This is a genomic window from Zestosphaera sp. (assembly GCA_038843015.1).
Lineage (GTDB): Archaea > Thermoproteota > Thermoprotei_A > Sulfolobales > NBVN01 > Zestomicrobium.
This window is the reverse complement of sequence record JAWBSH010000001.1, coordinates 56,838-149,747: the sequence shown is the minus strand read 5'-3', so window position 1 is coordinate 149,747 and position 92,910 is coordinate 56,838. Positions and strand designations below refer to the sequence as shown.

Genomic DNA, 92,910 nt, shown 5'->3' with positions numbered 1-92,910 from the left:
TTGTTTCTTTGGGGTGGTTCATCAAGGCATCCCCGAGCCCCTCCTCACGAACTGCCGTAAGTCTCGAAAACCCCGAACCACCACATTCACAATTTTTACAAACCCTAGAAAAACCAAAAAGAAACAACCACCCAACCCTCTTAAAGAAATCCTTATAAATCTCAAAGTATCTTTAGGTTAGGTTGAATAGGATGGGACTTGAGGAAGTGAGTATAAGGTCTGTTGAGGTAAAGCTGTTTGGTAAGTGGGGTTACGAAAATATCGTTGTTAGAGATCCTAGCTTGAAGAAGTATATATCTTTAAGGCCTGTTTATGTTCCTCACACTAGCGGTAGACACGAGCACCAGAGGTTTGGTAAGGCTAATGTGCCTATCGTTGAGAGGTTGATTAATCAGCTGATGAAGCACGGAAGGAATACTGGCAAGAAGCACTTGGCTTACAACATAGTTAAGAGAGCTTTCGAGCTCATAGAACTCAAGACTAAAGAGAACCCCTTACAAGTTCTTGTGAGAGCTATAGAGAACGCAGGACCTCGTGAAGAGACTACTAGAATCATGTATGGTGGTATAGTCTATCATGTTGCAGTAGACGTCTCTCCTTTGAGGAGAGTAGATTTAGCACTTAGGTTTATGACTGACGGGGCTAGAGAGTCTGCTTTCAGGTCTACTAAGTCTATTGCTGAGTGTCTCGCTGAAGAGATTATAGCTGCGGCAAATAACGACCCTAAGAGTCACGCAATATCTAAGAAGGAAGAAATAGAGAGAATAGCCTTGAGTTCCAGGTAAAACGCATTTTTAAGTATGTTCATAAAATTTTATAAGGTATGTGTAACTATCTATGTGATGTAAGGTGAGGGATGTATGAGTAGACCGAAAAAAGAACATATGAACTTGGTAGTAATAGGTCACGTAGACCACGGTAAGAGCACTCTAGTAGGGCACACTCTACTCAAGCTGGGAGCTCTCGACCCTAAGATGGTTAAGGAAGTTGAAGAGGCTGCTAAGAAGTCTGGTAAGGAGTCGGAGAAGTATGCGTGGTTCCTTGATAAACTGAAAGAAGAGAGGGAGAGAGGCCTTACAATAGCTCTTAGTTTCATGAAGTTCGAGACTCCTAAGTATTACTGGACGATCATTGATGCTCCAGGACATAGAGACTTCGTTAAGAACATGATTACGGGTGCTAGCCAGGCTGACGCATCACTCCTAGTAGTGTCTGCTAAGACAGGAGAGTTTGAGGCTGGGATGAGCAGAGAAGGGCAGACTATGGAGCATATAGTGTTAGCTAGGACCATGGGCATTGACCAGGTAGTAGTAGCGATAACCAAGATGGACATAACGGAGCCTCCATACAGCAAAGACAGGTATCTCAAAATGGTTGACAGCTTGAAGAAGTTTATGAAGGGATTAGGTTACAGAGTAGAGACAATACCGTTCGTCCCGGTATCAGGGTGGTTAGGTGAGAACCTAGTAGACAGGTCGCCTAACATGCCATGGTATAACGGGCCTACTCTAGTTGAGGCTCTCGACTCTCTACAGCCACCGCCTAAGCCTGTTGACAAGCCGCTTAGGATACCTGTCCAGGAAGTCTACTCAATAACAGGTGTTGGAACAGTTCCCGTCGGTAGGGTTGAGACTGGGAGGCTAAAGGTTGGTGACACAGTAGTTTTCATGCCTGCAGGCGTCTCAGGAGAGGTCAGGTCTATAGAGATGCATCACGAGAAGATGGAGGAGGCATTACCCGGCGACAACATAGGATTTAACGTTAAGGGTATATCAAAGACAGACATAAAGAGGGGTGACGTAGCAGGCCATCCGCAGAATCCGCCAACAGTAGTTAAAGAGTTTACTGCTAGAGTCTACGTAGTTTTCCATCCGACAGCAATCCACGTAGGGTACACGCCAGTAGTTCACGCTCACACAGCATCAGTAGCTGCTAGAATAACGGAGATCATCGGTAAGCTAGACCCCAAGACAGGCCAGATAGCTGAGAAGAACCCGCAGTTCATTAAGGTCGGTGAGTCAGCGATAATGAAGTTCCAGCCGATAAAGCCTATGGTAGTAGAGAAGTATAGCGAGATACCGCAGCTAGGAAGATTCGCTATGAGAGATATGGGCAAGACTGTTGGAATCGGAGTAATAATGGATGTAGTTCCAGCTGAAGTAAAGAAGTAAGTCATTAAATCTACAGGGTAACGTTAATGACTTCAAAAGTGAGAATAAGGCTTTGGAGCACTAACATAGAACACTTAAACGAAGTAACTACTAACTTAGTAGACATAGCTAAGAAAGCGGGAGTGAGGATTAAAGGACCCGTACCACTACCAACTAAGCGCTTAGTAGTACCCCTCCTACGACTACCACACGGAGAAGGAACGAAAGTCTATGAAAAGTGGGAGATGAGAATACATAAGAGATTAGTAGACATAGACGCAGACGAGAGAGTAATGCGTCAAATAATGAGGATAAGAATACCTGACGACGTATACATCGAAGTAGAACTACTCAGATAACACGTGAAAATCGTGAAAAATCAATATCAACTTAGTTATTTATATTCATAAATTCCTGACTAAAAACTACAGCTATTACTGACCAACCAGACTAAGTTAAAAAACACTCCTTACTCTCTAAAGCAGAGAATTAAGAAAGTAATTTAGTGAGAAGAAAATAATCTTTTAATTTTTGGTACGAAATACTTAATTGGCCGGGGTGCCCGAGCGGTTAAGGGGCTGGCCTTGAGAGCCAGTGGGGGATTCCCCGCGCGGGTTCGAATCCCGCCCCCGGCGCCTTTCACAACTGTTTCGGGTAAGCTATGCCAGGAATTCTTCTACTTGACCAGTTACTTATTATTCTCTACTCAATTTTATTTCTCTTCTTCAAGATTTAAGTAGTCTCTAGTACTCTTTAAAAAGTAAATCGTGTGAATTTTAAGTCTATGTCTCTTGTTAGATTTCTATTAGTTCGGTTAGAGGAATAAATCTTAGGTACCACTTCTCGAATTCTTTTTTAGTTACTATGTGTAGCTGTATTGGTAAGTCTGTGGTCATGGCAATCTTAGCTTTAAACCTGTACTTTTCTTCCATATCACAGCTCTCAACTACTATTAATATGTCTATGTCGCTTCCCGCCGTGTATTTTCCTCTGACAATCGAGCCAAATATGTATACTTTAGCTTCTGGCCAGTAGTTCTTAGCAAGCTCTTTTATTTCTTTAGCTACCGTGTGAGGGTTTTCAGCAACTCTTAAGAACTTCTTAGCTTTCTCTACGTATATATTAAACGCGTTCGACAACGGGTTTAAACACCTCCTTTACGAATCTTAATAAGGCTTTTGCCTCTATGGGTTCGTATCTGCGAGGAAAATATCTTGCGCTTATGTATGCGTCCTCTAGCTTCGTCAGCATTATTAGTTGTTCCTCCTTAGTGAGAAGGTCGCTAACTTCTTGGTGGATCATAGACAGGTCTTTTAGGAGTCTGACTAGAGAATGCGTTCTAGGGTAGGCACCTGTTTTAATTAGTAACTTGTATTTCAGCATGAGCTGACAAAACTGCTCTAAATTAAACACGCATAAATCGTAGAAGCCTTCATCACATAGTCTTTCAGCATTAAGTAGAAACTCTTCTGCCCTTATTCGCAGAATCTCAGCTTCCTCACTAGACACGTAATCCACCACGATACTATAATCTCATAGTTTATATCTGGAGCTAAAGTAAATAATTAGAATAACACACGGGTATGTGGTTTGAATGTGTGGCTTTATATAGTGATTGGTTTTTTGCAGGGGGTTTTTGAGTGGTTACCAGTCTCAAGCAAGACTGTCTTAATGCTATTTGCTAGTTTCGTTGGTGGTGTCTCCCTACTAGAGTCTTATTTTCTGGCTATAGCTCTTCAGGGAGGTACTGTCGTTGCTGCAGTAGTGTTTTTTAGGAGGGTTCTTCTTCAAGTGTTTCGTTATAGCAACTTGCTTGAGTTCCTCATCGTGTCAACTTTTGTGACTGGCCTCTTAGGCATTCCAATTTACTTCACTATCTACATGTTTTTGCCAGGTCTTGACCTCTCAATCACTACATTGTTGGTTGGCTTGCTTCTGTTGCTTCAGTATTTTATGAGGAGAAGACGGGGAGAAGATGTTAAGACCGTTAATAACGTCAGTTTAACGGATTCGGTCTTGTTTGGTGTAGCACAGTCTCTCGCTGTGTTGCCTGGAGTGAGTAGGTCGGGTGCTACAATCATAGCGTTAATTTTCATGAAATACAGGTTAGAAGACGCTATGAAGTTGAGTTTCTTAGCATCTATTCCGGCTAACCTCGGGGGAGCCCTACTAGCACTTTATGCTTCTAAAACTATAATAGCAGAAGCTGGGAGTGGCTTATTAGTAGCTTTCCTAACCTCTGCGGTAGTAGGGCTCCTGACAATCAAGTATTTGTTGAGAGTCTCTTTAAAACATTCACAGGAACTAATCTTATTCATGTCTTTAGCCACGTTAGTTGTTGGCTTCCTAAAGATCTCTTTACGTGTTTAGCAGTAAGAACTCTCGAAACAACTTAAGCTCCCTAAATCTGTATTTAGTGGAGTGAAGTCGTTGAAGTGTGAGGAAGTAAGAATAAAGAAAGTGACTAGAGTTCTCTCCGGAGTTGCTACTGTGGCTGTTATGGCTAAGCCTTATAAGTGTCCTCACGGCAAGTGTATTTATTGTCCTGGTGGCCTTGAATACGGTACTCCCCAGTCGTATATTGGGGATGAGCCAGCGCTAATGAGAGCTAGGAGAGTTGATTACGATCCCTACCTTCAAGTCCAGGTTAGGTTGAGGCAGTATAGAGATTACATAGGCTGGTATCCTTCCAAGGTTGAAGTGATTGTTATGGGGGGTACTTTCCTTGCTTACCCTCAAGATTATCAAGAAATTTTCATTACCGAAATCTACAGGGCTATGAATGACTTCCCAGAGACCCGGTTACCGTCAGGAACTACTCTTGAGGCGGAGCAAGAGAGAAATGAGAGAGCTTCAGTGAGGTGTGTGGGCCTAACTATGGAGACCCGGCCAGACTGGGGACTAGAAAAACACGCGGACTTGATGCTCAGGTTCGGAGCTACTAAGGTAGAGCTGGGCGTTCAGAGCATATATGATGACGTATTAACGCTGGTTAGGAGAGGTCACAACGTATCCGAAGTCATCAGGTCTACTAGAGTCTTAAAAGACTCTGGATTTAAGGTAGCCTACCATATAATGCCTGGTCTCCCAGGTAGTGACTTAAGCAGAGACATAGAAGCTATTAAGACGATATTCGAAGACCCGAACTTTAGACCAGACTACCTCAAGATATACCCAACCCTAGTTATTGAGGGGACAGAACTATATGAGATGTGGAAGAGGGGAGAGTATAAGGCGCTGAGCGACGAGGATGCAGTAAAGTTAATCTCAGAAATGTATAGGTATATTCCTAAGTACGTTAGGGTCCAGAGAGTTCAGAGAGACGTCCCAGCACAGATAATAATTGATGGTCCCCGGAAAGGAAACCTGAGAGAGCTAGTTGAGGAAGAGTGTGTTAGGAGGGGGATTAAGATAAGAGAGATTAGATGGAGAGAAGCTGGCAGAGCAGTAATGAAGAGAGGAGTTACTCTTAGGCTTGACGCTCTACGACTTCACAGAATGAGGTATGAAGCTAGTGAGGGTGTAGAAGAATTCCTCTCTATAGAGAGTCCTGAAGAAGATGTAGTAGTGGGGATACTTAGACTGAGAATACCTTCACAGCATGCTCACAGACCTGAAGTGGCTGGCGGAAAGAAAGCTTTGATTCGTGAATTACACGTGTATGGTGTGCCTGTCGCTCCAGGAAGTGGGCCTCTCAGCAACTTAGAATTACAGCACAGAGGCTTCGGTAAGAAGCTCCTTCTCGAGGCTGAGAGGATAGCTGCGGAAGAGTACGACGCTAAAGAGATGTTGGTTTTGTCCGGCGTCGGCGTGCGTGACTATTACAGATCCCTAGGTTATAAGAGGCCCTGGAACTCCCCCTACATGCATAAGAGTCTTAAGTCTTGAGCGCCAGACAATAGTAGTTCTTATTAGGTAGTCTCTCACTTCCTTCAGGCACGTAAACACCTTTCTCAATCACTTCAAACCCAGCAACTTCCAACTCTCTCTGTAGCTCACTAATGCTGTAGAGATGATACGTTCTGCAAGTAGCTCTAGAACACCTAACTATGTCCCAGAAGCTTTCTTTCCTTCGCAGAACGTAAGACATTAGACCTCTCACGACATCTAGAAGTAGGGGTTTCTGCCATCTAGCCCATACGACTACTAATAACAGACCCTTATTTCTTAAGACTCTGTAGCACTCACGTAACGCTCTTAAGCGATCCGCGCGTGACACTAAGTGGTGGAGTGCAGATATTAAGAGTATTGAATCTATAGAGCCTGTCCTTATAGGTAGTTCTCTCATGTCGGCTAAAACTGGATATAGCCTGTGCTGGAGAGACTCAGGAGTTTCTTTGAGTGACCTGTAAATCATGTTGATGGAAATGTCTATTAGGATGCCCCTCACTAAGTTGTTGGTAGCAGCTAAGTACCTAGAATTCTGTCCCGGACCAGAACCCAGGTCAGCAAACCATCTAGTATTGCTACTTACGGCTTTACTCACTATCTCCCACGGCCTCCTCCTGTAACTCTCAGCTATTGCTTCATACTCCATTAAGTCACGCGACCTCTCGAACCCCGCACATTAATTCTTCTTTTGAGAATATATTAACGAACATAACATTAATTAGTGACATGATGAGAAGAGGGTCTAGTGAGTTAAGATGAGCAGTGCCGGAAATGCTGAGATATCACGTCTGTTTCAAATAGATCCTACATACTTGATAGTCTTTATTCTGCTGTTTGTGTGTTTTTTCACATTAGTTAATGTGATGACGGCCGCGTTAGGATTTCAAGAAAGCTTGCCACAGAGGTTCTTCACAGTACTGAATGTCGCTTCTTTCGCCACGTTAATAGTTATACTGATTCTGCACACGATATATCAAAACAGAAATACAGTCGGAATGCTCTTAATTAGTTGCGGGGTTTTTACAGTGTCTTATTACGGCTACATAGCTTTCAAAGCATTCAGCAGGAACTTGGTTATAATACCCTACCCGCTACTGATCGAGCTTAGAGGAAACAGTGCTTCGACTTATGTAGTAGACTTACCGCAAATCATCATTATATCTTTACTCGCGTATTATGTTTATAAAGAACATAAGAGACTTGCTCTCCGGGATGCCGGGAAAGCAAGTGCTGAAGTAACTAACTTAAACCAGTCGTGAGCGCTGAAGGAATTCTGTTGTTTCTTCACGTTAGTTCTCGTTTCGTGTTCTTTTGTGTTTTAGGACTCCTACCCTGCTCGCACAGACTTAGATAGATGTGAGGGCTTGCGAGTAACTGTAGGGCCTGCAGCCAAGCCCTCATCATAACATAACAATCAGTAAATCATCATCCTCAGGATTTCTAGGATTAGCTCTAAACAAGACATTCCTTAGCGCCCTAATCCCTTTCCCGTCATTAAGGAGTGAATTCAATTCTTCTAGCCCTCTCTCCTCAAAGCTCTCATCACATTCTACTCGGCTACTTAAAACACATTTTGAGTACCGCATTATGTGGGGTGAGGGCAACGTATCTGAGACCAGGTGCAGGACTGAACCCAACATAAGCCGGGAATGTAGTTCTAAACTCCGAAACTCTCACCACTTTAAGCTGGGGACGAAGAGGTAACAGTCGCCATAGCGAGTCATTATCAAGCAAGTGTTTTTCAAACACTTATAAGCTCTTGTTTTTTATTTGTTTTGGTGCCGCGGTAGTATAGCCCGGTCAAGTATGCGGGCCTCTCGAGCCGCGTTAAGCGTAGAAAGCCCGTGACCCGGGTTCAAATCCCGGCCGCGGCACCAGTCTCTCTTACTTTCTGCGTTTTAGTGTGAATGTGTGGCCTCTTACGTCTATCACTTCAGCGTTGAGTTTTCTCGAGACCTCGGTTGCTACCTCATTAACTTCAAGCTCTTTAAGTGCTGTCTTCAGTATCTTAACTTTAACGACACCTTCTCTCTCCAGGAATTTGCGAATCTCGTTCATGATTCCCTCACTTAACCCGCTTTTTCCTATTCTTACTTTAGCCGGCTCACTCAAGACTTCCTTCACCTTTCTTGTTTCTTTTTTATGCAAGGTTTTCTCATCACCCAACCACATTGTAAGCATGTCAGAGTTATTATAACTTGCTTTCTGTTATTTCTTATCCTTACTCTAGCATTTAATCCCGGAATTAGAGGAATTAAGCAATTCTTGCACACGTATCTTCTGTACAGTAAGGGTTTCCTCGCTCTAGCTTTACGAAGTAGTCTAAGACCTAGTTCTATTTCTTTTCTAGCTACATCTATTAGGCCTAGCTTAAACATCATGACTGATGTGTTGTAGAGTATCATAGCTCTCTGAATAGCTAAGTCTTTGATTAGCCTGCGTCCCCTCACTTAAGCCACGCTCCTTCAGCTCCTACTATCATCAGGTCTCTGTCCTCACTTTATTTCCTAATTATTCTCTGACATCACGATATTAGGTTTCGTGAACTCTTATTAACTCAGTTTTACCATGTCTTAATGGTGGTATATTGGAATTAAGGGAATTTAGTTCTAGGATATCGGACTTAATCACTGTTGTTTCCAAGAGCGTTGTTACTATCTTTACTTTAGTGCCTAGTATAGACATATTCTTTAGGTATAGAGAAGTTAGAGGTGCTGGGTCAGGCTTTTTCGTAGAACCTGGCTTGATAGTCACTAACGCTCACGTAGTGATGAATGCTAGGGAAGTTGTAGTTCTGGTACCTAAACACGGTAAAGAGAGAGCTAAAGTACTCGTTGCTGATCCATATAGAGACTTAGCTCTACTCAAGGTTGGAGTAAGTGATGCTGAGCCCCTACCATTAGGAGACTCAGATAAACTTAAAGTAGGTGATTTAGTTTTCGCGATAGGCTCCCCCTTAGGCTTGCCCGGCCCCTCAGTATCAATGGGTGTCGTAAGCGCTTTAGGCAGGACCATAACCGGAGAAAACATAGTCTTGGAAGATTTGGTCCAGACGGACGCCGCCATAAATCCAGGTAATAGTGGGGGCCCACTAATAAACGTTGACGGCGAGGCTGTGGGAGTAGCTACGGCTATAATACCATACGCTCAAGGAATAGGCTTCGCAATACCTATAAACACTGTGAGGAGGTTTATTCAGATGATCAGAGAATACGGCACTGTTGTCAGGGCCTGGTTAGGTGTTTACGTAACGCCGTTAACAGAAGAAGCTGTTAAGCTCTACGAACTACCCGTTAATGAGGGTGTCGTAATCGTTAATATAGTTCCCGGCTCACCGGCAGACAAACACGGACTAGCGATAGGCGACATAATATTTGAGGCAAATAACAAGCCAGTAAGGAAAGTAAGTGATTTAAGAGCCGCAATAGAGGAGAGCATAAGTTACGAGTGTGTCGACCTGAAGATAATTAGGGGTCACAGAACAATAAGTAAGTGCGTGCCCCCAGTCGTAGAGAGACTTTATTAGCTACCTATCAACCGCTTCTTATATTGAGGTTTTTGTTTGTTTCTTTGGGGTGGTTCATCAAGGCATCCCCGAGCCCCTCCTCACGAACTGCCGTAAGTCTCGAAAACCCCGAACCACCACATTCACAATTTTTACAAACCCTAGAAAAACCAAAAAGAAACAACTACTCAACCTCGTTAAGACGCGTTTCCTAAGCGCGTGAAAGCTTTAATAATCCCTAAAAAATTTATTATTGGGCCGCCGTAGCTCAGCCCGGGAGAGCACCCGGCTGAAGTTTCTTGGAGACCGGGGTGTCCGGGGTTCAAATCCCCGCGGCGGCATAACTTAATCAGAGAATTATCTTGAGTAGTTCTTCACACGCGTGAACAATTATTGAGGCGACTACCCAAGCGTCTAGTGGTTTATGATATACGGAGTATGTAGCTACGGCGTTAGCTACTACCTCGTTAGAGAATTCCCCGTGCGGGAACCCCCCAATAACTATTGGCAAGTCCTTCTTCAGAGCCTCCTCACATATGCTCTTAGGGCTTGTGAGAACTCCTTTCTCGTCTAGTAGTATTAGACCTGAAGCTCCTAACTTCTTGAGTAAGCTCGTTATAGTTGATGGAAATAACCTGAGAAGAGGTTTTTTAGCTCTCGGGGGAACTACACCCTCCTTAAATAACTGCTCTATCAAGCTAACAAACCTGTTATAGTTTCTCGGTATGCGTATCTCGGGACTAACCTCAATGACGTAATCACCGTACGTGTGTACGAAGACTTGGAGTCTCCCCTCTATGTTAAGAGGTGAAGACAGTATCTCAAGCAGTGTTATGTGTGTTATGTCGGGTCTACCCCTCTTTAGAGAATCGGGGAGGTCTTTCATAGCGTGGTAATGAACTGACTTATCTAGTAAGATTTCAGTTGGTTTCTTATTTCTGAGTTTAGCGCTTTTAATTACTGCTGCATGATTACATATCTCTCGAGGAACTAGCTCTAAAGACGCTTCAGCAATCACTATCTTAACTAAACTCATAAACGAGCCCTAAACTACTTACGCGCGTGTAAAATAAAACTTGAGATGGTATGAGTACCTCTTAAGGAGTGAGTCTTACAACGTCACACATCAACTCAGTAATTTGAGAGTATTTCATAAGTCTAGCACTGTGCTAACATACCAGCAGTCATTTTCTTTAGTTATTTTCATGAGTGAGTATGTAACTGCCTTCACTTCATTTCTGATCTCATGTTTTTCCGGGTCTGTTTTTTCTCCACAAACTTCCCCGAGAAACCTGAGTGGCTTTTTTAGGTCTTTCAAATCCTCCACGCTTTTCTCAAACACAATCTTAAATTGTGTGAAAGCTAGCTTCTCGACATTGAATATTATTAGTAAGTCTTCTAGCCATCTGTAGAGCGCGTTGTAAGCGTCTATGCCGCTATCAACTATAAGTTTCTGAGCCCTGCACTCGACTTTAGAAGTGTTTAGCATGACCTCGAAGAGAGCTTTACCAGCGTTCTCAAAAGCTTCCTCAAGAGTCTTTCCTGAAGCCTCGAAGTACGCGTCCGTAGTGTGTTCTAGGAACCTGTAGCCACCGCAGGAAACCCCCCTCATCTCTTACCCCTACTATGAAAAATTCTCTACTTTAAATAAGTAGTTGAAGTCAGTATACCAACTTAAAGATTTAAATTGCGAGCTTATTTCTATTACTTGGGCGGCGGTCGTCTAGCCTGGTCTAGGACGCCGGCCTTCCAAGGCACCCGTAGAACGCCGGAGATCCCGGGTTCGAATCCCGGCCGCCGCACCACAGCCTATTATAGCTGAAGACTTCATCTTTAAGCAGAGCAGAGAAGTTTACAACCCGAAAGCCTCACCCTTTAGGGCGAGGAGGAGGTCAGCTAGAGTAGTGTTGGGTTTCCACGTTTTTGTATTTTGTGCGGGGAGTAAAGCTTAATAAAACCCAACACTTAATTTGTTAGGAGGTGGGGTGCCAGCTTGGTGAATGTTAAGGAAGTGCCAGCCGATGCGTTTATTAATGAGTTAGCTAAATATTTGAAGGATAACGTGAAGGTTGTGAAGCCTCCTACGTGGGCGTTATTTGTTAAGACTAGTCCTAACAGGGAGAGAGTGCCTGATTCTGTTGATTGGTGGTATGTGAGAGCCGCAAGTATTTTGAGGAAGCTGTACGTGAGTGGGGAGCCTGTAGGTGTGAGTACTCTCAGAAACGTTTACGGAGGGATTAAGAGGAGGGGTTCTGCACCGCCGCACTTCAGGAGGAGTGGGAGTTCTATAATTAGACACATACTTCACCAGCTAGAGACAGCAGGGCTTGTAGTGAAAGCTGGTAAGAATGGAAGGACTTTATCTCCTAAAGGGAGGTCTTTAATGGATAGTATAGCCAGTGAAGTCTTCAAGAGATTAGTAGAGTTAAGACCTGAGTTAGGTAAGTATGGGTGATTATAGAGTGAGTGAGGAGTATTATGACACAGAATTAGAAGAGATTAAGAGGAGGCAGATGGAGGCCCTGCTTAGGAGGCAGGAGGAAGCCAGGAGAAGAGAAGAGGAGGCTGCTAGGGAGGCTCAGAGGCAGGAGATACTGCGTAGGGTCATGACCCCGGAGGCTAGGGCTAGACTAGCTAACGTGAAGCTCGTTAAGCCTGAGCTAGCCAGAGCTGTTGAAGACTACATAATAAATTTAGCTCTCTCGGGTCAGTTGAAAGACCTCATCGATGATGATACGTTAAAAGAGATTCTTTACACTATAGATACTAGAACTAGGCGTGAGTACAAGATTACGTTTAGGGAGAAGAGGTGATTGTGTTGGCTAGGGCTAAGCACGTAGCTAGGAAGTTACGTTTAGCTAGTGAGGCAAAAAGTAATCGAGCAATACCTATATGGGTCGTAGTAAAAACGTTGAGGAAGGTTTCGTGGAGACCTAGACTGAGGCATTGGAGGAGAGGTAAGTTAAAGAACGTGTGAGGTGTTAGTGTTGGTTGAAGGCTCCATATATGTTGTGAATCTCAACAAGCTTAAGTGGACTGGCTTAACCAGAAGGAATTTCAGAGCGTTGAGGTATGTTCGTGAGTTCGTTAAGAAGCATAGCAAGGCAGAGAAGGTAATCCTAGACGCGTCAATTAACGAGTTCATCCTTTCAAGAAGTTCAGATAATCTTCCCGCGAGAATAGCTGTATGCGTTACTAAACTCGATGACGCTGGTAAGGTAGTTAAGGCGTCACTGGCTGTCCAAGTTACAGAGCAGGTAGCCAGAGAAGATAGCAAGTAGAGGTATCTTCATGCCCTTAGAGAAACTCAGGGTTTTCGGCAACCCTAACATAGGCGTCTACATATTCACTAACAACAACGTCACGTTAGTTCCTGAGGGGGTTGAAGAGAGTGTCAAGAAGGTTCTGAAGAATGTTTTAGGAACAGACGTCATAGAAGTTAGAATAGCTGACTCGACGCTGTTGGGAGTGTTCGTAGCAGGCAATGACAGAGCGATACTCTTGCCTAAGATAACCAGGGAGGAGGAGCTAGACAAGCTGAGGAGTGCTGGCTTGCCTGCCAAGATTGTTCAGACAACTTTCACAGCTTTAGGTAACGTGATATTAACTAATAATAAGTTCGCGTTGCTTCATCCTGAGTTAAGTGATAAAGAAACTGACTTAATAAAGAGTGAGTTAGGACTCTCTTCAGTTAAGAAGGGGGCTCTAGCTAAGATACCTACGGTGGGTTCATTAGGCGTGCTTAATGATTTCAGCGGGGTTTTTCATCCGGACATCAACAGCGCGGAATTAAAGTATCTTGAGTCTCTGTTTGAGGTTAGGGCTGGTACTGCGACGGTGAATTTCGGTGTTGGGTTCGTTAAGGTCGGCTTAGTCATTAATAATAACGGCGCTGTAGTTGGCGAGTTGACTACAGGTCCTGAGATAATGAGGATCATGGAGATCCTCAACTTCTCAAGAGCATAAATTATGGTGTTGCTTGACTGAAGACTCGATTTGTTTCTGATTGGGTAAGGTTGGTTTTTAAGCTTCATCTGTATTAATGTTTGGTGTAAGCGGTGAGTAGTGAGGTCAAGACTTACAGGGTCAACGGGGTCGCGCTTTTCAGTCCTGATAGGACTAGGTCATGGCAGAAGTTTTCGTTGGAAGTTAGGGCTCTCAGTAGGGAGGAGGCTTTAGAGAAAGTTTATTCTTTGATGGGTAGTAGGCATAAGCTGAAGAGAAAACACATAAAAATACTTGATGTGATTGAGATAAGTCCGGAAGAAGCTGAGAAGAGGATTGTTAAGGAGTTAGCTCAGCTTGAGGGCTGGTCTAGTTGAGTTCAGATAAGAGTGTTGAGAAAAAACAGGTAGTGAGTTTTGAGGCTCTCTTAGCTCAGTTAACTGAGTTGAAGAAGTATATTGATGCTTTGCAGAATCAACTTAATCAAGTTCAGGAAGAATTAAATGAGATCAAGTCTAGTATTAACGCATTAACAGAGTTTAAGGGTGAGGGCGTGAGTGAGTTCTTAGCTCCTGCTGATAGGAGGGGGTATGTCTTGATTAGGGCCTCACCACATTACGTTGACAGAGTCATAACGCATGTGGGCTTAGAATATTATGCTGAGCTTTCCCTAGATAAAGCTTTCGAGGTATTGAGTAGTAGAGAGAAAGAATATAGAGATATTGCTGATGAGCTTCAGAGAGAACTTGTTAGAGCACTTAATCATTACGAGAAACTAGAAAACCTGGTTAATTCTATCCTGATTCAGGCACAGCAAGCAAGGGCTCAGCAGGCTAGGAGTACTAGCTCTTAATTAGAAGAGTGATTGTTGTGTTTCGTAAGATTAGAGAAGCACTGACCAGTTTCGTTAGTACTTTAGGGGAGGCAGTAAGCAAGAAAGAATTAAGTGAGAAGGAGTTTAACGAGATATTTGAGGAGTTTCAGTGGCTCCTCTTGGAAGGAGACGTAGCTTTCGAGGCTGTTGAGATTCTTCGTTCTAGACTAGCTAGTAAGTTAGTTGGTGCTAAAGTGCCTCGCTTAGGTAGTTCTAGAGAGTATGTCTTAGGAGTAATTAGAGATACTCTTAAGGAGTTACTTGCTGGCAGTACTTTCGGTAAGGACTTAAGCGCTTTGATTAAAGAGTCTCAAAAGCCTTACGTCATAGTTTTCTTAGGTGTTAATGGGGTAGGGAAAACAACTACTATAGCTAAAGTTGCTTATAAGTTGTTGAGTGACGGGTTAAAGCCTCTAATTGTCGCGGCAGATACTTTCAGGGCTGGCGCGCTAGAACAGCTAGAGATACATGCAGGTAGAGTCGGGGTCCCGATAATTAAAGGTAAGTACGGCGCTGATCCGGCGGCGGTAGCTAAAGACGGGGTCATACACGCTGTTAAGAGCAGGTATGATGCAGTGTTAGTAGATACTGCCGGGCGGATGCATACCGACAGAGATTTAATGGAGGAACTCAGGAAGGTAGTTAAAGTTGTGAAGCCCAATCTAAAGGTCTTGGTTCTGGACGCTCTAGTAGGTAACGACGCTGTCTCGCAGGCTAGGTGGTTTGATGAGGCAGTAGGTGTTGACGCCGTGATACTCACTAAAGTAGACGCCGACGTTAAGGGCGGGTCAGCACTAAGCATAATACTAACTCTAGGGAAGAAGATACTGTACGTGGGTGTCGGACAGAGTTATAGCGACTTACTCGAGTTTAACCCTGACTTAATACTTAATAATCTTCTCAGTATTAACACTTAGAAAGGTGAGGACATGAAGATAGAGGAGATAGTAGCTATGTGGAGAAAGATAATAACTATCTCGGAGAAGCCGGAGAGTGACGAGTACAGAACTCTACTCAAGATAACTCTGGGGGGCATCATATTAGTAGGTCTTGTAGGGTTCGTCGTTCACTTAATACTTTCTTACGTTCAGGGATATTTGTGAGGGGTGCTCGGATTGAGTGAAGAAGGTAGCATGACTCAGGGTAGTAAGCAACGCAAGTACGTCATACTAAGAACTACTGCTGGGCAGGAACTTAACGTCGCGCTAATGCTTGAATCCTTAATAAGAAATACTGAGACTAGAGGTATTTATTCAATAATAATACCTCCTAAGGTTAAGGGCTACATAATAATAGAGACTGAAGGACATCACATAGTTCACAAGATAGCTAAAGACATAAAGCATGTGAAGGGGCAAGCTATGGGCTCTCTCACAGAGGAAGAAGTTGAGAGGTTAATTAAAGTTGCGTCACCTCTTGAAGAACTTCGTCCGGGAGATATTGTAGAGGTTGTTTCAGGACCTTTTAAAGGCTTAAAGGCTCAGATTGTAAGTGTTAATGTGAGTAAAAGGACAGTCACACTAAACATACTAGAAGCCTCCTTCAAGATGGAGGTCACGTTACCGGCAGATGATGTGAAACCTGCTAAGAGGTGATGTGGTGTGGTGTGGCGTACTGTAAGACTGAAGGTTAAGGGGGCGTCAGCGTCCCCTCAACCGCCTGTAGGGCCTACTATAGCTCAGCTAGGTCTAGACGTCAACGAGGTAGTTAATAAGATAAATGAATTGACTAAGCATCTTAAGGATATTGAGGTCTCTGTATTGCTTCACGTTGACACGGACACTAAGAATTACAGGATTGAAATAAGGTCTCTTTCGTCTTCGTCGCTTCTTCTTAAGACTGCAGGGGTTTCCGAGCCTTCAGGAGACCCTGCTCATAAGAAGGTTGGTAACCTGAGTATTGAGGACGTAATTAAGGTCGCTCTCATGAAGAAAAACGAGATGAATTCTAAGAGTTTAAAAGCTGCTGTGAAGAGCTTGGTTTCTACTGCGTCAACTATAGGTTTGAGTGTTGAAGGCAAGAGTGCTAAAGAAGTTATTAAGTTAATTAACGAAGGCTTCTATGACTCTATCTTTCTTAAATATGAAGATGAGTGGAAGAAGTAGGTGAGGATAGTGGTAAGTGAAGATAAGCTAGCTGAGGCTCTTAAAACAGCTTTAGAGCTTGGTAGGGGGCGTAACTTCAAGCAGTCTGTTGAGTTAATAGTAGTTTTTAAGGGAGTTGACCCTAAGAGTTCTGAAGTTAAGTTCAGAGATTTCGTGTATCTCCCTAAGAGTTCTGGGAAAGAGACTAAAGTCTTAGTAATAGCTTCAGGCAATCTCCAGCTACAAGCTAAGGAAATAGGAGTTGACGTCTTAACACCTGAGAACTTAAAGAATCTTTCTAAGCGGGAAGCAAAGAAGCTTAGTATGAAGTATGATGTCTTCTTAGTTCAGCCAGACTTAATGACTCAAGTAGGTAGAGTCTTAGGACCAGCGTTAGGTCCTAGAGGCAAGTTCCCAATACCTATCCCTGCAACAGCCAACTTGAAAGCCTTAGTCACCAGGTACGCCAACTCTACCAGAGTCAGGAATAAAGAGCAGGCTTGGGTTGGTTGCAGGATAGGTAGTGAAGACATGCCGTTAGAACATCTAGTAGAGAATGCTGTAGCAGTACTTAACTTCATTAAGTCTAAGTACACGAAGCCTCTAGAAACTACGGCTAAGATATACTTCAAGACAACAATGGGTCCTGCTGTCGAGGTGAGTATGTGATGAAGGGCTCTACCAGAAATAAGTTATTTAAGCTAATACAAGATGTTCGAGTAGCTGAAAAGACTCGCAGAGTAGTTATAAGGAAATCTATAGTAGAGAAGGAAGTTGTAGTTAATGAAATTAAGAAGTTGCTGTCTACGTATAAGACGTTGGGAGTCGTGAGTCTTGAGGGAGTTTCAGCGAGAGAGCTTGCCGAGATCAAGAAGAGTTTAAGTAAGTATGGTGTAGTGAAGGTACTCAAAAACACTATCGTCATAAGAGCTCTGAGGGAGTTGAGTCTGCCGAGTCTTGAAGAATTCCTTAATTTCCTCACAGGACCTAATCTATTCATATTTACTAATCTTAACGCGTTTATGCTTGCGAATCTGGTAGATAAGGTAGTAGTTTTGAGGTATGTTAAGCCTGGCGAGAAGGCGCCTGCTGATATATACGTTCCAGAAGGTCCTACGGGGATACCTCCAGGACCAATGATGTCTGTCTTTGGTAAGCTGAAGATTAGAACTATGGTGAGAGAAGGAATTATTTGGATCGCTAAGGAGTCTAAAGTTGCTTCAGCTGGTGACGTGGTTTCGCCTGAGCTAGCGTCTCTGCTTAGGAAGTTAGATATAAAGGCTTACCCAGTTAAGCTCTCTATAAAGGCTGTCTTAGATGAAGGGGTAGTAATTCCTGCTGAGAAGTTGAAGCTAGACATCGAGAGCTTCAAGAAAGAACTTCTAGCAGCTGTCCAGACCTCAAGGATAGTAGCTGTCGAGACTGCGCTACCTCTGCCAGAGGTAATGCCTGAGATAATTGTTAAGGCCTATATGAGGGCTGTGAACTTAGCTTGTGAAATCGGGTACGTGACCCCTGAGACTACCCACTTAGTACTCAGGAGCGCCGTTAGTAAAGCACAGACGTTAGCAGCTACTTTAATGCAGAAGTATCCGGAACTCAATATACCTGTAGTCACGCAACCAGCAGTAGCTACTCAGCCACCTCAAGAAGTTAAGAAGCCTGAGAAAGAAGAGAGGGCTGAGGAAGAGGAAGAAAAGAAGATAAGTGAAGAAGAGATAGCTGAGGGTATTTCTTCACTTTTCGGTTAGGATGCTTAAGTGAGCTCACATTAATACTTGCTAAGACTTTATTATCTTAAACACAGTTTTTTAATTTTAGATAGGTGGTCGTTAGTTGCCTGATACGAGGTCAGACATCTATAGAGTCAAGATGTTCGAGAGAGAAAATTATGTGAGACTAAAGTGTAGCGTGTGTGGAGCTGACTTCTGGTCTAAGACTTACAGAGACGACTGTAATGACGCCCCGTGTGCTGACTACACATTCTTTGATTTAAAGGTAGGTTCAGGCCCGTTGACAGTCAAGGAAGTCCGTAATAAGTTCCTCAGCTTCTTTGAGGGTCTTGGTCATAAAGTTGTTAAGCCTTATCCGGTTGTGGCTAGGTGGAGAGATGACCTCTACTTAACTATAGCTTCAATAGTGGTTTTCCAGCCTCACGTGACTTCAGGTCTAGTTCCGCCCCCGGCTAACCCGTTAGTGATAGCTCAGCCAAGCATAAGACTTGAAGATATCGATAGTGTTGGGTACACTTTTGGCAGGCACTTAACTAACTTTATAATGGGGGGTCACCACGCTTTCAATTATCCTGATAAGTACGTGTACTTTACTCACGAGACTGTAGAATACGCTAAGGAATTTTTTACGAGGATTATTGGAGTTCCTGAAGAAGAATTAGTTTTTAAGGAGTCTTGGTGGGAGGGTGGAGGTAATGCAGGCCCTTGTTTTGAGGTTGCTGTAGGGGGCTTAGAAGTAGCTACTTTAGTCTTCATGATGTATGAGACGTTACAGGACGGGACTTACAGAGAAATACCCCTCAAGATAGTTGATACTGGATACGGAATAGAGAGGATAGCATGGCTTACTCAGAAGACTCCTACAGCTTTTCACGCTATTTATGGTAGTCTATTAAGTGATTACCACAAGATACTCGGGGTTGAGGAGCCTCCTGAGGATGTCTTGAGAGTTAGTGTTAAGTATGTTGGTAGGCTGAACCCAAAGAACGAGGTTCTTTACGCTAAGTTAAAGAATGAAGTCTCGAGAGAGTTGGGAATAAGCGTTAGTGAGTTAGGGGTGGTCCTTGATAAGGTGATAAGGGTTTACGCTCTGTTAGACCATGTTAAGACAGCGTCTCTAATGCTTGCTGACGGGGTTGTTCCGTCAAACAGTGGTGAGGGTTACTTAGCGAGGCTCGTGCTTAGGAGGATTTTCAGACTTTTAACATACTTAGGGTTCGACGTGAGCGAGGCTTACGTGCTCTTCGACAAGCAGATTAAGTTCTGGGGAGATATGTACGAGCAACTGAGGGGTAAGGAGAGTTATATAGAAGATGTTTTGAAGCATGAAGTAAGTAAGTATCTTGACGTGCTGAGTAAGGCGCCTTCACTAGTCAAGAAGTATTTGAAGAGAGGTACTCAAGGATTGAGTCTGGATGAGTTGATAGAGCTGTATGATAGTCACGGGATACCGCCGGAAGTAGTTGCTGAAATTAGCAGAAAAGAAGGGGTAGAAGTTAGTGTTCCTAACGACTTCTATAACAGATTAGCTGCTAAGCACTCGAGAGCTCCAGTACGAAAGGGAGAGAAAGCAAAAGTTCCTATAGAGGTTGTGGAGGCTGTGAAGGGTTTGAGACCTACTAAGCAGCTATTTCATGAAAACCCCTACTTAAAGGAATTCACTTCACGCGTAGCTAAGGTTGTGGGAGAGTATGTCGTGTTAGAAGAGACAGCATTCTACCCTGAGGGTGGTGGTCAAGAACCTGATACAGGCTATCTAGTCTTTAGTGGAGTCACGTACAGGGTTGTCGACACGCAGAAAGTAAACGGAGTTATTCTGCATAAGCTCGAGAAGCCGGTGCCTGAAGACGTAGTTGGTAGTGTGGTTAGAGGCATCATTGATTGGGAGAGGAGGTATAAGTTGATGAGGCATCATACAGCTACGCACGTGATTCTCGGTGCTGCTAGGAAGGTCTTAGGACCTCATGTGTGGCAGGCGGGTGCTGAGAAAACGGAAGATAGGGCCAGGCTCGACATAACTCACTATAAGACTCTCACAGAAGATGAGGTGAGAGCTATTGAGGACTTAGCTAACAAGGTCGTGCTTGAAGGTAGGGAAGTAAAAACTTACTTCATGCCTAAATATGAGGCTGAGGAGAAGTACGGGTTTGTCTTGTATGAGGGTGGCGTAGTTCTAGAACCTATTATAAGAGTTGTTGAGATTGACGGCTTAGATGCTGAGGCGTGTTTTGGGACGCATTTAAGTAACACTAGGGAGGTAGGTGCGCTGAAGATAGTGAAGACTGAGAAGATAGCTGATGGTGTAGTTAGGCTAGAGTACGTTGCAGGGACTCAAGTAAGCATGTACGCTAGGGAGTTAGAGAATAAGATAAGGAGTGCTGAGAAGTTGGTAGGTGGTGATATTACTTTAAGACTTCAGACAGTAATTAAAGAGCTTCAGGACTTGAGGTCTAAGATAGCAATGTTCAGGAAGTATTACGTTAGGGAGTTAGTCGAGCTCGTTGAGTCATCGACTAAGCAGGTCGAGGATCTGAGAGTGTCGACTATCTACCTAGACCTAGTAGATATTGATGCTTTAAGAGAAGTCTTGAAGAATTTAAGCGAACAATACGCTGACCTAATACTGGTCGTCTTAACTCCTAGAAGTGCTGGAGGTCTTGATATCGAGATTTCCGAAGGTGCTAAAGCCTCCGCAGCAATACCGGCAAGCGAGTTGTTGAGAAGACTCACGTTACTTGCTGGGGGGCGTGGCGGGGGCGGGAGTCAGCACGCGACCGGCTACTTAGAAGCTAGTAACGTAGAGGAAATAAAAGAACTCGTTCTTAAGTTAGTTCATGAATTTCGAGGCAGGTAATTTTGTTTTTTTGTTAGGGAAGAAGTCGTTGAGGCATCTAGAGATTACAAGTACTTGCTGAGTAGGGGTTATAAGCAGAGGGTAGTACTAGATTTAGTTACTTCTAGGTACAGCTTAAGCAGCGTTGAGAGGACTCTGCTTCTCAGGTGTGTTCATAGCCGTCAAGACGTTGAGGCAATAAGAAGTAAGTATGTCGGTAGTGTTGCGCACTATCCACTCATCGTAGACGGATATAATGTTTTACTGACTCTCCACACAGTTATGGAAGGCATGGATGTTTTCTTATGTGATGACGGGTTTGTCAGAGACTTAAGGAAATCTTATAGGAAGGGGATTGAGCTGAAGATGCTTGAAGATGCTATAGAGCTTCTTAAGAAAGAATTGCTTGAGTTAACTCCTAGTTCGGTAACTATAGTTCTAGATAAGAACGTCAGTTACTCAGGACATCATGCAGACACTATAAGAAACTTTACGAGAGACTTAGCTGAGGTCGTTTTAGCTGATAAAGCAGACATGAGAGTTATCGGCGGAGATGGGGTAATTGCGTCAAGCGACTACGTGATAATAAGTAGAGCGAGAAGAATATATGACTTAGCTGGAGAAATAATAAAGAAGTACTTTAGAGATAAAGTAATTGACTTAGCCAGCTTAATCTAGGCTTAAAACAACGTGGTAGGAGATCACAAACGCAAACATTTATAACTGCGGGAAGATTTCATTTTTAGGGGCCCGTAGCTCAGCTAGGACAGAGCGCCGGCCTTCTAAGCCGGAGGTCCCGGGTTCAAATCCCGGCGGGCCCGCATTCTTTCTTTGATGAAGATTTATTGGTTCTGTTTTTCATGTTGCATGACGCGTTGGGTGTCATGCAACGTTGTTTTGATTTTGTTTAGTATTTGTTCTTTGTTATTTTTGTAGGCATCACGTATTACGCGACTGCTCTACAAGATGAGAGCAGAAGTTAAAACTTGGTATACATTTTTGAAAAATGTGTATCAAGTTTTACATAAAGGTTTATTATTTTTGGGTTAGTTTGATTAAATCAGACGATCTGTTTGACTTCTCGTGCGTGATTCAGGAAGTTTTGTAAATCGCAAGATATATTAACGAATAAGTATTATGTGAACGGTGATTCACATGAAAGGGCTTGTAGTGTGTGTCTGCCAGGGTACATGCCCTTCATTTTCAAAACTGAATATTTTTGAACTAGTAAATAAGCTTAGAAGAGAGAAGAAAGTAGATTTTGTCCTTATTCATCCACAGCTATGCGCTTCAGATGGAGACAATCTCTGGAGAGTCCTCTTGGCAAGAGGAAACATCTCAAAACTTGTAGTAGCTGGTTGCGCTCCCGAAATGCAGAAGAAGATGTTTGGATGGGTATTCAAGGAGCTGAACTTCGATGAGTCTCTGTTCATTCCTGTTGAGATAAGGAACATGACAACAGAGGAGGCTCTACAATCTATTGAGAAAGCACTGGAGCAATAGAAAGGGTGATTTTTCATGACTAAGGACTGGTACCCAATTATAAACTATGAGAGATGCATTGGATGCCTAACATGCGTTAATTTTTGTCCACATGCTGTATATACTTTGGGGGAAGACAACAAGCCAAAAGTTACTTCGCCAGATAACTGCATTGAAATGTGCAGAGGTTGTCAAAGGATATGTCCTACTTCAGCCATAAGCTATCATGGAGAATAAAAATAGATATGGCTTTAGCATAAATATTCTTCAAGCAAGGTTGCTTGGAAATCCCTGAGCAGTATTCGTTAAGGGACTTAATCAAAAATTCAGGAAACAGGAATATACAAGGGAGAGCCTCTCGCGCCAGATCTTGATAAAGCTGTAGAGCTGCCCGCGGAAAATCTGGATACAATCTTTTTAAATCTTAGGAACAATCTCCGAGCTTCTAAGACTGGAGATTCTCTATCTTTCTATCTTCCCCACTAAACTCCACTTCCAGTATGCATAATAGCATTTTGTTGAAGACCGATAGAACTCTGATTTCACATCATGAATAAGCTCCTTGAGCTCGTTAAAGTAGAGCGTAGCAGGGCCTTCAGCATATACAGCCTTACGGGTCAGGGAAGGAACTGGTAAAACCATACGAAATTAGAAAACAGACGAGTAAGCATGTGATTGATCAAGAAAACTACTTCAGTATTCAAGGAAAACATCTCAATTTGTAGCTCCTCAATTCCTTTTAGTATTCTAAAAAGAACTTTAGTATGCATAAGAACTACAAATATATAATGGATATAGCCTAGGAACAGCTATTGTTAGGAGCTCAATCGATTTACACGCCTCAACTACATCCTTAGCTTTGTATTTTATCGTTTTCCCATCAATCCTCTCGACCATGGGAATTAGCTCCGCTATATCGCCCTCGTTCCTTAGGATAGGGATGTTATAATAAGTGTTTGTAAATTTTGTATTTGTATTGAGAGGTGAAGGCACATCCTCGAGTCCTGTATTATGCTGGGTAGAGGTGACGCGCCGAAGACCCGGTGCTGAGCTAAACCTCCAAGAAGGAGGTGTAGTCCTCAAATAACCCGTTCAGGAGAGCTCCTGCTCTTCAGGACAAGGGTTAGTAAATAGAAGTCGAGGAGTGCTAGAACCAGCACCGTAGTATGTTCTCTTGCTCTAGTACTTAAAATACAGAGTTTTACTGTTGTGTTTTGTTACGTTCTGCTGAGTGGTAGCGCGACTAGTGTTGAAGGGTTTGCTAGAGTTGCAGTTACTGTTAGTATTCTCTTACTTTCAAGGTAATTGTTAGATATCAGGATCATGACTGTGTGTCCAGGGCTTAGTGTTATAGGTAGTTGGAGGTCTATCTTGACCAGCTCATTACCGGGTTTAACTACGATTACGTATGATTCGTCGTCTAGTGTTGTATTGTATTTAGAGAAGGTTAGTTTAGTGCCGTCTGTGAAGACTACCGTGAGTCCCGTTAACAGTATTGCTTGGGGATACTGACTAGTTATGTTTATTGTTAAGATAGAGTTTCTGTGAGTCCACACCCCACTTACTGTCTTAACTATAGACTCACTCTCGACTCTATCTTCTAAAATCTTACTTATTGATTGAGTAAAGTCTGTTAGTCTGTAGAGTAGTGTTAGGAGGAAAGCTACTATAGCGATGAAGATGAGTATTAGTGCTGCAATCCCCACTATAGAGCTAATACCACCCCTACACCTTCGACGACAAGACTTCAATTAAACCACCGTTATAGGATATCTTAACCCTAATCACTTCTGACGCCTCAGGAAGCCTGCAAGCGATCTCGACTACGTCATAAGGTCTTAAAATCTTAAACTCATGTGTCGGGCAATCCTCAAGTAAGACCTCATCAACGTAGACTCCGTATATTTCTACCGGGTACTCACCAGTAGCTACAACCACGTGAAGAACGTCCTCACTACTCACGTAAGTCGCGGTGACTACTAGAAGTGAGTGTAGATTAACGCTATATTCAGTTAAACTTCTAGAGAAGAGTGCTTCACTCAGAGACATTACTGCATTGAAATGAGCGTAGACTAGAGTGAGGGCTCCTAAGACTATAACAACTAGTATTATAGCAGATATATACTCGCTAACCCCCAACTTACTCCTCAAACATAACATACTCATCTTCCTAATCTATACATATGTTCCCATACTCTCTTAAATAAATTAACACTCTATTAGTCTCTAAACCAATGTCGTGAAGTTTAAGTTTTCAAGACGTGAGAGAACACCCTTGTTTAAAAACTTACTGCTTACTACCTCATAAATTTTGTAGTAAAGGATATAATCTCTTCCCGCATAGTTATTATATTGGGGGACTAAAATGAAAACTCGTTCAGGTGTTTCACCCATTATAGCAACTATGATTCTAATACTTATAGCCACGGCAGCAGGAGTTTTACTCTGGGTCTGGGTTAGCGGTTACGTGTCAGGCAACCCAGCCACACACTCCGCGCTAGATGAGAGAGTGAAGATTGAGGCTGTGAGAGTAGATATGGGGGATAGTAGCGCTACTGTAACGATATACGTGAGAAACATAGGTAGTATAACAGTAAACGTAAGCTCTGGGTACGTACTTGACGTGAACGGCAACTTGATGATGGGCGGCCCAGTCTCTGGTGCTCTAATAAGGCCTGGTGAAGTGAGGTACATCACCATAGTTTCAGACACGACCTTAATTAAAGGAAACGTGTATATAGCTAAGATAGTTACTCAAAGAGGTACAGAAGCGCTGTATTCTTTCGTTGTTCCGTCTTAACTTCTACTACCAACTCACTTCAAGAAAATCAATGTTAGGTAGAAGATACGACTTTTCTCATAAGAATTAAGTTTAAAAATATATACCTGTTTTTAAGTATTAAGTCAGTGGTGCATGACGTACGTGACGAAATTTAATGATGAGTCTTTAAGGATTAGCTATACGATTCCATCAATAATTGAGATTAGAGTAGATATTATTGAAGGAGTTGACAAGAAGCTTAGGTATCGTGTTCACGAACCCGTGCTCAGCGATACAGGCAGAACTCTTCTGAACGCGTTTATCTATAAGGTCTATCATGACTTAAACTTAATGAAGCGCTTATCTAATTACGGTTTTTCACGTGAAGCATACGAAACGGTAGTTGGTTTAGTTAGAGACTATCTGAAGAGAGGTTTTTCCTTGAGGTTAGGTGGTTTGTTTAGAAGCTCACCTAACATAGGCAAGATTAATGAAGCTGAGATCCACTACATAGCTTACTATGTTGTTCGCGACCTAGTAGGTTACGGCCCTATAGATCCTCTGATAAGAGATCAGCAGGTTGAGGACATAACCTGTAATGGTGTTGAGTTGCCTGTTTACGTGTTTCATAGAGAGTTTGAATGGCTTGAAACTAACGTCGTTTTCCCTAACTCAGACTTGCTAGAGAGAGTTATTAGAGTTCTTGCTGTGAAGTCTGGTCAAGAGCCTTCAGTAGCTAACCCCATTGTTGAAGGTGTGTTAAGACCTGAAGGCTACAGAGTTCACATAGTTTTAGACACCGTATCTAGGAGGGGTCACTCATTCTCTATTAGGAGATTTAGAGAAACACCCTTCACGATAGTTGAGTTGTTGAGGAGGGGTGTTCTAGACCCAGGTTTAGCAGCCTTATTCTGGATGGCAGTAGAGAATAAGCAAGGGATAGTTATTTACGGTCCTACAGGATCTGGTAAGACAACACTTCTCAACGCTCTAGCTATGTTCCTACCGCCGGAAATGAAGATCGTGAGTGTCGAGGATACTCCAGAGATCTTCCTCCCCTTCCATGACAACTGGGACTCAATGACTACTAGACTGAGTAACGACCCTAAAGTTCAGAGTGTCACGCTGCAGACACAGATAGAGTCTGCTATGAGGCAGAGACCAGACGTCTTAATCTTGGGTGAGGTGAGGTCTAGAGAAGCTTACGTCTTCTTCCAGGGTGTTTCTACAGGACATGGAGGACTTACAACAGTCCATGCAGAGAATATAGAAGCTTTAATAAGGAGGCTCACGTCCCCGCCCATGAACGTACCTAAATCTAGCATAGCAGCTGCTAAACTCTACGTCAACATACTTAGAATTCCGATGTCGGGTAACATAGTCAGGAAAGTTACGTACGTCTATGAAGTAAGAGAATACGACACGTTAAGAGACTTGATAAGTTTCAAGCTAATCTCCAAGTGGGTTAGAGACGAGGACGTGTGGCTTATCGACTTAAAAGATAGTAACATACTAAAATCCATAGCTGAGCTAGCGCTCATGAAGTATGAGGACCTCCTCACAGACCTGGTGAGGAGAGCTACTGTGTTAAGTTATGCAGCAGCCAGGAACGTAGACATATTTGAGTTTCACGCGACGCTAAGACGTTACAGGAGAGACCCAATAAAAACGTTTAACGAGGCTAAGGAATTCTTAAGAGACTCCTACAGGTTGGTCATCCATGAGCTTGAAGAGAAGAAGAGTCTTTAATTACTTATCCCTACTACCTAAACTACTTACTTACTCGTTCACCACACTATATTCTAGGTATCCGAAACTCGAAGATTACGTCATAGGTTCAGGGATAAGCAGTTTTGACAGATACGTCTCAATATCTTCTGGAGCTTCACTAACAGCCATATTAGCGGCTTTCCTATCGTTCTGTGTGTTCACGTACTACTCGAGTAACTCAATTCTCCTCTCACTACTTTCAGGAGTCGTAGTCTCGTTAGGTGTTGTTTTTCCCCTATGTTACGTGATCTCGTTAGGTGTTGTCTTCCTTAAATACAAGAGCAGGAGGGAAGTTATGGAGGCTAGATTCCCTCTACTAGCATCTCTTATGTCTTTAGTAGCTACGTCTGAAAAAGACCTCTCAAGAGTTTTCGAGGTTCTTAATCAGAGTTATAGTGAAGTATTAAAAGATTTCCGAGTAGAGCTAGAAATGATAACTTCATTAATTAAGCTAAACTATCCTACCAACGAAGCTCTCGCGAGAGTTGCTAAAATAACTCCTTCACCAACTCTCAGAGAGGTGTTATTAGGTCTTTCAGCTTCGGTAGTCATAGGTGCTGAGCCGCTGGAATTGATGAGTACAGTCACTAACAAGTATTTAGAGAGGTACTCGCTTAAGGTAGAGAGAGCAGTTAATGAGTTGGGTGTCATGCTTGAGATATATCTCGCGATAGCACTCTTAACACCGGTCGTAGTAGGGTCTCTAGGCACTCTGTTAGTCTTGAATCCTGTAGGAGGTATTTCTTTCGAGTTAGTAGTTTTCATACTCTCATATCTGATAGTGCCGGCTTCTTCTATAGCTTCGATGGTCTTGATAGATGCTACGGTGTCTAAGGTGATGATATGAACTACCTGAAGAGGAGCATTATAGTTTTTCTTGTTCTTACGGTATTTTTAGTTTTATTGCCTTTAGTTACATTAACTCTCTTTAGTTCATTAGGTTTCGTGTTTGAGGAAGTTAAGGTGGATTTCACTATTTCTAATACTATCCCGCTCCTCATGCTGTCCGGTAACACTACGTACTTACTGATTGGTCTTAGCATTAGTGGTATCGCTTTATCAGCTTACTCGTGGTTTAGTCCTAGGTCGAGAGAGATAGAGAAGTTTAGGAGTCAGTTAGGTGATTTAGTAAGTGTTTTCATGTCTCACGCTATGGCAGGTGTCCCGATAATTGACGCGCTTAAGAGGACTGCTGATTTTGTGGGTCCGCCGGCTTCTGAATATCTTGAGACTTACGCGCACCTAGTATCTAGTGGTGAGGACCCTCTTAAAGCTGAGACTATAGTGACTCGCGGACTACCTAAGGAGATTAGGTTAGTCTTTGCTTCAATCTCGCAAGCTATGAAGTCTGGCGGTAGGTACTTGGAGGTTTTAAGTCAGGGCGAGAAGTATTTGAGGCAGTTAATTAAGTTGACTGATCTCAGAAAGAGCAGGTTGTCTGAGTATAAGCTGGTTTTAGTGCTTTCAGTAATAGCGTACGCTTTCTCAGCAATAGTCACCTTAAAGCTCGTTGTTTCTATGAGTGCTAGTGTTAGGGGCGTACCTATCTTTGTAGGTCAGGTAAACATCAACTTACTTAAGTCAGCTTACTACGTCTCAGCACTCATCTTAACAGGAATCACCTCAGTAATAATGAGTAAAGCTATAGAAGGATACGCTATTAAGTCGCTTAAGTACATATCTATACTCACTCTAGTAGTGACAGCTATGTTCTTGGTGTCAGAACTCATATGAGCTGAGTCAAATAAGCACTAAAATACTTGAGTCACCTCAACACTTACTCAAGTACGAAAAACGAGCATCAAGAATCGAGTCAAACAGTATCACAAGTCTACATCAAGAGACCTCAGCAATTCCTTAAATCCTTCAGGATTTTTCATGGCTAGCATAGTAGCTCTGTCTGTCAAGTCTAGCCTCCCAAGTCTTATTAGCATAGGCTTGATTAACAAGTAATTCATTATTAGAGTAACAGTGTCTTCGTTGTCGTACAGGCTAAGCAGAGTCTCATAAACCTTCCTCGGGTCACTCAAAAATAAAGACACTATATCGCTGTTGTATCGCGTTATGAAAATTCTGTTTAAGATGTTGAGAAGCCCTGGCATGACTCTAGACGAGTAAGACCTTATGTAAGAAATTAGCTCGTCTCTGCTAACTCTTATAGATTGCGGCGGCACTGAAATCACACTCCTAAATATTATGCTCATTACTTAAAATAATTATAGGTATTGGAATATATGTAGAACTTAACATATCTATGCAAATAAGTAGTGCAGTAAGTTTAGTCAGACACTCTTTAATCATGTAAGGTTCTTGAGTCATAATCAACACTCTACAATAGCCTTATTCCCAACACCCTCCCTAACACTAACTAGAATCTTTAAATCCTTCTCGCTATAAGTTTTCCTCAACTCACTACATAAGTAGTCGCCCAAACACTCAGCAGTAACCATAGCACAGTCAAAGACCTTCTGCTTGTGCTTGAAAGGAGCCTCAAAATGAATGCTGCCAGCATCTCTCGCGGTAATCAAGAAAGAGTAATTAAGGTCTTTAACTAACCCCTCAACAAGCTTCCTCAACTCAATGAAGTCTACAACCCAAGAACCCCTCAAAAAACCCTCAACACAAACATCAATACTGAATGTATGCCCATGCAGTAGTAACTCTCCCTCAACTAAACTATAGTGAGCAGCATCAAAACTAAACCCGGAAACACAGTCCTTAACTCGTCTCTCCAAAACCACTGAAGATCCTCCTTAACTCATCAATATTCCAAGACATCTTAGGAACATACTCTTCCCACCGCTTATAAGGCAAAGTAAACCTCTTACCAAATTCAATGTTGAGGAGCCACAACATATCTCTAGAAACCTCGAAACCGTATTCAACACCTATCTTTTCAAGAAACTCAACAACAAACCTAACCATAGAGAAAGGAACGACAAACTGAGCCATACCTAAACCAACGTCGTTCCTGTAAGCACAAGAAACTACTGTAGGGTGAGTCACTAAAGCCTCGCATAAACACTTAATAACATCAACGTCATTAGACTTAATTAAGATTAGTAAGGAAGTTCCTAATGCTTCAGGGTATAAGGGCATGCTCATCAATCTAATACCCTTGATTAAGTAAGGCACGTGTGATTTAGCATGCCTTCTAAGCTTACCTACTGAGATTCCTAAAGTCCTAGCGATTTCAGTTTGCCTAACAAAAGCGTTTTTCTCTAGCTCTTTTATAATACCTAGGTCTACAGCGTCAAATACAACCTTTCTCTTATCCTCAGCACAGAACCTCTTCTTGTCTAGACTATTAAATGCTTTCTCTATAGTCTCTCCTAATACGTTAAAAGATTCTTTACTAAACCCCTTCTCAGGAGAAAACACAGACTCTATCCCATACGTCGCAAACGAGGTTTTATTCCTTAATCTCTCGTGAAGCTCTATTATGGTAGTCCCGCTATCTATCTTTAGCGGTTGAGGCAACTCCTGTGCGTTGGCAGGCATGTAGAGGGAGTAGAAATGCTTATTAGGAAAGACATAGGCTATCGCTTTAACGAATTTCATAAACTTGGTTGAGGTCTCTTCCATCAAGAGATTCTTGTTAGTCACTATAACTATTAACTTAAGACCTAACTCACTTAATGAGTAGTCAACTGAAAACCTAAAGTATTTACCTTTTAGTAATGTGTTTATTCTGTGAAGTACTGACCTAACGTCCTCACCTAATATCTTAGCTAGCTCCTTAACTATCTGATACTTACCAACAGTCCTTATCTTATAGACTGCTTCAAGGAATTCAGGATCTATTAACTTCTTCATATTTCTAACCTTCCACTACCTCTAATTCTCTTATCTCCAGAATTTCTAATAAGATATCTGCTACATAAATTATTTTGTATAATTGTCAGTAAAATTGATATCTCCTTTTAAGAAAATAAACTTGGTGAATAAGTACATGAAGCCCGAAACAGCTGTTAAGTTGGTTGAGGTTCTTGAAACTCTCAACAAGAATAAGAAGTTGTTAGTAGTAGCTGCAGTACTAACTGTAGCTCTAGCTAAGTTTGACTTCGGCATACTTGGCGACGAGAACCCTGATGACTGGTCTGTTTTGTAAGGTTAGAGATTAGTTTTTGATTTTATTTAGTAATAGTTTTGGTATTTCTTCGTTCTGGAAGATCTTAAATAAGAGAGACGTTATGACCTCTTCTGCGGTTCCATTATTTGATTCTAGAACTATTGCTTCTAAGTCTTTGCCGTACGTCATTCTGGACATTATGTTGAGTACTGGTAGTAGTCCTGGAGCTACCCTCCTTAATTCTCTCAAGTTTATTTTATGCCCTACCACACCTGATCCCCCGAATATAACTTTGTTTTTTATTCTATTGTAAGTTACTGCTAGTGAGTTTGCTTAGTGTTTGGTAGTAAAGTTTATAAAGGTTTTTGTGTGTTTAGTTTTGTATAATTATGGTTATCCGTCGTCGGGGACTCTTCTTAACACCATGAAAGTCTCTGTAGATTCTATCTCCTCGATTGATGGAAGGTATTTTAGTAGGTATCTTGAGAGTTCTTCCCAGTTTCTTATCCATACTCTAAGTATTATGTCGTATGCTCCAGTAACTATGGCTGCTTCTTCTATCATGGGGAGTTCGTCTTTGTTTCTTGACTCACTAACTAGTTTTTTAGCTAGCTCGTACTGGTCTAGCTTGCCTGTAAGGCCCTTCCTAACTTTTACGGCTATGTATGCGTAGTAGTTGTAGCCTAGAACGTCAGGCTTTACTGAAATCGTGTAAGACCTTATGATGCCTGTTTCCTCAAGCTTCTTAATCCTCTGAACTACCGTGGTTCTAGGTCTTCCGAGCTTCTTAGCTATCTCACTAGACTTTAATCTAGCGTTTTTTCTTAGGAGGTCTATTATCTGTATGTCTAAGTAATCTAAACTTACTCTACTTTTCCTGCCTCTCATGGTGCGTTAACTACCCCAGGAGGTTTAGGGAACGGTACTGCCTCCCATATATATTTTAGATTGAGTAAATATCTAGTATACCTCTCTACTCCCAGCCCAAACCCTGCTGTGGGGGCTATCCCAAATCTTGCTGCTTCTAAGAACCACGAATACTTACTTAAGTCTTCACCCAGTTCTTTAAGTCTCTGCATTATGCGTTCATACCTGAACTCTCTCACACCACCATCAATCAACTCTCCGTAACCTTCAGGCATTATCAAGTTGAAGTCTTGGTTCTTGTCTGGCTCTATCTCATCAGGCATGTAGTAGAAGCCTCTCCCAGAAGTAGGGAATTTAATTAGCCAGATAGGCTTCCCTACCTTAACGCTCAGCAATTCCTCAGCTTCTTGAGGTAACTCTCTAGAATCACTAACTCTCATCCCCGCCTCCCTAACTATGTTTAGGGCTTCACTAAACGTTATCTTCTCGTAGGGGGGCTTAAAACACTTGAGTCTCGGATTGAATTCTTCGATTATGTCTCCAGCTCTCTCAGATACTTCTAGACAAGACTCATAAACTAGCTTCTCGCCGAGACTCATGATCTCATTCATTGAAGCTCCAGCCCACTCCAAGTCTAGCTGAGTAAACTCTATCAAGTGTCTTCCAGTCTTAACATTCTCTACTGGTTCTTCCCTAACATTTCTAGCTACGAAGTACATCTTACCTAAGGCTGTCGCGGCTAGTTGCTTATACATTATGGTGCTTGAGCACAACTCGTAAGTAGACCCGTAAACACTCACCGCAACCTTCTTAGCACCCCTCAACCCAGGATCACTTGCTAAGTTTAAGACAGGAGGTAATAACTCAACAAAACCCTCAGAATCTAGTATTCTTCTTAAACTCTTCAGGAGGATGTGCTGAAACCTAATAATTTTAGAGTATTTAGGAGTCCTCAACCACAACCAAGAATACCTAGCGAAAACATCAGGTTTTGAAGCATCTACATCAAAGTTTTTAAGAGGAATATCGCCCGCCCCAACAACTCCTAAAACCTTAGGAGTAGCTCCCTCTACGAGTAGCTTAAGAAATACCTCACGACCAGATTTAATAATCCTTAACAAGCCGTCACTACATAAAGAACTACTCAACTCAACATCTACTAAGAAACCGCCTACACTAACCTTAACTAAACAACCATCCACAAAACCAACAACCCTCCCAACCACAACACTCAAGCAATACACCAAGCCTTGGAAAAGACTAGGAATATAAGTATTAAAGATGAAACAACTATAAACCATTAACACATAAAGATAAAACGACTTAAACTAAGAGAAACTAAAATACAGAAGTAAGATCCTAAATTAGAAAACAATCATAAAGACTTTCGCTCTTATTTTTGTATTATGAAGAACACGAAATGCAGGGCAAGAGGTGGGGATATGGAGGAGACCAGACATTACAAAGCTTTAAATATTTTAGTATTAAACAGATAATGGGTTAAGGTGCCGCCGTAGCTCAGCCTGGTGGAGCGCTGCCCTGGTAAGGCAGAGGTCCCGGGTTCAAATCCCGGCGGCGGCTTTCCTCACTGTAACGGAATCAAGTTGTTGAGGTTGGTTAGCATATAACAGAATTATTTATTAGGGTCAGCAAGTAATATGTGGGGGAGTGTGTTGGAAGAAGTTCGTGTTGAGAAGAGAGGTAGTGTTTACATGATTAGATTTGATGACGGTTCTAAAGCCTGGCTTTCTTTCAAGGAAGAGAATGGCAAGCTATATCTCCTCGAGACCTTTACTCCAGAACAACACAGGGGAAAAGGTTACGGCGCTAAATTAGTTGAAGCAGCGATTAGAGATGCTGAGATGAGGGGTCTCAAAATAGTTCCTGTATGTAGCTACTCTATCTACTACTTCTTAAAAAACAAGGACGCTAGGAGAATACTTGCTGAAGAGTACGCTAGAATGAGTGATTCAGAATTAGAGGAATACTTCAAGAAGCGAGTAGATGAAGAGAGGAGAAAGCACTGAAGACGAGATTATTCGAGGGATTAAGAGTCAGTATTAAGGGGACTCCAATAACCTCTTAAGTCGTAAAACGTGTGTTGCGTTATCTCAACATACCCGCTAACGCCCACGTCTTCTAAGCCATTAATCACTACAGGCTTATAGTTTATCGTTCTGCCTACAGGAGTCCCCCTGAAAGACCTTCTTGACACGATGACCCAGGCTCTCGTACCTACGTATGCGGAATTCAGAGTAGAGCCTATTTCTTCTACAACTTTACCTAATTCCGTGCTTCGATACTTCTTGATCGAGTCTGAGACTTGCTTCATTGACGCGGCCTCTGTCCTGGGGCGTATCGTGTACTGAGCTATGTGTACTTTGTCGGGAATTACTTCCTTAAGAGCTTTAACAGTCAAATCGAAATCTTCTTCGTCTTCGCCCGGATGCCCGACTATTATGTCTGTTGCTAGCTGAACTTCAGGTATTTTCTTCCTTATTTCTATTACTAAAGACTTGTAGTCATCGTACGTATACTTCCTCCTCATAAGTTTCAAGACCTTATCGCTGCCTGATTGTAGGGGTATGTGTACGTACTTGAATACGTTAGGGTGTTTCATAATATCTAAAAACTCGTCAAGTATTGGGAGCATGCTGTCTGGGTTGGCCATCCCAACCCTAAGCATGTAGTTGCCTCTCACCTCCTCTACTATAGCTTTGAGGAGGTTGTGGAGTCTGACACTACCTAAGTCTATACCGTACGCTGCAGTATCCTGAGCTGTGAGGTCTATCTCGATAGCTCCTCTACTGACAGCTTCTTTTACAGCCTTAACAATTAGGTCAGGCTTGTAAGACCTTAACTTACGTCTAGCTATCTTAGTTATGCAGAAAGAGCAGTTACCTAAGCAACCCTCGGCTATAGGTATAGCTGCCGTGAAACCCTCTACTAGCGGGCATAGTAAGGTAGTGTCTCTCTCACCACTGATCATGACAGACTTCCCAGAATTTTCAACAACTTCATGAATTCTAGTAATGTTTTGCGGTGACACTAGTGAGGCTTCAGAGACTGTCTTGGTGATTGTGTAGGGTTGTGCAGCCGCCATACACCCGGCAACTATTAACTTAACTCTACCGTTGTTGCTCAAGAATTTCTTAAGTTGATGTAGTCTTTTCAAGATTCTTTGTTCAGTGTCTAGTCTTACAGTGCAGGTGTTGACTATGATTACTTCAGCGTCGTCAGGGCGAGACACTATCTCATGACCTCTGCTAACTAAGATTTTCTTCATTAGGGCTGTGTCAGCGTTATTCAGCGCACACCCATATGTTTCTATGTATATCTTCATCTCAGCATATCAGCCGTTAACACGGTTCTTTACTTAACTTAAAAGTTTTGTTGGTTTATTAAGTAGAGGTGGAGCTGAGTGAGTGGGTTACCGTCTTACGAGGAGCTACTTAGGGAATTATATGAGAAGCTCCCTGAGAAGAGGAGTCAAACAGTAACTCTTGATATACCAGATTTAGAGATAGTTCATGTAGGACTCCAAACACAAATTAAGAATTTCAAGACTGTTTGCGACGTTATCTTGAGAGAGCCTAAGGTGTGTGCTAGGTACCTCCTTAAAGAGTTAGCTGCTAGAGGGACTATAGACGAGTCCGGAGTATTCACTATATACTCGCGTGTTTCATCACAAACTATTAACGCGCTGTTTAAGAGATTTCTGGACAGCTACGTCATCTGCAAGACTTGCGGTTCTTACCAGACTGAGTTGAGGAAGCAAGGCAAGATATGGGTAATAAGGTGCTTAGCTTGTGGCGCTGAAGCTCCTGTAAAGCCTGTGTGAGGGGTGTAGTTCCTGAGTTCCCCACCCTCATCTAGTCCCGATATTGGGAAGCTTTCTAAGAATCACGAGGTTTGAGCGTCTTGAGTAAAGACGAGTCTTCAAGTCTTGAAGGAGGTTCTGAGTCTCAAGTAATGGTTTATGTGAAGATACACGCTACTACCGACATATCTCAAGACTTTAGGGAGATAGTAGCTATATGTGATGAAGAACTTCTAGGGAAAAAATTTCAGGAAGGTAATGTCGTGTTGCACGTGAATGAAGAGTTTTTTAAGGGGTTTTTAACTACCCTAAACGAAGCTATGCATCACGCAAGGAATGCTTCCATAGTTGTTCTCGCGGGTGAGGCCTCCGTAAGCAGAGCCGTTGAAGAAGGGTTAGTGCATCCCGACGCTATACTTAGGGTGAGTGGCGTGCCTTACGCTCAGGTGGTTAGGTTATGAGTTTTGCTGGCAGGTTTTGCTTGAGGTGTGGGAAGAGGGAGACCAGTAATGAACCGTTAATCGATGGCTTATGCGTAGATTGCTTCGTTAGAGAGAGACCTATAGTAAGTGTCCCTGATAAGATAGCTTTAGTAAGATGTCCTGTTTGCGGGTCTCTCTACATGAGTGGTTCATGGATACCTTCCACGGGAAATGACGAAGAACTAATACGATACTATATTGATGAGGCTGTGATAAAGAAGGGGAAGACTCACCCGGCATTCAAAGATATTCAGGTAGCGGTTTTGAGTACTGGCAACAATCGTGCGGAGTTGCTCATAAAGTCTTCATTTGCTGGCAAATCTGTAGAGCAAGCATTCATAGTTAGTTACAAGATAGACGCTAGGTTATGTCCTAAGTGCTTGAGTGTTAAGACTAGAGACTACGAAGCTGTACTACAGATAAGATTTGTGGGAGAACCTACGGAAGGGGTGAAGAAGAGGATAGCTAAGTTGATAGGTAGCGTGAGGAGCATTAGTAGCAACATAACAGACTATGAGGAATTACGTGAAGGAATAAACGTAAAGTTTAGTAACGTATCGGTAGCTCGGCAAGCAGCAAGCTACTTGCAAGGCATGCTTGGAGGGTATGTCAAGGAATCGTGGAAACTCCACGGGATAGTAAGAGGTAAGAGACACGGCAAGTTATCCATAGTGTTGAGAATTCCTCAGTTAGTTCCCGGAGACTTAATAGATTTTAGGGATTCACTAATGGAGGTCCTCAGCATCCAGAAAGACAAGCTAGTTCTAAGAGACCTAGCTAGGGATGAAGTCTTGAAGATAGGCGTGAAATCCTTAACCAGAGACGAGTTCAGACTGTTAAGTTCTGAAGATTACGCGGTCAGCGAGTGTGTGGTGACAGACTTCAAAAACTATGAAGTCATTGCTAGATGTGAGGAGGGAGCGACAGTCAAGACTAGCTTCCCTAAGTACTTGAGTGTTGGAGAGAGGATCCAGATAATAACGTATAGGGGCTCAAATTATGTTAAGCGGCTAGCAGGGAGATAATAGACTTACGTTGGGTTTCATTCTTCTTAAATAGTTTCTTACTTATTAATATAGAGGTGGTGTGTTGGGCAAGAAGAAGGTTGACGCAGTCTCGGAAACTCCTTACCCTAACCCTGATGAAGGTACTGTAGTTTGCGTAGTTACCGAGCCTATGGGAGGCAACTACGTGAAAGCCATATGTATGGACGGGAAAGAGCGGAAGCTGAGAATACCTGGGAAACTCAGGCATAAAGTTTGGATAAACGTTAAAGATGTAGTCTTAGTCGGTAAGTGGGAGTTTGACGAGGGTAGGGGAGACATCCTATACAAGTACGGGAGAGATGAGAAGAAGAAGCTTATTGAGATGGGGTTCTTAGACCCTTCACTAACTGAGGGTGTGGGTGAGCTTTAATATCGCGTGGAGAGCCTGAAGACTCAGCAATCGACGCGTTTTTTAGAGTCAGAGATAAAGAACGTAAGATAATAGATGAGGACTTGTTCGAGACTGTAGAAGAAGTTTTTGATAGAGCAACTGTTCAAGCAGTTCTTAAGCTGATGAGGAAGGGAGTGATACGTGACCTTAAGGGAGTCGTCAGCGCTGGTAAGGAATCAAGAGTTTACTGGGGTAAAGGACCTGAGGGACGTGATTTAGCAGTCAAGATATACTTGACGTCATCAGCGGAATTCAGGAAAGGCATGATGAGGTACATAATAGGTGATTACAGATTTGACAAAAGCATACCTAAGTCTACTAGGAAGCTAGTCATTTTGTGGGCTAAGAAAGAATTCAACAACTTTACTGAGCTTTTTAAGGCGGGAGTTTCCGTGCCTGAACCCATAGACCAGTACGAGAATGTGTTGGTTATGGAATTCATAGGAGATGACGGCGTAAGAGCACCCCTACTAAAAGAAACTAACCTAACTGCGGAGGAGTACTCAACAATCTTTCAGCAAATCATCGAGGACGTTAGAAAAGCTTACTTAAAAGCTAAGTTAGTACACGGAGATCTGAGCGAGTATAACGTAATGATATGGAACAAGAGACACTACATAATAGACGTTAGTCAGGCAGTACCCATCACACACCCTAACGCCACGAATCTGCTACAGAGAGACTTAAGAAACATAATCAGGTTCTTCGAGTACGTGGGAGTCAATACCCCCACACTAAGTAATGTCCTTGAGTACATCACCGGAAAAACAAGCAAGCTAGAATTAGAATAAGAATACTGAGCTAGTCTTAAGCAATGCTTCAAGTTTCACGTAAGGTTTACACGCGGGGCCCTATTCTTCAGGACAGAAAGAAAGTCAAGACCTAGTAGATGGTCTTGAAGGCTTATGAACCCAGCAAAATATAATATTAGGTACTTAGTAGTGGGCTGGTGTTTAGTGGATGAGTAGTGCGGGCAGGGTACCTCAAGGTTTGAGGAGAGTGTATTTAAATGTGAGACCTGAGAGGCTCGGCGTGTTGATAGGTGAGGGTGGTAAGACATTAAGAGATCTTGAGAATAGGACTCAAACGATCGTGAGTGTCGACAGTTTAAACAGTAGCGTAGTAATTGAGGCGGCGACTCCTGAGACACCTATTGAGATGGTATTGAGAGCTTCAGACTTTATTAAAGCTATTGACGCAGGCTTCAGTCCTGAGAGGGCGTTGAGGTTATTAGATGAAGACATGGTACTAATAATCATAAACTTAAAAGAAGTTATAGGAGATTCACAGAGTCATCTCTACAGAGTTAAAGCAAGAGTCATAGGTGAGGAGGGAAAAGTAAGAACAAACATAGAGCAGCTGACGGGAACTTACATAAGTGTTTATGATGATTTAGTAGCTATTATCGGGGATTACGAGGGAGCGTATCTAGCCAGAGAAGCGATAGAAATGCTTATTCAAGGAAGAGAACACTCAACAGTGTACAGATTTCTTAACAAGAAAGTAAGAGAACTAAAGCGTAAGAGACTCACAGAGTACTGGAGAAAAGACTTCAGTACTAAGGAAGTAAAGAGTTAACAGGAAACGATTCTGGTTTGTTAGGAGCCCTGTCCCCCGTTATGTGGTGGGCCCGGGGGGACTTGAACCCCCGACCTACGGGTCTCACCTCAAGCTTTCCTATCATCCCTTTCGGTCTGCAGACCCGTAGAGGACTGGAGCCCGCCGCTCTGCCTAGCTGAGCTACGGGCCCACCTTAGCTCATCACTTACTGAATAACACCAGAGTTTTTAAATACTTTCTCGCATTCTCCTTGTGGGGTGACTTAGTGAGTCCTTGGAGAATTAAGTGCAAGGAATGCGGTAATGTGTGGATTCTTAATGTGAGTTACGATTTAAGCGAATTCACCCAGTTATATCATTACTGTAGAGTATGCGGTAAGAATACATATCACGAGATCATAGAACCTTCCGAATAACACTGTAGCATCTACAAGTTCAGTGGAGGTTCATTTGCATCATTTAATCAGTCGGGCGACACTCATCACTAACAATTTCTATTTCTTCAGCAATTATAAATCACGCCCTCACGGCTTCAGCAATGGAAAGGTATTTAAATCTTGCCTCACGAAAGAGCCGCTTTCACGAATTCTACGAATTCATCGATTCTCATTGATTTCTGTAAGCCTGTACTGCGTATCCTCACATTAACAGTCTCACTTTCTTTTTCTCTATCACCAACTACTACTATGTATGGTATCCAATTAATTCCTGCGTCTCGTATCTTCTTACCTAACCCAACCTCCCTATAGTCTATGTCTGCTTTAACTCCCGCGTCACGCAATCTACTTGCAATGAGCTCTGCATATCCTGCGTGGTCTTTACTTACAGGTATTATCCTAACTTGCGTAGGCATTAAGAATGCTGGTATGTAAGGTGTTTTGCCAGCTAACTCTGTTTTATGAGCCTTATCTATTAAAGCATACACAAGGACTTCAAGAGGACCCAGTAATTCTGACGCTAGAGTGACTACGTGCTTATGGCTAGGCTCTGAAAGTTCGTGAGTAGATGCCCATAAGGAAGTCTTAGTCAGTAGTGTTGGTGTTTCGGTTGAGTCTATGTAATAGACCTCTACTGCTAGTTCCCACGGCGTCTTGTCTTTCTTAACTACTACTAGCAACTCCTCATAGAACTCATTAAAGACTTCATTTAGGGAGTTCTGTATGCCTTCCTCAAATATTTTTTGACTGACTATAAAGACAGGCACTAAGCTATCTAGTAACTCGATTTTCTTTAATTTTCTCAGCACATGACTTAAGAGGTCTCTTAATAAGTTGAGAGCTTCTCTCTCGCTATTCAGCAACACAGTCAACTGAGGTTTCCTTAAACATGTTAGGTAGTTTCTGAAGTCGGTTGGCTTAGGCTCTTTCAAGACACTCACTACCTCATAGAAGTAGTAGCTATTCCTCTCTCTAAGAACGTCTAACTCTATCAGTGTCTTAATATGGTCTGAAGTAGCTTCACTACTAACGCAGTGTTTAAGGTCTTCGACTGTAGTGAAACACAGAAACTCTTCGCTTTTTCCCGAGTCTTTCGAGTAACCTTGAGTTACTATTTTTTCTCCGTGTAGGTCGTGTGTTTGCTTAAGCTCGTTGATGATTGACTCACTCAACTCAAGTAGCTTGTCTTCAATTATTAGGGCTGGGTCCAGTCTATGAAGTCTTAACCCAATATCTTCTACTAGCTTAAACCGGAATTTACTTAGTATTTCATTGATTCTTTCGCTAGGTCTCCACCGCGCTGCAACCACGTCTAAACACTTATGCTTACTCAGAACCCATTTCATAGTCTTCACGTACCTTGAGTCTGGCGTTAGCTCGTATGTGCCGACAGTCTTACTAGATACTAAACACTCATTATATCCTGTAGTTATGAATTCTTCTCTAACCCTATACTCTCTTGAAAGTTCTGAGAGGGGGTGTCCGTAACAGTTGATAGAGAACTGCTTATACCACCCGAAAGGAGCTCGATACACGGGTATCTCTTTAACCTCTTCTTGCAAGGTTTTCTCAAGAAACTTAAGCACTTCTAGAGCTTCACGAGGTTTTGCAAGATTTCTTGAGAGGTGAGCGTAGGGGTATAAAATTATGGTGGCGGGCTTCAGCTTAAGCACTAGTTCTTTAAGGTCTCTCACAAAATCTGACGCTAGCTTAACTAAGTTTCTTGAGTCCCCGTCCTCAACTGTAGTGAAGACTACTAAGACATTCCTGAGCTCGACTGAGTACTCGCCAGGTATTTCCTCAGCTTCTTCAAGTGCTTTTTCTGTCGTCTTAGTCGCGAACGACTCAGCGTGTATTAGCAGAGTCTTCAAAATACTCACCCTAAGTATTTTAGTTGATAGTCTAAAATAGGTGTTGTGAATTAGGTCACGCAACTTTAGCGTATGATTGAATTTAATAGGTAGTTAATAACTTATAAAAAGTGGTGGGTGAGGTTGGGCGAGTCTAGACCTTCAAACAAGAAGATAGCTTCAATAGAAGACTTAGAGCTCACTCCAACAGTTCTTTCGAAGTTGATGGAAGCTGGTTTCAAGACTCTTGAATCTATAGCTGCTGCTAACTCGGCCGAACTCGCTAGCATAGCTGGTATACCGTTACCGACAGCTCAGAGAATAGTTGTTAAAGCGAGAGACTTGCTAGGACTTAAGTTTAAGACAGCCCTTGAGCTGAGGATAGAGAGAGCTAAGATAGGGAGGATTACTACTGGCTCAAGGAGCTTAGACGCTCTGTTAGGGGGAGGTATTGAGACTAAGTCTATTACTGAACTCTTCGGCGAGTACGGGACCGGCAAGACAAACATATGTCATCAGTTAGCAGTCAACGTCCAGTTACCTGAAGAACGTGGCGGGCTAAACGGGAAAGCGCTGTATATAGATACTGAAGGCACGTTCAGGTGGGAGAGGATAGAAGCTATGGCTAAGGGGGTCGGGCTAGACCCTGAAGTCGCTATGAGGAACATCATATGGGCTAGAGCGATAAACAGTGATCACCAGATATCGTTAGTTGAGGAAGCTACTAACGAGCTGCTGCCTAATGAGAACATAAAGTTGCTCGTGATAGATTCGGTCATAAGTCACTTCAGAGCAGAGTATACCGGTAGAGAGACTCTAGCCGTCAGACAACAGAAGCTTAACAAACACTTACATGACTTAGCTAGGATAGCTGAGGCTTTCGACATAGCTGTAGTCGTGACTAATCAAGTCATGGCTAGGCCAGACCTTTATTACGGTGACCCCACACAGGCTGTAGGAGGTCACGTGCTAGCTCACGCACCGGGAGTCAGGGTTCAGTTAAGGAAAGGTAGAGGCAATAAGAGGATAGCTAGAGTTGTTGACGCTCCTCACTTACCGGAAGGTGAGGCGGTCTTCGTAATTACTGAGGAAGGAATCAGAGACGCTGAGGAGTAAGTATTGAGTCTTGAAGAACTAGTGTTAGTTTTCGCTGTCTTAGCTACTCTTTCGTACGCGTCTATATCAGACCTCAGAACTAGAGAAGTGAAAGAGTATGTATGGGTTCCTGCGGCACTCCTCTCAGTCGCGATTAATTTGTTGTTAGGTAATTACGACTTACTACAGCTAGTGCTTGCTTCTATACCTGCCCTACTAGTTTTAGTTTTCGCGTTACTTGATATGATGGGTGGGGCTGACTTCCTAGCCTTGTTAGTAGTGACCCTAGCACACCCGAGGATTTTCCCCAAGCCACTGACTTACTTGACTCTCGTGTATTCGCTAGTCATTCCCGTAGTATTGGTGCTGAGTAACTTGATTTACGGCTTAAGGAACCTCAGGCATTATAAGGAGCTTAAGTGCGTTAGGGGTAGTAAGACTATGCTACTATTGTTGGGGCGTCCTAAGAAGGTGAGTTCTTTCCTTAACTCAAAGTTCACGTATTTACTCACGATCCCGGTAGAACAGCAAGAGACTCTATTTGAGTGTCGCGCGTCGTTTTCTATGGATGAGACTTACGAGGAGAAAATAAAGAGTAGTGTGAGAGAGTTGCTGGAGAAAGGAATTCTCAAAGCTGATGACCTAGTATGGGTTACTCCCGGACTACCCCAGATAGTATTTTACTTGCTCGGTTATGTGGCGGCATTAATGACTCCTGAGTCTCTTCTTCGTCTTATAATTCCTTTAACGTGAGTTATTCTTTGGTAGTGAGTATTGATGTGTGGGCACGCCTTGAAAGTCTTGTGGGCTCCTTGGAGGATGAGTTACATAGTTAGGGGCTCGTCAGAAGAGTGTATATTCTGTAAGGCAGTTAAGGGGGGTGACGAAGAGAATTACGTCGTGATGAGGTCTGAGCACAGCATCGCCATGCTCAATATATTCCCGTACAACACCGCGCACGTCATGATAGCGCCAGTCAGACATGTTGCTAGGTTAGAGCAGCTGACACGTGAGGAGGTTTTAGACTTGTTTGAAGTTCTCTCTAGGGTTATTAAGGCTATCGATCAGGAATACAGCCCGCAAGGCTACAACATAGGGGTAAACGTGGGGAGGGTTGCTGGAGCAGGTGTTGAGTCACACGTCCACGTTCACGTAGTTCCGAGATGGTTAGGAGATACTAACTTCATGCCGGTAATCGCTGGGACTAAAGTAATGCCTGAAGACCTGCGTAGCACGTACGCAAGACTGAGAAACAGAGTAGTCTCTCAAGACTCTATACGTTAACGATTAATTTGCTTAGTATCATAGGCTCCTCAGTTTTTCTGAGTAGGTATTTCAACATATAACATCACTCTAATGAAATAATTGTTTTAATATTTGTGTGAGTGCAGTATATGAGGTACCTAGCTTGAGGAACCTGGTTTATGAGTTAACAGGTAAGGACTTAATAACAACTCAGGAGTGGAGTGTTGACGAGTTAAGAATAGCACTAAACCTTGCTAAAGAGTTTAAGTGGGTTGCTCACTACTATGGCGTAAGCAAGATACCGCCTATCCTCGAGAGAAAAACTTTCTTTATGTTGTTCTTTGCCGGCTCGACAAGAACTAGAGCAGCTTTCGAGGCAGGCATGACTTACTTAGGCGGTCATGCACAGTACATAGGAGCTCAGGAAACGCGTATTGGGGAGGGTGAAGCAGTCAAGGACGTGGCTGCGATGTATGAGAGGTATGGTCACGGCTTAGGTATAAGAATACTTGATAAGGCTATAGACTACAAACACGGCGCAGGAAATCAGTTAATACGTGAAGTTGCTAAAAACGTTAAAATACCTGTGATTAACATGGCTGACGACCAGTTTCACCCGACGCAGGCCTTAGCCGACTACATGACATTCGAGGAAATATTTCCTAATCCTAGAGGTAAGAAGTACGTCATAATGTGGGCTTACTCTCCAGTCGTCAGAGGTCCTTGCAGTATTAACGAAGACCTCCTAATGTTTACTAGAATGGGTGTTGACGTCACCGTAGTGTATCCACCGGGCTACGAGTTATTCCCTGACGTCGTTGAGTGGGCTAAGGAGAACGCTAAGAATTCAGGCTCTGTTGTAGAGTTCAGTAATGATTATAGGGAGGCTTTAAGAGGGGCTAACGCCGTATTCCCAAGGAACTGGGCGTCAAGAACTCTTCAAGAGTTAGGTTACAGCAAATACGGACAAGAAGAACTAAAGAACTACGAGAAATTCAAAGATTGGAGAGTCACTAAAGAGTTGATGGAACTCATGGATAAGTCTGGAGTCTTAATGCATGTGATGCCTATCTTCAGAAACGCTGAAGCAGATGATGAAGTAGTTGACAGCCCGAGATCAGTTCTCTACGAACAAGCAGAGAACGGCTTATGGACTAAGATGGCTGTCCTAGCCCTAACAATGGCTGGACTCAAATAATGTTTAATTAGAATTCGTATAAAAATATATCAACTTTATCTATTTAACGAAAATAACGTTTTACTGAAACTAATGTAGCTAAGTTTAAAAGATGGTATTATTAATGAGTTAATGTGGTGACGTGTTTGGGTAAGCCCTGGTATGTAGGTATTTGGGAGGGTCAGGACTACCTCTCAAACCTGGAGAGGACTCAGGAAGACATAAAGTTGATTATTGAGGCTGCTAGAGACCTAGAAAGGAAGTTTAAGGCTAAAGTTCCTACACCCTACCTGAAGGGACAGACACTCTTTATGTTCTTCTATAATAGGTCTTTAAGGACTAGGAATAGTTTTGAGGCAGGCATGTCTCAGTTGGGTGGTCATGCACACTTCCTCAGTCCTCAAGACGTCTACACGCCGACGCTCCCAGAAGATATGGAGCCCTACAAGACTGAAGCTATAAGCGATGTTGCTAGGGTTTTAAGTAGGTATGGGAACGGGATTGCTATAAGGATCTATGCTGACGCAGCTAAGTGGATTATAGGGAGGGGTCATAGAGTAATTGAGGAATTCGCTAAGTGGGCTACTATACCCGTCCTCAACATGGAAGACGACATATTCCACCCGTTCCAGTCTTTAGCTGATATTAAGGCTGCTCTAGACGTAGTGCCTAACCTGAGAGGTAAGAAGTTCGTGGTTTCTTACGCTTACTCCGGCGGCCTTAAGCCTCTAGCTGTTCCTCAAGACGTGGCAATCATGGCTGCTATGATGGGTGCTGAAGTCTGGATCGCTCACCCACCGGGGTTTGAGTTAATGGATAACATAATGCAGAAAGTTAGGGAATTAGCTGACCGTTACGGCGGTTCTGTTAAGGTAACTTACGACATGAGAGAAGCTTTCGAGGGCGCGACCTTCGTATACCCGAAGGCATGGAGTCCTAAAGGATTCTTCCCACCCTTCAGTGCTGACGGCAAAGTACATAAAGAAGAAGCTATGGAGTACCAAAACAAATTCAAGAACTGGATAGTGACGATGGACCTCCTAGAAGAAGCAGGGAAACCATACTACATGCACTGCGGTCCAGCAGACAGAGGGCAAGAAGTAACAGACGAAGTACTAGACACCTACGAGAAGTCACTATACTTCGAAGAAGCTGAGAACAGACTACACGTGCAGAAAGCCGTAATGGCTATGGTCATGGGAAGCAAGTACGAGTGAGGTGTTATAGGTAGTTGACTAGGGACGAGAGATACATACTAATCGCGTTAGGTGGTAACGCGTTCCAGAGCAAGGGAGATAAAGGAACTCCTGAAGACTATTGGAGAAACGCTTATAGAGCTGCAGAAACTATTGTGAGGATAGTTAAGGAGGGGTATAGAGTTGTCGTCACTCACGGGAACGGCCCTCAAGTAGGTATTATAATGGAGTGGATGGAGAGGTCTAAAGACAGGATACCTCCTTTAACTATGGATATAGCAGGTGCTATGACTCAAGGGTGGTTAGGTTACTTACTAGCTCAGTCAATAAGCAACGTGCTAATCAGGGAGGGTGTTAGAGACTCCGTTAAGGGAGTTGTAGCTGTAGTTAATCAAGTTGAAGTGCGGAGAGACGACCCGGCATGGAGTAATCCTACTAAGTATGTGGGGAGCTGGTATACTGAGGAGGAAGCTAAGAAGTTAGCTGCTGAGAAAGGCTGGGTCTTTAAACCTGACCCTAGAGGCGGGTACAGGAGAGTAGTCCCATCACCGAATCCGTTCAATAACGTGGAAGTAGCCGCTATAAAGAGGTTAGTTGATGATGGGTGGATAGTCGTAGCTTCTGGTGGTGGCGGAATACCTATAGTTAGGAACGATGACAACACTCTGCAAGGCGTTGAGGCAGTAATCGACAAGGATTTAGCTGGTGAGGTTTTAGCCACGTCTCTCGGGGTAGGAACCCTAGCGATATTGACAGACGTAGACGGTGTATACCTGAACTTCGGCAAGCCAGACCAGAAGAAGTTAGATGTAGTAATGGTGTCTGAGTTAGAGAAATACTATAAGGAAGGACACTTTGCTCCAGGTTCTATGGGGCCCAAAGTACTAGCTGCGATAAGGTTCATAAAGAACGGCGGTAAGAAAGCTATGATAGGTCACCTATATAAAGGCTACGAAGTAATAAAGGGTCTCTCAGGAACTACAATACTGCCTATCTAGTAGCTTAATGATTTTCGTAAATAATCTAAACACTTAACTTAAGCGTTTTTTAAATTCTTAAGAGTTTTCTCTGAAATATATAAATACTTGTTTAAAACTGCCTTAATAAACTACTCATTGGTGTGTTTTGCTTGGAAAAGGTAGATTTACTAATAAATAATGCTTTGATAGTCACAATGAATTCCACGAGAGACGTTATTCCGCGAGGCTTTATTGCTGTTAGGGATGGCAAGATAGTTGATGTTGGTTTAGGTGACGGCAGGAGTAAGTATGCCGCCGAAGAGTATGTAGAGCTGAAGAGGAGTGTCGTGACTCCGGGTTTCGTGTGTGCTCACACACATTTCTATGGACTCCTCCTGACTGGCTCGCCCTGGTTTGGCGTGATTGAGGCGCCGTCAGATTTCCAGCAGAATTTACAAAGGATTTGGTGGGCACTTGACGAGTCTCTCACGTATGATGACGTTTACGTTAGTGCTTTGTTAGGGTCTATACTTTTCGCCAGGACTGGAACAACTTTCTTTAAGGACTTGCTAGATGCTCCCAACATAATCCAGAATTCATTAGACTATGTAGAGAAGGGGGTTGTTGAAGTTGGTTTAAGAGGCTTTGCAGGCTTCTCAGTAACTCAGAGGAGGAGTTTGAGTGAAGGCTATGATGGTATAGCAGAGAACGAGAGGTTCGTCAGGAAAACTCACGGCAGTCCTGACAGTAACGTTAAGGGTGTTTTCACCCTACATGCGTCTTTCACAGTCACTGATGATGTCTTGATTAAGACTAGAGAATTGGCTGATAAGTATGGGACTATATACGCTATGCACTTAGAGGAAGGACTCATTGACGTCTACCACAGTATTGAACGGTACGGTAAGAGACCTGTAGAGAGGTTGAGAGACATAGGATTCTTGTCGCCAAGGTTTCTCGCTATTCACGGTGTTCAGGTTACTGAGGACGAATTAATGATACTGAAACAACATGACGTTAAGATAGCGCACAACGCTATGAGTAACATGATAAACGGGGTTGGAGTCCCTCCAATACCTAAGATGTTGTCGCTAGGAATGACTGTAGGTATAGGTAACGATGGGTATGTAATGGATGTTTTCGAGAACATGAGGTCAACTTACTTAGTTCATAAGGTAGTGAATAAAGACCCTAGGTTGATGAGCCCCCTCAAGGTTGTTGAGATGGCTACTATCGATGCTGCCAGAGCTCTTAATGTTCACGATAAGATAGGTTCTATAGAAGTAGGTAAAGACGCTGACATAACCATATTAGTGCCTGAATTCACGCATACTCCTCTTGACGAGAGGACTGTGTATGGACACTTAGTCAACACATTTAGTGGTAAGGATGTGTGGGGAGTCTTAGTTAGGGGTAAGTGGGTCACTAAAGAGAGGCGTCTAGTAACTGTTGACTTAGATAAAGTTATTGACTATTCTGAGAAAGTCATAAACAGACTTTGGGACAGGATGCTATCTATGGAAATTAAATACAAGATTGAGTGGCTCAAGCCCTGAGTTTATTAGGTGATGTCACATGAGTGTAGAAATATCTGTTGAGATAGCTGGTCTAAAATTCAGGAACCCGATACTGAACTCCGCATGTCCTATATCAAGAGATGGCAAAGCTATGGAGTTGCTTGCTGAGGGTGGTGCTGGAGGCTTAGTAGCTAAGACTATAGGTATTAAGCCGGCTAAAGTCCCGAGACCTCACATGGGCGTCATTAATAGAGGGTATTTAGGGTTAATGTCGCCTAAATACGAGAACGGAAAACTAGTAACTAAGATAGTAAATGTTAGAGGAGCATACTATGGATTCTTAAACGCTGAGCTCTGGTCTGACTTGCCGCCCGAGCAGTGGTTTAACGTGGAGTTACCTTACGCTAGGAGAGTTGCCGAGAAGCACGGAATACCACTTATAGCTAGCTTAGGGTACTGGGCGCACGAACTCAGAGAGTTAGGTCCTAAAGCTGTGAAGGCAGGTGCTCAAGGTATTGAGTTCTCAACACATTATGTGGGCTTTGAGTATAAGCCTGTCGTTGAGTCAGCTAAAGCACTGAAAGAAGTTGTGGAAGTCCCGGTATTCCCTAAGTTAAGCCCTCATCTAATAGGTCTTAAAGAAATGATAAGAGAGCTTGAGAAGGTAGGTGTTGACGGTGTCGTAGCGATAAACACTATAGGCCCCACACTACACATAGACGTAGAGAGCGGAAGACCTATTATGGGAGGGCCTAACGGACACGGGTGGCTCTCGGGACCTGCTATAAAACCTCTAGGAGTCGCCGTAGTAGCTGAGATAGCAAAAATAAGTAAGTTGCCTGTAATTGGGGTTGGAGGGATTTCTCAGCCTGAAGACGTGATTGAGTACGTTATGGCAGGCGCTACAGCCGTTCAAGTCTGTACTCAAGCCATACTAGAAGGTCCTCAAGTATTCAGGAGATTAGCTGAGGGTGTTGCTAAGTGGTTGAAGGAGCATGGCTACTCAAGCATAGAAGATATAAGAGGTATTGCGTTAAAGCACCTCAAGCCCGAGCTAGCCGGGTGGTATGAAGTTAAGAATCCCGTAGTTTCAGAAGAAAAATGTATTGCTTGCGGTCTCTGCGAGCAGTCATGCACTTACGACGCCGTACACGTGCTTCCTAAAGGCAACACTAGAGTGGCTGTCGTCGATACTAGTAAGTGTTACGGTTGCGGCGTCTGCACTACTGTGTGCCCCACAAGAGCTATTCACTTCCCAGCAAATTACTGGGTATAGCGAGAACATTTAATTTAGATTAAGTAAGTTTTTCTTTAAAATATGGAAGAGCAAATCAAGCAGTATATCTTGCTTAGTTTAAGTCATACTAAAAAGCCTTCAGTAACTACTTGTGTGGAGGCTAGAACAGTATGTCAAAATACATAAAGAACCTCACTTGTTCTCGTTGCGGCACTACCTACAAGTATGAGGACAAGCCATCCCTGTGCTTAAAGAACGACTTAGGTCGGCTAGACATAAACTACGATTATGAAGCACTCAAGAATTTCTATACTAGAGATTACGTCAGCAAGAAGCCTCTAACTAGTCAATGGAAATACTTTGACTTGCTACCGCCCCAAAACAGTGAAAACATCGTCACACTTAATGAGGGAGCTACCCCGTTAATTAAAGCTCGAAGACTTGCTGAGAAGCTCGGCGTTAAGTCTTTATGGATTAAAGACGAGACTAGAAACCCGACAGCATCCTATAAAGATCGCGGCATGTCAGTTGCTGTCAGCGTTGCTAAAGAATTCGGCTATAGCAAGTTAGTTACCGCCTCATCAGGAAACGCGGCAGTTGCTTTATCAGCTTACGCTGCCAGGACTGGAATGGAGGTCTATGCTTTCGTCATAGAGCAAGCTAGTTATAGTAAGATAGCCCAGCTACTTTTCTACGGAGCTAAGGTAGTTAAGGTGCGGGGTCTCGGCAGAGAAGACCCTACAGTCAAGATGATGAAGCTAGCTTACGAGAAATTCGGATTCTTCCCGTCACCTAGCTTCGGTCCCTTCAACCCGTACCAGATAGAGGGCTCTAAAACAATCTCTTACGAGATAGTAGAGCAAATGAATTGGGTGACGCCAGACTGGGTTTTTGTCCCAGTAGGTGCTGCTTCACTGTTGACTGGTGTTTGGAAGGGATTCAGAGACTACATAGAATTAGGTCTAATTAATGAGTATCCTAAGTTGTTTGCTGTGCAGTCAACAGGTAACCCGCCGTTCGTCAGAGCTTTCAAAGAAAAACAAGACCCCTTCAATATACGCCCCTGGGACCACCCACACACTATAGCCTGGGGTCTTGAAGACCCATACCCCTGGGATGGTGACGCAGGACTAGCAGCTCTTCAAGTCACTAGAGGCAAGGCAGAAGAAGTTGAAGATTCTCTGATTGTTGAAGCTATGAAGGCTCTGGCTAGTACTGAGGGAGTATTTGCTGAGCCATCTGGGGCAGCGTCTTTAGCCGGACTTATGAAGGCTCTTCAGGACAAGCTTATAGACAAGGATGAGGAGGTAGTAGTGTTGATAACGGGGCACGGGCTAAAAGACCCAGACGTGGTGAGAGAAGTAGTTGGTGACGCACCAACAATAAATCCAGACATTGAAGAGTTAAGAAAGGTATTAGCCACTTACTACGAGACAGTAATCTGAGGCTACATAATGACTTAATCAGGTCTCAAGAATTTTCCAGCAGATTTGCTTTTATTAATTTTGCTCTTCTCTAATAATCTTGGCAGGGATACTCAGTGAGTGTCGAGTCACTTCTGGAGAAAGCTTTGATCAGAGTGAACGACCACGGAGGCATATCAGTTAATGAGTCTGTAGTTATTGACGGGCACGAGGATTCTCACGAGAGAATAGTGACTCACGTTCATAGAGATCATATAGTAAGACTTACTGAATCAGTGAGACGCAGACAGAAGATAGTTGGTACACCGCTTACTCTCGAGTGGCTCTCTGTAGTGACAGAATTTAACGACTCATCATTGTTTGTTCCGCTTAATTATGACCAACCTTACGAAGTAGGAGGTCTTAGACTAGTTTTTAAGAAGGCTGTCCACATACCTGGAACAGCGCAGGTGCTAGTCGAGTATGAAGACAACACAACTATAGGGTACACGAGCGACTTTAAGAAGGTTGGTAGGGGTACTGAAGTCATCCAACCTGACGTGTTAGTCATAGATGCTGTGTATGGTCATCCCTCATACATTAGGGAATTCGATGATTTTATTGAGACTATCTTAGCAGACCTGATTAATGAGTTGCTTAGCAAGGGTCCTGTACACTTATACGCTTACTACGGTAAAGTTCAGGAAGTGATGCAGGTTCTGCGTGAACGCGGTGTTATAGCTCCTTTCGTCCTCAGCCATAAACAGTACTCACTGTCTAAGATCGCTGAAAAATACGGGATGAGGTTCGGTGAGTACTTCCATATAAATTCACGTGAGGGCATGGAAGTTGTAAGAGACGGTTGGTATGTCTACTTAACTCACTCAACTAGCTATCCTAGACTCAAAGAAAATAGTAGAGTGAGTCACGTGACGCTTAGTGGCTGGGAATTCAAGAAGCCCTACAGGAGGGTCGGGAGCAACAGCTACTTAGTAGCTTTCAGCGACCATTCCGATTTTAAAGGCTTAATTGAGTACGTGGATCGCTCGAGACCCAAGTTGCTTGTAGTTAATAACGCGAGAAGCTCTCAGAGTAAAGTGTTTGCAGACTACGTTACAAACAAGCTGAACATAAGAACGATAGTGCTCTGAATTTAAAGCATTGTTAAGTGCGGTTATTCTTCCCACGCCGTCGGAATATTTACTCCTACTTCTCTCAACTCAGTACCGTAGTCTTCGATTAGCAGTAGTAGTGCGGCTTGCGGGGGTATTACTCCTCTCTCTGTGATTATCGCGTCTATATATTCTGGGGGCGTGACGTCGAAGACTGGGTTAAATATCTTCACATTCTTATTTTCTTTCATCCACTCATCATCAACTACTTCTCTAGGGTCTCTAACCTCTATGGGGACTAACTCTCCTAGTAGTGTGTAGGGGCTAAACTTGAAGGTTTCTGTCGCAACGTAAAAACGAACTCTTGCTTCTTTGGCTGCTAGGGCCACCAGAGACGTCCCTATCTTATTGACTACTGCTCCGTTGGCTGCTACGGTGTCAGCTCCTACTACGACCTTATCTACCTTCTTCATGAAGTACCTTACAGAAGAGTCAGGTATTACGACTACTTCGAGACCTTCCTCTGCTAGAGCTTTAGCCGTGATTAAGCCTTGGAAAGCCGGGCGTGTCTCTTTAACATAAACAACATTTATTTTTCCTTTCTTATATGCGGTAGCTATTACTGACGTGGCTGCAGTGCTGTGGCAGTGAGTCATTATGATGTCGCCGTTCTCGATTCGCCTAGAACCTAACTCACCTATTATTTTAAGAGCTTCATCAGCTCTCCTCATGAATTCTTGGGCTGAGCTAATAACTATTTGCTTACCTTCTTCTACTGAGGTAATACTTTGTTTCCTTAGCCTCGTTAGGACGTACGTTATAGCGTTAGGTAGAGAGACTGCTGTAGGTCTAGAGCTCCTCAAGTAAGAACCCACGTACTCCATGTATCTAAGGAAATCACGTGTTTCATCGCTCTTGAAGTCTTCCGCAGCTTTCATTAACGCAAGAACCGCGTACTTAGCTATTTTCCCAGCCCCTCTTATACTCATGTTTTTGATGCCCTCGTAAATCTCTACTACTTCTTTAGGAAGCTTATACTCAGGACTCAATTCTTGCTCACCTCATCTAGCAACTCTTTTAAAGACTTGATCTTGGGAGGCCACCCGTAAAGACTCGCAACCAGGACTGGTATTGCTTGAGGAGCTAAGACTCCTCTCTCTGTGATTATCGCGTCTATATATTCCGGAGGCGTGACATCAAATAGTGGCGCGCTAACTCTTACCTTATTCGGGAGCTCCCGAATTTTTTCTTTAGGTATAATCAGGTTTATATCTTCGAGAAATACCTGCTCTATTAATTCGCCAAAGACTGTCTCAAAAGACAGCTTGTAGATCCCAGCTAAAACAAATAAACGAGATCTAGCTTCCTTAGCTACTAATGCTATTGTTGAAGTACCTACTTTATTCACTATAGCGCCATTCACAGCTATAGCGTCCGCTCCGACCAACACCTTATTCACGTGTTTCATTACATACCTAACAGCTGAGTCTACGATCAGCGTAGTCTCGATCCCTAGCTTGCTCAGGCTACTAGCAGTTACTCTGCCCTCCCCTATAGGCCTAGACTCAGTTACGTAAACTCTGAAAGTGAGGCCTTTCTTAATAGCCTTCTCAAGAGTTCTTAACACTGTAGTGCTGTAAGAGTGTGTTAAGATAGTATCGCCATTCTCGATTCGCCTAGAACCTATCTCTGCTATCAAGTCCCTAACTAGATTAAGTTCTTTAATAAGAGAGTCTACGATATTTTGTGTCTCATCCACAGCCTCCTCAAACCCTTTTTCGGTTTTCAGCTTAGTGAATTCTTCAAGGTATTTGCGAAGTATATTCTCTACTACCTGGGAAGGCGGTCTAGAAGCAACTATTGAGGGGATAAAGTCAACTAGAAACTCTCTAAATGTGTTCTTGCATAAAATCGACGCATCTTTTATGATTTCTAATGAACCAGTAGCGACTTCTGTAGAGCCTAACACAACACCTCTGCTGACGTCTTGAATAAATTTATACGCTCTATGTCGGAGGTCTTCGCAAACTGCGCGAGTCACCCACCCACACCCAACATACACCTAGCTTACACGAGTAATATATTAGCTCTGAGAAAGTTCACTCATCTCAAGTGAAGAAACGTGATTTAAGTAGAGAGGCCTCCTTATCGTGCTCTGAGAAATTAGTTCTTTAATTAAGTTCTTTTAGTCTCTTTATGCCTATCTTGACTTTCATGCCTTCAATATCCCAATCTTCTATTAACATGTCGCTCGTTATCTCGTCATAGATGTGTGCGGCTCTAACTTCTTTAGCTATGTAGTCTCTCAACGTGTTCAACGCTTCTTTAAGTTCTGTCTCTTCAGTCTCTATACCTACTTCTATGAACTCATCCACGTAGAGGTTAGCCTTATTACGCATTACTTGAATCCTCCTAATTACTTCTCGTGAGAGTGCTTCGTTAAGCAGTGTTTTATCAAGTTTCTTAGGCATACAAACCGTGAACTCGTCTGACGCCAGCGTGGAGAACTCGTTTTCTTGGCATGCGGGAGGCAAGCTCTCTACGAGAGAGACTTCTTTAGCATTGCTTAAGAACTTGAGTATCTCATTAAGCTTCGCGAGTTTTTCAAGAGTTTCTTGCATAGCGGATATGTAGACTGTCCTCACAGGCCATCTCAGCTTCAGGCCTAGAGAGTTCCTTAAAGCAGCAACAGTGCTAAAAGCTCTGAAAACCTTGTCGAAAGCTTCTTCTAATTCGGGACTTACGAACTCTTCGTCTACTTCTTCAAGACTGCTTAGATGTATGCTTTCCTCTAACGTTTTCTCATAATACCTGAAGAATCTCTGCCAAAGTATTTCAGCTAGGTGTGGAGTTACAGGTGCTAACATCTTGAGAGCTCTCTTTAAGACGTAGTAGAGGACGGAATAAGCTACGAACCTGTCGCTACTCTCTTCTTCCCATACTCTCCTCCTTATAAGTCTGAGGTACCTGTGACTCAAGTCCTCAACGAAGAACGAGATAAGGTTCTTAACAGCTATGTGTATATTATATGTCTTCAACTCACTCAGGTACTGACTCATTACTGTGTTTACTCTAGAGAGAATCCACCTGTCTTCTACTCTCGCATTCTGTAGTAGCTCGCTCAGCTTATGGACTTCTGGGTCAAACTTATCTAAGGTCATGTATGTGTGTGCAAACCTGAAGACATTCCATACTATGTTTAGTGAGGTTATGACGTTCTTGATTTCGTCCTCGTTATATATGAATGGGTCGCCCGGCGGATACGTACTCAGTATGTAGAGTCTTAAGGCGTCTGCACCATGTTTCTTAAGAGCCTCCTCTGCGTAAACGACGTTACCTAAGTGTTTAGACATCTTACGACCGTACTTGTCTAGTATTAAACCTTGAATTAAGATGTTCTTGTACGGGGCTTTCCCAGTGAGCATGACAGAAGTCACTAGTAGTGAGTAGAACCAGCCTCTAGTTTGGTCTACTCCTTCTGTTATGAAGTCGTAGGGGAATAACTTACTGAATAAGTCCTTGTTTCTGAGACCGTCTACGCTGGCGTACCAGGCGATTCCGCTATCAATCCACACATCAATTACGAAGGGTTCCCTAACCCATTCATCACAATCGTTCGTGCGTATCTCGACTTTATCTATCCAGGGCTTATGCGTTAATTCAAAGTCGCTAAACTGGTCTGCGTTAATTGCTAAGCTTTTTAGTTCTTTCAGGCTACCAATAACCAAGAGTTTATTTTGATTACTTCTGCACCTCCATATAGGTAGGGGGGTCCCCCAAACACGTGACCTAGAGAGAGTCCAGTCTTTAGCGTTAGCTACCCAATTAGTAAATCTTTCTTTAAGTTTTGGCGGGAATATGTTTACTTTCTCTAGCTGATCTACTAGGTTACTCTTTATCCTGCTTATGTCTATGAACCACTGCCTATCAGCCCTGTATATTAGTGGTGTGTGGCATCTCCAGCAATGTGGGTATGCGTGAGTTATAGTACCTGAATAAATTAGCAACCCTTTACTCCTTAAGACCTGAGTTACCTTCTTTGAAGCTTCATCAACGTAGAGACCTTGAAAGACCCCGGCACTACTATTAAACACACCGTTAATTTCTACGTTGCTAGTTATTGGCAGGTCGTGTTTAGAACCTAGCTCGAAGTCTTCGGGACCGTGACCAGGGGCTATGTGTACTAATCCAGTACCTTCATCTAACGACACGAATTCTCCGGTGAATACTTTATGTGCGTTGTCATGTGATTTATGTAGGGGGACCTCCTCAATTAGAGGGTGCTCGTACTCGAGCCCGGCGAGTTTCTCGCCTAAAACTACCTCAACGCATTCACCTTCAGCTTTAGCTAACTTCAGGACCTCCTCTACTCTCGACTCAGCAACCCACCAGAACTCGTCATTGACGCTAAGTTTGCAGTACCTGCCTTTAGGGCTTACGGCAACAGCCTCGTTATCTATTAACGTCCACGGCGTCGTAGTCCACACTAAGAGATAAGTGTTCTCATCATCCTTGACTCTAAACTTCACTATGATAGAGGGAGACGTCTTTTCTTCGTAACCCATGTCTACTTCCGCGTCACTTAAGACAGTCTCGCATCTAGGGCAGAAGGGGAGTACTCTGAAGCCTTCATACAGCATGTTTTCCTGGTGAGCTCTCTTTATCAGGTGCCATACGTGCTCTATGTATTCTGGTTTTCTAGTCTCGTACGCGTTTTCCAGGTCTAGCCACAGCGCTATATCTGTAGTAGCTTGCTTTTCCCAGAACTTCAGGTAGTAATCTACTAGCTCGTTACATTTTCTTATAAATTCTTCAGGTGATATCTTCTCTCCTATCTCTTTCTTATGTTTTATTCCTAGTTTTTTCTCTGTCTCTACCTCGACAGGTAGTCCTTGCTCGTCCCACCCTCCTTGAGCCCACACGTTATAGCCTTGTAACCTCATGAATTTGAGGACGAAGTCTTTATATATTCTGCCCCTCAGATGCCCTATATGAGGGACTCCGTTCGCTGTAGGCGGTCCCTCCAAGAACGAGAATACGGGTCTTCCTTCTCTCCAAGACCTCCACTTAGCAGGTATGTTATTTACTTCCCAGAATTTCTTCGCTTCTTTTTCTACTTCACTTAACTTCAGACGCCCCAAATCAATACTAGACACCAATATCACCTTACTCTAGGTCTTAATAAGTCTTAATATTTTAAGCGAATAGCTGAGTTTTCGTGCTTCGCTAGCAAGCGAGGAAGATATTGCACGTACTACATAAAATACGTTCTCACGTGCATAATCCTATTACACACGTTTATGTTAACTTCTACGAAGTAAGCAGGTCATTCAGGTTTTAATACTGCTTACTATAAGATATAGTATTGGGGTGTTTAATGCCTAAAGTCAAGACTAAGCTAGTCTCGTGGGAGGAGATAGTAAGTTGGGCGCGTGACTTATCAAAGAGAATTGAGGAATCTAATTATAGACCTGACGTTGTAGTAGCTATAGCTAGGGGAGGTTTCGTCCCGGCAAGGCTCGTCTGCGATTTCTTAATGATTGAAAATCTCATTTCTATTCAGTCACAGCACTGGACTGAAGCAGCTAAAGCTGAGGAGAAAGCAGTCATTAAGTACCCCTACAAGCTAGACTTAAGCAACAGTAAGGTTTTGATAGTCGATGATATTGTGGATACTGGCGACTCAGTACTATTAGCTAAAGAATTCATACGTAAGAACTGGAACGTAAGTGATGTGAGGGTTGCAGTACTTCAGTGGATATCTCCTGTCGCCAAATTCAAGCCAGATTACTACAGCATAGAGGTTCGTGAGTGGATATGGTTCCAGTACCCCTGGACTAGACTAGAAGACACTTACCAGTTCCTTAAGAGGATTTTAAACGAGGAAGGGAAGTACAAGAAGTCTTGGACTTTCCAAGAACTAGTAAGTAAGTTTAGGGAGTGGTATGAGATAGATGTGGGGGAGGAGTACTACAGAGACGCTATTGAGTGGTTCCTTAAGAATAAAGTTCTGAGGGTTGAGGGAGGATACTACGTACTAACTACTTAATACGTAGTAAGCTCTTTTAGTTTCTCTTTAGCTATGACTTCAGCTTCTGAAATAATCTTCTTAGTCTCTTCTACGCTGGGGAGGAGAACACTCCTTGATTCTGGGAAAGTATCGAGGATATCGTTTGCTCTATCTACTAGGTCGTCAAGAACTACTGAAAGATCTGGAATTTCTCTAACGTCTCCCACCATACTATTCAGAACCTCCTTAACTACTAGGATGTCGTTAGTCGTGACATTGATGAATCCAATAGTCTCTAACTTGATTACGAGGACTTCCAATAACGCCTCAACCTTAACGAGCGACCTATAAAGATTCTCGTAAATCTTTATGTTTCGTATTATCTCATTCTTCAGTAAAGGCTCTTCAACTTGAGCAAGCCTATTCTGAAGCCTATTTATGTTCTCCTGAACTCTAGACCTGTAAAAGAATACTTTCTTATGAAGTTGCTTCAAGTCAGTTATAAACTTACCGACATTCCTCAAATTCAACTTAGGTTCTCTAGATCTCCACCTAAATATAATAGTCCCCTAATAATAACTAGAATTCATGTAAGTATTTAAGAACACACCCTCATATTGCAGTAACGCGGAAAACCTTTTTAATCTCCCTAAAGCTTGTAAATATTGGGTCCCCCGGTAGCTCAGCGGTAGAGCACCCGGCTGTAGTCAGCCCCGGAGGGTACAGAACCAAATAAGCCCTCCGGCAGGGACCGGGGGGTCGGGGGTTCGAATCCCTCCCGGGGGACCACAAACAATTAAAACGCTTTAACCAAAGATAATAAACGTAGCGCGTGTTAGTAAAGAACAATATTCATTAATGCTTAATTCGTACACATAAATTCATGTTAATAATTTTTAAGTCCTAGAACTACTAGGGTGACTTAACTTTGTACTTCTGGGCTTTAATTGTGGTTATAGCATATCTGGCCTTTATGCTGAGTCTCGGCTTTTACGCTGCTAAGTACAGGATTAAGACAGCAGAGGATTTAGTGCTCGCTGGTAGGAGAGTTGGTGTGCTACTCGTGGCAGCATCTTTAGCGGCGAATAATATAGGAGGTGGTAGTACTGTAGGGGTTGCTGCTCGCGCTTATGGGGGGTGGGGATTATCGGCTGGTTGGTATATCATGACAGCAGCTCTTGCGATGATACCGGTAACCTATATTTTCTACTTAATGAGGAGAACTAGAGCCTGGACCCTGCCTGAGGTAATCTCAGGGAGGTTTGGAGCTCCATCACATATAATCACAGCTATACTCCAGATGATATCCTTATCTACCTTGACAGCCTCGCAAGTACTTGCTTCGGGAACCATATTTGCCGCGTTAACTGGTCTTTCTTTCGAAACTGGCGTACTGCTGGCTGGAATAATAACTATACTCTACACTATACTGGGAGGATTATGGGCTGACGTATTAACGGATTTCATTCAATTTCTTATGATAAGTTTAGGTATGTTAATAGCGTTGCCTTTCGTAATAGCTGGTGCTGGTGGCTGGAGCTCAATAGTTAGTAACTTACCTCCTTCAAGCATGGACTTGTTTAAAGCTGGTTATAGTACTATAGGAAGCTTATTCTTTATGTACATAATAACGTTCATCACAGGTGCTGAGATGGTGTCGAGAGCGCTAGCTTCTAAGGATGAGAAGGTAGCTCTGAAGGGTTCTATACTGTCAGGACTTCTCATGGGCCTCTACGCATTTGTACCGGCCATAATAGGTTTGGTTGCTTTAAGCACTATGCCCAATATCAGCTCCAGCGACGCATACGCTAAGACTATGCTAAATTATGCTCCTGAAGTGATAGCAGGCGTGGCTCTAGCCGCGATCCTGGCGGCAACTATGTCTAGTGCTGACTCAGACATGCTGGGTGCTTCCTCAATATTCGCAATAGATATATGGAAGAGATATATCAAGAAGAACGCATCTGACAGAGAGATACTCATTCTAACGAGATTAGGCGTAGTCGTGGTTGGGGTGCTAGCGATATTAGCGGCTCTCACAAGATTTGACATAATAACAATAAATACTTTTGCTTTTATGTTGAGATCAGCCGGGCCCTTCGCACCTTTTGTTTTAGGAATCTTACTGAAGAACGTGACTAAGGAGGCAGGCCTCGCAGCTATAGTATGTGGTAGCATAGCTGGAGTCTACTGGAGGCTAATAGGGCAACCATATGTTGGCGACTCAGTTTTCGGAGCCTTAATAGGGCTCTTAGCATTCGTCATTGTGTTGGCAGTAGGCAGGGTCTTGAAGAAGTAATAGAGTCTAATACGTAGTTTTTCATGTTTGTGTTGAGTAATGTTCTTTAAATGACACTTCAACCAGTAAATACCTTAGTGACTCTATCACTCCTCTTGCTACATCTATTTTCCTTCTCGCATTAGGTAGTATTGCATCCGGGTAGTCTAGGTGTCGGAGGTGCTCGTATATTATCTCCATCAACTTAAAGAATTCGTTAGCTTCAGACAGTGATCTCTTAGTCGAGAGTAGCGTTAAAACAAATCTCTTAAGTTCACCAACGACGTCGAGCAAGCCTAGCACGTAGGGAACGCAGTCAATACCTAGCTCCTCAGAAAGGACTAACTTCCTGTGCTTAACGAGATTATAGAAGATTACGGCTTCAGCATATTCACTCAAGTAATCAATTACCATGTTAGTGAATTCATAACATGGGTGCTTGCTAAGCACCTCACGTAACTTAGAATAAGCTTCTCTCAACTCACGCAAGTTCTTCTCAGCTTCTTCCCACATGCCGGAATGAATGTATGTTATTACGTAGCCAGAACTCCTCACTATCTCACGGCCTATCTTAATCAGGCTCTCACGTGTTAAGTCTCGAAGACTTAAGACCTCATTAATCTTAGAACTCTCCTCTCTCAACATGCTCTCAACTACTGTAGTCCAGGAAGACATCAAACCCACACCACAGACATCATCTGCGAAACCCATATAAACATTACGTATTCTGCAAAAGCAAGGAAATAGGGATGCTGTAGTCAAGCCAACACGTGTGAGACTTAAGAGAGTCTTAAGCTCTAATACTGCACGCTACTAACAACTAGAAAGAGATAATATGGTTGGTTTCAGCTCTAATATGAGTTCATGTGGGTTGGTTTCATCGGGCTTAGAGACGTTCAGGGGCACTCCTAGGTCACCATGCGCTTATTAAGCAACCTACACGCATTAACCTACGCAGAAAACACTCCTAAATATTTCCATCTTTGTCAACCACTACAAACCAAAACTCGAAACAGTTTATTGAGGCGCCGGGGGGAGGATTTGAACCTCCGACCACCGGGTTAACAGCCCGGCGCTCTACCCGGCTGAGCTACCCCGGCGTCTAATAATGTTTTATTATGAGGGTTTTAAAATATTATGTAAGCCTACTTCTTCTAGAGCTTGTGTGTCTCAGAAATTATATTTGCTGAGGACTTGCTGCGTTGCTTCGACACCGCTACCCAATTTAACAGGATAATTTAGCTTATGCAGACTTCTTTCTAGTGCGGCTATCGTTGATATGGCGTCGTTAGGGTTCACTACACCCATGTGTCCTATCCTGAAGATCTTGCCTGCCAATTCACTTAAGCCTCCAGCAATCACTATATTACGTTTAGCCATCTCATTACTTAGGTCCTGAAACTTTATCTTATCAGGTAGCCAGACTGCTGTGACAGTGTCTGACCTGAACTCTCTTTCCGCAACTATATTTAAGCCCATAGCTTCTAATCCTCCCCTAATAGCCTCAGCAATCACTTTATGTCTTAAATACCTATTCTCTAACCCCTCTGACAAGATCTTCTTTAGTGACTCGTTTAGTGCGTAAATCATGTTAACAGGCATTGTGGAGAAGTAGTTTCTCACACTCCTCATCATGGCTAGCCACTTACGCCCATCAAAAAAGAATAAATCTTTCTTCTTGCCTTCTATTAATTCTACTGCTCTCTTACTCAAACCTACTATAGCTAGGCCTGGCGGCACGGCAAGAGCCTTCTGAGAACCTGTGAAGACTACGTCGATCCCCCACTCTCTCATATTTATTTCCATACCGCCTAATGAGGCGACAGCGTCAACTATATAGACAGTATCAGAATCCTTTAACTCCTCACCTATCTCCCTAATATAATTAACTACTCCAGTTGAGGTCTCTACGTGCTGTACCGTGAGTACATCAGTCTTTTCCTTCTCTACTAGTTCTCGAATGCCGTCACCTCTAAACCCCCGTCCTAACTGTGACTTAATCTCTACTGATACTCCTCCCCTAGCTCTAGTTGCTTGAATAAAGTATTCGCCGAAGTACCCGCTAACTAAGTTAAGCACTCTACTTCCCGGTTCTACGAAGTTAGCTATAGAAAACTCCATAGCTAAAGTCCCGCTTCCAGGCATTATAATCACTTCACCATCCGTGTTTAATATCTTCTTAAGCATCTCAAGAGACTCTCTCAAGATGTCCTCGAACTCTACTGAGACGTGAGACCTAGTAACTCTAGCTAAGCTAAGCAAAACACTCTGTTCAGAGAACGTAGGTCCGGGAATCATCAAAAGAAACCTCTCATCCATTAGAGACACCATAATAAAATATGAGAGAGTATAAAAGAATGTTAGGGAATATGTCTTGAATTCTGATAGATAAATCTTTATTCAAGCATGTAAAAATAGACAATAGATATCAAGTTCTCGTGAGAGCATCATTTATAAGTTGCCTAAAGCAATGCTTTAAACATTCTAAAGCATTATATCAAAAATGTAGCTATGATATGATGAAGGTTTGAAGTTAAGCTTAAGTAGCGTTTAATCCATTAACTCATGAAGTGATAACCATGAGCAAGAAGCCCGTTAAGATTAAGGACTCAACTACAGGGAAGGAAGTAGAGTTAGTTCCTGAAAAGGTATGGACTCTAGCGCCTAAGGGTAGGAAAGGAGTCAAGATAGGACTCTTTAAGAGTCCAGAGACTGGAAAGTACTTCAGAGCTAAGGTTCCTGAAGACTACCCGGCTTAAAAGGCTATATACGCCGTAAATAACTCACAACTTATTATTTTTTAATTATAAGGCTTGAGAATTAATGTGTTGAGTGAGTAGCAGTGACGAAAGTATTAGTAGTTTCAGATATTCATGACAACTTGGAGACTCTCACAAAACTAAAGTCTTTAGTACTTAGAGAAAATTATGATTTAACAATATTTTTAGGAGACTTTACCTCACCTTTTACTTTAAGAGAACTGCTTAACTTTACACCTAAGTTGTTCGGAGTTTTCGGAAATAACGACGGTGATAAGACTTTGTTAAAGAGTCTTGCTCCACAGCTAGCAGACCAGCCTCTAGAAGAGGTTTTAGATGGTTGGAGAGTATTCATAATGCACGGCTTTAAAGACCAGAAACTCACAGAGAAGATCGTTTATTCTCTCTGCACCTCAGGTTTCTACGATATAATACTCTATGGGCACACTCACGTGCCTAGAACAGACACTATAGGTAAGTGCCTCATAGTCAATCCCGGCACGCTATCAGGCTATTTAGCCCAGTTTAAGAGCTACGCAGAATTAATCACGTCAGACTTTGAAGCAACAGCTAGAGTCATCGAGCTAGAATCTGGCAAGTGCGTTGCTGAAGCAACAATACGTAAGCAAGTCTAAGACCCCGCAACTTTTAAAACATGCTCACACCCTAAAGAACATCTTTGGTGTACAGCATGAACGAATCTAAAGAAAGACTAAAGAAAATATTAGAGGTGATGGTCGGCAGGGTAGTAACTCCAGGCGATGTAGTAGCGTTGTCTGGACTACCCAGATACGAAGTTCTAGCTGCTTTCCACGTACTTGAAGCTCTCAACATGATTGAAGTAATAAACGAGAAAGGCAACTATAAAGTATATAAGATGACCGACCTAGGCCTTAAACTTCTTAAAGCATTAAACGAGGTCAACAAAGCATTTATAGAAATAACAATTCCTCAAACGCAAGAGACGCAACAAGTCACTACCTAAATAACCAAGCTAATAACGAACTAAACCCTAGTTTTTAATTAGTTAAATCTATGAAGTGTTCTTAATGTAGTAACATATAGTGAGAGGTTGCTGAGGAGATGCCGGTAGGAGTTCACGAATCCCTATTTAGTAGGGAGTCATCACAAATTTTTTCGTATGTGCTTATCGTACGGTGTGGTGACGTGGCAGTAGAACTTACCCGTAATAGAGTATTTTTGAGTAAAGGTTATTACGTTTATGTTGGCTCTGCTAATATTAAGCGTCCTTACTTAAGAGTCTTAAGACATTTAATTAAGGGAAGTAAGAAACTTAAGTGGCATGTAGATTATTTGACTGAAGCATGTGAGCCTGTTAGTGCCTTACTATGTAGTGGTGTTCACGAGAAAACCCTCTACGAGGTCCTCATGAATTCAGACCGCATGACACCAAGCATTAAAGGTTTTGGCTGCAGTGACTACAGGAGAGTTCATGAAACCCACTTATTTAAGTTTGATGTTAGTGTAGAATCTCTGCATGAGATTATAAAATACCTTACTTCAATACTTAAAATGTACTGCGATAAAATCGAGGTATTCTTAAGCTAAAAACACACACGAGAAAAGAAGTCTTTGCATGGTTAAGAAGGAAGCTACTCCTCACTAAACTTGATTAGCTCGGCTTCGTGGAGCTGTCCTAAAATTAGTGTCAGAATATCTCTTAACTCGTTTTCACTTATCTCCTGAGATGATTCTTTTAAGTCTTCCATGACGTGCCCGACTAACTGCTCTACGTTCCTACTCCCGTCACATAATTGCCACACGTAGAACGCACTTAGCGAGAGAGAATATATTTTCTCCTCACTGACTCCCACTAAATAGTTGTCTCCTTCAACCCCTAGCTCAACTCCTTGTCTCACAGGCCTTTTGTTTTTGATGTCCTCATAAGTGAATGGACTACTCAATCTACTCCTCCTCGCCAAAGTCGCTGGACCTTTCTCTCCTGAAAGGTCTTCTAGGCCTCTGGAACCTTCTTCTTTGACCTCCTCTACGTTCTGGTCTGTAACTCTCTGGTGCCTGCGGGTATTTCTCAGGTATTTCCTCGGGCTCTGGCAGAGCTTCCTCAGAACCTATCTTTATGTTTTCTTCTCCTCCTACGTTGAGCTGGACTACTCCCTTAAATACTGTCGTCCAGGCGTTTCTGACTTCTATAGAATCTCCTTCTTTGAGTTTATTCGTTAATGCCTTGCCCCACATAGTTAGCTTGACTTTCCCGGTCTCGTCTCCTATTACCGCCTCAGTAATTGTTCTGAGTCCGGACCTAGTGCTTATGGTTCTCGAGGGTTCTACGCTGATTACGCGTGCTACGAGACTAACTCCGTTCATTTCGGGTTTTAAATCGCCTATTTTTACTTTTACTTCTCCCATTTTCTTCCTCTCCGATTTACGTTACGTATAACGCTAGTTATCAGAACTTATAAATTAGATTGTTTTAATCAAGCGATGAAAAATAGAGTTAGAGACCTGCACATGTTTAGCTGAAAAACCGCGTTTTAAGCTTTTTCAACGAATATGGCTCCTACGGGGCACGCAGTCTTAGCCTGCTCTACACAATCAGATAAGTCGTCAGGTACTGTGCCCTCAGTAACGTCGCTACCTCTATACTCTTTAACTATCTGGGATTTCCCGTCAGCCCCTGCCTCAAATACTTGAGGGCATAACGCGTAACATACGCCGTCAGCTATGCATAGATTCCAGTCAACTTTCACTTTTAGAGGCATACTAATTCACCACAATAAAGTAATTCCTCAAACCAAAATAAATATAACGCTGATATCCGACCTCTCTTCAACACCGTGAGGTCTGACATAGCAAAAATTTAAAAGCGGGAGAATAAGAATTAGTGGGAGGTAGGGCCCGTAGCTCAGCCAGGTAGAGCGCCCGGCATAGGTCGTTGAGACCTACGGGATTCATAACCGGGCGGTCCGGGGTTCAAATCCCCGCGGGCCCACCAACTCATCCTTGAAGGATTTCAACATCAAAGCAGTCGTGAGTTAACGTTAAAAACGCTGTTTGATGAATATTACTTAGACCAAGTATTAACAGGCGGTGATGGGGTGAGCGTGAATACTGTTTGGGATTACATCAAAGGCTCTCTCGACACTTTACTAAGCGATTACTCTAGAATAAGAGACTTCATTAGAAATTCATTGAGTAGCGTAATCCTTAGCGAGTTGAAGAAGTTTGAGGGACCTATAGTAACTAAAGAAAGCGGAAAGATTTTCTTCATAATAGGCGACATACACGGCGATTTAGAAACTCTAAGAAAGATCTTGACGAAGCTCAACGTCAACTTAGTGAAGGAAGGCTCGGTAGAACTAGTTTTCTTAGGAGATTACGTTGATAGAGGTTCACACCAGTTAGAATGCCTGCTAACAGCCCTACTACTTAAGAACGAATTCCCAGATAGCGTTACTCTTCTCAGAGGGAATCACGAACCTCCACCTCATCTAATACCACTACCGCATGACTTCCCCCAAACACTCAAGCTGACTTACGGTTACGTCAAAGGCACCGAAATATACCAGGATTTTATGGAGCTGTTTAATAACATGTCTTTAGTGCTGTACGTGAGAGACTCCTTCATAGCGTTACACGGCGGATTACCAACACTAAACTATAACTCTGAGGTCACGCTGAGAGAGTACTTCCTCGGAAATAACGCGGATGAGAGAACTAAATTAATTGAGGAAATACTATGGAATGACCCAGTAGATCTTAACATAGGAAGAAGCCCGTCCCCCAGAGGTGCCGGCTACTTATTCGGAACACTCGTTACTCAGTGGGTCTTGAGGAAGTTCAGAGTGAGGCTAATTGTCAGAGGTCATGAACCCTCCTATGAAGGCTTTAAACTAAACCATAAAAAGAGGGTAGTTACTCTCTTCAGCCGTGTGGGGGAGCCGTACTATAACAGATACGCTTCATATATGTCTCTAGACACAACTACATCTATGTGCTTCGAAGAGCCGGTACAATGCATTAATAGAATAGGGTATTGAGTCGCTATTTCCTGACAAACATGACTCGCACTACTCTAATTGCTAAGGTAGTAGCTGTTTGTTGGGAGAATCTCTGAAGCTCTCACCCATAGTGAGATAGCGATCTTTTTACTTTGTCTTAAAGAGTGAGAGTCTTCAGTTATCGTCAGTCTCGGGGCCTTCTACCCTTTAACTACCCCAAGGGGACGCATTCTAGCCACTAAGGCTGCTATGCCGACTTTATGAGAGACTAGGGCGACTCTGTCGACATCTTTGTATGCTTCTGGCATTTCCTCGACTACAGTCTCTTTAGAAGTTGCTTTGACGTAGATTCCTGAACTAAGTAGTTTACTTAGTACTGCGTCAGCTCTGCTTCTTCGCAACGCCTCGTTTCTAGAGAGCCACCTGCCTGCTCCGTGAGCTGCAGAGTAGAAAGTTCTCTTGCCTTCTGGAATACCCACCATTAAGTAGCTGGCTGTCCCCATTGACCCAGGTATTAGGACTGGCTGTCCTATGTTTCTGTAAACTTTAGGTATTTCGGGATGTCCCGGCGGGAAAGCCCTTGTAGCGCCCTTCCTATGCACTACTAACTTAACGTTCTTGCCTCTCACCTCATGCTCTTCTAACTTAGCTATGTTGTGTGCTACGTCATAGATAGCTCTTAAGTCAAGATTCTCAGGTTTTGTTCCAAACACTTTAGCTACGGATTCTCTAACCCAGTGAGTTATTATTTGTCTGTTAGTGAACGCGTAATTCGCTGCGGCCGCCATAGCTTTAAAGTAGTCTTGCCCTTCTCTCGAGTTGAAAGGTACTGAAGCTAGTTCTCTATCGGGAGGGGCGAATCCATACTTACGCATAGCTCTCTCCATAACACCTAAGTAATCACTCGCTACCTGATGACCTAACCCTCTAGAACCTGTGTGAACCATTATAGTTATTTGTCCTTCATGATCTATGCCCATAGCCTTAGCTAACTTCTCATCATAGATTTTGTCAACGACTTGGATCTCCAGGAAGTGATTACCCGCACCTAAAGTGCCTAGCTGGTCAGCACCTCTAGATTTAGCGGTATTGCTGACTTTGCTAGCGTCAGCGTATTCTATCCTGCCATAACTCTCTATAAATTCTCTGTCTTCCTCCCAGCCAAACCCCCTGCTAATAGCCCAGTCAACACCCTCGTTAAGGACTTTATCTAATTCGGTGAAGCTAAGTTTAAGCTTACCCGTACTACCAACACCCGAAGGGACATTCCTGAAGATTGTGTCCACGAGCTCTTTAATCTTGTCTCTCACGTCATTCAAGCTTAAATTAGTCCTCAGTAACCTGACACCACAGTTGATATCGTAACCTACTCCTCCTGGTGACACGTACCCGTCTTCAGACCTAACGCCAGCGACTCCCCCGATCGGGAATCCATATCCTTGATGGCCATCAGGCATAACGTACGAGGCTATCTCGATGCCGGGTAAGCAACCCACGTTTGCCGCCTGCTCTAACGTCAAGTCTTCACTCATCTTTGAAATCAGGAACTCGTCAGCAAATACTATCGCGGGCACCTTCATACAGTCTTTATAGGAAGACGGTATTTCCCACTCGTACTCGTTAACCCTCTTAAGAGGTACTTTCATGATTTCCCACCTACTATTATTAAGAAGTTTAGCCAGTTTTAAATAGCTACACACGTGCTTCTCAGTGAGAGCTAGATTTGCGGCGGTTAGATTCTTAATTTAGCTTTTTAAGGTTATTTATAGTTTAAAAAGTAGTCGCTAAGGATTTGGGGGGTAAGTGAGTGCCGGTCTGGAGATACTCTGTTAGGGTAGAGGATGAGGGTAAGGTAGCTAAGGCTGTGGTTAGAGATGTACCTATTTCTTTGAAAGAGAGTTACGAGATTCTCAAAGTCATAAGAGGTATGAGGCTGAAAGATGCTGAGAATTTCTTAGAGAAAGTTATTAAGAAGGAGACTCCAGTTCCTTACGTTAGGTATAAGTTAAGCATAGCTCATAAGAAGGGGCTTTCCACTATGTTTCCTAGGTGGAAATCACCTATAGGTAGGTATCCAGTCAAGGCTGCTAGAGAAATCCTTAAGCTTCTGAAGAACGTAGAAAATAATGCTGAGAACAAGAATTTAGATGTTGAGCGTCTCTACATACACCACATAGCAGTTCATAAAGGCAGGTATCTCAAGAGGTGGATGCCTAGAGCTTTTGCTAGAGCCACGCCTAAAATCAGGACTACTGCCAATATTGAAGTGATAGTGGCTGAGAGGTGAGGTGTGTGGTTGATATAAAAGAACACTTTATAGGCTTAAATCTCGTCAGGCTAAAGATAGACGAGTTTCTATCGAGGAATTTTGTTAGGGCTGGTTATTCCAGGGTTGAGTTGATAAAGACGCCGCTGGGTACTAGAGTAGTTCTGTATGCTGATAGACCATCGATGATTATAGGTAGAAAAGGACAGACGATAAAGCAACTTACAGAGGTCTTAGAGAAGTATTTCAAGATTGAGAATCCTCAGCTAGTAGTTACTCAGGTTGAGAATCCTGACCTAGATGCTAGGATAGTTGCTAGCAGGATCGCGTTAGCTATTGAGAAAGGATATCATTTTCGTAGAGCTGCTTTCGTAGCCTTAAGGAGGGTTTTGGCTGCTGGAGCTCAGGGAGTAGAGATAGTGATTAGCGGTAAGATAGTGAGCGAGAGAGCCAGGTATGAGAAGCTGAGAGCTGGAAAGGTCTACAAGACCGGGCAACACCTAGACAGACTCCTAGATAGGGCAGTCATGCACTTACTACTTAAGCCAGGCATTTACGGAATTGAAGTACTTATTGTGAAGCCTGGAGAGCCAGATGACGTTGTTAAGGCGGGTGCTGAGACCGCAGCACCTGAGACTAAAGAATCTCAGGTCACGTCAGAGTACGGAGGTAGTGAATCGTCGTAGGGGTGATGTGTAGTGAGTCTTTCTGCTAAAGAATTAAGAAGTAAGACTAGAGAAGAGCGAGACAAGCTGTTAGCCGAGCTGAGAACAGAGTTGATTAAGCTGAGGACTCAGGCTCAGGTGGGTACTCTAAAAGATACTGCTAGGATAAGAATCGTAAGAAAGAATATAGCCAGAATACTGACGATAAACCGTGAGGAAGAGCTCAAGAAGTTAGCAGGTGGGGAGGGTACTGGATGAAGAGGACTGCCAAGAACTTAATATATCACGAGTTAGTAGGGCTTGAAGTCTCTGTGAAGTCACACACTAGTTCTTCATTAGTAAACGTGAGGGGTCTTGTAGTCGGCGAGACTAAAAATATGTTGGAAGTGTTGAGTGGTGGTAGAGTGATTAAGATCCCTAAGGTAGGGGGCCTTTTTACTTTTAAGCTCGACGACGGAACTAATGTTATAGTGTATGGTGATGCTATAGTGGGTAGACCTGAAGACAGGATGAAGAGGATTGTGGGTGGTTGACGGTGAGTGAGTCTAGATCACGCGATATAGGAGTTAAGTTTGAGGGTCTTGAACCACCCACTAAAGCTTGTGACGATGTTGAGTGTCCGTGGCACGGGCATCTAAAGGTTAGGGGAGGACTTACCGTGGGTAAGGTAGTTAAGTTGAGAGCCAAGAAACTAGCAGTCGTTGAGAAGGAGTACTTAGTTTATGTGCGTAAGTATAAGAGGTATGAGAGACGCAGGTCAAGAATTCATGCTAGAGTGCCTCCATGTATTTCTTTGAGTCTCGGAGATAATGTCTTGATTGGGGAGACTAGGCCCTTAGCTAAATCTGTCAGCTGGGTTGTGTTGGGGGTTCTCAAGAAGGGTGAGCAGTAATGTCTGAGAAGAAGGGTGGAGCGGCTCTCAGCCGTTTCGGAAGAGTTGCTGGCGTAACTATAGGCACTAACCTTAAGGTAGCTGATAACAGCGGTGCTAAGGTAGTGATGGTGATAGGAATTCCGGGAGTTAAGAGCAGACTACGCAGACGTCCTTCAGCTACGGTAGGCGACTTAGTAGTTGTTGCCGTGAAGAAGGGTAGTACTGAGCTGATAGGTCAGGTTCTTCAAGCCGTGATTATAAGGCAGAGAAAGCCTTTTAGAAGAGATGACGGTAGGTGGCTTAGCTTCGAAGATAACGCCTGCGTGATAATAGCGCCTGACGGAACTCCTAAAGGAACAGAAGTCAGAGGCCCTATGGCTAGAGAAGCTGCGGAGAGGTGGCCTAGAATAGCTACTCTAGCTTCAATAATAGTGTGAGGTGGTATACGTGAGTCCTTCTATCAAGCCAGGCAAGCAAAGACTAAGCATGCGTGAAGCACCTCTTCATCTAAGACATAAGTATATGACTGCCCCACTCTCTAGAGAGCTTAGAGAGAAGCTAGGTATTAAGAGGATCTACGTGAGAGCCGGCGACACTGTTAAGATAGTGAGGGGAGATTGGAAAGGACATGAAGGGAAAGTTGTTGAGGTAGATTATGAGGAGATTGCGTTATATGTTGAGGGCGTGACTATAAAGAAAGCTGATGGAACTCCTGTTTACTATCCTATCCACCCGTCTAAGGTAGTTATAATTAAGTTAGACCTTAGCGATAAGAAGCGCATGAAGATAGTAGAGAGGAGGGGAGGTAAGGCTAAGGAAGTACATGAAGAGGAGGCTAGCAGCAGTAACGCTAATAAGGAGTCAGAAGCTATGAAAGGAGGTGATGTGAGTGGCTAGGAAAGGAGGTAGCAGACACGTAAAGAGTTTTGGAGCGCCTGCTTTCTGGCCTATACTAAGAAAAGCTTATAAGTGGACTGTGAAGACATCTCCAGGACCTCACCCGATTAATAGGTCAGTACCTTTATTGATTATCGTGAGAGACTTTATGGGATTAGCTGAGACTAGCGGTGAGGCTAGGAAGATCATAGCTGAGGGCAACATAAAAGTTGATGGCAGAATTCGGAAAGACTATAAATTCCCTGTTGGAATAATGGATGTAATCGAGGTAGTTAAGACAGGCGAGTATTTCAGAGTGTTGCCAGTACCTACGAAAGTTTTAGGTCTATTACCTATATCGGAAGACGAAGCCTCCTTCAAGTTGTGCAGGATTGAGAACAAGACCACGGTAAAAGGAGGACACATACAGCTGAACCTCCATGATGGAAGGAACGTCTTAGTGAGAGTTTCTGACCCTAGGAATCCTGCTGAAGACACTTACGAGACTTTAGGCACTGTTAAGTTATCTTTGAGAGATGGTAAGATAGAAGAGTATTATCCTATGAGAGAGGGAGCTGTAGCTATAATCGTTGGCGGCAAGAACATCGGTAGGGTCGCTAAGATACTTAAGATATACGAGGGTGTGAGGCACTACCGTAAGCAGGTTCAGCTAAGCGACTTTAAGGGTAGTGAGTTCTTCACAACCCTAGATAAAGTCTTCGTTTTAGGTTCTGAGAAACCCGTAATAAAGATTCCTGAGGGGGCCGTATGAGCGTCGCTCGCAAAGCTAGAGTAGAGGTAGGTGAGGAGGTCGTTAAGAAGATTCTAGAGAAGTGGGAGTCTAACCCTATGAGGAAGCCTAGACTAGCTAAAGTCACTGTTAACATTGGTGTTGGAGAGTCTGGTGAGAGGCTTAAGAAAGCTGCTAAGATTCTTGAGATGCTTACGGGTCAAAGACCTTCAGAGAGGAGAGCTAAGAAAACTATTAAGGAATTTAATGTTAGGAAGGGAGAGCCCATAGCTGTTGCCGTGACTTTGAGGGGCGAGAGAGCTGTGAGTTTCCTTAATAAGGTTCTTGACGCAGTAGGCAGGAGAGTTAAGAGTTCAAGCTTTGACGACTACGGTAATGTCTCGATAGGTATTAAAGAACATATAATGTTGCCCGGTGTCAAGTATGACCCGGAGTTGGGGATTTTCGGCATGGACGTGTGTATCACTCTAGAGAGACCCGGACTGAGAGTTATGAGGAGGAGAGTCAAGAAATCACGTGTTCCTTACAGACAGAGAGTTTCTCGAGATGAGGCAATAGTTTTCTTTATTAAGGAACTAAACACTAAGGTGATGTAGGGTGGGGAAGTTTAGACCTCCTAAGGTTAGGAAGTACGGTAGGGGCGTGCAGGTTTGCCAGCGTTGCGGGTCTCGCGACGCGGTGATACAGAAGTATAACCTGTACTTATGTAGACAGTGTTTTAGGGAGGTAGCTAGTGAGTTAGGCTTCAAGAAGTATATGTGAGGTGTTGTTTAGATGGTGATGATGGATACTTTAGCTAACGCTTTGGTGACCCTGAAGAACTGCGAGTTGAGGGGTAAGAGAGAAGCTGTTATAGTACCTGCTTCTAAGCTTATAGCCATGACTTTAAGGACTCTCCAGAGGTACGGGTACATAGGAGAGTTTGAGTACATAGATGACGGGAGATCAGGTAAGATTAAGGTCCAGTTGCTAGGTAGAATCAACGACGCTGGCGTGATAAAGCCTAGAACGCCCATAAAGTACGCAGAGTTGCGTAGCATGCCTGACTGGCTAAGAAAGATACTGCCATCCAGAGATATTGGTCTGTTAATACTCTCAACTCCTCAGGGCGTCATGTCTCATAAGGAAGCGTTAGAGAAGAGGATAGGGGGTATACTGCTGGCGTACGTTTACTAGGGGTGAGCACGAGTGGTTAGAGCTGTTGTGGTTAAAGACCATGTAGACGTTCCTGACGGCGTTACTGTAGTAGTTGATGGACGTAAAGTGGTTGTTAAGGGTCCTAAAGGAGAGATAACGAGAGACTTCAGTTTCGCTGAGAACGTAAGGATCAGTGTTGAGGATAAGAAAGTAGTGGTCTCTACTTTCTTCGCTAGGAGGAAGGACGTGGCTCAAGTATACGCTATCTCAGCACACATAAAGAACATGATTCTCGGAGTGACTAAGGGTTTCAGGTATTGGTTGAGGATAGTATACTCACACTTCCCCATAAGCGTTAAGGTCGAAAAAGATAAGGTGCTTATCGAGAACTTCATAGGTGAAAGAAGTCCTAGAGTAGCTAGAATAATCGGTGATGTAAAAGTCAAAGTTCAGAAAAGCGACATAATAGTTGAGGGTATTAACTTGGAAGAAGTTAGTCAGACTGCCGCTAATATAGAGCAAGCAACTAAAATTAGAGGGCTTGATAGGCGTGTGTTTGCTGATGGCATATACATATACAGGAAAGAGTTCATGGAAGGTGGTGAAATTTGAGCAGTACTAGTAGGAAGTTAAGGCTAATAAAGAGTAAGCGGAGGATTAGGTTCTTAAGACATCAGTGGTGGAAGTTCTGGAAATTCGTTAATGATTTGAAGTGGAGGAGACCTAAAGGAATAGATAATCCTATGCGGTTGAGACTTAAGGGGGTGCCTCCGAGGCCTTCGTCCGGGTTCGGCACTCCTAGAGAGATAAGAGGACTTCACCCATCAGGTCTGAGGCCGGTAGTAGTGCATAACGTTAAAGAGCTTGAGTCTTTAAATCCTTCAGAAGTGATAGTGTACGTAGGCAGGACGGTAGGCAAGCGTAAGAGAGCTGAAATAATCAATAAAGCAAGAGAGTTAGGTATCTTAGTAGCAAATGAGGGTGTGAAGCAATGAGTGATTTAAGTTTGCAGAAGAGGTTAGCAGCCGAGATTCTGAAGGTCGGTGTGTCTAGAGTCAGGATAGACCCTACGAGAATAGAAGACGTAGAGTCGGCGCTGACTAAAGAAGATATTAGGAAGTTGATAGAGAACGGCGTCATCTGGGCTGAGCAAGCCAAAGGGAATTCTAGGGGTAGGTGGAAGGAGCTACACGAAAAGAGGAAGAGGGGTCATAGGAGAGGGTATGGAAAGAGAAAAGGTAGTAGGAAGTCTAGAAGCGATACAGAAGAAATCTATGTCTATACTGCTAGGAAGCTCAGAAGGTACTTGAGGTGGTTAAGAGATGAGGAAGTAATTGATAGAAAAACATACAGAGTTTTATACTCTCGAGTTAAGGGAGGGATGTTTAGAAACCTCTCAGACCTTAAGAGGCACTTAACTGAGTTAGGTATAAAGGTGAGGTGAGGTTGGCTCGCGGACCGACATATAAGGTTCCTTACAGGAGGAGAAGAGAAGGTAAGACAAACTATTATAAGCGCTACAGGATGATAAAGTCAGGAAGATTAGTAAGAGCAGTCATAAGGAAAACCAACACACAAATAATAGTTCAGATAATGAAGTTTTCTGTAAACGGGGATGAGGTTATAGTAGGGGTGAGTAGCAAGTCTCTGCGTAAGTATGGATGGTTAGGAGACTTGAATAACACGCCAGCAGCTTACTTGACTGGATTGCTAGCTGGGGTTTTAGCTGTTAAGAAGAACGTGGATGAAGTAATCCCTGATATAGGACTTCATAAAGCGTCAAAAGGTGCTCGCGTGTTTGCTGCCATAAAGGGCCTGCTAGATGCTGGTGTTAAAGTCCCGGTATCTGAGGAAGTTGTGCCTTCTCAAGAAAGGATTGAAGGTCAGCACATAGCAGAGTATGCTAGAAAACTCTCTTTTGAGAACGAAGACTTGTTCAGGAGGTATTTTGGAGAATACATTAAGAGAGGTCTTGACCCCCGTAACCTACCTCAACACTTTAAAGAAGTACGTGAGAAGATACTAAAGGTCCTTTCTTCAGGTGAAGAGACATGAGCGAAGCTTTAAGTGAGTGGATCCCGAAGACTAAATTAGGTAAGATGGTTAAGGAAGGCAGGATATCGAGTATCAAAGAAATATTTGATCAGAACCTTACAATCAGAGAGCCTGAGATTGTTGATTATCTGCTACCTAACCTCAAGCACGAAGTTCTCGACGTAGCCATAGTTCAGAAACAGACTGACGCCGGCGAAGTAAGTAAGTTTAGGGTTGTCGTAGTTTTAGGTAATTTCGACGGGTACATAGGCTTAGGAGTTGGTAAAGCTAAACAGATAAGACAAGCGATAGATAAGGCTATTAGAGAAGCTAAGCTAAACATAACGCCTGTGAGGAGAGGTTGTGGGAGTTGGGTGTGTTCTTGTACAGACCCTCATAGCGTGCCGTTCAAGATAGAAGGTAAGAGTGGGTCTGTCAGGATAATGTTAGCTCCTGCGCCAAAGGGCACCGGACTCGTCGCGGGTGATGTAGCTAAGGTTATCTTAAGGTATGCAGGGATAAGGGACGTGTGGTCTTGGTCTAAGGGCGAGACAAGAACTACTATAAACTTTGCTTACGCGGCATTCGACGCTTTAAGAAAGACTTACAAGTTTGTAACCTCGTATGACTGGGTTAGGGGTAGTTCTTGATGAGCACGCTATACGTGATAATCAGGCTGAGAGGTCTTAGCGGAGTCTCTCCAGATGTTGCTGAGACTCTAAGGAAGCTTAGATTAACTAGGAAGTATACGGCCGTAATCTATCCTAAGAATCCTTCTATTGAAGGAATGTTAGCTGTAGTGAAGGATTGGGTTACTTGGGGAGAGATAGACGAGAAAACGCTTAAAGAATTGTTAGTGAGGCGTGGTAGGCTGGTAGGTAATAAGCCGATTACGGAAGAATTCATTAAAGAGAAATTTAGTATGAACATAGACAATTTCGTGAAAGCTTTAATTGAGGGTAAGCTACAGCTACATAAACTTGACGACTTCATAAAGCCCGTATTCAGGCTTCACCCCCCTAAGGGAGGCTTCAAGAAGAGCACTAGGAAGCCGTTAGGTAGTGACGGGGAGTTAGGGTATAGAGGCTCTGAAATAAATAAACTTCTGCTGAGAATGATGTAATTAGGTGATATTAAGTGGTGGTGAGGAAAGAAAAGAAGAGTAGAAAGATGAGGGGTAGCAGAACACACGGCTATGGCAGAGTAGGGCAACACAGGAAGGCTGGTAGCAGAGGAGGTAGGGGTGCTGCAGGCTTACACAAGCATAAGTGGACGTGGGTCGTCAAATATCATCCCGACTGGTTTGGCAAGCACGGATTCAAGAATCCTAACCCGACTATAGAGAAAGAAGAGATAAGAGCCATTAATCTCAGGGAACTCTCTGAAAAAGTAGAGGAATTGATTCGAGGAGGCATGCTCAAACTAGAAAACAACTTAGTAGTCGTTAACTTAGAAGAGCTAGGCTATAACAAACTTCTCGGTGAAGGAAACCTAACAAGGCCAATGAAGATAACAGCTCCAAGAGCTACTAAAGCGGCTATAGAGAAGGTTAAAAAAGCCGGTGGAGATGTAATAGTTGCTACGCCATCAAAGTAACGTGACTACGCCAGAGACAGTTTTTATTGCCTATCGTCGCTTCTGATATCACTACCCTCACTTAGTTACTGTTTCCCGTTCTAGGTTTTCGTAGTTCTTTCTAGGGCGTGTCATCACGGTTTTCCCGAGTCTCCATAGTCTGCCGCAGGTCTCGGAAACCCTAGATCACGGCATTCATAAGTTTTGCAAGCACTAGAAAAACATGCGAAAAAGAAACAGCTCTCTAACCTTTTAGTTTTCTTATTAGATCATCTAAAGTGCTTAAGAGACTTCCGTTCACAGATCATTTAAGCTTTATAACTTTCTGGTTTTTACTCATTAGGGGTAGATAGTGGGCGCGCTGTCTTGGTTAGCTAGGATTGGTGAGTACGTGCCTTCAACTCCCAAGCCTGCTAGGAAGCCTGAGCTAGGTAGGAGACTCTTATATACTTTTTTGGTTCTGCTAGCTTTCTACATAATGTCTTCAACTTACGCATTCCCACTGTCTGCGTACCCGCATCTCCAGGGTATACAGCTACCGACTTTAATAAACGTCATATTTGCGTCGCAAAGCGGTTCTCTAACACAGTTAGGTATAGGTCCTTTAGTGACGGCTGGTTTGATTATACAGATACTTGTCGGTGCTAAACTCATTGACTTAGACTTAACAGACCCTGAGGATAGGAAGCTGTTTACTCAGAGCCAGAAGGGCTTGGCACTCTTAATAGCTATTGTAGAGGGTCTTGGATTTGCTCTCTACTACAGACTGAACATGTTCTTGACTGCAGCTCTCTTTCTTCAGTTCTTGGCTGGCGCCTTAATATTGATGGTTCTTGACGAAGCTATGCAGAAGGGGTATGGCATAGGCTCTGGTGTTAGCTTGTTTATTCTAGCAGGGATCGCTAGAACTATATTGTGGTCTATATTTGCGCCTGTCATTATCTCAGGAACTAATCAGTATTACGGCATAATACCCTATATGATAAGTGTTCTTCAGGGAGGAGCTCTAGACATAAACAGGTTGGTATTCGGTATAATAGTGACTAGTTCCGGCAACCTTACAGCGCCGTCTTTATTGGGACTCATAGCGTTTTTCGTGTTGGTTATTGTTATAGTGTATCTGCAAGACATGAAAGTTAATATTCCGATAACCTCACACAGGATGCCCGGCGTTAAGTCTGGGATGCCACTACAGTTCCTTTACGTGAGTAACATACCTATACTGCTAGTCGGTATTCTCTTCTCAGACATGATACTCTTCTATAGACTTGCTTCATCTTATCTTGCCGGAATTCCGTGGTTAGTAGATGCCTTCAGTACCGCAGTGCATTATCTTAATCCACCGTCTACGATGCTTGAGATAATAGTTGATCCTGTTAGAGTCAGCATATACGCGGTTCTACTCGTGACTCTGGCAGTGCTATTTGGTCTTATGTGGGTAGAGGTAGCTGGTCTTAATCCTTCTGCTCAGGCAGAAAATCTGGCTAAGTCCGGCTTATTGATACCTGGGCACAGAAGCAATCCTAAAGCTTTTGAGGTCGTCTTATCGAAATACATATATCCTCTGGCTATCCTCAGCTCAATAATAGTTGCTTTAATAACTCTGGTTGCCGACATTTTCGGAGTTTACAGTTCTGGCATGGGGATTCTGCTAGCTGTAGGCATACTGCAGCAATTCTATGCTCAGATAACTTACGAGAGAGCTCTTGAGGCGTACCCACTACTTAAGAGATTGCTGGGTGAGTAGAGTGGCGGGTAAGTTAAGAGTAGTTGTCGTAGTTGGGGTAGCAGGAGTTGGCAAATCTACTGTGCTCTCGCATGCTAGGAGGGTTCTTGAAGATGAAGGGTACGCGGTTGAGACACTAAATTACGGAGACTTCATGCTAAAGTACGTGGTTGAGAAAGGTATATGTAGGAGCAGAGACGAAATACGGAGTCTCCCCTTAAGTGAGCAGAGGAGAGTTCAGTCTCTAGTAGCTAAGGAGATGAGGGAATATATAGACTCTCTACCTCTCAAGTATTCAGAGAGGGATGTTGTGGTTTTTGTAGACACCCATGCTGTCATTAAGACAGCTACTGGTTTTTGGCCTGGTCTACCAGAATACGTTATTAAAGAGTTGAGACCAGACACTATAGTCGTGGTTGAGGCGGACCCTCAATCAATAATACAGAGGCAGAGTAAAGACTCAAGCAGGTACAGGAAAGACTATAGTGATGTGGAGTTAGTTAAGGAGGTCATGAGTTTCATAAGAATGTTTTCCGTGGCTAGCGCCACGTTAGTAGGAGCGTCTGTGAATATTGTGAGGAATGAAGAAGGCAGAGCTGATGAGGCGGGCAGGTCCTTAGCTGAGCTAGTTAAGGGGTTGTGAGAATGATTACGTTGCTATACGTGATGAGTGTTTTGGTTGCAATGCTTCCTTGGTCTTACTTAGTCGGGTGGTTAGGGTTAAGTAGGTTCAAGATAATTGACATAGCTAGGGAGTTGAGGAACATCGAGAAAGAATACAGAACGCTAAACCCTCAGGAGAAGAAGGCTAAGATTCTAGAAGAGAGAGCTTCAAGACTTAGAAAGAAACTCAGCAACTTCTTTATAGTCAACTTACTCGCTTTATGGGGAGGTGTTTTCATCTCAATGCTTATTTCGGAATACATGTACGTGTTCTTCGTGGTAACGTATGGTGGGGGTAAGCCAATACCGTCACCTCTTAACTTGCCTATAGTCTCGAATCCTGGAGGTTCTTTAAACGAACTATTCGTGTTTTTAGCTACTCTCGTAGGCTACCAAACACTCCATAATAGGATTGCAGGCATAGACCTGCTCAGGAGTCAACCCAGTTCTTAGAAGGGTGGAGCTCCTGTCATACCTACAAAACTTTTTAACCAAAACGCAATAACGTATTTATGGTTGAGGCGTATGTCGGGCGCTTCAGTGAGGTCTAGGTCTCTCAGGAGGGTCTGGAGACGCACGCCAGGCGGTAGAACTGTAGTTCATTATAGGAGGTCTAAGTCTCACGTAGCTGTGTGCGGGATTTGCGGTAGTAGGTTAGGGGGAATTCCAGAATCTACTAACGTCTTAAAAAAGACTACTAAGTCTTCTAAGAGACCTGAGAGGCTTTTTGGTGGCGTGCTCTGTCCTTCTTGCTTATCGTTAGCGTTGAGACTGTCAGTAAGAAGTTCTTAGGGGAACTTTATTGAATAAGTGCTCATGTAAGTTAGTCGTAGCAGTTAGTGGGATGCCGGGAAGCGGGAAATCCACGCTAGCAAAGAAAATAGCTGAGTGGCTTGGTTTAAGAATGGTTTCAGCTGGTAGCTTGTTTAGGAGTTTAGCTACTCAGAAGGGACTAACGCTGAGTGAGTTGTCGAGAATTGCTGAAGAAGACCCCTCAATTGATAAGATGATTGACGAGATGTCTTTAAGTGAGGCTAGCAAAGGGTGTGTAGTTATTGACGCGCACATAGCCGGATGGATACTTAAAAACGTAGCTCACTTCAGAATATACCTTACAGCACCCGAGGACGTGAGAGCTAAGAGAATAGCTGAGAGAGACGGCAAGAGCTATGAAGATGCGTTAAGAGAGTTGAGAATGCGAGAAGAGTCTGAGAGAAGGAGATTCAAGACCTACTACGACATAGACATCAGAGACTTAAGAAGTTTTGATTTAGTGATAAACACAGCCAGCTTTAACGCTGAGGAAGTTTTCGAGATCTCTAAAAAAGCTATTGAACTGAAACTAAAGACTCTGTGTTGAACCCCACATCTAGAACGAGGGCTTTAATTATTAAACACTTAAAAAGGGTCTTCAGTAATTCTACTAGGCCCTATAAGGGTGATTGGCTTGGCAGCTATTGAGGTTGGTAGGATATGCGTGAAGTTACGTGGTAGGGAAGCTGGGAGGAAGTGTGTCATAGTTGATATAATTGATGAAAACTTCGTTTTAGTGACTGGTCCTAAGAGTGTTTCAGGTGTTAAGCGTAGAAAGGTTAACGTGAATCACATAGAACCTACGGACAAGAAAATAAATATTAGGAATGGAGCTACTGACGAAGAGGTTCTACAAGCATTAAAAGATAGTGACCTAGAACATTATGTGAGGGAACGAGTAAAAATAACTACTAAAGAATTACTATACGTAAAAAGTCAAGCAACTATAGCAAAACGAGCCTAACATGCTTCAGAAGTTTTATCACTGTATTTAGTGCTGGTTCTACACGATCTAGTTAATAACTTGTTTAATGTAATAGGGTTAGGGGGTTTAAGATTGCTTAAGGGGGTTGAGTTTGTTAAGAAGTTAGATGAGTTTGCAGGTATTAAGAGATCGTATATCTTGGTTAAAGAGTCTTCTACTAGCTACGAGTACGGTAAGTCTCCTGAGGAGAGGTCTTTAGTAGAGCTACTTAAATTTGGGGTGATAAACCTAGACAAGCCTCCAGGACCAACAAGCCATGAAGTCGTTGCTTGGATTAAGGAGATTCTTGGATTAAGTAAGGCGGGACATGGCGGCACCCTAGAGCCCCTGATCTAAGACTCTTGATGGGGGCGGGGATATCCGAAAGTTACGGGAGTACTTCCTATCGCTTTAGGAGATGCTGTAAAACTTGTTAAGTTCTTAATGCAGTCGAGTAAGGAATACGTCGCTGTCATGCAACTGCATAAGGAAGTCACCGCCGAGACTTTAAAAGAAGTAGTGAGTCTGTTTAAGGGTAAAATATACCAGAAACCCCCTGTTAGGTCTTCAGTCAAGAGGACTCTCAGAGTTAGAGAAGTACTAGACATAGAAGTTTTAGAGTATGAGTATCCATACGTGTTACTTAGAGTAAGTTGCGAGCATGGGACTTACGTACGCAAGTTAATACATGACATGGGAGACATACTGGGCATTGGCGCTCACATGCGTGAGTTGAGGAGGATTAGAGCCGGACCTTTCAAAGAAGACGTTGATTTAATCAAAATGCATGAGTTATCTGAGTATGTGTATTTATGGCGCAACAAGGGAGACGCGACTCTATTAATGAAGGCAGTAAAGCCTGGTGAGTATATAGTCTCACACTTGCCTAAAGTAATAATAAACGACATAGCTGTTAGTGCGATCACTTACGGAGCAGACTTAGCCGTGCCCGGCATCTCGATAATCCACGAAAAAATAAGAAAGGGAGACTCTGTAGCTATATTCTCATTGAAAGGAGAGTTAGTAGCTATAGGGACTGCTCAAATGCATACAGAAGAAGCACTACAGACTCGGAAGGGAGTATTCGCGAAAACCCAGAGGGTAGTCATGAACAGAGGTACGTACCCACCTCTCTGGAAGAAACGCTACTGACCTCCTCCCCGTCCTAAAGGGCGAGGCTTTCGGAATTGTAAAGTTAAGAAAACAACTGTAGAGAGTATAAGTGAAAGAGGAGTTTCCTAGCCTCGAATATAAGCACACATTAAATTAACAAAACGAATACTTAAGGTCAAACGGTGTTCCTACTAAATATTCCTGCTTTTTGCCTTCTAGGGCGGGACTTTCGGATGCGATCGTTAGCTTTAATTATTAGCTACTAAGACACTCTTAGTTCTCAGCAGTCAAGAGTTTTGAGAGTGTTATATTGTTGAAGGGTAATCTAATAGGAGGGGCTCGGATTTCGCATTGTCTGATGTTAATCCTCAGGCTTCGCGGGGCCTTAGTAGAGGTCTTGTCATCAGTCTCCACCTGTTCGGGGTGACCTCAACCCACAGCCCACCTTCATTGGGCTCACAGCTGTGTGGAAACCCCACATCCTGGGCAATATCTCCAACGATATAAGTGAGTTAGTGTTAAACCTAAAACCTTTATTAAATCTTTATGAGACCCGAAACAGTTGTGAAAGGCGCCGGGGGCGGGATTCGAACCCGCGCGGGCGCGAAGCCCACTGGCTCTCCAGGCCAGCCCCTTAACCGCTCGGGCACCCCGGCTTCACGGCAATCTCACATTAAGTGTGTTAAGCAGAAATATAAATGTTGCTAGGGTTGACAGCAGCTCTCAAATAGATAGATTTTTATAGACGTTCATAGTTTTATCTCAACTAGCATAGAGAAGCATTATACGATGAAAGAGGCTAGTAGGGTCCTCAGTGTCAGCGTTAGACGACTCTAGATTTGAAATGAGCAAGGTAAGATAAGACGCATTAATTGTTGGGAGGTAGGAGGAGAGTACCTGAAAGTGAGCTGAAAAGGCTCCTTGGAATAAAGGAAGTTAACGTAAGAAAGAGAGCTGTAGTATATGCTTGTTTCTTGTGATCAAAAACAACAAAGAAAATAATTAGAGAGATAGAGGTAAGCCTTGTTAGACTACGCAAAATTAAAGGGCTACGAAGTCGTTGCGATTTTGGAGGACGTAGCAAGTGGTCTTAATAAAAACAGGAAATAGCTAAGCGAGCTCTTCGACATGGTTGAGAGGAAAGAAATTGGAGCCATTGTCATCGGGTTTAAGGATAGGCTAGCGATGTTCGGCTTCAAGTATTTAGAACGTTACCCCCTTCCCCGAAAGCCCTCTATGAGCCTCAAATAATAGATGTGAGAGGGAAGAGATAAAAATCTATAAATCCCACAACGGTTAGGTATGACTTGTTCGTTTATGTGCTTATGGGGGTATGTTCTTATTTATTACGTTAGGATGCGTAGTAATCTTAATGGGGGCTAGGTTGTCGAAGTTAGTGGTTGTTGCTGTCGATTACGACGACGATATTTCGTTGAGTGGGTTTGAGACTCCTATTATTGGCTATGAGAACGTGGTTAGTGCTTCTGTCAGGTTTGGTATGTTACGACCTGATGACTCAGACCTCAACGTTTTGTTTCATGCTCTCTCAGTATATTCGAATCTTAAAGATAAGGGGGAGGAAGTTGAGGTCGCTATAATTTCTGGACATCCTGGGAGTCACGTAGAGGCTGGCAAAAAACTCAGAACGCAGACTGAATACTTAGTGAGTACTTTAGGTAGTAGAGACTTTATTTTGGTTTTAGACAGTGCTGAGGACGAGTTAATAATACCGGTTATTCAGAACATAGTTAACATCGTAGCTCTTGAGAGAGTGGTCATAGAGCAGCTTAGGGGTGTAGAAGAAACGTATATTTTGTTAGGTAGGTACTTGAGGAAGGCTATTGAAGAACCTCGTTTCTCTAAAATTATCCTTGGAATACCAGGCATCCTCTTGCTAGTTTTCGCGTTACTGTCTCTAACTCCCCTCTCGATATACGTGTGGGAAGTGCTAGTAGGTCTTTTAGGTTTGTTTCTCTTGATCAGGGGTTTTCAGATTCATGAAGTTATATTGAGGAAGTGGAGACAGTCATCAATATATAGGGTTTCAGGAATCTTAGCAATCTTCTCTCTAGCCGTGGGCACTGCTCTCACGCTAGTTTCAGCAGCCTCACGCGACTTCTCTTACGACCCGCTATCTATTAGGTTATACGCTGAAGTGATAGTGCCTTTCATAGCACTCTCAGCCTCAATACTATTTACGGGAAGGTTGATTAGTAGAGTCCTTAAGAAGAGTATCAGGGTTTGGAGAGATGTAGTAGCTATATTAATTACAGTTTTATTAGCGAGATACGTCTTAAACTTAATAGAAGTAATTGCTGTCTATCCTGCAGATAAGATAGTTGATGTACTTTACGAGTATAATTTAATTCAAGTCTTTGCTTTAATATCTGTCTTGATAGTCGCGATAGTTTTCTTAATGAGCTTCATAGAACACCAGATGAGACCGACTCGCTCCACATAAAACATGACTTGTTAGGGATGGGCTCTCACACGTATGCTACTTTATGGTTTTAAATTAAGATCTCTGACTAATTAAGAGATGGTGATGCAGTCGTGCCCTCAGAACTGGAGTGCCAGGTATTCTCAGACGAAATGAGAACTCACACTGCCCTCCACGTTCTTAAAGGAGCTGTAGTCAGAGTCTTAGGTGAGGGTTCTTTATGGACTGCATCAACTTATGTTTCAGGCAAGCACGGCAGGCTAACTGTGACCTGCCCAACAAAACCTAGTGACGAGCAAGTTAAGGAAATTGAAGAATTAGCGAATAAGAAAGTCTTAGAAGACCTACGTGTTGAGGTTAAAACTATGTTAAGGACAGAAGCTGAGAAAACTTACGGTAATGTAATATATGACTTGTTTCCAGTACCTCCAGACGTTAAGGAGTTAACTCTCGTTATAGTGTATGATGTAGACGGGAGTATCTGGAACATAAACGCCTGTAATAAAGAACACTTACCATCAACAAGATTTATTGGTAGTATAGTATTAGAAAAACCAAGATTTAGAGCTTCTAAGAAGTTGCTCGAAATACCATTTAACGTAAGTCCCTGAAAAGACACTTCAGACGTTTTAAAATTGTTAAGTACAGATATCTTTAATAATGAATTTGAGTATTATGGTTGTGGTGAGCTGTGTGGGTAGAGAAAGACTGATTAAAGAAGACTATGATTATCTTAGCTTCTTACGTTCTCACATGCGTGTGGAAATGCTTGAAAGACTCTTGAAGATTCCCGACCCGGAACTTCATAAGTGGATAGCTGATATAATAAAAGTTACTAAGCCTTCATCAGTTTATGTATCTATAGGGAGTGAAGAAGACTTCGAGTATGTAAGGCGTGCAGCACTCATCAATAAGGAAGAATTACCAACTAAATATCCTAAACACACAGTCCATTTTGATGGGCCGAAAGACTTAGCTAGGGATAGAGGTAATACTAGAATACTGTTGAGTAGTGGGGAGAAGATACCTCTCATAAATACTTACGAGAAGGCGGCAGGACTTAACGAAATTAAGAATATACTTGAGGGCATAATGAGTGGCAAGGAAATGTTTGTATCGTTCTATTGTTTTGGGCCGAGAAGTTCTCCCTTTACGATGTACGCGGTTCAAGTAACGGACTCTGCGTATGTGGTTCATAGCGAGAACATCCTCTACAGGGTATGTTATGAGGAGTTCGTTAATCAGGGACCCAACCTAAATTACATGAGATTCCTCCACTCAGCAGGAGAACGTGACGAGAACGGCTGGAGCAAGAATATAGATAAGAGGAGGATCTATATAGACCTTGAAGACGACACAGTATACAGCACTAACACCCAGTATGCGGGCAACACAGTGGGTTTGAAGAAGTTAGCACTCAGGCTCTGCGTTAATAGGGGTCTTAAAGAAGGGTGGTTATGTGAGCATATGTTCATAACTGGTGTTAGAGGTCCTGGCGACAGGATAACTTACTTTACTGGAGCGTTCCCGGCAGGATGCGGCAAAACCTCAACAGCTCTAATGTCAGACACGGTAGTTGGTGATGACCTAGCTATAATTAAAGAATTCGACGGGATAGCGAGAGCCGCAAACCCCGAGGTAGGTATGTTCGGGATAGTTGATGGAATAAATCCCAGAGACGACTCTGAAATCTACGAAATACTGAACTCACCCGAAAACGAAGTCATATTCTCTAACGTCTTACTGACAGAGGACGGCGAGGTCTGGTGGACTGGTAAAGTCGGTGAGCCGCGTAGAGGGATCAACTACGCTGGCGCGTGGTGGCCTGGCAAAGATAACGTGCCATCACACCCGAACTCTAGATTCACTACCTCAATAAGGTACTTAAAATACTTAGACCCAAGAATCGATGACCCTATGGGAGTCCCGATAGGCGGCATGATATTTGGTGGCAGAGACTCTGATACGTTACCTCCTGTTGAGGAATCTTTTGATTGGGTGCACGGAATAATCACTAAGGGAGCCGCCCTAGAATCAGAGAGGACTACCGCTGTTTTAGGTAGAGCGGGTGAGAGAGAGTTTAACCCCTACGCGATCTTAGACTTCCTATCTATTTCTGTAGGTAAGTTTACAGAGCTTCACTTAAGATTTGCTGAGAAGCTTAAGGTCAAGCCAAGAATCTACGGCGTCAATTATTTCCTGAAAGACGAGAATGGAAACTATCTTGCTGAGAAGGTAGATAAGAGAGTGTGGTTGAAGTGGATGGAGTTAAGAGTCCATGACGACGTAGAAGCTGTAGAGACTCCTACGGGTCTCATACCCATATATGAGGACCTTAGAAAGCTCTTTGACACGTATTTAGGTAAGGAATATCCAGAAACTTTATATGAGAAGCAGTTCGCTTTAAGAGTCCCGCAACAACTCTCAAAAATTGAGAGGATATGGGCTATATATTTAGAAATACCTGACACTCCAAAGATATTGTTTGATGTTTTGAGAGCTCAGAAAGAAAGACTTGAAAACGCTAGGAGAAAATACGGTGACTTAATATCGCCTTATCTCTTCGCTAAGAAATGATATCATGGCTTTTTGAATGAGAGCTGATAAAGGTCTTTAGCTACCTTAATTACTTCTTCATGTTTTGGTACTTCGTGAGAACCTAGTCTTCCTACCTTGATTGATGCTACTAGTGCTGCGTACTTGACAGATTCTTCGAGGTCGTAGCCGCGTTTTAGGGCAGAGTAAAAACCTGCTATGAAGGCGTCGCCAGCGCCGGTAGTATCAACTACTCTCTCGGGTGGGAAAGCTGGTATATCTACAGTCGCTGAATCACTCACTACGTAAACTCCTTCACTGCCTCTTTTGACTATGATTATCTTAGGGCCCAGACGTCTTAATTTTTCGGCTGCCTTAATGTAATCGCTTTCTCCAGTTATGTAGTATATCTCTCTCTTATTGACTGAAACAATATCCACTAATGATATTATTGGCTCTAGCTTACTTAACCCGCTCAAGGCTAGTACTCTACCAGGGTCCCACGATACTATAGGCTTGTTTCCGGCTTCCAGAGACTTAAGGATCTCTAAAGTTGTGTCAGGTCTTAAGCTAGCTATATGCACGTATCGCGTGTCTCGCAGTAGTTCTTTATCAACGTCTTTAATGCTTAAGTCTTCTGAGGCTCCCTTAAAACCATATATGAGTATCTTGCCTTCAGAATCTCTAACTACTATTGAGAAGCCTGTTGGGAGTGTAGTAGATATTCTTACCCCGGAAATATCAACTCCCTCACTCATTAGCTCGTCAACTATCATTCGTCCAAAAGAGTCGAGACCTACCTTAGCTATCAAGCCAGTCTGGAGTCCTAGTCTTCTCGCTCCTATAGCCACATTAGCTGCTGAACCGCCTACACCTCTCTTCTCGTCAAGTATTCGCGCTTCTTCATCTGGTTGCGGAAATTTATTGACTAAGAACCTAATGTCAACTAACGCGTGTCCTATACATAGTAAGTCGATCATGAGTCTCTACCTGAGATTACTTTACGTAATGCAGTACATCTTCCGGATTTCTGTTCTCGTGAACTATCTCTTTAACAGCCTTTATGACTCCTCTAGGATTCTTGTGCTGGAAGACATTCCTACCCACAACTACCCCCCTAGCTCCAGCATCCATTACGTTTCTGACCTGAATTAAGAATTCTCTAGTGTCTTGTGTTTTTGGACCGCCGCTCATCAAGACAGGCACGCCAGCCGCAGCTTTAACTACCTCAGCAAAAGTTTCTCTGCTTCCTGTGTAGTAAGTCTTTATCATATCAGCACCGCTCTCGCTTGCCGCTCTAGCGCCGTACTTGACGATCTCGACATCATATATGTTCTTCATTTGTGGATTTCTAGGGTAAGCTAGCTGAAGGCACGGCATGCCGTATTTCTCAGCAGCCTCTCTCACTGTAAACCAGTTCCTCAACATTGCGTCCTCGTACTGACTACCCCAGTAAACAGTCGCGGCAACAGCCTCAGCCCCCATAGACACGGCGTCTTCCACGCTACCGAAAATACTTTGAAGATACCTGTTGTCTTCAGGTCTTAGCATAGTCTTGCCCGTAATCTTTAGTATTAAGGCTGTCTTATTACTCCACACATCATATGTCGCTTTAGCGATGCCGTGTAGTAGCAGTATTGCGTCAACTCCCCCCTCAACGACTTTACTTAAGATATTTCTGGGATCTATAGACTCCTCAGTAAAGTCTTTAGGGCCGTGTTCTACACCGTGATCAAAAGCAAAAATAACACTTTTCCCGTCAGGCATTATTCTATTCAGCCTAACATACTTACCTATGTAGTTACTTGTAGGTCTCACGTAGCTCACGTTACCCCACCTTCATGAAGTCTCGTCTTTTATGGTTGGGTGTAGCTTAATAAGTTTTAGTAGTTGATTAAGTGCGGTAGAATCAGCAGTAATTAGTTCTACCAGAACACAAGCATAGATTTATATGCTATAACAATCATTAGTGGTGGGTCACGTGATGAGTGTTTCTGACCCTGTTGATAGGGTGTTTGAGGGAGGTTGCGGGGCTTTAGTATTTGGCTTAGGGTACGTGGGTCTTGCTCTAGTAGCCGCCTACTTAAGGAAGGGCTTAAGAGTCTACGGAGTTGATAAAAATTTAGATAAGATCAAAGCACTTCACTTACGTTCTTTCAGATTCTTAGAGAGAAACATAGAAGAAGCCATATATAATGGTTTAGAGAAAGGAATGTTAAAGCTTACTACAGATAGTCTCGAATTCTCTGAGAGTGCGTGTGTTAAGGTGATTACGGTGCCCGTATACCTAGATTGGCTGACTAAAGAGATTGATTATAGTTCGTTAGTAGAAGTTGGCGAATCTGTTGGTAGCGGGCTTAAGAAAAAAGACCTAGTTATTCTAGAGTCTAGCGTTCCTCCAGGTACTACGGAGGGCGTTCTTAAGCCAGTACTAGAGAGAGTTAGCGGACTAGTTGCTGGGAGAGATTTTTACTTAGCGTACAGTCCTGAGAGAATATACGTTGGTCACTCGCTAGAAGACATAGAAGTTAATTACCCTAAGATAGTCTCAGGCATAAATGAGGTGTCGGCAGAACTAGCTGCTAAGTTCTACTCAAGAATATCAAGCAAGGGCGTGATAAGGCTAAGTTCTATTAAGGCAGCTGAGTTTTCTAAACTAGCTGAGGGAGTGTATAGAGACGTCAACATAGCCTTATCAAACGAGCTAGCCATGCTTTCTGAAGTTCTCGGAGTAAATTATTATGAAGTTAGGGAAGCAGCTAACTCACAACCTTACTGCCACCTACACTTACCAGGGCCTGGAGTCGGGGGTCCGTGCATACCGATCTACCCATACTTCATCATAAACATAGCTACGAGAAGAGGATTCATCCCGCAACTCTTACTCCTTGCTAGAAACATTAACGAGTTCATGCCTTACGAAATTGTTAAGAGATTTGAAAAATTTCTGAGAACACATGGTGTTAAAGTAAGTAGTTCGAGAATAGGCGTCTTGGGAGTAGCTTTCAGAGGAGACACCGACGACACTAGACTCTCACCAACACATGACATTATAGCTTTACTGAGAGCTCGAGGGTGTAGAAACATTGTGGCGCACGACCCCCTAGTAATTAAAGACGAAGTCCTTGATCAATTAGGTGTTCCGCTAACTCAAGACTTACGAGTAGCCCTGGAAGACAGAGACGCTATCATAGTCTTAACTAAGCACACAGAATACAGCAAGTTAACAACAGGAGACATAATGAGGCTTTCTAAGAATCCCGACATACTAATATATGATTCAGTTAACGTCATAACTAATAACAACAACTACACCAGAATAGAGAAGTTAGGAATTACGATTTAAACTCACGCTCCTAAAATCACAGAGATTAAGTCTTCATAACCTGCTTATACAGCTCTAAAGGAATTTCAACTTCCTTACCGCATCTCTCACACTTATAAACTACTACCTTACTCTCCTCCTTCACCTTATCCTTCTCCTTAAGTGGTTTGCCACAGAAACACACAAAACCGACTAGTCTAGCCGGATTCCCCAAAACGAGTCCGTGAGGCGGGACGTCCTTAGTTACTACAGCTCCAGCACCTACCATCGCGTACTCTCCTATAGTCACTCCACAAATTATTGTCGCATTAGCTCCTATAGACGCACCTCTCCTAACTATCGTGGGTATTACCTCCCACTCTACGTTAAAAGACCTTGGGTAGATGTCGTTAGTGAACGTTGCGTGAGGACCTACGAAAACGTCGTCTTCTAACGTGACCCCCCTGTAAACAGAGACGAAATTCTGGATCTTGACATTATTGCCTATCTTCACGCCAGCATCTATGTAAACGTCTTTACCTATATTGCAATTCCGACCTATTCTAGCACCTTTCCTGACATGTACAAAGTGCCATATTCTAGTACCCTCCCCTATCTCAACATCTTCTTCTATTATGGCTGTCGGGTGCACGTAATATTTCTTCGTTGACTCACTCAAGAATGGTCTACCTCCGGCTCAAACAGAGAGTAACGTCTTTATTGAGTCACGCTCTATTTTAAGAACTTTTTGTTGTTGTGTTGATTTGCTGAAGCTACTTAGCTTCAAATAATAATCAACTAGTGTTGAGGAAGATACCACGTTGAATCCGTCACCCCATACCCTATATACTGCGTAGTAAGCTTTTCTCGCGTTATCTAGATTCTCATAACCTCTTACTAGTGAGGTAGCGTAGAGTCTTACATCACTTCCTCCACAATAGCTTAAGAGACCTGTTATTAGCGCTTCACCCTCGCGAGTATATTCTCTATAGAGTTTCTCATACGCTGCAGACACGCATTCGTCTAGATCCTCACATGTCGTAACACAAGCACTCAGGTACTTAGCTATCAGTTCAGCTACCACGCGAGAGTCTACGTGGAGATGCGGATCTATGCCGGCCTCTCGAGAAGCACGTAGTTTGTCTATGCTACCATTATGAATAAACCAAACTTTACCTAGCTTGTAGTCTACTTCGTAGGGGTGGGCGTTACTCGTGCCTAGAGGTTCTGTTCCAGTAGCGCGAGAGTGGAGTAGCAGGTATAGTTCTTCATATCTGCTCAGCTTACTAGAAAACACTCTCAACAACTCTCTCGATACATCACTGAATATGGGGTGTGCCATCTTCTCGTGAAAGATGGTTAATATCTCGTTCTTGAATCCCGCTACTGCCAGACCCCACCCATCATCATGCGAGTCTCTACGACCTCCCGTGACTTCAGCTAGGTAAGGGTCTCTGCGAGATGATTCTATAAAACCCTCTACGAGATTTCCTAGTCCAGTCTTAGCGAATTCCCCACTCATCACCCCAATTAAAACTCGGCACACGCAGACCACCAATCTACTATGGTCAATAAGTTTAAAATAAGAGCTACGGGAGTTTCATGGGGGTGCTAGTTATGCGTGAGTTGAGGTTGGGCATACTGCAGTTCTCTT

General features: G+C 43.1%; 116 protein-coding genes, 11 tRNA genes and 2 pseudogenes (1 of these 129 cut by a window edge). 94 read left to right on the top strand and 35 right to left on the bottom strand.

The annotated features are described in order from the left end of the window. The first annotated feature begins 191 nt into the window (after nt 1–191). From QXL29_00970 to QXL29_00955, 4 genes are all read left to right on the top strand, one after another. On the top strand, nt 192–785 hold the full coding sequence (locus QXL29_00970) for a 30S ribosomal protein S7 (GenBank protein MEM2283164.1): 594 nt from the start codon (nt 192–194) through the stop codon (nt 783–785). A gap of 75 nt (nt 786–860) precedes the next feature. After that, nucleotides 861–2,171 carry a translation elongation factor EF-1 subunit alpha gene (tuf, locus tag QXL29_00965; GenBank protein MEM2283163.1) on the top strand — a complete coding sequence of 437 codons (1,311 nt, stop codon included), beginning with the start codon at nt 861–863 and terminating at the stop codon, nt 2,169–2,171. A gap of 26 nt (nt 2,172–2,197) precedes the next feature. Beyond that, nucleotides 2,198–2,509 carry a 30S ribosomal protein S10 gene (gene rpsJ, locus QXL29_00960; protein MEM2283162.1) on the top strand — a complete coding sequence of 104 codons (312 nt, stop codon included), beginning with the start codon at nt 2,198–2,200 and terminating at the stop codon, nt 2,507–2,509. Between the two features lie 193 nt (nt 2,510–2,702). Continuing rightward, nucleotides 2,703–2,785: transfer RNA gene (locus QXL29_00955), tRNA-Ser, on the top strand. 159 nt (nt 2,786–2,944) lie between these two features. Here the strand turns inward: QXL29_00955 and QXL29_00950 are convergent. Both QXL29_00950 and QXL29_00945 read right to left on the bottom strand, forming a co-directional pair. Then, on the bottom strand, nt 2,945–3,289 hold the full coding sequence (locus QXL29_00950) for a nucleotidyltransferase domain-containing protein (protein MEM2283161.1): 345 nt from the start codon (nt 3,287–3,289) through the stop codon (nt 2,945–2,947). After that, on the bottom strand, nt 3,273–3,659 hold the full coding sequence (locus QXL29_00945) for a HEPN domain-containing protein (GenBank protein ID MEM2283160.1): 387 nt from the start codon (nt 3,657–3,659) through the stop codon (nt 3,273–3,275). The genes QXL29_00950 and QXL29_00945 overlap by 17 nt, the downstream gene beginning before the upstream one ends. Before the next feature lie 87 nt (nt 3,660–3,746). On the opposite strand from QXL29_00945, the gene QXL29_00940 reads away from it, so the two are divergent. After that, on the top strand, nt 3,747–4,520 hold the full coding sequence (locus QXL29_00940; protein ID MEM2283159.1) for an undecaprenyl-diphosphate phosphatase: 774 nt from the start codon (nt 3,747–3,749) through the stop codon (nt 4,518–4,520). A gap of 51 nt (nt 4,521–4,571) precedes the next feature. After that, nucleotides 4,572–6,038: a tRNA uridine(34) 5-carboxymethylaminomethyl modification radical SAM/GNAT enzyme Elp3 gene (locus tag QXL29_00935; protein MEM2283158.1), complete on the top strand. Its 1,467-nt coding sequence runs from the start codon at nt 4,572–4,574 to the stop codon at nt 6,036–6,038. Here the strand turns inward: QXL29_00935 and QXL29_00930 are convergent. Then, entirely contained in the window at nt 6,028–6,687 is a 660-nt protein-coding gene (locus QXL29_00930) for a class I SAM-dependent methyltransferase (GenBank protein ID MEM2283157.1), read from the bottom strand. The genes QXL29_00935 and QXL29_00930 overlap by 11 nt on opposite strands. A 109-nt stretch (nt 6,688–6,796) precedes the next feature. Between QXL29_00930 and QXL29_00925 the strand changes: the two genes are divergently transcribed. Further along, nucleotides 6,797–7,300, top strand: coding sequence for a hypothetical protein (locus tag QXL29_00925; protein ID MEM2283156.1), 504 nt, complete (start codon nt 6,797–6,799; stop codon nt 7,298–7,300). A gap of 141 nt (nt 7,301–7,441) precedes the next feature. Here QXL29_00925 and QXL29_00920 read toward each other — a convergent pair whose 3' ends face one another. Further along, complete coding sequence (locus QXL29_00920) at nt 7,442–7,678, bottom strand: hypothetical protein (protein ID MEM2283155.1); 237 nt, start codon at nt 7,676–7,678, stop codon at nt 7,442–7,444. A 143-nt stretch (nt 7,679–7,821) separates the two neighbouring features. On the opposite strand from QXL29_00920, the gene QXL29_00915 reads away from it, so the two are divergent. Beyond that, nucleotides 7,822–7,918, top strand: a tRNA-Glu gene (locus tag QXL29_00915). 7 nt (nt 7,919–7,925) lie between these two features. Here the strand turns inward: QXL29_00915 and QXL29_00910 are convergent. Together QXL29_00910 and QXL29_00905 are read right to left on the bottom strand one after the other, a co-directional pair. Beyond that, complete coding sequence (locus QXL29_00910; GenBank protein MEM2283154.1) at nt 7,926–8,153, bottom strand: YhbY family RNA-binding protein; 228 nt, start codon at nt 8,151–8,153, stop codon at nt 7,926–7,928. An 8-nt stretch (nt 8,154–8,161) separates the two neighbouring features. Next, nucleotides 8,162–8,491: a ribonuclease P gene (locus tag QXL29_00905; GenBank protein ID MEM2283153.1), complete on the bottom strand. Its 330-nt coding sequence runs from the start codon at nt 8,489–8,491 to the stop codon at nt 8,162–8,164. Between the two features lie 137 nt (nt 8,492–8,628). Between QXL29_00905 and QXL29_00900 the strand changes: the two genes are divergently transcribed. Next, nucleotides 8,629–9,567, top strand: coding sequence for a trypsin-like peptidase domain-containing protein (locus tag QXL29_00900; protein MEM2283152.1), 939 nt, complete (start codon nt 8,629–8,631; stop codon nt 9,565–9,567). Between the two features lie 236 nt (nt 9,568–9,803). After that, a tRNA-Phe gene (locus tag QXL29_00895) sits at nt 9,804–9,887 on the top strand. Nucleotides 9,888–9,895: 8 nt separating this feature from the next. Here the strand turns inward: QXL29_00895 and QXL29_00890 are convergent. Continuing rightward, the gene (locus tag QXL29_00890) at nt 9,896–10,582 is read right to left on the bottom strand and encodes a 16S rRNA methyltransferase (protein ID MEM2283151.1); all 687 of its coding nucleotides are present in this window, start codon (nt 10,580–10,582) and stop codon (nt 9,896–9,898) included. Between the two features lie 114 nt (nt 10,583–10,696). After that, nucleotides 10,697–11,158: an archease gene (locus tag QXL29_00885; GenBank protein ID MEM2283150.1), complete on the bottom strand. Its 462-nt coding sequence runs from the start codon at nt 11,156–11,158 to the stop codon at nt 10,697–10,699. Nucleotides 11,159–11,258: 100 nt separating this feature from the next. Between QXL29_00885 and QXL29_00880 the strand changes: the two genes are divergently transcribed. The 20 genes and pseudogenes from QXL29_00880 to QXL29_00785 all read left to right on the top strand — a co-directional run bounded on the left by QXL29_00880 (nt 11,259) and on the right by QXL29_00785 (nt 22,734). Then, nucleotides 11,259–11,351, top strand: a tRNA-Gly gene (locus tag QXL29_00880). Between the two features lie 191 nt (nt 11,352–11,542). Next, complete coding sequence (locus QXL29_00875; protein ID MEM2283149.1) at nt 11,543–12,001, top strand: 30S ribosomal protein S19e; 459 nt, start codon at nt 11,543–11,545, stop codon at nt 11,999–12,001. Between the two features lie 7 nt (nt 12,002–12,008). Next, nucleotides 12,009–12,359, top strand: a complete 351-nt coding sequence (locus QXL29_00870; protein MEM2283148.1) for a DNA-binding protein — start codon at nt 12,009–12,011, stop codon at nt 12,357–12,359. Nucleotides 12,360–12,364: 5 nt separating this feature from the next. Further along, nucleotides 12,365–12,523 carry a 50S ribosomal protein L39e gene (locus tag QXL29_00865; GenBank protein ID MEM2283147.1) on the top strand — a complete coding sequence of 53 codons (159 nt, stop codon included), beginning with the start codon at nt 12,365–12,367 and terminating at the stop codon, nt 12,521–12,523. Nucleotides 12,524–12,533: 10 nt separating this feature from the next. Beyond that, nucleotides 12,534–12,827 carry a 50S ribosomal protein L31e gene (locus QXL29_00860; protein MEM2283146.1) on the top strand — a complete coding sequence of 98 codons (294 nt, stop codon included), beginning with the start codon at nt 12,534–12,536 and terminating at the stop codon, nt 12,825–12,827. Between the two features lie 10 nt (nt 12,828–12,837). Beyond that, the gene (locus tag QXL29_00855; protein ID MEM2283145.1) at nt 12,838–13,512 is read left to right on the top strand and encodes a translation initiation factor IF-6; all 675 of its coding nucleotides are present in this window, start codon (nt 12,838–12,840) and stop codon (nt 13,510–13,512) included. 92 nt (nt 13,513–13,604) lie between these two features. After that, a complete protein-coding gene (rpl18a, locus tag QXL29_00850; GenBank protein MEM2283144.1) occupies nt 13,605–13,868 on the top strand; it encodes a 50S ribosomal protein L18Ae in 264 nt (87 codons plus the stop codon). Beyond that, nucleotides 13,865–14,344 carry a prefoldin subunit alpha gene (gene pfdA, locus QXL29_00845; GenBank protein ID MEM2283143.1) on the top strand — a complete coding sequence of 160 codons (480 nt, stop codon included), beginning with the start codon at nt 13,865–13,867 and terminating at the stop codon, nt 14,342–14,344. The genes rpl18a and pfdA overlap by 4 nt, the downstream gene beginning before the upstream one ends. 17 nt (nt 14,345–14,361) lie before the next feature. Further along, entirely contained in the window at nt 14,362–15,282 is a 921-nt protein-coding gene (gene ftsY, locus QXL29_00840) for a signal recognition particle-docking protein FtsY (protein ID MEM2283142.1), read from the top strand. Nucleotides 15,283–15,294: 12 nt separating this feature from the next. Continuing rightward, entirely contained in the window at nt 15,295–15,468 is a 174-nt protein-coding gene (locus QXL29_00835) for a protein translocase SEC61 complex subunit gamma (GenBank protein ID MEM2283141.1), read from the top strand. A 12-nt stretch (nt 15,469–15,480) separates the two neighbouring features. After that, complete coding sequence (locus tag QXL29_00830) at nt 15,481–15,960, top strand: transcription elongation factor Spt5 (GenBank protein ID MEM2283140.1); 480 nt, start codon at nt 15,481–15,483, stop codon at nt 15,958–15,960. Nucleotides 15,961–15,966: 6 nt separating this feature from the next. After that, nucleotides 15,967–16,470 carry a 50S ribosomal protein L11 gene (locus tag QXL29_00825; protein ID MEM2283139.1) on the top strand — a complete coding sequence of 168 codons (504 nt, stop codon included), beginning with the start codon at nt 15,967–15,969 and terminating at the stop codon, nt 16,468–16,470. A 9-nt stretch (nt 16,471–16,479) separates the two neighbouring features. Continuing rightward, a complete protein-coding gene (locus QXL29_00820; protein ID MEM2283138.1) occupies nt 16,480–17,118 on the top strand; it encodes a 50S ribosomal protein L1 in 639 nt (212 codons plus the stop codon). After that, nucleotides 17,118–18,200, top strand: a complete 1,083-nt coding sequence (locus QXL29_00815; protein MEM2283137.1) for a 50S ribosomal protein L10 — start codon at nt 17,118–17,120, stop codon at nt 18,198–18,200. The genes QXL29_00820 and QXL29_00815 overlap by 1 nt, the downstream gene beginning before the upstream one ends. 85 nt (nt 18,201–18,285) lie before the next feature. Then, nucleotides 18,286–21,036: an alanine--tRNA ligase gene (alaS, locus tag QXL29_00810; protein ID MEM2283136.1), complete on the top strand. Its 2,751-nt coding sequence runs from the start codon at nt 18,286–18,288 to the stop codon at nt 21,034–21,036. 42 nt (nt 21,037–21,078) lie between these two features. Next, nucleotides 21,079–21,213, top strand: a pseudogene (locus QXL29_00805) (DUF434 domain-containing protein). Then, complete coding sequence (locus tag QXL29_00800) at nt 21,214–21,693, top strand: DUF5616 domain-containing protein (protein ID MEM2283135.1); 480 nt, start codon at nt 21,214–21,216, stop codon at nt 21,691–21,693. A 68-nt stretch (nt 21,694–21,761) separates the two neighbouring features. After that, a tRNA-Arg gene (locus QXL29_00795) sits at nt 21,762–21,836 on the top strand. A gap of 334 nt (nt 21,837–22,170) precedes the next feature. Beyond that, nucleotides 22,171–22,518, top strand: coding sequence for a heterodisulfide reductase subunit A-like protein (locus QXL29_00790; GenBank protein ID MEM2283134.1), 348 nt, complete (start codon nt 22,171–22,173; stop codon nt 22,516–22,518). 15 nt (nt 22,519–22,533) lie between these two features. After that, nucleotides 22,534–22,734, top strand: a complete 201-nt coding sequence (locus tag QXL29_00785) for a ferredoxin family protein (protein MEM2283133.1) — start codon at nt 22,534–22,536, stop codon at nt 22,732–22,734. Nucleotides 22,735–23,714: 980 nt separating this feature from the next. On the opposite strand, the gene QXL29_00780 is transcribed toward QXL29_00785, so the two are convergent. Both QXL29_00780 and QXL29_00775 read right to left on the bottom strand, forming a co-directional pair. Further along, entirely contained in the window at nt 23,715–24,248 is a 534-nt protein-coding gene (locus QXL29_00780) for a hypothetical protein (GenBank protein ID MEM2283132.1), read from the bottom strand. After that, a complete protein-coding gene (locus QXL29_00775) occupies nt 24,223–24,663 on the bottom strand; it encodes a hypothetical protein (protein MEM2283131.1) in 441 nt (146 codons plus the stop codon). Before QXL29_00775 ends, QXL29_00780 begins: the two co-directional genes overlap by 26 nt. Nucleotides 24,664–24,862: 199 nt before the next feature. Here QXL29_00775 and QXL29_00770 point away from each other — a divergent pair, with 199 nt between their 5' ends. From QXL29_00770 to QXL29_00755, 4 genes are all read left to right on the top strand, one after another. Then, nucleotides 24,863–25,297: a hypothetical protein gene (locus QXL29_00770; protein MEM2283130.1), complete on the top strand. Its 435-nt coding sequence runs from the start codon at nt 24,863–24,865 to the stop codon at nt 25,295–25,297. 114 nt (nt 25,298–25,411) lie between these two features. Beyond that, nucleotides 25,412–27,007, top strand: a complete 1,596-nt coding sequence (locus QXL29_00765) for a type II/IV secretion system ATPase subunit (protein MEM2283129.1) — start codon at nt 25,412–25,414, stop codon at nt 27,005–27,007. Then, nucleotides 26,979–27,875: a type II secretion system F family protein gene (locus tag QXL29_00760; protein ID MEM2283128.1), complete on the top strand. Its 897-nt coding sequence runs from the start codon at nt 26,979–26,981 to the stop codon at nt 27,873–27,875. Before QXL29_00765 ends, QXL29_00760 begins: the two co-directional genes overlap by 29 nt. Next, entirely contained in the window at nt 27,872–28,762 is an 891-nt protein-coding gene (locus QXL29_00755; protein ID MEM2283127.1) for a type II secretion system F family protein, read from the top strand. Before QXL29_00760 ends, QXL29_00755 begins: the two co-directional genes overlap by 4 nt. A gap of 89 nt (nt 28,763–28,851) precedes the next feature. Here the strand turns inward: QXL29_00755 and QXL29_00750 are convergent, their stop codons facing one another. The 3 genes from QXL29_00750 to QXL29_00740 form a co-directional block, all read right to left on the bottom strand. Further along, nucleotides 28,852–29,202 carry a hypothetical protein gene (locus tag QXL29_00750; GenBank protein MEM2283126.1) on the bottom strand — a complete coding sequence of 117 codons (351 nt, stop codon included), beginning with the start codon at nt 29,200–29,202 and terminating at the stop codon, nt 28,852–28,854. A 147-nt stretch (nt 29,203–29,349) separates the two neighbouring features. Beyond that, nucleotides 29,350–29,769 carry a 6-carboxytetrahydropterin synthase gene (locus QXL29_00745; protein MEM2283125.1) on the bottom strand — a complete coding sequence of 140 codons (420 nt, stop codon included), beginning with the start codon at nt 29,767–29,769 and terminating at the stop codon, nt 29,350–29,352. Continuing rightward, entirely contained in the window at nt 29,747–30,844 is a 1,098-nt protein-coding gene (locus QXL29_00740) for a winged helix-turn-helix transcriptional regulator (protein MEM2283124.1), read from the bottom strand. The genes QXL29_00745 and QXL29_00740 overlap by 23 nt, the downstream gene beginning before the upstream one ends. Before the next feature lie 136 nt (nt 30,845–30,980). Here QXL29_00740 and QXL29_00735 point away from each other — a divergent pair, with 136 nt between their 5' ends. Beyond that, on the top strand, nt 30,981–31,139 hold the full coding sequence (locus tag QXL29_00735; protein MEM2283123.1) for a hypothetical protein: 159 nt from the start codon (nt 30,981–30,983) through the stop codon (nt 31,137–31,139). 9 nt (nt 31,140–31,148) lie between these two features. On the opposite strand, the gene QXL29_00730 is transcribed toward QXL29_00735, so the two are convergent. The 3 genes from QXL29_00730 to QXL29_00720 form a co-directional block, all read right to left on the bottom strand. After that, nucleotides 31,149–31,370 carry a hypothetical protein gene (locus QXL29_00730; GenBank protein ID MEM2283122.1) on the bottom strand — a complete coding sequence of 74 codons (222 nt, stop codon included), beginning with the start codon at nt 31,368–31,370 and terminating at the stop codon, nt 31,149–31,151. 123 nt (nt 31,371–31,493) lie between these two features. Continuing rightward, nucleotides 31,494–31,988, bottom strand: a complete 495-nt coding sequence (locus tag QXL29_00725) for an Lrp/AsnC family transcriptional regulator (GenBank protein ID MEM2283121.1) — start codon at nt 31,986–31,988, stop codon at nt 31,494–31,496. After that, the gene (locus QXL29_00720) at nt 31,985–33,193 is read right to left on the bottom strand and encodes an asparagine synthetase A (protein ID MEM2283120.1); all 1,209 of its coding nucleotides are present in this window, start codon (nt 33,191–33,193) and stop codon (nt 31,985–31,987) included. The genes QXL29_00725 and QXL29_00720 overlap by 4 nt, the downstream gene beginning before the upstream one ends. A gap of 281 nt (nt 33,194–33,474) precedes the next feature. Here QXL29_00720 and QXL29_00715 point away from each other — a divergent pair. Together QXL29_00715 and QXL29_00710 are read left to right on the top strand one after the other, a co-directional pair. Continuing rightward, a tRNA-Thr gene (locus QXL29_00715) sits at nt 33,475–33,548 on the top strand. A gap of 92 nt (nt 33,549–33,640) precedes the next feature. Continuing rightward, entirely contained in the window at nt 33,641–33,994 is a 354-nt protein-coding gene (locus tag QXL29_00710; GenBank protein ID MEM2283119.1) for a GNAT family N-acetyltransferase, read from the top strand. 20 nt (nt 33,995–34,014) lie between these two features. On the opposite strand, the gene QXL29_00705 is transcribed toward QXL29_00710, so the two are convergent. Next, nucleotides 34,015–35,310, bottom strand: coding sequence for a tRNA (N(6)-L-threonylcarbamoyladenosine(37)-C(2))-methylthiotransferase (locus QXL29_00705; GenBank protein ID MEM2283118.1), 1,296 nt, complete (start codon nt 35,308–35,310; stop codon nt 34,015–34,017). A gap of 78 nt (nt 35,311–35,388) precedes the next feature. Between QXL29_00705 and QXL29_00700 the strand changes: the two genes are divergently transcribed. The 6 genes from QXL29_00700 to QXL29_00675 all read left to right on the top strand — a co-directional run bounded on the left by QXL29_00700 (nt 35,389) and on the right by QXL29_00675 (nt 39,284). Continuing rightward, nucleotides 35,389–35,808, top strand: coding sequence for a translation initiation factor IF-2 subunit beta (locus QXL29_00700; GenBank protein MEM2283117.1), 420 nt, complete (start codon nt 35,389–35,391; stop codon nt 35,806–35,808). Between the two features lie 71 nt (nt 35,809–35,879). Continuing rightward, nucleotides 35,880–36,248, top strand: coding sequence for a DUF424 family protein (locus QXL29_00695; GenBank protein MEM2283116.1), 369 nt, complete (start codon nt 35,880–35,882; stop codon nt 36,246–36,248). Beyond that, nucleotides 36,245–37,294, top strand: a complete 1,050-nt coding sequence (locus tag QXL29_00690; GenBank protein ID MEM2283115.1) for an NMD3-related protein — start codon at nt 36,245–36,247, stop codon at nt 37,292–37,294. Before QXL29_00695 ends, QXL29_00690 begins: the two co-directional genes overlap by 4 nt. A gap of 64 nt (nt 37,295–37,358) precedes the next feature. Further along, complete coding sequence (locus QXL29_00685; protein ID MEM2283114.1) at nt 37,359–37,685, top strand: translation initiation factor aIF-1A; 327 nt, start codon at nt 37,359–37,361, stop codon at nt 37,683–37,685. A gap of 83 nt (nt 37,686–37,768) precedes the next feature. Beyond that, on the top strand, nt 37,769–38,497 hold the full coding sequence (locus QXL29_00680) for a serine protein kinase RIO (GenBank protein ID MEM2283113.1): 729 nt from the start codon (nt 37,769–37,771) through the stop codon (nt 38,495–38,497). A 169-nt stretch (nt 38,498–38,666) separates the two neighbouring features. Beyond that, nucleotides 38,667–39,284: a KH domain-containing protein gene (locus QXL29_00675; GenBank protein ID MEM2283112.1), complete on the top strand. Its 618-nt coding sequence runs from the start codon at nt 38,667–38,669 to the stop codon at nt 39,282–39,284. 44 nt (nt 39,285–39,328) lie between these two features. Here the strand turns inward: QXL29_00675 and QXL29_00670 are convergent. Continuing rightward, a tRNA-Trp gene (locus tag QXL29_00670) sits at nt 39,329–39,456 on the bottom strand. 75 nt (nt 39,457–39,531) lie between these two features. Here QXL29_00670 and QXL29_00665 point away from each other — a divergent pair. Then, a complete protein-coding gene (locus QXL29_00665) occupies nt 39,532–39,681 on the top strand; it encodes a hypothetical protein (protein MEM2283111.1) in 150 nt (49 codons plus the stop codon). Between the two features lie 146 nt (nt 39,682–39,827). Here the strand turns inward: QXL29_00665 and QXL29_00660 are convergent, their stop codons facing one another. Next, on the bottom strand, nt 39,828–41,573 hold the full coding sequence (locus QXL29_00660) for a threonyl-tRNA synthetase editing domain-containing protein (protein MEM2283110.1): 1,746 nt from the start codon (nt 41,571–41,573) through the stop codon (nt 39,828–39,830). A gap of 123 nt (nt 41,574–41,696) precedes the next feature. On the opposite strand from QXL29_00660, the gene radA reads away from it, so the two are divergent. From radA to QXL29_00610, 10 genes are all read left to right on the top strand, one after another. Next, nucleotides 41,697–42,668: a DNA repair and recombination protein RadA gene (radA, locus tag QXL29_00655; GenBank protein ID MEM2283109.1), complete on the top strand. Its 972-nt coding sequence runs from the start codon at nt 41,697–41,699 to the stop codon at nt 42,666–42,668. 3 nt (nt 42,669–42,671) lie between these two features. Further along, nucleotides 42,672–43,400 carry an A24 family peptidase C-terminal domain-containing protein gene (locus QXL29_00650; GenBank protein ID MEM2283108.1) on the top strand — a complete coding sequence of 243 codons (729 nt, stop codon included), beginning with the start codon at nt 42,672–42,674 and terminating at the stop codon, nt 43,398–43,400. 24 nt (nt 43,401–43,424) lie between these two features. Then, a complete protein-coding gene (locus tag QXL29_00645; GenBank protein MEM2283107.1) occupies nt 43,425–43,931 on the top strand; it encodes an HIT domain-containing protein in 507 nt (168 codons plus the stop codon). Between the two features lie 124 nt (nt 43,932–44,055). Then, on the top strand, nt 44,056–45,090 hold the full coding sequence (locus QXL29_00640) for an ornithine carbamoyltransferase (GenBank protein MEM2283106.1): 1,035 nt from the start codon (nt 44,056–44,058) through the stop codon (nt 45,088–45,090). Nucleotides 45,091–45,206: 116 nt separating this feature from the next. After that, entirely contained in the window at nt 45,207–46,286 is a 1,080-nt protein-coding gene (locus QXL29_00635) for an ornithine carbamoyltransferase (protein MEM2283105.1), read from the top strand. 14 nt (nt 46,287–46,300) lie between these two features. Beyond that, nucleotides 46,301–47,263, top strand: a complete 963-nt coding sequence (gene arcC / locus QXL29_00630) for a carbamate kinase (protein ID MEM2283104.1) — start codon at nt 46,301–46,303, stop codon at nt 47,261–47,263. Between the two features lie 131 nt (nt 47,264–47,394). Next, nucleotides 47,395–48,780: an amidohydrolase gene (locus QXL29_00625; protein MEM2283103.1), complete on the top strand. Its 1,386-nt coding sequence runs from the start codon at nt 47,395–47,397 to the stop codon at nt 48,778–48,780. A gap of 19 nt (nt 48,781–48,799) precedes the next feature. Continuing rightward, nucleotides 48,800–50,017 (top strand): 4Fe-4S binding protein, encoded by a 1,218-nt coding sequence (locus tag QXL29_00620; GenBank protein MEM2283102.1) that lies wholly within the window; start codon nt 48,800–48,802, stop codon nt 50,015–50,017. Between the two features lie 131 nt (nt 50,018–50,148). After that, nucleotides 50,149–51,423, top strand: coding sequence for a threonine synthase (locus QXL29_00615; protein ID MEM2283101.1), 1,275 nt, complete (start codon nt 50,149–50,151; stop codon nt 51,421–51,423). Nucleotides 51,424–51,518: 95 nt separating this feature from the next. After that, nucleotides 51,519–52,532, top strand: coding sequence for an MBL fold metallo-hydrolase (locus tag QXL29_00610; GenBank protein MEM2283100.1), 1,014 nt, complete (start codon nt 51,519–51,521; stop codon nt 52,530–52,532). A 23-nt stretch (nt 52,533–52,555) separates the two neighbouring features. Here the strand turns inward: QXL29_00610 and QXL29_00605 are convergent, their stop codons facing one another. From QXL29_00605 to ileS, 3 genes are all read right to left on the bottom strand, one after another. Beyond that, nucleotides 52,556–53,542, bottom strand: a complete 987-nt coding sequence (locus tag QXL29_00605; GenBank protein MEM2283099.1) for a ribose 1,5-bisphosphate isomerase — start codon at nt 53,540–53,542, stop codon at nt 52,556–52,558. Next, the gene (locus tag QXL29_00600) at nt 53,539–54,534 is read right to left on the bottom strand and encodes an initiation factor 2B (protein ID MEM2283098.1); all 996 of its coding nucleotides are present in this window, start codon (nt 54,532–54,534) and stop codon (nt 53,539–53,541) included. Before QXL29_00600 ends, QXL29_00605 begins: the two co-directional genes overlap by 4 nt. A 130-nt stretch (nt 54,535–54,664) precedes the next feature. Further along, nucleotides 54,665–57,649 carry an isoleucine--tRNA ligase gene (ileS, locus tag QXL29_00595; protein MEM2283097.1) on the bottom strand — a complete coding sequence of 995 codons (2,985 nt, stop codon included), beginning with the start codon at nt 57,647–57,649 and terminating at the stop codon, nt 54,665–54,667. A gap of 221 nt (nt 57,650–57,870) precedes the next feature. Between ileS and QXL29_00590 the strand changes: the two genes are divergently transcribed. Next, nucleotides 57,871–58,542 (top strand): phosphoribosyltransferase, encoded by a 672-nt coding sequence (locus QXL29_00590; GenBank protein ID MEM2283096.1) that lies wholly within the window; start codon nt 57,871–57,873, stop codon nt 58,540–58,542. Here the strand turns inward: QXL29_00590 and QXL29_00585 are convergent. After that, nucleotides 58,539–59,033 (bottom strand): hypothetical protein, encoded by a 495-nt coding sequence (locus tag QXL29_00585; protein ID MEM2283095.1) that lies wholly within the window; start codon nt 59,031–59,033, stop codon nt 58,539–58,541. The two genes, QXL29_00590 and QXL29_00585, sit on opposite strands and share 4 nt — an antisense overlap. Before the next feature lie 141 nt (nt 59,034–59,174). On the opposite strand from QXL29_00585, the gene QXL29_00580 reads away from it, so the two are divergent. Further along, a tRNA-Tyr gene (locus QXL29_00580) sits at nt 59,175–59,292 on the top strand. Nucleotides 59,293–59,431: 139 nt separating this feature from the next. Beyond that, nucleotides 59,432–60,802, top strand: coding sequence for a sodium:solute symporter family protein (locus QXL29_00575; protein MEM2283094.1), 1,371 nt, complete (start codon nt 59,432–59,434; stop codon nt 60,800–60,802). A 21-nt stretch (nt 60,803–60,823) separates the two neighbouring features. Here QXL29_00575 and QXL29_00570 read toward each other — a convergent pair whose 3' ends face one another. The 3 genes from QXL29_00570 to QXL29_00560 all read right to left on the bottom strand — a co-directional run bounded on the left by QXL29_00570 (nt 60,824) and on the right by QXL29_00560 (nt 63,100). After that, entirely contained in the window at nt 60,824–61,456 is a 633-nt protein-coding gene (locus QXL29_00570; protein ID MEM2283093.1) for a haloacid dehalogenase, read from the bottom strand. A gap of 351 nt (nt 61,457–61,807) precedes the next feature. Further along, nucleotides 61,808–61,881, bottom strand: a tRNA-Asn gene (locus QXL29_00565). A 70-nt stretch (nt 61,882–61,951) separates the two neighbouring features. Further along, nucleotides 61,952–63,100, bottom strand: coding sequence for an alanine--glyoxylate aminotransferase family protein (locus QXL29_00560; GenBank protein ID MEM2283092.1), 1,149 nt, complete (start codon nt 63,098–63,100; stop codon nt 61,952–61,954). Between the two features lie 260 nt (nt 63,101–63,360). Here QXL29_00560 and QXL29_00555 point away from each other — a divergent pair, with 260 nt between their 5' ends. The 4 genes from QXL29_00555 (at nt 63,361) to QXL29_00540 (ending at nt 65,109) form a co-directional block, all read left to right on the top strand. Further along, on the top strand, nt 63,361–63,540 hold the full coding sequence (locus tag QXL29_00555) for a chromatin protein Cren7 (GenBank protein MEM2283091.1): 180 nt from the start codon (nt 63,361–63,363) through the stop codon (nt 63,538–63,540). An 83-nt stretch (nt 63,541–63,623) separates the two neighbouring features. Further along, the gene (locus QXL29_00550) at nt 63,624–64,175 is read left to right on the top strand and encodes a metallophosphoesterase (GenBank protein MEM2283090.1); all 552 of its coding nucleotides are present in this window, start codon (nt 63,624–63,626) and stop codon (nt 64,173–64,175) included. Between the two features lie 56 nt (nt 64,176–64,231). Further along, entirely contained in the window at nt 64,232–64,525 is a 294-nt protein-coding gene (locus QXL29_00545; GenBank protein MEM2283089.1) for a hypothetical protein, read from the top strand. 158 nt (nt 64,526–64,683) lie between these two features. Next, the gene (locus tag QXL29_00540) at nt 64,684–65,109 is read left to right on the top strand and encodes a DUF123 domain-containing protein (GenBank protein MEM2283088.1); all 426 of its coding nucleotides are present in this window, start codon (nt 64,684–64,686) and stop codon (nt 65,107–65,109) included. Nucleotides 65,110–65,153: 44 nt separating this feature from the next. Here the strand turns inward: QXL29_00540 and QXL29_00535 are convergent, their stop codons facing one another. The 3 genes from QXL29_00535 to QXL29_00525 all read right to left on the bottom strand — a co-directional run bounded on the left by QXL29_00535 (nt 65,154) and on the right by QXL29_00525 (nt 66,281). Further along, complete coding sequence (locus tag QXL29_00535) at nt 65,154–65,465, bottom strand: PqqD family protein (protein MEM2283087.1); 312 nt, start codon at nt 65,463–65,465, stop codon at nt 65,154–65,156. 1 nt (nt 65,466) lies between these two features. Continuing rightward, nucleotides 65,467–65,928 carry an OB-fold nucleic acid binding domain-containing protein gene (locus QXL29_00530; GenBank protein MEM2283086.1) on the bottom strand — a complete coding sequence of 154 codons (462 nt, stop codon included), beginning with the start codon at nt 65,926–65,928 and terminating at the stop codon, nt 65,467–65,469. Nucleotides 65,929–66,053: 125 nt separating this feature from the next. Continuing rightward, complete coding sequence (locus tag QXL29_00525) at nt 66,054–66,281, bottom strand: ferredoxin (GenBank protein MEM2283085.1); 228 nt, start codon at nt 66,279–66,281, stop codon at nt 66,054–66,056. A gap of 132 nt (nt 66,282–66,413) precedes the next feature. On the opposite strand from QXL29_00525, the gene QXL29_00520 reads away from it, so the two are divergent. After that, nucleotides 66,414–66,514 (top strand) — tRNA-Ile (locus QXL29_00520). A gap of 103 nt (nt 66,515–66,617) precedes the next feature. Then, on the top strand, nt 66,618–67,559 hold the full coding sequence (locus QXL29_00515; protein MEM2283084.1) for a metallophosphoesterase family protein: 942 nt from the start codon (nt 66,618–66,620) through the stop codon (nt 67,557–67,559). Nucleotides 67,560–67,720: 161 nt separating this feature from the next. Here QXL29_00515 and QXL29_00510 read toward each other — a convergent pair whose 3' ends face one another. Then, on the bottom strand, nt 67,721–69,166 hold the full coding sequence (locus QXL29_00510; protein MEM2283083.1) for an RtcB family protein: 1,446 nt from the start codon (nt 69,164–69,166) through the stop codon (nt 67,721–67,723). 161 nt (nt 69,167–69,327) lie between these two features. On the opposite strand from QXL29_00510, the gene QXL29_00505 reads away from it, so the two are divergent. The 26 genes and pseudogenes from QXL29_00505 to QXL29_00380 all read left to right on the top strand — a co-directional run bounded on the left by QXL29_00505 (nt 69,328) and on the right by QXL29_00380 (nt 83,016). Continuing rightward, entirely contained in the window at nt 69,328–69,807 is a 480-nt protein-coding gene (locus tag QXL29_00505; GenBank protein MEM2283082.1) for a 50S ribosomal protein L22, read from the top strand. A 5-nt stretch (nt 69,808–69,812) separates the two neighbouring features. After that, the gene (locus tag QXL29_00500; protein MEM2283081.1) at nt 69,813–70,472 is read left to right on the top strand and encodes a 30S ribosomal protein S3; all 660 of its coding nucleotides are present in this window, start codon (nt 69,813–69,815) and stop codon (nt 70,470–70,472) included. A gap of 12 nt (nt 70,473–70,484) precedes the next feature. Then, nucleotides 70,485–70,709, top strand: coding sequence for a 50S ribosomal protein L29 (rpmC, locus tag QXL29_00495; GenBank protein ID MEM2283080.1), 225 nt, complete (start codon nt 70,485–70,487; stop codon nt 70,707–70,709). After that, complete coding sequence (locus QXL29_00490) at nt 70,706–70,984, top strand: ribonuclease P protein subunit (protein MEM2283079.1); 279 nt, start codon at nt 70,706–70,708, stop codon at nt 70,982–70,984. The genes rpmC and QXL29_00490 overlap by 4 nt, the downstream gene beginning before the upstream one ends. 2 nt (nt 70,985–70,986) lie before the next feature. Further along, entirely contained in the window at nt 70,987–71,343 is a 357-nt protein-coding gene (locus QXL29_00485; GenBank protein MEM2283078.1) for a 30S ribosomal protein S17, read from the top strand. Next, on the top strand, nt 71,343–71,762 hold the full coding sequence (locus QXL29_00480; GenBank protein ID MEM2283077.1) for a 50S ribosomal protein L14: 420 nt from the start codon (nt 71,343–71,345) through the stop codon (nt 71,760–71,762). Before QXL29_00485 ends, QXL29_00480 begins: the two co-directional genes overlap by 1 nt. A gap of 1 nt (nt 71,763) precedes the next feature. Next, nucleotides 71,764–72,222, top strand: coding sequence for a 50S ribosomal protein L24 (gene rplX / locus QXL29_00475; GenBank protein ID MEM2283076.1), 459 nt, complete (start codon nt 71,764–71,766; stop codon nt 72,220–72,222). Further along, entirely contained in the window at nt 72,215–72,973 is a 759-nt protein-coding gene (locus QXL29_00470) for a 30S ribosomal protein S4e (protein ID MEM2283075.1), read from the top strand. Before rplX ends, QXL29_00470 begins: the two co-directional genes overlap by 8 nt. Then, entirely contained in the window at nt 72,970–73,548 is a 579-nt protein-coding gene (locus tag QXL29_00465) for a 50S ribosomal protein L5 (GenBank protein MEM2283074.1), read from the top strand. The genes QXL29_00470 and QXL29_00465 overlap by 4 nt, the downstream gene beginning before the upstream one ends. Before the next feature lies 1 nt (nt 73,549). After that, nucleotides 73,550–73,714, top strand: coding sequence for a 30S ribosomal protein S14 (locus QXL29_00460; GenBank protein MEM2283073.1), 165 nt, complete (start codon nt 73,550–73,552; stop codon nt 73,712–73,714). Nucleotides 73,715–73,726: 12 nt separating this feature from the next. Next, the gene (locus tag QXL29_00455) at nt 73,727–74,128 is read left to right on the top strand and encodes a 30S ribosomal protein S8 (protein MEM2283072.1); all 402 of its coding nucleotides are present in this window, start codon (nt 73,727–73,729) and stop codon (nt 74,126–74,128) included. 12 nt (nt 74,129–74,140) lie between these two features. After that, complete coding sequence (locus QXL29_00450; protein MEM2283071.1) at nt 74,141–74,701, top strand: 50S ribosomal protein L6; 561 nt, start codon at nt 74,141–74,143, stop codon at nt 74,699–74,701. Beyond that, complete coding sequence (locus tag QXL29_00445) at nt 74,698–75,084, top strand: 50S ribosomal protein L32e (GenBank protein MEM2283070.1); 387 nt, start codon at nt 74,698–74,700, stop codon at nt 75,082–75,084. Before QXL29_00450 ends, QXL29_00445 begins: the two co-directional genes overlap by 4 nt. After that, nucleotides 75,081–75,533, top strand: a complete 453-nt coding sequence (locus tag QXL29_00440) for a 50S ribosomal protein L19e (protein ID MEM2283069.1) — start codon at nt 75,081–75,083, stop codon at nt 75,531–75,533. Before QXL29_00445 ends, QXL29_00440 begins: the two co-directional genes overlap by 4 nt. A gap of 2 nt (nt 75,534–75,535) precedes the next feature. Continuing rightward, entirely contained in the window at nt 75,536–76,144 is a 609-nt protein-coding gene (locus tag QXL29_00435) for a 50S ribosomal protein L18 (GenBank protein MEM2283068.1), read from the top strand. Then, on the top strand, nt 76,141–76,773 hold the full coding sequence (locus QXL29_00430; protein ID MEM2283067.1) for a 30S ribosomal protein S5: 633 nt from the start codon (nt 76,141–76,143) through the stop codon (nt 76,771–76,773). Before QXL29_00435 ends, QXL29_00430 begins: the two co-directional genes overlap by 4 nt. Further along, a complete protein-coding gene (locus QXL29_00425; GenBank protein ID MEM2283066.1) occupies nt 76,773–77,246 on the top strand; it encodes a 50S ribosomal protein L30 in 474 nt (157 codons plus the stop codon). Before QXL29_00430 ends, QXL29_00425 begins: the two co-directional genes overlap by 1 nt. Before the next feature lie 14 nt (nt 77,247–77,260). After that, nucleotides 77,261–77,719: an uL15 family ribosomal protein gene (locus QXL29_00420; protein MEM2283065.1), complete on the top strand. Its 459-nt coding sequence runs from the start codon at nt 77,261–77,263 to the stop codon at nt 77,717–77,719. A 331-nt stretch (nt 77,720–78,050) separates the two neighbouring features. Further along, complete coding sequence (gene secY / locus QXL29_00415) at nt 78,051–79,445, top strand: preprotein translocase subunit SecY (protein MEM2283064.1); 1,395 nt, start codon at nt 78,051–78,053, stop codon at nt 79,443–79,445. A 1-nt stretch (nt 79,446) separates the two neighbouring features. After that, nucleotides 79,447–80,067 carry an adenylate kinase gene (locus QXL29_00410; protein MEM2283063.1) on the top strand — a complete coding sequence of 207 codons (621 nt, stop codon included), beginning with the start codon at nt 79,447–79,449 and terminating at the stop codon, nt 80,065–80,067. A gap of 2 nt (nt 80,068–80,069) precedes the next feature. Then, nucleotides 80,070–80,540 carry a hypothetical protein gene (locus tag QXL29_00405; protein ID MEM2283062.1) on the top strand — a complete coding sequence of 157 codons (471 nt, stop codon included), beginning with the start codon at nt 80,070–80,072 and terminating at the stop codon, nt 80,538–80,540. A 72-nt stretch (nt 80,541–80,612) separates the two neighbouring features. Further along, on the top strand, nt 80,613–80,879 hold the full coding sequence (locus QXL29_00400; protein ID MEM2283061.1) for a 50S ribosomal protein L34e: 267 nt from the start codon (nt 80,613–80,615) through the stop codon (nt 80,877–80,879). A gap of 10 nt (nt 80,880–80,889) precedes the next feature. After that, nucleotides 80,890–81,447: an AAA family ATPase gene (locus QXL29_00395; protein MEM2283060.1), complete on the top strand. Its 558-nt coding sequence runs from the start codon at nt 80,890–80,892 to the stop codon at nt 81,445–81,447. 87 nt (nt 81,448–81,534) lie between these two features. Then, entirely contained in the window at nt 81,535–81,864 is a 330-nt protein-coding gene (locus QXL29_00390; GenBank protein MEM2283059.1) for a 50S ribosomal protein L14e, read from the top strand. A gap of 30 nt (nt 81,865–81,894) precedes the next feature. After that, nucleotides 81,895–82,221, top strand: coding sequence for a tRNA pseudouridine synthase A (locus QXL29_00385; GenBank protein ID MEM2283058.1), 327 nt, complete (start codon nt 81,895–81,897; stop codon nt 82,219–82,221). A 36-nt stretch (nt 82,222–82,257) separates the two neighbouring features. Then, a pseudogene (locus QXL29_00380) lies at nt 82,258–83,016 on the top strand (RNA-guided pseudouridylation complex pseudouridine synthase subunit Cbf5). 533 nt (nt 83,017–83,549) lie between these two features. On the opposite strand, the gene QXL29_00375 reads toward QXL29_00380, so the two are convergent. After that, a tRNA-Ser gene (locus QXL29_00375) sits at nt 83,550–83,633 on the bottom strand. Between the two features lie 728 nt (nt 83,634–84,361). Here QXL29_00375 and QXL29_00370 point away from each other — a divergent pair. The 3 genes from QXL29_00370 to QXL29_00360 all read left to right on the top strand — a co-directional run bounded on the left by QXL29_00370 (nt 84,362) and on the right by QXL29_00360 (nt 87,994). Further along, nucleotides 84,362–85,438, top strand: coding sequence for a DUF373 family protein (locus QXL29_00370; protein MEM2283057.1), 1,077 nt, complete (start codon nt 84,362–84,364; stop codon nt 85,436–85,438). A 92-nt stretch (nt 85,439–85,530) separates the two neighbouring features. Beyond that, complete coding sequence (locus QXL29_00365) at nt 85,531–86,028, top strand: alanyl-tRNA editing protein (GenBank protein ID MEM2283056.1); 498 nt, start codon at nt 85,531–85,533, stop codon at nt 86,026–86,028. A gap of 82 nt (nt 86,029–86,110) precedes the next feature. Further along, entirely contained in the window at nt 86,111–87,994 is a 1,884-nt protein-coding gene (locus QXL29_00360) for a phosphoenolpyruvate carboxykinase (GTP) (protein MEM2283055.1), read from the top strand. A 2-nt stretch (nt 87,995–87,996) separates the two neighbouring features. Here QXL29_00360 and QXL29_00355 read toward each other — a convergent pair whose 3' ends face one another. Both QXL29_00355 and fba read right to left on the bottom strand, forming a co-directional pair. Then, complete coding sequence (locus QXL29_00355; protein MEM2283054.1) at nt 87,997–88,932, bottom strand: carbohydrate kinase family protein; 936 nt, start codon at nt 88,930–88,932, stop codon at nt 87,997–87,999. A 16-nt stretch (nt 88,933–88,948) separates the two neighbouring features. Next, the gene (gene fba, locus QXL29_00350) at nt 88,949–89,779 is read right to left on the bottom strand and encodes a class I fructose-bisphosphate aldolase (GenBank protein ID MEM2283053.1); all 831 of its coding nucleotides are present in this window, start codon (nt 89,777–89,779) and stop codon (nt 88,949–88,951) included. A gap of 157 nt (nt 89,780–89,936) precedes the next feature. On the opposite strand from fba, the gene QXL29_00345 reads away from it, so the two are divergent. Continuing rightward, nucleotides 89,937–91,298 carry a nucleotide sugar dehydrogenase gene (locus QXL29_00345; GenBank protein ID MEM2283052.1) on the top strand — a complete coding sequence of 454 codons (1,362 nt, stop codon included), beginning with the start codon at nt 89,937–89,939 and terminating at the stop codon, nt 91,296–91,298. 25 nt (nt 91,299–91,323) lie between these two features. Here QXL29_00345 and QXL29_00340 read toward each other — a convergent pair whose 3' ends face one another. Both QXL29_00340 and QXL29_00335 read right to left on the bottom strand, forming a co-directional pair. Continuing rightward, on the bottom strand, nt 91,324–91,935 hold the full coding sequence (locus tag QXL29_00340; GenBank protein ID MEM2283051.1) for an acyltransferase: 612 nt from the start codon (nt 91,933–91,935) through the stop codon (nt 91,324–91,326). An 18-nt stretch (nt 91,936–91,953) separates the two neighbouring features. Beyond that, a complete protein-coding gene (locus QXL29_00335) occupies nt 91,954–92,778 on the bottom strand; it encodes a class II glutamine amidotransferase (protein MEM2283050.1) in 825 nt (274 codons plus the stop codon). A 95-nt stretch (nt 92,779–92,873) separates the two neighbouring features. Here QXL29_00335 and QXL29_00330 point away from each other — a divergent pair, with 95 nt between their 5' ends. Then, nucleotides 92,874–92,910, top strand: the start of a protein-coding gene (locus QXL29_00330) for a carbon-nitrogen hydrolase family protein (protein ID MEM2283049.1). It continues 770 nt past the right edge of the window; only the first 37 of its 807 coding nucleotides appear in the window; the start codon lies at nt 92,874–92,876; its stop codon lies beyond the right edge, outside the window.

What these genes read in the sequence shown, in the direction of transcription:
- QXL29_00970 (MEM2283164.1), top strand. Translation starts at nt 192, where the DNA reads ATGGGACTTGAGGAAGTGAGTATAAGGTCTGTTGAGGTAAAGCTGTTT.
- tuf (MEM2283163.1), top strand. Translation starts at nt 861, where the DNA reads ATGAGTAGACCGAAAAAAGAACATATGAACTTGGTAGTAATAGGTCAC.
- rpsJ (MEM2283162.1), top strand. Translation starts at nt 2,198, where the DNA reads ATGACTTCAAAAGTGAGAATAAGGCTTTGGAGCACTAACATAGAACAC.
- QXL29_00930 (MEM2283157.1), bottom strand. Translation starts at nt 6,687, where the DNA reads ATGGAGTATGAAGCAATAGCTGAGAGTTACAGGAGGAGGCCGTGGGAG.
- QXL29_00925 (MEM2283156.1), top strand. Translation starts at nt 6,797, where the DNA reads ATGAGCAGTGCCGGAAATGCTGAGATATCACGTCTGTTTCAAATAGAT.
- QXL29_00890 (MEM2283151.1), bottom strand. Translation starts at nt 10,582, where the DNA reads ATGAGTTTAGTTAAGATAGTGATTGCTGAAGCGTCTTTAGAGCTAGTT.
- QXL29_00885 (MEM2283150.1), bottom strand. Translation starts at nt 11,158, where the DNA reads ATGAGGGGGGTTTCCTGCGGTGGCTACAGGTTCCTAGAACACACTACG.
- QXL29_00855 (MEM2283145.1), top strand. Translation starts at nt 12,838, where the DNA reads ATGCCCTTAGAGAAACTCAGGGTTTTCGGCAACCCTAACATAGGCGTC.
- QXL29_00835 (MEM2283141.1), top strand. Translation starts at nt 15,295, where the DNA reads ATGAAGATAGAGGAGATAGTAGCTATGTGGAGAAAGATAATAACTATC.
- QXL29_00815 (MEM2283137.1), top strand. Translation starts at nt 17,118, where the DNA reads ATGAAGGGCTCTACCAGAAATAAGTTATTTAAGCTAATACAAGATGTT.
- QXL29_00790 (MEM2283134.1), top strand. Translation starts at nt 22,171, where the DNA reads ATGAAAGGGCTTGTAGTGTGTGTCTGCCAGGGTACATGCCCTTCATTT.
- QXL29_00785 (MEM2283133.1), top strand. Translation starts at nt 22,534, where the DNA reads ATGACTAAGGACTGGTACCCAATTATAAACTATGAGAGATGCATTGGA.
- QXL29_00775 (MEM2283131.1), bottom strand. Translation starts at nt 24,663, where the DNA reads ATGAGTATGTTATGTTTGAGGAGTAAGTTGGGGGTTAGCGAGTATATA.
- QXL29_00770 (MEM2283130.1), top strand. Translation starts at nt 24,863, where the DNA reads ATGAAAACTCGTTCAGGTGTTTCACCCATTATAGCAACTATGATTCTA.
- QXL29_00765 (MEM2283129.1), top strand. Translation starts at nt 25,412, where the DNA reads ATGACGTACGTGACGAAATTTAATGATGAGTCTTTAAGGATTAGCTAT.
- QXL29_00760 (MEM2283128.1), top strand. Translation starts at nt 26,979, where the DNA reads ATGAGCTTGAAGAGAAGAAGAGTCTTTAATTACTTATCCCTACTACCT.
- QXL29_00755 (MEM2283127.1), top strand. Translation starts at nt 27,872, where the DNA reads ATGAACTACCTGAAGAGGAGCATTATAGTTTTTCTTGTTCTTACGGTA.
- QXL29_00740 (MEM2283124.1), bottom strand. Translation starts at nt 30,844, where the DNA reads ATGAAGAAGTTAATAGATCCTGAATTCCTTGAAGCAGTCTATAAGATA.
- QXL29_00735 (MEM2283123.1), top strand. Translation starts at nt 30,981, where the DNA reads ATGAAGCCCGAAACAGCTGTTAAGTTGGTTGAGGTTCTTGAAACTCTC.
- QXL29_00725 (MEM2283121.1), bottom strand. Translation starts at nt 31,988, where the DNA reads ATGAGAGGCAGGAAAAGTAGAGTAAGTTTAGATTACTTAGACATACAG.
- QXL29_00705 (MEM2283118.1), bottom strand. Translation starts at nt 35,310, where the DNA reads ATGAAGATATACATAGAAACATATGGGTGTGCGCTGAATAACGCTGAC.
- QXL29_00690 (MEM2283115.1), top strand. Translation starts at nt 36,245, where the DNA reads ATGAGTTTTGCTGGCAGGTTTTGCTTGAGGTGTGGGAAGAGGGAGACC.
- QXL29_00675 (MEM2283112.1), top strand. Translation starts at nt 38,667, where the DNA reads ATGAGTAGTGCGGGCAGGGTACCTCAAGGTTTGAGGAGAGTGTATTTA.
- QXL29_00645 (MEM2283107.1), top strand. Translation starts at nt 43,425, where the DNA reads ATGTGTGGGCACGCCTTGAAAGTCTTGTGGGCTCCTTGGAGGATGAGT.
- QXL29_00620 (MEM2283102.1), top strand. Translation starts at nt 48,800, where the DNA reads ATGAGTGTAGAAATATCTGTTGAGATAGCTGGTCTAAAATTCAGGAAC.
- QXL29_00615 (MEM2283101.1), top strand. Translation starts at nt 50,149, where the DNA reads ATGTCAAAATACATAAAGAACCTCACTTGTTCTCGTTGCGGCACTACC.
- QXL29_00590 (MEM2283096.1), top strand. Translation starts at nt 57,871, where the DNA reads ATGCCTAAAGTCAAGACTAAGCTAGTCTCGTGGGAGGAGATAGTAAGT.
- QXL29_00570 (MEM2283093.1), bottom strand. Translation starts at nt 61,456, where the DNA reads ATGTCTTCCTGGACTACAGTAGTTGAGAGCATGTTGAGAGAGGAGAGT.
- QXL29_00560 (MEM2283092.1), bottom strand. Translation starts at nt 63,100, where the DNA reads ATGGATGAGAGGTTTCTTTTGATGATTCCCGGACCTACGTTCTCTGAA.
- QXL29_00555 (MEM2283091.1), top strand. Translation starts at nt 63,361, where the DNA reads ATGAGCAAGAAGCCCGTTAAGATTAAGGACTCAACTACAGGGAAGGAA.
- QXL29_00545 (MEM2283089.1), top strand. Translation starts at nt 64,232, where the DNA reads ATGAACGAATCTAAAGAAAGACTAAAGAAAATATTAGAGGTGATGGTC.
- QXL29_00530 (MEM2283086.1), bottom strand. Translation starts at nt 65,928, where the DNA reads ATGGGAGAAGTAAAAGTAAAAATAGGCGATTTAAAACCCGAAATGAAC.
- QXL29_00525 (MEM2283085.1), bottom strand. Translation starts at nt 66,281, where the DNA reads ATGCCTCTAAAAGTGAAAGTTGACTGGAATCTATGCATAGCTGACGGC.
- QXL29_00510 (MEM2283083.1), bottom strand. Translation starts at nt 69,166, where the DNA reads ATGAAAGTACCTCTTAAGAGGGTTAACGAGTACGAGTGGGAAATACCG.
- QXL29_00490 (MEM2283079.1), top strand. Translation starts at nt 70,706, where the DNA reads ATGAAGAGGACTGCCAAGAACTTAATATATCACGAGTTAGTAGGGCTT.
- QXL29_00480 (MEM2283077.1), top strand. Translation starts at nt 71,343, where the DNA reads ATGTCTGAGAAGAAGGGTGGAGCGGCTCTCAGCCGTTTCGGAAGAGTT.
- QXL29_00465 (MEM2283074.1), top strand. Translation starts at nt 72,970, where the DNA reads ATGAGCGTCGCTCGCAAAGCTAGAGTAGAGGTAGGTGAGGAGGTCGTT.
- QXL29_00455 (MEM2283072.1), top strand. Translation starts at nt 73,727, where the DNA reads ATGGTGATGATGGATACTTTAGCTAACGCTTTGGTGACCCTGAAGAAC.
- QXL29_00440 (MEM2283069.1), top strand. Translation starts at nt 75,081, where the DNA reads ATGAGTGATTTAAGTTTGCAGAAGAGGTTAGCAGCCGAGATTCTGAAG.
- QXL29_00430 (MEM2283067.1), top strand. Translation starts at nt 76,141, where the DNA reads ATGAGCGAAGCTTTAAGTGAGTGGATCCCGAAGACTAAATTAGGTAAG.
- QXL29_00425 (MEM2283066.1), top strand. Translation starts at nt 76,773, where the DNA reads ATGAGCACGCTATACGTGATAATCAGGCTGAGAGGTCTTAGCGGAGTC.
- QXL29_00405 (MEM2283062.1), top strand. Translation starts at nt 80,070, where the DNA reads ATGATTACGTTGCTATACGTGATGAGTGTTTTGGTTGCAATGCTTCCT.
- QXL29_00400 (MEM2283061.1), top strand. Translation starts at nt 80,613, where the DNA reads ATGTCGGGCGCTTCAGTGAGGTCTAGGTCTCTCAGGAGGGTCTGGAGA.
- QXL29_00355 (MEM2283054.1), bottom strand. Translation starts at nt 88,932, where the DNA reads ATGATCGACTTACTATGTATAGGACACGCGTTAGTTGACATTAGGTTC.
- QXL29_00345 (MEM2283052.1), top strand. Translation starts at nt 89,937, where the DNA reads ATGAGTGTTTCTGACCCTGTTGATAGGGTGTTTGAGGGAGGTTGCGGG.
- QXL29_00335 (MEM2283050.1), bottom strand. Translation starts at nt 92,778, where the DNA reads ATGAGTGGGGAATTCGCTAAGACTGGACTAGGAAATCTCGTAGAGGGT.